This is a genomic window from Micromonospora sp. HK10 (genome assembly GCF_000982955.1).
In the GTDB taxonomy this organism is placed as follows: Bacteria; Actinomycetota; Actinomycetes; order Mycobacteriales; family Micromonosporaceae; genus Micromonospora.
This window is the reverse complement of the sequence record NZ_KQ058845.1, coordinates 1-84275: the sequence shown is the minus strand read 5'-3', so window position 1 is coordinate 84275 and position 84275 is coordinate 1. Positions and strand designations below refer to the sequence as shown.

The following is an 84275-nucleotide window of genomic DNA, read 5'->3' as shown; positions in this document are numbered from 1 at the left end:
CGAGCCGCCCACCGCAAGGTGCTCCCCGCCGCCAAGCGGTCCACCGCAAGGTGCGCGCCGACGCCAAGCGCCCCGCCGAGCGGCCCTCTCGTCCTTGCCTACCACTCCCCGAAGGTGATCGCGCCCGCCACGGCGCCCGCGGCCCACCCGCCGGGGCGCCGCCCCGTTCCACCGACCGGAAGCCGGCGGGCTGACGGGTCGTGGGTGGCCACGGTATGCCCGCAGTCCGGGCTGACGGCTCGGGCGGTGACCACGGGATAGCGCAATCCGCCCCAACCGCTCGCGCGATGACCACGGGATAGCGCAATCCGCGCCGACCGCTCGCGCGCTATGACCGCAGGACGGCGCGATCCGCGCCAACCACTCGGGCGATGACCACAGGACGGCGCAATCTGGGCCGACCGCTCAATCCGCGCCGACCGCTCGGGCAGTGGCCACAGGACGGCGCAATCTGGGCCGACCGCTCGGGCGATGACCACGGGACGCGCAACCCGCCCCAACGGCTCGGACGGTGACCACGGGACGGCGCAATCCGCGCCGACCGCTCGGGCAATGACCACGGGATAGCGCAGTCCGGGCTGACGGCTCGGGCGGTGGCCACGGCATGGCGCAGTCCGGGCTGACGGCTCGGGCGGTGGCCACCGCATGGCGCAGCCCGGGCTGACAGGTCGGGCGGCGGCCACGGTATGCCCGCAGTCTGGGCTGACACATCGGGTGGCGGCCCGGTATGCCGTAAACCGGGCCTATGGGTCGGGCGATGACCACGGGATGGCGCAATCCGGGCCAACCGCTCGGGCACTGACCACGGGATAGCGCAAACCGCCCCAACCGCTCGCGCGCGATGACCACGGGGCGGCGCAATCCGGGCCGACCGCTCGCGCGATGACCACGGGGCGGCGCAATCCGGGCCAACCGCTCGCGCGATGACCACGGGACGGCGCAATCCGGGCCAACCGCTCGGGCGATGACCACGGGACGGCGCAATCCGGGCTCACAGGTCGGGCGATGACCACGGGATGGCGCGATCCGGGCCCGGCGGGTCGGGCGGTGGCAGCGACGGGTCGACTGCATCGAGTTACATCGATTGACACTTTGTGGGCCGGGAGGAACACTATTTGCCATACGTCGCCATCCGGAGCCGGGCAGGGCGAGCCACCCCGAACGCGGGCAGGGCGCGATCACCGCGGGGAACCGGGCGTTCCCGCGACCGCACCGCGCGTGCCCGACCTCCGCCTGTACAGGTGATAGAAGGAGTCGTCCCCGTGACTATCAGAAGAAGACTGCTGCTCGTGCTGGCCGCGTCGTTGGCGGCCGCCGGCCTGGTGCTACCCACCCTGCGTCCGGCGTACGCGGCGTCGCTGGTCGAGGTGACCAGCTTCGGCGACAACCCCGGCGGGATGCGCATGCACGTCTACGTTCCCGACTCCCGCCCGGCCCGACCGGCGACCGTGGTGGCCATGCACGGCTGCGGCGGATCTGGCCCCGGCTTCTACTCCGGCAGCGAGTTCGCCAGCCTCGCCGACCGGTACGGCTTCATCGTGATCTACCCGACCGCGACCCAGCAGGCCGGCTTCGGCAACTGCTTCGACACCTGGTCGGACGCCGCCAAGCGGCGCGGCGGCGGCAGCGACCCGGTGTCGATCATCTCCATGATCCGGTACGTGCAGCAGCGGTACAGCGCCGACCCCGACCGGGTCTACGCCACCGGCAGCTCGTCCGGCGGCATGATGACCAACCACATGCTGGCCCTCTACCCCGACGTGTTCAAGGCCGGGGCCGCCTTCATGGGCGTGCCCTTCAACTGCTTCGCCAACGCGGCGGACTACCCGCCCGGTTCCAGCCAGTGCACCGGCGGCAACATGAACCGGACGCCACAGCAGTGGGGCGACGCGGTCCGCCAGGCCTACCCCGGCTACACCGGCCCCCGCCCGCGGGTGCAGCTGTGGCACGGCACCAGTGACACGCTCGTGCCGTACCAGCTGCTGCAGGAGACCATCGAGCAGTGGACCAACGTGTTCGGGCTCAGCCAGACGCCGACCTCCACCGACACGCCGCAGACCAACTGGAACCGCCGCCGGTACGCCGACGCGGGCGGCACCGTCCAGGTCGAGGCGTACAGCATCCAGGGCGCCGGGCACAGCCTGCCGTCCAGCGGCATGGCCGCCGTCGCGATCGGCTTCTTCGGCCTGACCGCCCCGCCCAGCCCGACCGTCTCGACGAGCCCGACGTTCTCCCCGAGCCCGACGACCTCGCCGAGCCCGACGTTCTCCCCCAGCCCGACGACCTCGCCGAGCCCGACGTTCTCCCCCAGCCCGACGGCGTCGCCGGGCGGGGCCTGCCGGGTGGCCGTGGCCGTCAACGCCTGGAACAACGGCCTGACCGAGAACATCACCGTCACCAACACCGGCACGAGCACCGTCAACGGCTGGTCGCTCGGCTTCACCCTGCCCGGAGGACAGACCATCACCTCGGGCTGGAACGCCACCTACTCCCCGGCCTCCGGCCAGGTGACGGCCCGGAACGTCGCCTACAACCCCACCATCCCGGCCAACGGATCCGTCACCATCGGCTTCCAGGCCACGCACACCGGCAACCCGGCCGCGCCGACCTCGTTCACTCTCAACGGCGCGCCCTGCACGACCGCCTGACACCCGGCCGCGCCGGGGATGCCCAGCCGTGGGCATCCCCGGCGCGCCGGCGGGTACCGGTCAGCGCAGCCCGGCGAACAGGTCGTCCTCGGGCGTCGGCGCACCGGTGGTGTCCCGGACCCGGACGAAGGTCTCCATGCCCATCAGCTCGGTGAACCGCTCCTCGCCCAGTTGCAGGAAGAAGATGTTCTCGGCCTGGCTGGCGTGGGCGGCCAGCGACTCGAACTTCTGCCCGCCGTACGCGCTGGTGTCCACCCAGGTGGTGATCTCGTCGTCCGGCAGGCCCAGCTCCGGCTGCCCGTCCGGCTCGGGGAACTCGACGCCGATCTCCTTCATGACCCGCCCGAACTGCTGGAACGCGCTACGCGGCACGGTGGTCCAGTACACCTTCGCGGGGATGCCCGTCTGCTCGACGGCGGCCATCGTGACCCGGTGGGCCTGGATGTGGTCCGGGTGGCCGTAGAAGCCGTTCTCGTCGTAGGTCACCACCACGTCGGGCCGGTAACGCCGGATCAGCTCGGCCAGCCGGTCGGCCGCCGCCGCCACCGGGGTGGTCCAGAAGGCGCCGGGGGCGTCGTTGGCGGACCACCCCATCATCCCGGAGTCGGCATAGCCGAGCGTCTCCAGGTGGGTGACCTTCAACGCCGCGCAACTGGCGGCCAGCTCGGCCTGGCGCATCGCCACCACCGCGCCCGGGTCGTGTCCGGGCTCACCCGGCTTGGTCCCGCCGGGCCCGTCGCCGCACCGACCGTCCGTGCAGGTCACCAGGACCGTCGTCACGCCCTCCGCCGCGTAACGGGCGAGGATCCCGCCGGTGCTCGTTGCCTCGTCGTCGGGGTGCGCGTGCACCGCCATCAGGGTCAATGGTCGTTCAGCCATCCCACCACCCTAGGCGGACCGCCACACCCCGACGGCCGACCCGGACCGCGACGTACCGGCGGGGACCGTTCAGTTGCCCGCCGGCACCTGGTCCCGGACGTCGGCGTAACCGACCTTCCCCGGCGCCTCGGCCGGCGCGTAGATCACCCGGAGCACGCCGGTCGGGAACACCTCGGTCGCCGTCACCCGCAGGTGGTACGGCGTGTCGCCGTCGTCGAACAGCTTGCGCCCCTTGCGTGCCGCGACCGGGTGCACCAGCAGGCGCAGCTCGTCGACCAGCCCGGCGGCGAGCAGCTGCTGCACCACGGAGATGGACCCGGGGATGAGGATGCCCTTGCTGCCGGCGTCGGCCTTGAGCGCGCGGACGGCCTCGACGAGATCGCCGTCGACCAGCTCCGAGTTGCGCCAGGTGAAGGTCAGCGGCTGCCGCGAGACGACCACCTTGCGCATGTCGCCGAGCTGCTTGGCGAAGCCGGCGTCCTCCCCGCCCGCGGCCTCCCGCTCCGGCCAGGCCCCGGCGAAACTGTCGTACGTCACCCGGCCGATGAGCAGCACGTCGGCGGTGTCGTAGTCCTCGGTGACGGCCCGGCCCATGTTCTCGTCGAAGTACGGGAAGTGCCAGTCCGGGTCGATCTCGGCGACACCGTCGGCGGAGATGAACAGCGTGGAGATGACCTTTGCCATCGGAGGTTCCTTTCCGTTCGCGTTCGGTTGACGGGTAGACCCGCGCAGCCTGCCAAACTCATCGGCCGGCCACCGGCCCGTTTCGACGCGGACCCCCGCCCGGCGGTCACCACCGGCGCAGCGCGGCGGCCAGCTGGGCCAGGGCGAGGTGGGCGGCGTCGAAAAGGGCGAGCTTGCGCGGGAAGTTGTGGATCAGCCCCTGGTAGCGGGTGGCGGTGACCGGCACGCCGGCCGCCAGCAGCGCGGCGGCGTACCGTTCCCCCTCGGCGGCGAGCAGGTCGAGCTCGGCCGTGACGACCACGGCCGGGGGCAGGTCGGTGAGGTCCGCGCGCAGCGGGTCCAGGTCCGGGTGGGTGCGGTCCACCCCGGCGGGCGCGTACGCGTCCCAGAAGAACCGCATCTCCTCCCGGTCCAGGCCGTACTCGTCCAGCGGCGGATAGTCCGCAGCGGGGTCGATGACCGGGCAGCTGAGCAGTTGGCCGGCCAGGCGGATTCCCGCGTCCCGGGCCCGCCGGGCGGTCACCGCCGCCAGGTGCCCGCCCACCGAGTCACCGGCCACCACGATCCGGCCCGGGTCGAGGCCGTACGCCACCGCCCCGGGCCCGCGCAGCCAGCCGAGCGCGCCCGCCATGTCGTTGACCGCGGCCGGGTACGGATGCTCGGGGGCGAGCCGGTAGTCGACGGAGAGCACGGCCCAGCCGGACGCGGCCGCGAGGTGCCGGCACCACCCGTCGTGGGTCTCGACCCCGCCCATCACCCAGCCGCCGCCGTGGGCGTGCAGGACCACCGGCAGCGGGTCGTCGCCGGCGTCGCGGTAGAGGCGGGCGGGCACGCCGCCCGCGTCGACGCTCACCACCGAGCGGATCGCCGGCCCGCTGCCCACCTCGTCGGGCGTGGCCCGGACCATGCTCAGCCGCGCCGCCGGCAGCGTCGCCCGGGTGAGCGGGACCCGCTGCTGGACCCGCATCGCGGTCCGTGCCTGCGGGTGCAGCCGGCTGGGGTCCATCCGCCCAGTATCGCTGCCCGGACGAGGTACGGGTCGGCGACACGGCGGTGCCGGATCGGCGCGCCGGCGGCTACGGTGGGCAGCGTGGAGGAGTTGCTGCCGGCACTGCCGGAGGACTGGGACCGCTGTCTCGCGGTGGCCGCGCACCCCGACGACATCGAGTACGGCACGGCCTCGGCGATCGCCCGCTGGACCGCGCAGGGCAAGCAGGTCAGCTACCTGCTGGCCACGCGGGGCGAGGCGGGCATCGACGCGGTGCACCCCGACGAGGCCGGGCCGTTGCGCGAGCGGGAGCAGCGCGCCGCCGCCCGGGAGGTCGGCGTGGACGTCGTGGAGTTCCTCGAGCACCGCGACGGCGTCGTGGAGTACGGGCCGGCCCTGCGGCGGGACATCGTCCGGGCGATCCGCCGGCACCGGCCGGACGTCATCGTCTCCGGCGCGTTCGACATCCGCATGGCGGGCGGCATGACCAACCAGGCCGACCACCGGGCGGTGGGGCTGGCCGCGTTGGACGCGGCGCGCGACGCCGGCAACCGGTGGATCTTCACCGAGCTGGCGGACGAGGGGCTGTCGCCCTGGGACGGGGTGCGTTACGTCTGCTTCGCCGGCGCCGAGCGCCCCACGCACGGTGTCGACGTCACGGGTGAGCCGTTGCGGCGCGGCATCGCCTCGCTGGCCGCGCACGCCGAGTACACCAAGGGCCTGGGCGTGGCGGGCCCCGACCCGGGGCCGTTCCTCACCTGGGCGGCCCGGCTCGGCGGGCCGGCGCTGGGCGTGACCGAGGCCGTCCTCTTCGACGTGCACGCCCTCCGGTTCGAGGGCCCACCGCCCTGGCAGTGAGCCGGGCTGGCGGGAGCCCTCGACGGCGCCAGATCGGACGTGCGGGACAGGAGAACGCGGTGACGGGGACGACACCCACCGGGGCGGCACCGAGCGGGACGTCGGTGACCGAGGTGCTGGCCGAGCTCGCCGCGCTCGCGGACCCGAAGACCCGCGCGGTGAACGGCAGGCACGGTGACGATCACGGGGTGAACCTCGGCCGCCTGCGCGCGCTCGCCAAGCGGCTGGGTACGCAGCCGGAGCTGGCGCGCCGGCTGTGGGACACCGGGGACAGCGCGGCGCGGCTGCTGGCGATTCTGGTCTGCCGGCCGAAGGCGTTCGAGCCGGACGAGTTGGACGGGATGCTTCGCGAGGCGCGCACCCCCAAGGTGCACGACTGGCTGGTCAACTACGTGGTGAAGAAGAGCCCGCACGCCGAGCGGCTGCGCCTGGCCTGGTCCGCGGACGCGGATCCGGTGGTGGCCAGTGCGGGCTGGGCACTGACCACCGAGCGCGTGGCGCGCAGGCCCGCGGGCCTCGATCTCGCGGGTCTGCTCGACGTCATCGAGGCCGAGCTGAAGCAGGCGCCGGAGCGCCTGCAGTGGGCGATGAACCACTGTCTGGCGCAGATCGGCATCGACCATCCCGAGCACCGGGCGCGGGCGATCGCCATCGGCGAGCGGCTGGCGGTGCTCAAGGACTACCCGACCGCGCCGGGCTGCACCTCCCCGTACGCGCCCGCCTGGATCGCCGAGATGGTACGTCGCCGGCACGGCGGGTAGGTGGCCCCGGCGCTACACCTTGCCCTGCAGGACCTTGCCCAGGCGGAGCGCGGCGTCCTTGCGCTTGTCCGGATCGCTGATGCTCACCTTGATCCCGCAGAAGTCGCCGCTGCGGCACGGGAACCACAGCTCACCGTGGGTGTCGTTGTAGGTGGCATCGTCGGCGGATCCGCTCACCGGGTTGCCGACATCGGCCACCGCCTCGTACTGATCCTTGGGCAACACGGTCGCGGAGACCGCCTCCACGATGCCGTCCTTGGGCCCGGAGGACGCCGTCCAGATGCACCCGCCGAGCGCGTAGTCGTGCTGCCCGCCGTCGTTCGGGCCGATCACGTCGGTAACCTCGTTCGCGGGCAGGCGCCCGCACTCGTCGCCCTTGGCCTCGGCCACGTCGTCGGCGGCCTCGTTCCCGGCGCCCGGCGCGTCCGCCCGGCCGGACGGCGGCGCGCCGCCGTCGCTGCCGCAGGCCACGACGAGGGTGAGCGTGCCGACGACGAGTGTCACGTGGGCCAGCTTCCGGAACATCCCCATGGGTCATCCCTTCCTGATCGGTTCGCCTGCCGGCCCGGTCACGACCGCGCCGGGCCGGCTGGTTCGGTCGCCGTCAGTCCCGGCACAGGGGCACGTCCGGTTCGACGACGGTGCGGTTCACGATGTCCTTCTTGAAGAAGTCGGCTTCCTTCGGCACGGTGACCTTCAGGACGTGCTCGATGGCCTTCGCCAACGGTTCGGACATGCTGATGCCCTCCCCGGCGCGGACGGTGGCGACGAGCGTGGACCCGCGGCACTTCACCGCCGGTCCGGCCAGCGGCAGTCCCACCCGGCCGGCCGCCGAACCGTTGGTCAGGCCCACCGACGCCACGATCGCGACGAACGGCCCGGCCCCCGCCACCGGCAGGCCGATCAGGAACCCGAAGCGGAACTCGACCGCGAGGACGATCGCCTCGACGCCGATGGACACGCCGCGCAGGGACTGCATGATGCTCTCCCGCACGGAGAAGGTGGGCGTCAGCACGGACGAGCCGGCGTAGCCGATCGGCCCGGCGAGTCCCCACTGGCCGGTCGCGGAGATGTTGCCGTTCTTCGCCGTGAACGCCGTCTCGACGAGGAACTTGAAGGTCTGTTTCAAGGTCGCCGGGAAGCCGCCGATGATGATCGGCTGCTTCACCTCGATCGGAAACTCGATCTTCGCCTTCTTGTTGTCGCTGAGCCCACCCTGTGCGCCGGCGGCGATCGTCACGGCGAGTCCCTCGACCCCGTCGATGCGGAACGAGGGGTGCGGGATGACGCCGTTGGTCACCCGCACGTCACCGCGGACGCGCAGGTTGCGGACCAGCAACTGGATGTCGAAGTCGACCCGCAGGCCGGCCGCGGCGGTCGAGTGCTCGGCGCTGAGCCCCAGCTTCGTGTGGTCCTTGTAGGCCGTCACGTCCCAGGCGCCGACCTTCCGTTTGGCGCTACCGGCCGCACCCGCTCCCGGCGCGCGGGCCGGCCCGAGCGCGAGCGGCGGCACGGCGAGCCGCAGACCGCCCACCCCGATGGCGTTCACGCCCAGCCCGGTGGCCTCCTCGGGGTCCGGCAGGACCGGCCTGGCGGGCGCCTCGGCGGCGACCTCCCCCAGCAGGTCGGGCAGCGGACCGAAGGCCTGCGCCTCGAGATCCAGCGCCTGGTCGATGGTGAAGTGGCCGTCACGGACCACGTCGGTCAGCTCGACGGGGGCCAGGGTGACCGCCAGATCGCCGCGGACCCGTTCGACCCGCACCACCCGGCCGAGCGCCTCGCTCGTGGCGAACATGATCTTTCCGGGCGCGAGGTCGCCCGCGCCGGCGGCGTCACCGTCGAGCAGGTACGTGAACCCGTCCGCGCTCACCGAGCGGATCGCGTCGCCACCGCCGGAGACGAGCACCACGTCCGGCTGGTACACCACCGAGCGGTCCGGCCTGGGTGCGTACCCGTACCGCCGGTCGGCCGCGTCGGCGGGACCGGAACGGGCGGGGCCGAGCATCCCGCACCCGGCGGTCAGCGCGACGAGACAGACCAGTGCGGCCGCGCCGGCGAGCCGGTGACGGAGCACGCCGCGGCCGGCGGGGCCGTCGCGCTCGGGTCGGGACGCTGGGGTGCTCATGCCTGCCGACGCTAGGCGCGGGGCCCCGACGCCGAATCGGGTGATTCCCTATGCAGAGCCGGCCCCGGCCGATGGAGAGGGAAACCCCCGATTCCTCCCGGCCCGTCGGGTCCTACCGTTCGACGCACCACCTGGCGCCGCTCGCTGAGCCGGTCGGCGGGTCTGTTCGACGGCCGGTCCGACGATAGGGAGATCCGCAGCGATGAACGACACCCGCCCGTACCGCCGGCTCGCCGTGCTGGCCCTGGCCACGCTCCCGCTGCTCGCCGGGGCCGGCTGCGACGGCTCCGGGAGCGCACCCCGATCCGCGCCCCCCGCCACCGAGCAGCCGGCCGGCGCCGGCACGCCCGCCGCCGCTACCGAGGAGGCCGCCCCCAGCCCGGCCGCCGCCGTCGACGCCTGTGCCCTGGTGTCCAAGGCGGAGGCCGAGCGGCTCGCCGGCACCGCCCTGGAGGACGCGAAGCCGGTCCAGGACAGCTGCACCTACTCCGGGCCGGTCACCGGTCCGACCGCGCAGGTGGAGGTCTACGTCGGCGACGGGGCGAAGAAGTACCTCGACATCGAACGCGACCTCGGGCACGAGCTGCGGCCGCTGTCGGGCGTCGGCGACGAGGCGTACGCCACCGGCGAGGCGGTCTTCGTCAACAAGTCCGGCCGCTGGGTGACCGTCCGGCTGGTACGCCTCAACGACCCGGCCGAGAACCGCAAGCCACTGGAGACGGTCGCCCGTACGGTCGCCGGCCGGCTCTGAGCGCACCGGATTCATCCGGATCGGCAGTCCGGGCCCACCGGAGCGGTCCTGGTTCGGCGTCCGGGCCCGTGCCAGTATTGATCACGTGCTGGGCGAGACCGTCGGCCGCGACGCGGTGATCGACCAGGCGTGGCGCTGTCTCGACGAGACCGGCGTGGTGCTGCTGGACGGGCCCGCCGGCATCGGGAAGACGACCCTGTGGCGGGCGCTGGTGGCCCAGGCGGAGCGGGCGGGGTGGCTGGTCCTCGCCTGCGCGCCGACCGAGTCCGAGCTGGACCTGCCGTTCGCGGCGCTGGCCGACGTGCTCCGGCCCCTCGCCGCCCAGGTGGCCGGGCTGCCCGGCCCGCAGCGCCGTGCCGCCGAGATGGTGCTGCTCTCCGCCGACAGCGACGAGCCGGTCGACGAGCGGGTCATCGGTGCCGCCACCCGCTCGCTGCTGGACGCGGCGGTGGACAGCGGGGTGCCGGTGCTGGTCGCCGTCGACGACGCGCCGTGGCTGGACCGGGCCAGCGAACGGGCCCTGCGGTTCGCGCTGCGCCGGGTGACGCCCCGGCTGGCCACGCTGGTCACCTGCCGCCGGGCCGAGGCGGGGCCGGAGGTCGTACCACTCGGGCTGGGTCAGGGCCCGGCCGGTGGCCGGCTCACCCGGATCGGCGTGGAGCCGCTGGGGGTGGGGGCGCTGCACCACATCCTGCGCAACCGGCTCGGCGCCGCGCTGGGCCGTCCGCTGCTGGCCCGGATAGCCCGGGACGCGGGCGGCAATCCCCTGCTCGCGATCGAGCTGGCCCGGGCCGTGCTGCGGCTGCCCCGGCCGCCGTCGCCGGGCGAGGACCTGCCGGTGGCCACCTCGATGCAGCAACTGCTCGGCGAGGTGCTGGCCGGACTGCCCGCCGAGACCCTGCACGCGGTGCGGTTGGCGGCGCTGCTCGCCGTCCCGACCCTGCGCGACCTCACCGCCGCCGGGGTGCGGCCGGCCGCGTTCGACCCGGCGGAGGAGGCCGGGCTGCTCGTCGTGACGCCGGTCGCGGTCGAGTTCACCCATCCCGTGTACGCGTCGACGGTCCGCTCGGCCAGTTCGCCGGGCATCCGCCGCCGGCTGCACCGGGCACTGGCCGACGTCGTCGCCGACCCGGATGAGCGGGCCCGGCACCTCGCGCTCTGCACGGTGGGCCCGGACCTCGCGGTCGCCGGCGTGATCGCCCGCGCCGCCGAGCGGCAGCAGGCCCGGGGCGCGCCGGAGGTCGCCGCGCAGCTCTTCGAGCGGGCCGCGGCGCTGGTACCGGCCCAGGATCCGGCCGGCCGGGGCCGGCTGCGGCTGTCCGCGGCGCGCTGCCGGTACGACAGCGGCGACTACGCGGCGGCGGGCGCGGCGGCCGAGACGATCGCCGACGAGTTCGCCGGTGAGCTGCGCGCCGAGTCGCTGCTGTTGCGGGCGATCGTGGCGTGGAGCGCCGACGAGCCGGGCGAGGTGGCCGTCGGGGCGGCCGAACGGGCGCTGGCGGCGGTGCCGCCGGAGTCGCCGCTGGCCGGACGGATCCACGCCCACCTGGCCGGGTTCCGCGACGCGCCGGGGCCCGCCCGCCGGCACGCGGAGGCGGCCGTCGCCCTGCTCGGCGATCGGGCGGACGACCGCGGGTTGGCCGCCGCGGCGCTGCTGCAGTTGTTCTTCCAGGAGGTGCGGGCCGGGCGTCCGGCGCGTACCGAGTTGATGGACCGGGCCCTGGCGATGGAGGGCGACGAGCCGTCCTGGCTGGCCGGCACGATACCCGCGGTCTGGTGGAAGTCCATCGACGACGCCGACCGGGCCCGGCGGCGGTTGCACTGGATGCTCGGCCGGGCCACGGCGCGCGGCGATCAGCCGTTGCAGCACGAGCTGCTCAGCCATCTCGGCGAGACCGAACTGCTGGCCGGCTGCTGGCCGGCCGCCGAGCGGCACATCGCCGCGGCCCGGGATCTCGGTGAGCAGCTCGGCACCGGGCTCAACGGTGAGCGGTGGCTGGCGGGGCTGCTCGACGCGCACCGGGGCAGGCTGGCCGAGGCCGGCGCGGCCGCCGAGGCGGGGCAGCGCCGCGCCGAGGACACCGGCGACGGCTGGGTCCGCCGGATCTACCAGCACCTGGCTGCCTTCGTGGCGCTCTGCGCGGGCCGCCCGGACGAGGCCGCCCGGGCGTACGGCAGTCTCGCCGCGGACGTCGACGAGCTGGGCCTGGTCGAGCCGCTCGCGCAGCGTTTCGAGCCGGACTGGATCGAGGCGTGCGTGCGCGCCGGTGACCTGGCGACGGCCCGCGCGGCGCTGGCCCGGCTCGCGGAGCGGCACGAGCGGCTGCCCCGGCCGTGGACGACGCTGGGTCTGGCCCGCAGCCGGGTGTTGCTGGACAGCGCGAGCGGGGTCGACCCGCTGGCCGCACTCGACGCACTCGCCGCGGCGCGGGCGAGTGTGCCGGCCGGGGTGCTGCCGCTGGACCGCGCCCGTTGCCTGCTCGTCGCCGGCGTGGTGCACCGGCGGGCCCGGCGCAAGCGGGCGGCGCAGGACGCGCTGCGGGCCGCCGCGGCGGAGTTCGACGCGCTCGGCGCGCGGGCGTTCGCGGAGCGGGCCCGCGCGGAGCAGGGCCGGATCGGCGGTCGTCCCCCGGCCCCGCTGGAGTTGACCGCGACGGAGGAGCGGGTGGCGCGGCTCGCCGCCCAGGGCCGGACCAACCGGCACATCGCCGACGAGCTGTTCATCAGCCCGAAGACGGTGGAGGCGAACCTGGCCCGCGTCTACCGGAAGCTGGGCATCGCCAGCCGGGCCGAACTGGGCGCCGCGATGGTCGGCCGGTCGGCGGACAATCGCTAGGGAAACGCCGGATTCCTCGGCGGCCGGCGCGCCGTACCGTTCCGGCATGACTCGTCGGCTGTTCGTCCTGGAACGCTACGACCGCTCCGGCGACGCCACGGCGCCCGACGCGGTGCCGATCGCGCCGACGGCGGACACCCGCCTGATCGCGGCGGTCCATCTGCCGGCCGACCAGGTGGTGCTCGCGTTCGTCGAGGGGCCCGACGCGGAGGCGGTGGCGGCCACCGCCGCGGCGGCCGACTGGCGGGTGGACCGGTTGACCCCGGCGACCTGGATCCACCCGCCGCCGGACCGGCGGTGACCGGGGCGGTCGGTCACGGGCCGGCCAGCTGGTCGCGGCGACGGGTGAGGTAGGCCCGCTCGGCGGAGTTGCCGGCCAGGTCGATGGCCCGCCCGTACGCCGCCCGCGACTCCCCGCTGCGGCCCAGCCGGCGCAGCAGCTCGGCCCGGGTCGCGTGGTAGGCGTGGTAGCCGTCCAGCGGCAGCGCGTCCACCTCCGCCAGCCCGAGCTGCGGACCGTCGAGTTCGGCGACCGCGACGGCCCGGTTGAGGCGCACGATCGGCGTGGGGTCGAGCCGCAGCAGCTGGTCGTAGAGCGCGACGATCTGCGACCAGTCGGTGTCCCGGGCGTCGGGGGCGTCGGTGTGGACGGCGTTGATCGCGGCGAGGATCTGGTAGCGGCCGGGTGGCTGACCGGTGGCCAGCCGCGCGCGGACCAGGGCGTGGCCCTCGGCGATCAGCTCGCGGTCCCAGGCGCCGCGGTCCTGGTCCCGCAGCGCGACGAGCTCACCGTCCGGCGACACCCGCGCGGCCCGGCGTGCCTCCGTCAGCAGCATCAGCGCCAGCAGCCCGGCGGCCTCGCCGTCGGCCGGCAGCAGGGCGACCACCAGCCGGGCCAGCCGGATCGCCTCGGCGGTCAGCTCGTGGCGCACCGGCTCCTGGCCCGGGTCGGAGGCCAGGTAGCCCTCGTTGAAGATCAGGTAGAGCACGGCGAGCACCCCGGACACCCGGGCCGGGAGGTCGTCCCGGAACGGCACTCCGTACGGGATCCGGGCGGCCTTGATCTTCGTCTTCGCGCGGGTGATCCGCCGGCCCATGGCGGTCTCGTGGACCAGGAACGCGCGGGCGATCTCGGGCACGGTGAGCCCACCGACCATCCGCAGGGTCAGCGCGATCCGTGCCGGCATGGCGAGTGCCGGGTGGCAGCAGGTGAAGATGAGCCGGAGCCGGTCGTCGTCGATGGCGCCGAGCGGCTCGGGGGTGTCGGCCAGCATGAGCGCCTCCCGGTGCCATTCCTCGCGCCTGACCTCGCGGCGGAGGCGGTCGATGGCCCTGCGGTGGGCGGTGGTGGTCAGCCACGCGCCGAGGTTCGGCGGGACCCCGTCGACCGGCCAGCGTTCGACCGCGGTGGCGAACGCCTCAGCGGCCATCTCCTCGGCGATGTCGAGGTCACCGAGCCGCCGGGCCAGGGTCGCGACCACCCGGGCCCACTCCTCGCGGTGCACCCGGCTGATCGCCTCGCCGATGTCGGTCATCAACCCAGGAACGGCCGCAGCTCGACCCGGCGGTTGCAGTGCCTCGACCCGAGCGCGGCGAGCCGGAGCGCCGCGTCGAGGTGCGGGGCCTCGATGATCCAGAAGCCGGCCACGTGCTCCTTCGACTCCAGGTAGGGCCCGTCGGTGAACACCGGCTCGCCGTCCCGGCCGTCGACGACAGTGGCGGTGCCGGGCGCGGCGAGGCCGCCGGCGAAGACCCAGTGCCCGCCGGACCGCAGCCGGTCGTTGAAGACGTCGATCGCGGCCTGCTCGGCCTCGGTGGCGAGGGCGGTGCTGTCGGCGAGAACGGACATCAGGTACTGCGCCATCGGGATCATCTCCTGTCGTCGGGCGGCCGTTCCCCGGCCGGGCACCCCTGCTACGAACGCCACCGCTCCGATCCGACGCGCCCGGCCCGCATTTCTCCGCCGATTCTCGTACGCCGGGTGACGCGGCCGGGGGTGCCCCGGGGCCGGCGGTCAGACGGTGATGACCACCTTCGCCCGCGCGTGTTCGTGCTCGAGATACCGGAGCGCCGCCGGCACCTCGGCCAGCGGGTAGGAGCGGTCGATGACCGGGGTGAGCCGGCCGGCCTCGGCGTAGCCGCGCAGCGTGTCGAGGTACGACCGCGCGGGTGCCGTCGCCGGCGCCACGATGCGGTGGCGGACGAACGGGGCGAGCAACCTGCCGCGGGTGATGAGGGCGACCGGGCCGAGGAGACTGCCGCCGCGGTACACGCCGCCGCCGCAGAGCACGAGCGTCCCGGCCGGCGTGAGCGCCCGGCGCAGCGCGGTCAGCGAGTGGTTGCCGACCAGGTCGAGAACCAGGTCGTACCGGCGGTCGCGGCGGGTGAAGTCGGCGCGGTGGTAGTCCAGCACGTGGTCGGCGCCGAGCGAGCGGACGAGATCGACGTTGCGGGTGCTGCACACCCCGGTGACCGTGGCACCGAGCGCCTTGGCGAGTTGGACCGCCAGGGTGCCGACACCGCCGGAGGCGCCGTTGATGAGCACCCGCTGGCCGGGGGACAGCCGACCGGCGTCGCGCAGTCCCAGCAGCGCGGTGCTGCCGGCCAGCGGGAGTGCGGCCGCCTGCGGTGAGGTCAGGTTGGCCGGTTTCGGCGCGACCATCGTCTCGGTCACGCAGACGTACTCGGCGAACGCGCCGTTGGCGTCGCCGAGATCGCCGAAGACGGCGTCGCCCGGGCGCAGGTGCCGGACCTGGGCGCCGACGGCGTGGACCCGGCCGGCGAAGTCGCGGCCCCGGATCCGCGCCCGCGGCCTCGACCGGCCCAGGGCCAACCGGGCGAGCAGCGGATCGCCGCGCATCACGTGCCAGTCGTACGCGTTGAGCGCGGCCGCCTCCACCCGCACGAGCACCTCGTCGGCGGCGGGCACGGGCGGGTCGACGTCCGCCAGCGCGAGCGTCTCGGGCGGACCGTACCGGTCCTGAACGATGGCCTTCATCCCTGCCTCCCTCGAGGTATACGGCGTACACCCTCTCCCGTCACGGTAGGTGTACGCCGTACACCTGTCAAGGGCGTTATGGTTCAACGGCCCGCCAGAGAAGACGAGGAACGAGATGGCCGAGCAGACCGGCACGCTGCGCCGCACCCCGCTGAGCAGGGACCGCATCTTCCGCGCCGCCGTCGCGCTGGCCGACGAGGCCGGCATCGAATCGCTCAGCATGCGCAACCTCGCCCAGGCGCTCGGCGTCGTGCCGATGGCCCTCTACAAGCACGTGGCCAACAAGGACGAACTGCTCGCCGGCATGATCGACGAGGTGGTCGGCGAGATCGACCCGCCCGTGCCCGGCCTCGACTGGAAGCCCGCGCTCCGCCAGCGCATCCTCTCCGCGCGGCAGGTGCTGCTCCGCCACCCCTGGGCCGCGCTCGCGGTCGAGTCGCGGACCACGGCGACCCCGGCCATCCTGGCCTACCTCGACTCGGTGATCGGCGCGCTGCGGGCCGGCGGGCTGTCGGTCGACCTCACCCACCACGTCATGCACGCCCTGGGCAGCCGCGCCCTGGGCTTCAGCCAGGAACTCTTCGACGACTCCCGGCGCGCCGGCCGGTCCGGTCCGGTCGAGTCGGAGCCGCCCACCGCCCCGCCGCCGGAGTTCGCGGCCCGGTTCCCGCACGTCGCCGAGATCGCCACGGCGGCCGCGCACGACGAAGCCTCCGTCGTCGGCGCCGGCTGCGACGACCAGTTCGAGTTCGAGTTCGCGCTGGACCTGCTGCTGGACGGGATCGAACGCCGGCACCAGCAGGGCTGGACCTCGCACCACCCACCCCGGTGACCCGCGCCGGGCCCCATGGGGCGCGGCCCGCCGGACCGGGTCGCGGGCTCGGCGCGGGACCGGGTCACGGGCTCGGCGCGCGGGCCCGGGTCGCGCGCTCAAGGCGCGGCGCGCGGAGCCGGTCGCGGGCTCAATGCGCGGCGCGCGGAGCCGGTCGCGGCCTCAGCGTGCCGAAAGCAGGCCGCGACCGGTCATGAAGGCCCGTAACGTCTCGTCGTCCTCGGCGGACATCAGGCGGCGCGGGATCACCGTCGCCGGCATCCGGCCGACGTAGACGATCCAGAAGTCCCCGGTCTCGGTCACCCGCGTGACGCCGTCCCAGGCGATGCCACCGGACTCCGAACCGCTGCGCATCATGATGTTGTCGTCGCTGATGTCGTAGCCGCCCTCGACGGCGTAGCGGTCGGAGCGGCGCCGGGCCCGCCACCGGACCCACGGCGAGTACAGCATCGACAGCAGGCCACCCACGAGCATCGCCAGCCAGAGCGACGAGAACCGGTCGCCGGACGTGGACGCCGACGAGACGGCGAGACCGATCACCCCGACCACCGCCAGCACCGCGCCGATGTAGCCGAACCTGCGCAGCCGGACCCGGCTGAGCGCGGCGGCCACCTGGCCCGGGTAGGCGGGATCTGCCGGAACGTCGAAACGGATGTGCACGCCGAAACGATAGTGCCCCCGGGCTTCGCGCGGCATCAGCCGCGGCGTAGCACCAGCGTCACGAAGCCCAGCACGTCGCGGTACCCGCGCAGCCACTGATCCCGGTGCTCCCGGGCGACCGCGAGCGCCTCGGGCGCATCCGGATGGCCGGGATTGTCCAGCGCCCACTCCGTGACCGACCCGATCCACGACCATTCGTAGTCGTCCCACTCGCCGGCGTCGCTGACGTGGGCGTACACCGGCGTCCAGCCGGCCCGCTCGGCGAGGTCGACCAGGCCGGCCAGGTCGGTGAACTCGTCGGGCTTCGCGTCCAGCGCGGCGAGCGCCTCGCGGGTCGGCGGTACCTGCCAGAATCCCTCCCCGACCAGGAGGATGCCGTCGGCGTTCACGTGCCGGCCGGCCAGCTCCAGCGTCCCGCCGAACCCGCCGAAGGCGTGCGTCGCCCCGACACAGAGCACCAGGTCGTAGTCGCCGTCCGGCACGTACGTCCGGGCGTCGCGCTCGTGCAGGGTGAGCCGATCGGCGAGGCCGCGCTCGGCCGCGGCCCCGGCGGCCCGTTCGAGGGCGTACGGGTTGACGTCCACGCCGTCGGCGTGCCCGTCCGGATAGTGGGCGAGGGCCTGCAGTGCCCACGACCCGGCTCCGCAGCCGAGGTCCAGGATGCGCGCCGCCGGTTGCCGGTCCGCCCGCCGCAGGAGCCGGTTGACGTTGACGCCGAAGATCGGCGCCGCGATCGGGTGCCGGGCGTGCGCGATGCTGCTGAGCCGTTGACGATCCACCGCCGAAGTCAACACCAGTGCCCGCTCCCCCGCACCCGGGTTGCCGCCGCCGGCCCGGCGGCGATCGCCCGCTCGCACGGCGGCCCGGCGGATGGGGAAGACTGGCGGGCATGGCTGACCTGAGCGACGCGAAGACCGCCCTGCACCACTACCTCCAGGGGGTCCGCGAGGACCTGATCTGGAAGCTCGACGGGCTGAGCGAGCGCGAAGCCAGGATGCCCCGCACCGCGACCGGCACCAACCTGCTGGGCATCCTGAAGCACTGCCTCAACGTCGAGGCCGGCTACTTCGGGCCCACCTTCGGGCGCGACTTCCCGTCGCCCGAGGAACTGGTCCCGATGTCGGCGTTCGACGACGACCCGCAGGCCGACTGGTACGCGCGTGCCGACGAGACGAAGGACGGGCTGATCGGCCTGTACCGCCGGGTCGCGACGTTCGCGGATCAGACGATCGAACAGCTACCGCTCGACGCGCCGGGGCAGGTGCCGTGGTGGCGACCGGGTGGCCAGGACGTCTCGCTGCACCGGATCATCATCCACGTGACCTGCGATCTCGCCCGGCACGCCGGTCACGCCGACATCCTGCGCGAGCAGCACGACGCCGCCGTCGGCCTGGCCCGGGGAAACACCAACATCCCGCCGGACTACGACTGGCCGGCGTACGTCAGCAGGCTCACCAAGCTGGCGGAGAGCTTCGGATAGCCGCTCGTCGGGTCGCCGGAACGCCTCCGCCGACCGTGCTACGCCGGGGTGGACAGCGCTTTCGTCGCGGTGTACCGCACCGTCGGATTCGAGTCGTCGGCCAGCCGGACCAGGAGCGGGCGTGCGGGCGGCCATCGCCGCAGCGCGACGGCGAGGACCTCCGCGAGGGTCTGTCGTATCCACCAGTCCGGATCCTCCACTCGGGACGTCAGCGCGTCGAGCGGCCCGCCCAGCAGGCCGAGGCCGCGGATCGCCCCGGCGCGCACCGACGGCGCCTCGTCGGCGAGCAGCTCGCGCAGGGCGGCAGCGGCGGCCGGGATTCGATCGGAGCCCGCGGCGCGGCGGCCGAGCGCCTCGCCCACCGCCGAACGGACGTACGAGACGGGGTCGGCGGCCAGCGGCATCAGGTGATCCACGACCGCCGGCGGGGCGGACCAGGCCAGCAGGAGCACGGCGTGGCGCCGGGCCTCGGCGTCCGGGTCGCGCAGGGCCGCGACGACCAGCTCGTACGCCAGCGGGTCGTGGTCCACCCGCGGCAGCGCGTGCAGGGCCGCCCGCCGCACCGCCGGATCGGGATCGGCCAGCGCCGCACGGAGCGTCTCCAGGTCGGGCGGCTCGAACACGCCGCGCAACGCCCAGAGCGCGGCCGTGCGCAGCGCCGGGTCCTCCCCTGCCAGCAGCGGGAGGATGACCGCCCGGCACCCGGCCCGGTCCACGCTCATCGCGATACCCAACGCGCGGCCCAGCCGCTCCCCGTCGTCGTCGCGATCTCCGCGCAGCGCGTCGGCGTAGGCCCGCAGGAGCAGCGGAAACCCGCCGGCCCCGGCCAGCCCGGCCAGGACGTGCGCCATCAGGTCCCGGCCGTACCAGTTGCGCTCGCGGGCGTAGCGGCGCAGCGCGGCCCGCACGGGCGCCTCCGCCGAGTGGTCACCGCTGCCGGCGACCTGCCGTACGAGCGGCCACGGGTCGTCGTCCAGCGTGCCGTCGGCGTGCCGGAACAGGTCGGCCAGCGCCGCCTGGGTCAGCTCTCCGCCGCCGGGACGGGCCGCGCCCTGGTCGGCGGGGCTCACGCCTCCTCCGGCAGCGGTTCGCCGGTCTCCAGCAGGGTCTTCAGGCTCGCCACCAGGTTCGGCCAGCCGTGCTGGACCATCTCGGCCAGGCTCGATCCGGGCGGGAAGCCGTCGTGCAGCACGGTGAGCTTCACGACCTGGCTGCCGGCCTCCTCGATGGTGAAGGTGACCTTCGAGCGGGCCTCGCCGGAGAGCCGGGCGAGCAGCTCGTCGTCCCAGCCGAAGCGCTTGGCCAGCTCGGGCGTGACGGCGTGCCAGGCGTAGGAGAGCCGACGGTAGGGTTCGGACTCCAGCACGACCTGCTCCGGGTCGCTGATCAGCACGCCGTGGTTGTTCCAGGTCATCGGTGCGCCGACGGACCAGTCGGTGGTGAACTCCGTGGCCCAGTACCGGCGGGTGAAGGCGGGCTCGGTCAGCGCCTGCCAGAGCTTCTGCGGCGTGGTGCGGATGTAGGTGGTGTAGACGAAGGTCGGCGTGTCCATCCGGGGCTCCTCCAGGGCGTGTTTCAGGTCCGCCAGGGCTTGCACCCTGGCCCGGTCGTAGCGGCTGATCCACCGGTGGGCGATCTCCTGCACGGGCGCGGCGTTGAGGTAGTGCAGCTTCTCCCGGCCGCGTCGCACGGTCGCGACGAGCCCCGCCTCCTCCAGCACCGCGAGGTGCTTGCTGACGGACTGCCGGGCCAGGTCGAGCCCGGCGCAGAGGTCGCGCAGCGTCTGCCCGTTGCGGGCGTTGAGCGAGTCGAGCAGCGCACGCCGGGTCGGATCGGCCAGTGCCTTGAACACCTCGTCCATGTCCGTCCTCGGGCCCGGGGTCATCGCCACCGTTCAACATGCAGCCTTCCGGCTGCCTGTTAACTTAGGCAGCCGGAAGGCTGCATGTCAAGGCGCACCCCGCGCCCGGAGCCCGACCGGTGGTAGGAATGCGGGGTCAGGGCGTCCAGCGCACGCCGGGATTCACCCGGCCGAACCAGTCGAAGACGGCCATGTTGTCCCACTGGTTCCCGGTGCCGTTGATATTGGCCGGGTCCCAGCCGTTGCCGCTGACGGCATACCAGGTCGGCTCCCAGTAGAAGACCCCGACGGCTCCCGCGTTGCGGGCGGTGTTCTGCACCCAGTCGAACTCCTGGGCCTGGCCGGACCAGGTCGCGCCGATGCCGTCACAGGTCGCGTCGCCGATGGCGTTCGGCTCACTGTCGGCGTTGTTCCGGGTGAAGGGGTACGCGGTCTCCACGATCACCACCGGCTTGCCGTAGCGACCGCGCAGGTCGACGATGTTGTTGTACAGGTTCGACAGGGTGCCGTGCCACATGCAGTAGTAGGACAGCGCCGTGATGTCCCACTGCACGCCCTGGGCGCGGATGCCGTCGTAGAACCACCGCGCGTTGGCGTTGCTGTCGGCATCGGCAGTGTGGATCATGACGGGGATGCCGCTGCCACACGCCTTGGTCGCGTTGTAGCCCTGCTTCAGCAGGCTGGCCAGCGGGGCGAAGTCGTTGTTGACCACCTTGCCCTCGTTCCACAGCATCCCGACGTTGATCTCGTTGCCGATCTGCACGCTGTCCGGCGGGGTGCCCTGCCCCCGCAGGCTCGCGCAGACGTCGTAGGTGAAGGTGTAGACGTCGGTGCGCAGCTGGCTCAGGCTGTGGCCGGCCCAGGCGGCCGGCTTGTACTGCTTGCCGGGGTCGGCCCAGGTGTCCGAGTAGTGGAAGTCGATGAGCACCTTGAGGCCCTTCGCCCGGGCCGCGCTCGCCTGGACCAGCACCTTGCTCTTGTTGTTGTAGCCGCTGACCGGGTTGTTCCAGACGCGCAGCCGGACGTAGTTGACGCCGACGGATTTCAGGATGTCCAGTGGATCGCGGGCGATGCCGTTGCCGTCGTAGTACCGCGCGCCCAGATCCAGGCTGCGCTGCAACGAGGAGACGTCGGCGCCGCGCATGCTGAGGGTGTTCGCGGCGGCGGCAGGCCCGGGCGTACCGCCGAGCGTGGTGGAGGCGGCGAGGACGACGGCCGTGACCGCCCCGATCAGGGCCCGGGGGCGACGGCAGGTGGCCGAGTGGGTGCTCACGAGATTCCTTCCCGGGCGAGGCTCAGCCCACGGCACAGGGCGCGCCGTTCACCGAGAACGCGGTCGGCGGCGCGTCGCTGGCGCCCCACCGCCCCTGGACGCCGAAGGTCGCCGAGCCGTTCGGCGCGAGGACGCGGTTCCAGTCGACGTTGCGGGCGGTCACGGTGGCGCCGGTCTGACCCACCGTGGCGTTCCACGACGAGGTGACCTGCTGGTCACCCGGATAGCCGAAGGTGACGATCCAGCCGTCGACCGGCGCCGTCCCGGTGTTCCGGACCGTCACCGTTGCCACGAAACCGCCCTGCCACTCGGACTGGTTCCGGTAGGTCACCTGGCAGGTCGAGGGCGGCGGGGGCGACGGAGAGGACGTGGTGGGCAGACTGACCGTGTTGGACGCGATCGACACATTGCCCACCGCGTCCCGGGCCCGTACGTAGTACAGGTTGCGCAGCGGCGTCTCCGCCGGCAGCGAGGTCGTGTACGTCGTACCCGGTACGGTGGCGATCAGCCGCGAGGTGAACCAGCCGTCGAACTGGTAGACGTTGTACCCGAGCACGCCGACGTTGTCCGTCGACGGCGACCAGGACAGCGTGCCGGTCGACGCGGTCACCTCGCCGACGGTCAGGGCCTGCGGGGCGCTCGGCGGCGTGGTGTCCGGGCCGGTGTCCGTCACCGGGGTGACCACGGTCAGCGTGTCCGTGGCGACCGAGCGGTGTCCGAGGCTGTCCCGGGCGCTCACCCGGAACGAGTACTGCCCGCCCGGCCGGAGGTAGGCGGTGATCGTGGTGGTGGTGACGACCCCGACGCTGGCGCTGTAGATGACGTCGTCGAACGCCTGGTAGTACGTGATGTCGTAGCCGGCGATGGCGCAACAGCCGGGCGTGGCGGCCGTCCAGGTCAGGGTGACCGCGGTGGACCGTACCTCGCTGGCGGTCAGGTTCGTGGGCGCGCTCGGCGGGAAGGGCGAGGTGCCCGGCGTGGTCGGCGTGCCCGGCGTGCCCGGCGTCGGCGACGCGGTCCCGCTCGGCTCGGCGACGGAGACCACGGCCGCACCTGGCGCCGGGGCGAGCCCGGGACGGCCGCCGGGCGCCGCCGCACCGGCGTCGGCCGCGGGCACCGCGACCAGCGCGGTGCCGAGCACCGCCGTCGAGAGCACGACGGCGGCCGGCAGACCCGGCCGCAGACGGCGGAACAGCGAGGACGGGGAAACGCCTGTCATACCTCGACGATGCACGCACACATCGATGAACGCCAACGCATCTCACGACTCGGGTCGACGGTCGGCCCGAGGCGTCACCGGCCTGTCACGTCCTTGGAGGGACCATGCCCGCGTACATCCTCACCGGCACGCCCGGATCGGGTAAGACGGCCGTCCTGCGCCAGCTGGAGATCGACGGCTACGCCGTCGTCGAGGAGGCCGCGACGGACGTCATCGCACTCCAGCAGGCGCTCGGCCGGCCGGAGCCATGGCAGGAACCCGGTTTCGTCGACCGGGTGCTGGACCTTCAGCGGAGCAGGCAGCACGCGACCGGGCAGCCCCACGGGGTGGTGTTCTTCGACCGTTCACCGGTCTGCACGTTGGCCCTGTGCCGGTACCTCGACCTGCCCGCACCGCGCCACCTGCTCGACGAGATCGAACGCCTGGTGGCCGAGCGTTGGTACGAGCGGACCGTCTTCTTCGTACGGCACCTGGGCTTCATCCAGACCACCGCCGCCCGCCGGATCAGCTTCGCGGACTCGCTCGCCTTCGAACGGATTCATGAACTGACCTACCGCGACGTCGGCTTCGACCTCCTCGACGTGCCGGCGGCCCCGGTTCCGGTTCGCGCGGCCACGATCCGGAAGCGGGTCGGCTGCGCTGCGAGCCGGAGGACCGGCTGATCACCGCCCACCGGCACCGGACCGTGGTGGCGGCGGTCCCGGGCGGCGCCCCCATGCCGAGATCAGCGGCGCGAGGGTGAGGTCCAGTTCGCCGGCATCGACGGCAGCCAGGTGCGCGTCGATCTCGGCGTCGTCGGCCAGCCCGGCGGCGAGCAACTCGGCGCGGACCATCCGTACCGTCGCCGCCTCCAGCCGGTCGCAGGCGACCCCGCCGACCGGGAAGCAGCCGGCCGCCGCGACGTCGACCAGCCCGGCCGCCCGCAACGCCCGCGGCAGCGTACGGCCGAAGCGCAGGTCGGCGCCGCGGCGGGTCAGCAACTCCCGGACCGCGCCCCGCAGCCGGTTGGCGCGCCGCTGGGCCGGGCCGACCTCGTCGAGGCAGGCCAGCGGCTGCAACTCGGTGTCCGCGTCCTCGACCAGCAGCCAGCCGCCCGGTCGCAGCGCCGCCACCATCGTGGCCAACGCCCGGGCCCGGTCCGGCAGGTGGACGAGCACGAGCCGGGCGTGCACCAGGTCGAACGTGCCCGGCTGCGGCGGCGGGTCCGCGACCACGTCGTGCCGGCGCACCTCGTACCCACCGTGCGGGTCCAACCAGGTCGGATCGATGTCCGTGGCCAGCACGTACCCGGTCGGTCCGACCGCCGCGGCGAGTGCCGCCGGGATGCTGGGGCCGCCGGCGCCCACCTCCCAGCAGCGCCCGCCGGCCCGCACGCCGAGCCGGTCGACGTGCCCCCGGGTGACCCCGTCGAACAGCTCGGCCAGCCAGGTGAACCGCTCACCCGCCTCCACCCGCGCGTTGTCGAGCAGGTAGCGGTGGTCCGGAGCAGACCCGGTGGCGCCCGGCGACGAGGGCTCGGACCGCGCGGGCCCGCCCGCGGCCGTGCCCGGCTCGGACCCGGGGTCGGAGAAGGAACTCATCCCGCCATCCTCCCGACCTACCGGGGCTGTGTCAGTACGACATGGGATGCGGTGACGGTGGAGCAGGTCTGGGACCGGCCACGCCCTGATGCTCACCCGAGGGACAACGCCCGCTGCTCCCGCCGCGGGCTGACCCGTCGGCCGCAGGCCAGCACCAAGGCGATCCCCCCGAGTACCGCCCCCACCAACACCGTGCTCGCCACGCCGAACCCGGTCACCGCCAGACCACCGGCGAAGGCCCCTACCGTGATGCCGACGTTGACCGCGGCCGAGAGGGTCGCGGCCGCCACGTCGGAACGACCGGGGGCCACCTGTAGCACCAGGCCGCCCAGCGCCGCGGTGAACGCGGCGAACGCCATGCCGGACAGGGCGATCATGCCGACGGCCGCCACCGGCTGCCGACCGGACACGTACAGGACGAGCAGCGCCACGGTCTGCAGCGCCACGGTCGTGATGAGGGCCAGCCACGGGTTGCGGTCGACGAACGCCGCTATCGCGAGCATGGCCAGCACGCTCGCCACGCCGCGCGCCAGCAGGACGACGCCGACGGACGCGGTGGCCAAGCCGGTGACCTCGGTGACGAACAGGGCGACATAGGTGTACGCGGCGATGGCGCCGGCCGTCGTCAGGATGGCGATCACCACGAGCAGCCAGAACCGTCGGGCGTCGGGCGTCGCGCCGCGGGTGGCGTGTCCCTCGCCGGGTGGCGTCGACGGCAGCAGGGTGGCCACCACGGCCAGGACCACCGCGCCGAGTCCGGCGACCGCCAGGAACGACGCCCTCCAGCCGGCCTTCTCGCCCAGCCAGGTGCCGACGGGTACGCCGACGAGCAGCGCGACGTTGCCGCCGGCGAACACCACCGCGACCACCCGCCCGCGCAGGCCGGGCCGAAACAGCTCGGCCGCGGCCGGCACCACCACCGCCCAGAACAGGGCGTGGGTCAGCCCGGTGGCCACCCGGGCCGCCACCGCCTGCGCGAACGTGGTGGCGAACACGGTGGCCGCATTGCTGACCACGAAGCCCGCCAGCAGCGCGGACAGGATCTTCCGGCGGGTGATGCGCCGGGCCAGCACGGTCAACGGAACCGAGGCGATCATCACGACCGCGCCGTAGGCGGTGACCAGCATGCCGATCTGGGATGGGGAGACGTCCAGGTCAGCGGCCATCGGGAGGAGCAGGCCAACGGGCAGGCCCTCAGCGGTGCCGTACAGGAACGTCCCACCGGCCAGGCCGAGCAGAGCACCGATTGCGCGTTTCATGCGCCAACCCCGTTTCCATCTAAACGAGCTTTCATGGAAACAGGGCACCGACGATCGCGCAACTGGTAAAGTGAGTTTTGATGGAAACAGTGACCCGGATGCGCCTGGTCGGCGGCAACCTCGCCCTCGACTTCGTCAACACGCGGGTCGGTCCACCCGGCGCCGCCCCGGACGACGACGTGCTCACCGGCTATCCCGAGCTGATCGCCTGGGGCGTGTACGCCTCCGACCTCACCGACGCCGACGCGACCGCCCTGCGCCGACGCGCCCGCGACGACGCAGCGGGCGCGGACGCCACCTTCCTGCGCGCCCTGGGCACCCGCGACTACCTGGACGGGATCTTCCAGTCGTTGGCCGCCCGCCGGAGGCCGGAATCGACCGCCCTGGACCGACTGCGGGACGACGAAGCGGACGCACTCGCCCACGCCCGACTCGACCAGGGCAGCGGATTCGCCTGGACCTGGCGGGACGACCATTCGCTCGCCCGGCCGCTACGGCCAGTGGTGCACGCGGCGGTCGGGCTGCTGACCACGGCCGCAATGGAACGCATCAAGCGCTGCGAGGCGTGCAGTTTCGTCTTCTACGACGAGAGCAAGAACCGGAGCCGCCGCTGGTGCAGCATGGAGGACTGCGGAACCGCCGAGAAGATGCGGCGCTACATCGCCGCCCGGCGCAGCCGGCTCGCCCGGAAGCGGCCCGGCGACCCGACGCCCGGCCCGCCGTCGGACGCACCGCCAGGTTCGAGCGCTGCCCCGGCGGGCGCGACGTAGCGCCACCAGCAGGTCGGGACGCATGTCCCCCACGGTGGCGGCCGGCGGGCCGGAGCGCCGAAGGAACGAGATTCGTCGATTCCTTGACACTCCCAGATGTGGTCGCCAACACTTGTCTGCGACGCGTACGCGGCAACCAGAAACATGTGCCGGCGTCGGCGCGACGCGCCGGAGCCGCTCGGGCGACACGTCAACCACACCAGGACCGCAGAGCCGCGGGCTGCGGTGACCAGTGATGTTAGCGCTAACAACGATGATCGTCTGGCAAGACTGATGGCCGTGGCACCACGGCGGGCGGCAGGCAGCGGCTTCGGCGAACAGTCCGATGTACGCATCCAGAAGGGCTGGATCAGGTGATTGACCACTTCCTGACGCGCAACACGCCGCAGCGGCGCCACCCGGCGGGACCATCGCGGAGCACCCGGCCGTCACGCCGGCTGCTGATCGGGCTGGTGGCCGCGATGACGGCGCTGGTCGGCGGCGTCGTCGTCATGGCGTCGCCGGCCAGTGCCGCCACCAGCCAGTTCCGAGGCATGAACTGGGCCGTGCTGGGCGACAACTTCAGCACCGGTCCCCTCGTCGTGCAGGGCCTGAGCTCCTCCGACAGCAACGCGACGGTGCGGGCCAAGGCCAATGCCCTCTACGACGACATGGCGTCCACCATGGGAGTCAACACCGTCCGGCTGCCCATCAACACCCACACGGTCGGGACGGCCTGGTGGGAGGCCTACCGAGGCGCCATCGACGCGGCCACCGCCCGCGGGTTCAAGGTCATCCTGGCCTACTGGGAGGACGGCGCCGCCTCCGGCGGCAGGATCACGAACCTCGCCGCGTGGAACACGATGTGGTCCACGGTGACCAACACGTACGGCTCGAACCCCAACGTCTACTTCGAGCCGATGAACGAGCCGCACGGCTACAGCTCCACCGAGTGGCGCGACGTCGCGGCCAACTGGCTCAGCTACCACTACTCGGCGGCGCCCAGCCGGGTGCTCATCGGGGGCACCGGGTTCAGCCAGGATCTGCGGGACATCTGCAACGACAGTCGCTTCAACTCGGCGTTGCTCTCGTTCCATTACTACGCCTTCTTCTACAGCGCGATGACCTACGACGCCTTCCGGAGCCACATCCAGGCCCGCCTCGGCACCTGCGCCAGCCGGGCCGTCGCCACCGAGTTCGGCGCGCCCATGAACGACGGCCGCAACTACGCCGACGCGAACAGCACCGACAACTTCGTGCGCTACATCCGCGCCATGGCCCAGGTCATGCGCGACAACCAGATGGGCGGCACCTACTGGCCCGCGCTCGGCGGCAAGCCCGGCACCATCGGCTACGACTGGTACTCGATGTACTCGCTCAGCGGCGGCGGCACCGACCTCAATCTGACCGTCCGCAACACCTCCGGCGCCGACCAGGTCCGCTATGCCTGGGGCGACACCATCGGCGGCGGCCCCACCACCCCGCCGCCGTCGACGGGTACGTTCTACCGGGTCACCGTGCGCCACAGCGGAAAGGCGATGGACGTCCAGGCGCCGAACACCGACAACGGCGCGCGCGTCGGCCAGTACACGTACAACGGCAATCCGTGGCAGCAGTGGCAGTTCCAGGACGCCGGCAGCGGCTACTGGCGCCTCATCAGCCGCAACAGCGGAAAGTGCCTCGACGTGGTGAGCGCGTCCACCGCCGACGGCGCCGAGCTGATCCAGTACACCTGCGGCAGCGGCGCCAATCAGCAGTTCCAGATGGTCGCCAACGGCGGCTACTTCCAGCTCCGGGCACGACACAGCGGGAAGTGCGTGGACGTACCGGCCGCGTCGACCGCGGACGGCGTGGTCCTCAAGCAGTACACGTGCAACACCGGCGCCAACCAGCAGTGGTCGCGTACGGCCGTGTGACCGGCCTCCGGCCGCTGCCGGAACACCTCCGGCCAGTACGGAGACCACCTGTGTCCACCCTCAGCCCGCGTCGGTCGCGGCCCGGACGGTGCTCGCCGCGGCCACGTATCCTCGTTCGGGGCGCGACGACGGCGCGACCGTCGAATCACCGCATTGAAGGTCAGCATGGTTCCACCCGCTCAGGCCCGCATCAACGAAGCGCTGGAAACCCACGCCACCTCACTGGACCTGGCCCTTCTCGGCCTGCGCGACGTGCCGGATTCGTTGGCCGACCTCACGGCACTCACCGAGCTGCGACTGGACGGCAATCTGCTCACCAGACTGCCGGACTGGCTCGGCAACCTCGCCACCCTCACAAAGCTCAGCCTGTCCAGCAACCGCCTCAGCGGGCTTCCGGACTCGTTGCGGAACCTCACCGCCCTCACCGAACTCCGGTTGGGCCACAACCGGCTTATCGATCTGCCGGACTGGCTGGGGGGCCTTCCGGCCCTCGCGGAGCTGCACCTCTCCGGCAACAAACTCACCAACCTGCCGGACTCCCTGGGCAATCTCGGTTCCCTCGCCGACCTGTACCTGCACGACAACGCGTTCACCACACTGCCGGTCACGTTGAGCAGGCTCACCACCCTCGGCTGTCTCTGTCTGTCCAACAATCGCCTCGCGATACTGCCGACCTGGCTGGGGAGCCTGACCTCCCTGACCCGCTTGGCGCTGGATCGCAACAGGCTGACCGCGCTGCCGGATTCGTTGCGCAGCCTCACCAATCTCACCACGCTCTGGCTGGAGGACAACGCCTTCACTGAGGTGCCCGATCCGGTACGGGACCTCACCCGCCTGACCGCCTTGTACCTGGAAGGCAACCCGCTCACCGGTCTGCCCGACTGGCTGGGGAACCTCACCGGCCTCGCTCACCTCGGCTTGTCCGACAGCGGCCTCACGACATTGCCGGACTCACTGGGCAATCTCACCGCGCTCACCACGCTCTGGCTGAGCAACAACCACCTCACCGAGCTGCCGGACTCGCTGCGGAATCTGACCGCGCTCACCGACCTGCACCTCGACGGAAATCCGCTCGCCGAGAGGCCCGACTGGCTGGAGAGCCGCGCACCCGATCCGGACCACTCCGACACAGACGTCAGCGGCGGAGAGCGCCCTGGCACCACCGCTTGATCATCTCAAGCCCACCTTTGCCGGGGGTCCCCGCCGGAGGCGCCGATTCCGCGGTCAAGGAGCGCTAACAGACGGCGCACCTGACCGCAGTGCGGCCCAATGCCACCCTCTATCGAATCTCTTCGTTCAGTAGTGGTTCAAGTTGCCGAAGCAGGGCCGCCCGGTCGACGTTGGGTGGCAGCTCGATCCGCAGGCTGATGTTCGCTCCTTCGACGGTGAGCACCGCCGGCTTCTCCCGGTTGCGGAGGCGCCAGTTGCGTATCGCGGTGACCAGCGCCTCGGCCTGTGGCTGCAGCGTTGCCAGGGTGGCCAGGTTCGCCAGCACGGCGACGCCCTCGACGGCCAGGGTGATCGCGCCGGTATCGCGAACTCCCTCGTAGGGCAGATCGAGTTCCTCGATCACTTCCGCCGGCAGTAGCAGCTTGACGCTGTTCACTTTTTCCCTCTCACGAGTGAGGCGATCCGCTCCTGGATCGCCGGCTCCAGTCCACACAGGGTGGGCGACGCGGTCGCGCCACTGAAGTAGCCCTGCACGTGATGGATGCCCAACCGGAAGATGTCGTAGAGACTGACGGGTGCGTCATCGTCGAAACCCTCGACGATGACCGTCCTGGGTTGGCCGGTCTGCCCCTGATCGCTGGCGTAGCGGGCGATTTGCGTCACGAGCGTCAGTTCCTCCAACGCCATGGGGTGGTGCAGAATCGCCCGGTCGACCTTGATCTGGGTGAGCGGGAGCTCCGCCATCCGCGCCAGCGACGCGTAGCCCACTCCGAAGTCGTCAACCGCGAAGCTGATCCGCAGCTCTCTGGCCAACGCCGTGAGCCGGTTGTGGAAGTAGACCAGCGGCTCCTGCGGCCATAGCTCTCCCGGCTCGGGTGTGATCGGGTCCTGCTCGGATATCTCCAGCGTCAGGGTCCGCGGATGCAGTCCCGCCTCGGCGAGCGCCTTGCTCACCTGCCCGAGGTACGCGTCGCTGAGCAGCGAGCGGACCGCGACGTTGACCGACAGCGGCTTGGTGCCCTGCCATTCGGAGGCAGCGTCTGCCTCGGCGTAGGAATGGATCGCCTTGGTCACCAGGATGGCATCGCGTTCGACGATGAAGCGGTCGCCCCAGTCATGGGCCATCCGCAGCGCCGACCAGGGTGCGCGCGGCTCGCCGTCGTTGCGGCGGGCGAGCGCTTCGAAGCTCTGGACGCTCACCCCGGTCGCGCGTTGGTCCAGCTCGACGACCGGCTGGAACACCATGATCATCGAGTTGATCAGCTGCTGGTAGAGGCTGAACGCGTCTTCGTACAGCTTGAGTGGCAATCGCCCGAAGGACCGGCGCAGGGCGGTCAGGACCGTCATCTCCGATTGCAGGGGATCGGCCGCTGGGTCGGAATCCCAGACGGCTCGAAGCATGACGGCCAGCGGTTCGCCGATGTCCAGCTGGGCAGCTGCCGGGTCGACCACGGCGAGAGTGAGCGTTCGGTCGCCGGCAAACGAAAGTGGCACGCAGAGCATGCGGCGGCTGACGCCGTGCGAGACGACGTATCCCGGTGTCGCAGTCGGATGCTTCGTCCGGTCGGTGGCGGCGGTCTCCAGCATTGGTGACAGCACGTCCTTGTCGAACAGTGCCGTTTGGTTCACCACGGCGAAACTGCGCCCGGTGAACTCCACCACCGCCGCCGATTCCGCGTCCAGCGCGTACCGGATGAGGTCCACGCGCCCGTCGCGTTTGCCCTGGGCGGAGTGGTGTGCCGAGCGCGTGTCGGCGCGGAACAGGCGGTCCAGCAGCTGTCGGATCGAGCTCGTCTGGTCCTCGAGTGGATTGAGGCAGGGGCGCGCGATCCCGGGGTTCGCCGGACTGTTGAGTACCTGCCGGTCGCGCCGGGACATAGGTCGGTGCGTCAGCACGGTGGTGGCCCCGTAGACGTGCGCCGTGTGCACCGGCGGCGGATCCAGTCCCTGCCTGGCCACGTACGTCGCCATCTGCGCGAACGACACCTGTCCCGCCTCGTCGCCGGCCTCACCCCGCAGCGCCCGCAGCACGTGGTACGTCAACGTGCCGTGCCCGTTCTCGACGCTCTCCCGGGTCACCGATCCGCTCGGGCAGGCAAGCAGCGCATTGTGCCTGGGCCGATCCACCGCTTCGGCGTACGACTGCAGGACCTTGGCGTTACGTCGGTCCGCGTCGGCGTAGATGCCCGCGTGGCAACAGTCGAGCACGAGGAACGATGCCCCGGCGAAGGCGTCGAAGATGTCTCGTTTGAGGAAAGACATCCGCAACCCGTTGTCTGGTTCGTGGGCAAGCACCGCCGGATCGAGATCCGCCGTGACCAGGTAGGCATCCAGTTGATCAGTCCATTGCGGGACCAGGGTGTGGCCGGCGAAGTAGACGAACAGGACATCCGACGGCTCAGACTGCAGAGCCAGGCCACGGAGGAAGACCTTTATCTCACGCCAGGTGGCCTCGGCACCGAGGAACATCTGCACCGTGCCGTCGAAGGAGCCGACCTCCTCGTCCAACAACACGTCCCGCAACGCGAGAGCATCGCTCTCGGCGAACCGGAGCGGCGGCAACTGGACGTCTCGGCCGCACTGGTCGACTCCGATCAGGACCGCCCAACGTTTACTCGGTGCCATCTACCCCCCAAAGCGACCCGCGGCGGCTACCGCTTGAGTTCAGACGGATGCCAACAGTCACCCTACCGACCATTTCGGAGGCCTGGCGCACTGAGCGGGAGGTCAGATTTCCGTCACGTCGCCACCACTTACACCGGCACCTGCGGTAGCGGTCGTCGGCCAGCACAGACTGCCTACGAGCGATCTCCCTTGAGTGCGCTGACTGACATCGAGATCGCGGCAGGTTCAGCCGAGCTGGAACCGCTGTAATCCAGGGCGGCCGAGAAGGGTGCCCGTCGCTTCGGCCATCGCCTGAGCGGCCGGACCGATGCGATAGCCAGTCAGCGGTCTGCCATTTTGATCTTTGATGCGAGCCGGCCCAGTAGTGGCTGTCAGCACCGACCGAACCTCCCGCGTCTGCCGCAGGAGGACCTCGTGTGCGCCGGAACCGACGTCGTCCTCGAACCAGCGAACGGCCAACCGGCCGGCATCAAAGTACGGACCGCCTACCGGGTGCTGGTAGCCGGCGTCGTGATCGCAGTACGTACCGTCGGGGTCATGTCGGCGCGTCGAGCGCAGGAGTTGAACAGTGGCTGCGATCGGTGGCCCGTCCGGCAGTGGGACGTCGTCGGCAAGCGTGACGGTTGATGGCAGGCTCGCGCCGATCGGCAGGTGCAGGAACGCCTGAATTCCCCGGCCGCCGCAGGCCATCGCGTTTGCCAGTGAGCCGTGGAGGTGGACTGGGTGAAGTCCCGGCGGCCCCGGTTGCGAGCATTGCCATGCGGCGCCAGGGGACGTGTCGCGCAAGGCCCGGTCGAAGGCGTCTTCGTCCTCGGGCAACAACCAGGTTCCGACATTCATGGTCCGGGAGCCCGCGTACGCCATCACCAGACGGTATGTCAGCCGACCGCCCATAACTTCGGTGCACCCTCAGGCCGTTGGCCGCCCGACGGAGCCGTCCGCAACTGCCGATGCGCGCACGTCACGATGCTGTCGTCCCGGACCGCGATGCGGGGGCTCCGAGCCGTGTGCGACCGCATCCCGGTACATCCTCCCCGATCGAGACCCGGTGGAACCGGTCCGTCCGGGCCGTGTCTCCTGGATCTTGGCGGGTGCGCTCGAAGGTGAGGTTGAGTAGTTCCAGGCCGGTGACGGGCTGGAAGCCGATGTCGGTGTAGAGCGTCAGCGCGGGGGTGTTGTCGGTCTCGGTCTGGAGAGAGACGCGATGCGCGCCAGCGGCACGGGCGTTGTGGATGACGTGCTGGAGCAGGGCGTTCGCGATACCGCTGCGGCGATGGCTCGGGGCCACGTAGAGGTCGCGGATCGACCATGAGGTGCCCAGCATGAGCGATGCCGGCATGATCATGACCGTGATGAAGCCGCAGACGCGATCAGCTCGGGTGGCGGCAGCGGCGGAGATCCGGTGTTGTGCGAGTTGATCATGCAGCCAGGAGCGGGTGGTCTCCGGGGTTGACGGTTGGCCGTAGTGCGCCCGGTAGTCGTCGAACAGAGCAGCTACCTGATCGAACGCCGGATGGGCGGAGGTAATCGGCACGATCGTCGTCGTCATGCCGCAAGTGTGGCCGACGGTCAGGCCAGTGTGCCTGTCCGTGCCCGATCGCATCAGCGGGCACGCGTCGCTACGGTCGATCGTGGCCCTGCACCTTCGAGCAGGCCGCTATTCTCGGCCGACCCAGGTGGCGACGCACGCCTCGTTGCCCTCGGCGTCGGCCAGGACCCACCACTTCGGTGCGTGCGCATCGGATACCAATTGGCCGCCCGCGGCCAGTGCGGCGGCGATGCGAGCCTCGGCCTGATCATGCGGGACGGCGACGTCAAGGTGCATACGGTTGCGGTGTCGAGGATAGTTCGCTGATGGCTCCCGCATTCGTATTTGTGCATAGCTTGCTGTTGGGTCCGCTGAGCTGGGCTCCGGTCGCGACCAGGTTGGCATCCCTCGGCATGGTGACGGCAATCCCGTCGCTGGTCGACGTGACGATTCCGGAGGAACCGCCGTTCTGGCCACGCGTCGTCAGCAAGGTCAAAGACGCCGTCGACCAGTTTCCGCACGGCGAGCCGATCCTGATCGTCGCGCACAGCAACGCCGGCCTGTTCGTTCCGGTCATTGCGCATGCGGTTCGGCCTCCGGTCGCCGGGTGCCTGTTCGTTGATGCGAGCCTGCCCGCCCGTACCGGTGCGTCGCCTGCGACGACGCCCGAGCGGCTGCACAAGCTGCGCACCATGGCGACCGAAGGTCGGTTGCCGCGGTGGACGACATGGTGGCCGGAGGACGAGGTCGCCCGGCTGTTCCCCGATCCACAAACAAGATCCGTCGTCGCGGCCGAGCAGCCCCGGCTTCCACTGAGCTATTACGAGCAGGAGGTTCCGGTGCCTGCCGGCTGGGATGACCGACCGTGCGGTTACCTCCTCTTCGGGCCGCCTTACCACCACATGGCGCAGGAGGCGCGAGAACGCGGCTGGGATGTCGAGCAGGTTCCCGGCGAGCACCTGCATCAACTCGTCGACCCGGATGCAGTGGCCGAACGAATCACCGTCATGGCACGTAGCTGGGCCGACCGAGCGCCTTGAGCCGGACGGCCGCTCAAGCGCCGGCCGCGCCTGCCGCCCGCGCCAAGCAGGCTCACGCGCTGTGACCGCTCATGGCCGGTAAGGGGGTTTCCACGTCGAATCCGTGCCACCCCGCGGGTGGCCGCCCGCCGGGCCGAGGCGGCAGCCCACGTTGTAGCGATGAATAGCGATTGGATCTTGGTTGTACTAGTCTTCGCGCCATGGCCTTGCGTCCGGACCAGTTCTATGACCACGCGACGGCCGTCGCGGACAGCGAGCGGCGGCTTCCGCTGGCGCGGATGACGGGATGGGACATCAGCCCGTTCGAACAGGATGGATTGCGCGTCGCGCCGCTGCGGCCGCCGGTGCTGCCCGAGCCCGCCCGGCACGGCGAGGATCCGGCGCAGTGCCGGAACTGCCGGGAACGCGACGAGGGTATCTGGTTCAACGATCACTGGCGGTTGGCCCGTGTCCCGGGAGTGGGCGTGCCGCTGGTACTGATGCTCTACCCGCGCGATCACCATGACATGGCGGATCTCCCCGACGATCTCGCCGCGGAGCTGGGACTGCTCACCACGCGGATCGTCCGCCACGTGCAGGCTCTGCCGCACATCTCGCGAGCCCACGTCTACCGCGTCGGCGACGGCGCCGCTCACCTGCACGTCTGGTTCTTCGCCCGTCCGGAGGGCCAGGCGCAGCTCTTCGGATCCTGGCTGCCCGTCTGGGATGACCTCCTGCCGGAGTATCCCGCCGACGTCGCCGAGGCGGACGCCGCGATCGTGGCTGATGCCCTGGTCGCCTCGCATGGTGGCCGCCGATCGGCCGCCTCCCCGCCGCGCGACTGACCGGCTGATCGCAGCAGCAACCGTACCGGTCACCGCCGCGCCGCCATCCTCAGCTGCCGCGGACCGCGCGGTCGTGCCGATGAGCGAGCGGAGATCGAATTTCTTCTGACGGCCGTCGGAGTTGAGGCACCGCAACCAGCTTGACCGGTGCGGTCCGCCCGCGATTGGGTGGCGCCGTGAGCAAGTTGTGGACCTCCCCCGAGGACGACCCCAGGACCTTCGGCCAGCCCGTCGGCGAAAAGGCAACCTACCGGGAGTACCTCGACAACTACCGCCTCACCATAGAGATGAAGTGCGAAGGACTGGACGCCGAGCAGCTCGGCCGACGCTCGGTACCGCCCAGCACCCTGAGCTTGCTCGGCCTGGTCCGCCACCTGGCCCAGATGGAGAACCACTGGTTTCAGCGGGTGCTGCAAGGGCGGACCGACGCACCCTGCCTTTACCAACACGAGGACGACCCGGATTGGGACTTCGGGGGCGCGGTCCCCGACCCAGCGGTGGTGGAGGACGCCTTCGCGACCTGGAAGGCCGAGACCGCCAAGGCGGACGAATGGCTCGACGCCCTTGAGGAGGCCGACCTGGGCCGCGAGGTGCTGGTCGACGGTGGCAGCCACGCCGCGCGTGACGTGCTTGTCCACGTGATCGAGGAGTATGCGCGGCACGCCGGCCACGCCGACCTCCTGCGCGAGTGCATCGACGGACGAACCGGCCTGTGAGCCACCGGGCGGTGGGTCAGCAGAAGGACCGCCGCCAGCCAAGGCTGCCGCCGCTGCGACAAGAAGCCAGAGAAGCCTCCTCGTCGCACGGCAGGAGGCGATCTACCTGCGATCAAGGAGCCCTGAATGCCGGTCAGTACCTCACGCCGAGTCGTCACGATTGCACTGACTGGTTTCTCCGGGTTGTCGGCGTTGGCGGCTGTTGGGGTACTGGAACAGTTGACCGACGCGTGGGGACAGTCCCTGCCGTACCCGCTCGACGAACTCATGCTGGCGTGGTTGTTGATTGTCGGTGTGCTAGCCATCTGGGCGACGGTCGCCTATGCGCACGGGCGGCACCTCATAGCCCAGCGGGTCCTTCTGGTCGTCGGCTTCATGGGACTCATTCCGGCCGTTCTGCCTGGAGTTTTCGCTCTCGCGGCGCGCACCCGCGTGCTACGAGAGCGGTGACTGTCGCCACGTTGCGGATCGCCTCGCCGGGCAGTCGTGGGCCGGGTCGCGGTTCGGACAGCGCCCCGAGGTCTTCGTGCCGGGCCTGCCGAAGGCGGTCGAACACCAGGTCCAGGATGTCATGGTGGACCCCGTAGCTGATGCGCCAGCCCGAACCGGGCCCCGACCCGTAATGGCTGGCGGGCAGCAGGTCGACGCGGGCCATCGACAGCAGGCGGGACAGGTGATCCGACTCGTCCTCGATCCATCCGATGAGGCCGGTCACGCCCGGGGCGAGCGCCACCCCGATGCCGAGTTCGGGCAGGAAGGACGCCAGGGCCGCGCGGTTTGCGTCCAGCTCGGCGCGCACCCGCGGCAGCCAACCGGCCCCGTGGTCCAGGAAGGCCAGCGATATGGCGGCACCGAACGTGTCCGGCGACGGGAAGGCCTCGTCGGGTAAACCGCCGATGCGCTCGGCGGCCGCGGCGTTGGCGTAGGCGAATCCGGTTTTCGTGCCGCTGGATCCGATCGACTTGGAGAGCGACGTGCACACGACCACCGGGGCGTCGTGACCGGCCGCCCGGGACATGAACGACGGGCGGCCCGAGAGCGGCAGGTGCACTTCGTCGACGACCACCGCGCACCGTGCACGCGCGGCAAGCTCCAGGAACCGGTCGATGCCGCCGGCCGACCACGCCGTCGCGAGCGGATTGTGCGGGTGGCACAGCAGGGCGCAGTCGGCGGCCTTCAGCGTCGTGGCGATCAGCTCCCAGTCGGCGGGCGCGCCGGGCACGGGCGGGGCCGGCACGGTCAGCAGCCGCCGGCGTGGATAGCGCGCCAGTCGCCGTAGGTCGGGGTAGAGCGGCTCCTCCACGACGACCGTGCCGTCGGTCGCTACGAGCGCGTCCACCACCGTCCGGCACGCCTGCAGGGTGTCCGAGCACGTTCGCGACCAGGCGAAGCCGGTGATCCCGAACACCCGCTCGCCGAACTCCGCGCACCGCTCGCGCAACGCCGCCGGGTCGTAGTAGCCGACGCCGGTTCCGGTCAGCCGGCCCATGACGGCGTCCAGGACGAAGGGCGGTGTGCGCACGTCGAGTTCCGCGATGGTCAGCGGGACCGCGTCCGGGGCGGACCGGCGTTGCCAGCGCAGGGAGCCGCGCTCCCACAGCCGGTCGAGACTGGGCTCGAACGCGCTCACTCGGCTGTCCCGGGCGTCATGAGGTAGACCACATACGCCGGGTCGGCACCGGCTGGACGCAGATCCCAGGTGCGGAACGTGTGCTCCACGACGAGACCCGCGTGCCGGGCGTCCTCTTCGAACTCCGGTCGTCCATAGCCCCGATCGAGGTCGAACCCCGTGACCAGCCGCCCGTCCGGCGTCAGCCGGCGGCGCAGGTGGGTCAGGACCGGCCGGCGGGTCGGCGGGCCCAGGAACACCATGACGTTACCGGCGGCGACGATCACGTCGAACGGCTCGGACGCCTCCGGCACGGTGTCGAGTTCCGCCAGGTCGGCACGGACCCAGGTCGGGCCGGGATGATCCGTTCGGGCGGCGTCGAGCAGTTGTGCGTCGGAGTCGACACCGACGACGGTGTGGCCCAGCCGGTGCAAGCGCGCGCCGACCCGCCCGGTGCCGCAGCCGGCGTCCAGGATCCGGGCGCCGCGCGGTGCCAGGGCGTCCACCAGGCGCGCCTCGCCGCCGAGGTCGACGCGATCATCGCGTTCCCAGGCGCGGAACCGTTCGACGTACGCGGGGGCATGACCCGGATCGCGGGCGGTGAGCTCCTGCCACAGTGACGGCTCAGGCATGCTGGGCCCGCCGGACCGCGATGCGACCGTGATAGGCATCGATGGCCTGGGCCGTGGCGGCCTCCTCGTCCAGGTCGGCGAAGCGAGCCGGCGCGAGCGCCTGGCTCGCCTCGGCCGCGACATCGGCACTCCCGCGGATCAGATCAGCGAGGATCCGTCCGGCGGCGAGCGCATGCGTCACCAGGATCCCGGCGGCGATCCACACGTCGCCCGTGAGGTGACCGACCATCGGCAGCGCGTCCGGCGTGGCGGGGAACACCCCGTCGAGCCTTTGCCGGGGAGCGAAGAGTCGCCAGTCCTTGAACTGCCGGCTGAGCAGCTGCATGGTCTCCTCGAACGTACCGTCCCACGGCAGGTCGGCGCGTTGTCTCCCGGCCATGTCGGCCAGGTGGTCGGGGTGCGCGCGGGTGCCGAAGCCCCACCGGTCACCGTGCCAGCGCCCGTACACGGCCTGCTCCAGGAAACGAACGAACGGCTGGCGCGGGGGCGCGGCGTGACCGGTCGGCCCGTAGACGAACGGGTGCCTGATCGAGACGATGGGCAGGCGCACGCCGAGCGGGCCGGTCAGGGCAGGCGTCCACATGCTGGTGGCGAGCACGACCCGGGCCGCCGTGAACGTCCCCGAGGGCGTGGTCACCTCGACGCGGCCGGTGTGCTGCGCGAGCTTGAGCGCCGGCTCGTGCCAATGGAAACGGGCGCCCGCCGCTTCGGCGTGGCCGCGCAGCAGCGCGGTGAGCCGCGGCGCGTCGACGACGGCGTCGTCCGGGAAGTGCAACGCGCCGAGTGCCGTACCCGCGTCGACGCACTGCGGTGCGAGAGCCTGTGCCTGCGCCGGCCGCAGCCGGCGGACGGTGACGCCGGACTCCGCGGCCAGCGCGCGGCGCGCCTCCTGGGCTTCGGCGCCCCGCGGCGTCGTCGCGACCTCGATGCTGCCGACACGGTCGAACACCCGCGTGTCGCCGCCCGTCAGACGCTCGCAGAGCGCGGTCGTCTCGACGGCCATCGCGGTCAGCACAGGGTGGTAGCCGAGTTGGCTGATGTAGCCCGGCGAGTGACCGGTGGCTCCCGCGAGTTCGGGCCCGGCGGCATCGATGACGCGGAGACCTTCGTGGCCGAGCGATAGCGCGACCGCGGTACCGACGATTCCCGCGCCGATGACGAGGGTTTCACAGGATTGCTGCATGTACGGCACCTTCCGCTGAACGCGAGTGGCTCGAGGCGGGCGCGGCGTCGCGCAGGCGCCGTCCGGCCCACTCGGCGTAGAGCCGCGCGCCGATGGGCAGGACGTCGTCGTCGAACAGGACCGTCGCGCTGTGGTTGGGTATCTGCCGGTCGACATCCGTGCCGCGCGGCCCCGCACCGAGCAGCGCCATTACTCCGGGCACCTGCTCGAGCACGTACGCGAAGTCTTCCGCCGTGGTCAGCGGCGCCGGAAGCTCCGCGTACCGCGCGCCGGGCAGGCCGGCGGCGACGTCGCGGAGCAGGCCGGCCTCGGCCGCGTCGCTGACGGTCGGCGGGTAGAACGGCTCGATCGTCACCTCGGCGGTGACGTCATGTGCCGCCGCGATACCGTGGATGACCTGCGGGAAAAGTTTCCGGACCGACTCCCGCCGGGCGTGACTGAACGTGCGGATCGTGGCCTCGAAGTACGCCGAGTCGGGGATCACGTTGCGTCGCGTTCCCGCCCGCATGATGCCGACCGTGCAGACGACCGGGTCGAGCGCGTCGATCCGGCGGGTCACAGCGGTCTGCAGCCCGAGGACCATCTCCGCGGCCGCGGTGATCGGATCGCGGGCGGTGTGCGGCATCGAGGCGTGTCCGCCCCGACCGCGGACGGTGACCCGCAGGGCATCCGAGGCCGCCATGATCGCGCCGGGCCGGGTCAGCACCGTGCCGAACGGGGCGACGCCGGCGAACACGTGCAGCGCCAGCGCCGCACATACCCGTTCGCCGGCCGCGTCCAGCACGCCCTCCTCGATCATGTGGCGTGCGCCGGCGTCACCCTCCTCGCCCGGCTGGAACATGAACACCACGTCGCCCGGCAGGCTCGCCGCTCGCTCGGCGAGCAGCCCCGCCGCGCCGATCAGCATCGCGGTGTGCAGGTCATGTCCGCAGGCGTGCATGGCGCCGGGTTGTGCCGACGCGTACGGCAGGCCGGTCTTCTCCTCGATCGGCAACGCGTCCATGTCCGCCCGCAGCAGGACCGCGCGCCGATCGCCGACGGCCGGCGCGCCGCCGCGCAGGACTGCCACGACCGACGACAGGCCTTCACCGGTGCGCGTTTCCAGCGGCAGCGGCGCCAGGGCGTCGAGAACCAGCCGTTGCGTCTGCGGCAGGTGCAGCCCGAGTTCGGGCACCTGGTGCAACGCACGCCGGATCGTCCTCAGCCGCTCGAGCGTGCCCACGGGGCGCGGCGTTGCGCTCATCGTGGCCCACCGTTGTCGGGCGGAGGGACCCGGTATGCGGCGCGCCGCGGGTCGCTGACTTCCCAGGGCTGAGCGGGGCGGTACCGGCGCAGCGGTTCGAGCGGCACGCCATTCACTTCCTTTCGACGGTCGGCGCAAAGTGGTTCGCGGGTTTCGGGCAGCCGCCACCGACGGACCGGGGTTCTCCCGGTCCGCGGCAGGTGGAGACGGTGGGCTCAGGCCCGGCGGATCAGCGGAACAGGTGCAGCATCGCGATGTAGACGCCGGTGCCGGCGACGATGCTCAGCAGGGCGTTGCGGCGCCACAGGTGCGCGCTCGCGGTCGCGGCGATGGCGATCAGAGTGGGCAGCCCGTACGGGCGCGTGGTGAACGAGACGGACGAGACGGAGTAGACGACCAGAATGATCATGATGCCGGGCGGCATGGCGACGCCGAGGTACCGCACGATCGGCGCGGCGGCGACCCTACGCAGCGCCAGAAACGGCGCCGCCCGCAGGGCGAAGGTCACTATCGCGATCACCGCCACCGCGGCGAGCAGATACGTCGTCGTCATCGGTCACCTCCTTACGACGGAGCAGGAACCTGGCAATAGTGAGGACGAGGAAGACACCCATCGCCACCGAAAGGAACTGCCCGCGGCCGACCAGCAGGCCCACCGCGCTGGCGGCCACGCCGTTGAGCACCGGGACCAGGTTCGCGGGCCGGGCGCAGTGCCCGAGCGCGAGCACCACGAACAGTGCCGTGAGCGCGAAGTCGATGCCGTCGATGCCGCGCGGCAGCGCCACCGAGGCGATTGCGCCGACCGTGCCACCGGCCACCCAGTATCCCTGGCTGAGCAGCTGGATCAGGTGGATCCGGTCGCCCGGCAACTCCTCCGCGGGCCGCCCGGCCAGCAGCGAGTAGGTCTCGTCGGTCAGGGCGAAGACGCCGTAGGCGCGCCGCCACCGGCTTTCCAGTCGCTGATAGGGAAACGACAACCCGTAGAACACGTGCCGGAAGTTGACCGCGAAGGTCGCGAACGCGATGGCCGGCAGCGGCGTGTGCGCGGCGAGCAGCCCGACCGACAGGAACTGCATCGCCCCGGCGAAGATCACAACACCCGACAGCGGGGCGAGCCACCACGGCAGTCCGGTCTGGACGAGCAACACGCCGTACGCCATGCCGAGCGGGATGTACCCCATCGCGACCGGGAACGTCTCGCGCAGGGCCGTACGCAGGGCGGTCGAAGACGTGGTGATCACGGGGTGGCCAGCTTCTTCACCTGCCGTCCGACCCGGGCCAGCCCCTCCTCGAGGAGCGCCGGTGGCCGTGCAAAGCTGATACGTAGGCCGGCGGTGGCGCCGAAGACCTCGGCGGGCATCACCAGTGTCCGTTCCTCGGCCAGAAGCCGCTCGACGACCTCGTCGGACCGCCCGGCGCGCAGGTGGCACCAGGCGAACGGGGTGCCCTGCGGTTCTACCAGCTCGAGCTGCTCGGCGTGGTCCCGGGCGAAGCTGTCGAGGATTCCCCGGCCGGCGTCGACGAGCCGCTGGTAGCGATCGATGTGCCGCTGCCGATCGGTCAGCACCCGAGTGCCGATTCGCTCGCAGAGCAGCGAGTTCGACACCGTCGTGTACCGCTTGTAGTTCACGATCTGCTCGGCGACCTCCGGCGTGCAGACGACCCAGCCGAAGCGCAGGGAGGGCAGGCCATACACCTTGGACAGACTGGAGACCGAGATGCCCCGCTCGTATTGCTGCGCCACCGAGGCGCCGAAGTCGAGCAGGTACTCCTCGTCGTTGACCAGCCAGATCCCGCGGCTGCGAGCGAAGTCGGTCAGCCGGCGCCACGCCTGCGGATCGATCAGCCTGCCGCCCGGGTTGTTCGGGCTGTTCAGGGTGATCATGGTGGTCGCCGGCGTGGTCGCGGCGATCAGCGCATCGACGTCGAACGGCGTACCGGGGCGCCAGGTGAACTTGCTGACCTGGCAGCCGATCGCGGCCGGCACCTCCCACGCCTGCTGCCAGCCCGGTGTAGTCGTCACGACGTGGTCGCCAGGTCGCAGGAGGGATCGGTAGAGCAGATACAACGCTTCTTGAGCGCCGTGCGAGACGACCACGCCATCGGCCGAGGTGCGGCCGTAGAGCGACGCAATCGCCTCACGGGTGGCCGCCTCACCGCGGTCCGGGCTGTAGTCCAGTTCCCAGCTGGGGTCGATCGTGATGTCGGCCACGCGCTGGAACTGAACCCCGCTCTCGGCGAGGTCGATGTCGTACCGCCCGTGTGCGGTGTCGAACAACCACTGCTGAATGGAGTAGACCTCGATCATCAGGCCGCGTTCTCCCGCGTGTAAGGCTCGCTCACCGCAAAGGTGATCACGATGACGTCGCGGGTCGCGGTGCCGGGCGCCTTCGGCGTGACCGGACTGACGTAGTGGCGCACCAGGCGATCGTCGATGAGCACGGTCTCACCCGGCGGGAGGGCCCGGTCCAGGATGATTTCGTCGTCCTCGGCCGAGTCCGCGACCGAGACGAGCGAGACGCCACCACTCACGTTGTCGTGAGCGATGCTGGTGACCGCCACGTAATCGAAACCGTCGTGGTGGAAGCCCTCGGGCGCCGGATATCCGTTGAACGAGTCGTCCGCGACGATCCGGATCTGGTGGCAGCCGATAAAGAATTCCTCCTGGCGCAGTACGCGGCGTATCCGCGGGTCGCGCACCAACTCCTCGGCGAATTGCTGGGCCGGCTGCGGAAGCGGCGCGAAGCTGCGCGTCATGCCGCCCGCATAGCCGTTGATTTCCGTCTCCTGAAAGAACGAGGTGCTCTCGGCCCAGTTGACCTCGTCGCCCTTGACCTCGGCCTGGCCGAAGGCGCGGAATCGGAATCTGTCCGTGCCCTGCAGGTAGTTGTCCGGAGGCAGGTCGGCGAAGCTCCGGATCAACTCGCGGCTTACCTTGTCCTGGTTCTGGAACAGGCGGTAATACATTGTCCCCCCCATATCACACGCCACCGGAGGGCGTGCCTACTTGAACAAGCTGAACCTCTTCGTCAGCGGGTCCAGAATCGCGCGTTCGCCGATGAAGGCGATTCCGTAATACTCCAGGTCGGCCGCCGCGGTGGCTGCCGTATCGAGCAGCTGCCGGGCCGTGCCGCCGTCGGCCATGGTGTTGACGAAGTCGACGCTGCGGACACCGGCTTCGCTCAGCTCGACACGCAGCCGGGCAATCCGGTTGGAGTTGTCGGCCTTCAGGATGATCACCGGATGGGCGCTGATGTCAGGATGCGTGTCGCCGTCGGCGTCGCGGTATGTCTGCAGGTCGAAGAGCCCATGATCAGGCGCTCCGGCCGCTAGACCGACGGCCAGATGCCCCGCCACGTTGAGGAGGCGTCCGACATCCAATTTGCGATTGAGCACGATAACCGTGCGAATGCCGGCTTCCTGCGAGTCGGCTGTGGGATTGCTGGATTCCGTTGAAGTCACGGGACGTAAATATACGTGGGCACCGGCGAACCGCCAGGCCGTCCCGACGGCGCTTCCCAGAAAGTGGGAGCAGGCGCCAGCTTAACCGGAGGTCAATCCCATCCCGTGTCCCCCCGCCGCGCGAATGCAGTCGGCCAGGAGTCGGCGCCGGCCCCGTTCGCCACGTCAAGACGCCGATACAATGAATGACACGTGATCAATGTGGCTCACTCCCCCCGTAAACCGTGTCGTCGGTCGACGACAGAACGGTCGCACGGGCGGACCTCGTACTCAACCCCCGCCCGCTGGCCTCATCCGGCCATGCCAATAGGAGAAGTCACGTTGAAGCTGATCACGGGGAAAGACGAGGAGTCGGAGCGCCCCGACGACTCCCTGCTCGCTGCGTACCGGTGCTGCCTGGACAGCGGCTCGTTCGAGGCCGCGACCGTGGCTTCTGTGCTTCAGATCACCGAAGCCGAGGCCGGCGACCTCGCCGGCCGAATGGAGTCGCTCGGTCTGCTGACGCGGGGCGAGGACGAGATCCGGGAACCGGTCGATCCCGACGTCGCCGACATGGCGCTCAACGGTCCGCTGGAACGCGAGATCCTCGAACGCCAGATGGTCGTCCAGCGGATCCGTGACGAGTTGAAGGCGCTCCGCCCGATCTACGACCAACTCCGGCGCGACACCACCGCGGCGGGGGCCGGTTTTCGCGAACTCACCAACACGGACGAGACGGTGAACGAGATCGCCGCGTCGTCACGGCGGTGCGTCCGCGAGGTGCTCAGTGCGCAGCCGGGTGGCGGGCGAGGAGCGTCCACCCTCGCCGATGCGCTGCCACGTGACCTGGCGGCGCTGGAGCGTGGCGTCGGGATGCGCGTCATCTATCAGCACACCGCGCGAACCAGCCTCGCGACCCGCGCCTACGTGAGCCGGATCCAGGACGCCGGCGGTGTCGTCCGCACCACCGACGACCCGGTCGAGCGCATGGTGATCTTCGATCGCTCGGTGGCCTTCGTCTCTCGCTACGACGACGAAGGCAATCGCCTGCCGGGAGGTCTCCGCATCTCGGTGCCGGCTTGCGTCTGCTTCCTGGCGGCCCAGTTCGATAAGGCGTGGCTCACCTCGGTCCCGTTCGACAGCGACACCGATGTGACGCCCGAGATGAACGACGTCCGTCTCGACGTCCTGCGGCTGATGGCGCTCGGCCTCAAGGACGAGGTGATCGCCCGTCGGCTCGGCATGGCGACCCGCACCTGCCGCCGGCACATCGCGCTCGTGATGCAGGATCTCGGCGTGGAAAGCCGCTTCCAGGCCGGCGTGAAAGCCGCCCTGCTGGGGTTGCTTCCGGACACCGTTGCGCCATCCGGTGCCACGCCGGAGCCCCGCCGGGCAGCGGACGACCCCAGCCCGGCGTAGCCGGCCGGCGAAAGTCGGTCAGTCTACTGAGTACTGCCGAGTCAGCTTTGCGACTCACGCACGGAAGGAGATGCGCATGCCGCAGCCCGGCACGTTCCCGTTCCCCTCTCCGCCCGAACGCGACGACGAGCCTCTGCACGCCGAGCTGCGCCGCACCTGCCCGGTCGCGCGGATGCCGCTCGCATCCGGCGGCGAGGCGTACGTCGTGAGCCGGTACCGCGACGTGCGCCAGGTGTTCCTGGACAGGGCGTTCAGCCGCGCGGCGGCCACCCGGCCCGGCGTGGCGACCCTGCGGCCGGCGCCGATGAGCCCGCACATCATGCTGAGCATGGATCCCCCCGACCACACCCGGATTCGCGGGCTGGTCAACCGCGCCTTCACGCCGCGGGCGGTGAACCGGCTCCGGCCGCGGCTGCGGGAGATAGCTGAGCAGCTGGTCGACGACATGGTGGCCGCCGGGCCGCCGGTCGATTTCGTGAGTGCGTTCGCCGCACCGCTGCCGGCCCTCTCGGTGTCCGAGATGCTCGGCGTCCCGGCCGAGGACCACCGGCAGCTGCAGGGCTGGATGGACGTCCTGATGTCGATCACCGCGCATAGCCGGGACGAGATGCGGCAGGCCAGCCGCGACATGCTCGACTACCTCGGCGCGGAGATCGAGCGGCGTCGCCGAGAGCCCGGCGACGACCTGCTCAGCGACCTGATCGCGGCCCGGGACGAGGGGGACCGCCTTTCCGAGGCCGAGCTCGCACACAACGTCTACATCATCCTGATCGGCGGCTACGAGACCACGGCGTCGCTGCTGGCCAACTCGCTGTTCACCCTCGACGCCCACCCCGACCAGCGTGAGCTGATGCGGACGCGTCCCGAGCTGATCCCGCAGGCCGTGGAGGAGATCCTGCGCTACGTCCGCATCTCGCAGGCCGGCCTGGAGCGGGTGGCGGTGCGCGACGTGGAGCTGGGCGGCGTGACCGTGCCGGCGGGCTCCACCGTCATCACGCTGAAGTATTCGGCGCATCGCGACGAGGAGCTGCTGCCCGAGCCCGACCGGTTCGACATCACCCGGCCGGAGATCCCGCACCTGGCGTTCGGGCTCGGCCCGCACCACTGCATCGGTGCGGCGCTGGCGCGGGCCGAGCTGACGATCGCCTACGAGACGCTGCTGCGGCGGCTGCCGGGCCTGCGGCCGGCACTGCCGCCCGAGCAGGTGGAGTGGAAGGCCGGCCTGATCACCCGGGGTCCCGAGCGGATGCCCGTGCAGTGGTAGGCCGGCCGCCCTTCACGCCCGGTTGGCCGCGCTCAGCACAGCCTTCAGCGAGGCGGTCGTGATGTTGGAATCCATGCCGACACCCCACCGGCGCCCGCCGCCGACGGCGCAGTGCACGTACGCCGCCGCGCGGGCCGTTTGGCCGCTGCCCATCGCGTGCTCGGCGAAGTCCAGGACGCTGACCTCCAGTACCGAGCCGGTGAGCGCGTTGACGAACGCCTCGATCGGTCCGTGCCCGACGCCGGTCACCGTGCCCGGTACGCCGTCCACCGTGATCTCGGCGGTCAGCTGCAGCTCGCCGGCCGTAGCCTCGACCGGCGCCAGCTGGTAGTCGCCCAGCGCGACCCGACCGGCGCCCAGGTAGGTCTGCGCGAACAGATCCCACAGCTCGGCGGGGCTGACCTCGCCGCCCTCGTCGTCGGTGTGCTGCTGCACCACGCCGGAGAACTCGATCTGCAGCGGGCGCGGCAGGTCCAGCTGGTGCTCGGTCTTCATCAGATAGGCCACGCCGCCCTTGCCGGACTGTGAGTTGACCCGGATGACCGCCTCGTAGCTGCGGCCCACGTCCTTGGGGTCGATCGGCAGGTAGGGCACCGCCCAGGTGAAGGCGTCCACCGGCACCCCGGCTGCGTCCGCGTCGGCGCGCAGCGCGTCGAAGCCCTTGTTGATGGCGTCCTGGTGGGAGCCGGAGAAGGCGGTGTAGACCAGCTCCCCCGCGTACGGGTGGCGCGGGTGCACCGGAAGCTGGTTGCAGTACTCCACAGCGCGCCGGATCGCATCGATGTCGGAGAAGTCGATCATCGGGTCGACGCCTTGGGAGAACAGGTTCATCCCGAGGGTGACGAGGTCCACGTTCCCGGTGCGCTCGCCGTTGCCGAACAGGCAGCCTTCGATCCGGTCAGCGCCGGCCAGCAGCCCGAGCTCGGCCGCGGCGACGGCGCAGCCGCGGTCGTTGTGCGGGTGCAGGCTGAGCACCAGGGAGTCGCGGCGGGGCAGCCGGCCGAGCATCCATTCGATCGTGTCGGCGTACACGTTCGGGGTGGCCGCCTCCACGGTGGCCGGCAGGTTGACGATGAGCGGGCGGGCCGGGGTGGGGTCGATCACGTCGATCACCGCGGAACAGATCTCCAGCGCGTAGTCCAGCTCGGTGCCCGTGTAGGACTCCGGGGAGTACTCGTAGAAGATCTCGGTGTCCGGCGTGATCGCCTCGGCGTACTTCTGGCACATCCGGGCGGCGCTGGTGGCGATGTCGGTGATGCCGTCCCGGTCCAGGCCGAAGACGACGCGCCGCTGCAGTACCGAGGTCGAGTTGTAGAAGTGCACGATGGCGCGCTTGGCGCCGCGCAGCGACTCGAACGTGCGCTCGATCAGGTGCTCCCGGCACTGCACACAGACCTGGATGGTCACGTCGTCCGGAATCAGGTCCTGCTCGATGAGCGTACGGACGAAGTCGAAGTCGGTCTGCGAGGCGGCCGGGAAGGCTACCTCGATCTCCTTGAAGCCCATCTGCACGAGCAGGTTGAACATGCGGCGCTTCCGCTCGACCGACATCGGGTCGACCAGTGCCTGGTTGCCGTCGCGCAGGTCCACGGCGCACCAGCGCGGCGCCTTGGTGAGGGTCTTGGCGGGCCACTGCCGGTCCGGGAGCGAGTAGGGGAACTGCTCGGCGAAGGACGTGTAGCGGTGCGTGGGCATGCCGCTGGGCTGCTGCGTGGTGAACGGATTCATGAGGAAGCTCCAGGTGGGTGTGCGGAAGTCGGATTTCCGGCCGACGCGCACCGCGCCACGACGCGGCCGAACCCCGCAGCGGAGTGTCAGCCGTGATCAGGCTCCGCTGCGGCACCCAAGGAGAAGAAACCGCCATGTCATGACCCGCCGACTGTACCCAATCCGGGAAGTCCCGGACAGACATTCCGGTTACCCGGGCGGGTGCATTGGGGCGCCTTCGGGTAAACGCGCAGCTCATTCCGGCGAGGCGCAGCGCGAATCGGTCATCGCCAAATAGGTGAATGATGATCACAAAGCCACATCGTGAGACCACCGATGACAGCATTGTTGACAGTGGATAGGTTGGCGATCGGGTTCAGGGCTCGTTCCTGACATTCGTGGCCATACATCGGGCGGGCCACGGAACACGATCCAAGACGGGGGAATCGTGGTCCATCACCCTTATACGGGCGCGCGCACATTTTCCGAGGTGCTGGCGGGCCTGGACGCGGACGACCGTGGCCTCACGTTCGTCGGCACGACCGGCGAACAGTACGTGCCGTTCACCCAACTCGCCGCGCGCACGGCCGAGCTGGCCGCTCGCTGCGCCGGTCTCGGGCTGCGGCACGGCGACCGGGTGATCCTGGTGCTCGACGACCCGGCCGAATTCGTGCCGGCCATTCTCGCTCTGTTGAGGGCCGGCATCGTGGCTGTGCCCTACCTGCCGCCGTTCGTGCTGTCCCAGCAGGAGACCTACGGGACCGGCCTGGGACGCGTATGCCGGGCCGCGGGCGCGCGGCTGGCGCTGCTCGGCGCCGCGGCGCGCCGGGTGGTCGGCGAGTCCGACGTGGACTGTCCGGTCATCGACTTCGCCGGCCTGACAGCTGCGCCGGTCGGCGCGGTCGGCGAGGTGGACCCGGCAGACCCGGCGTTGATCCAGTTCACCAGCGGGAGCACCGGCGCGCCCAAGGGCGTCGTGGTCAGCCACCGGGCGCTCGTCGGGCACGGCCGGGCGCTGGCCGCCGGTCTCGGCATCGACGGCACGGTGGACCGCGGCGTGAGCTGGCTGCCGCTCTTCCACGACATGGGCCTGATCGGTAAGGTGTTCGCCGCGGTGCAGACGCAGACCCCGGTCTGGTACGTCACGCCGCAGCGCTTCGTCCGTGACCCGATCGGCTTCCTGCGGCTGATCTCCCGGGTACGCGGCACCATCGTCTTCGCGCCGAACTTCGCGTTCGGGCTGCTCGCCCGGCGGGCCGCGGCCGAGCCACCGGAGGGCCTCGACCTGTCGTCCTGGCGGATCGCGGGCTGCGGCGCCGAGCCGATTCGGGCCCAGACGCTGCGCGCGTTCGCCGAGGCGTACGCCCCGGCCGGCTTTCGCGCCGCCCAGCTGGTGCCGTCGTACGGCCTGGCCGAGTGCACCCTCGCCGTGTGCGCGACCCGGCCGGGCGAGGGCATGCGCACCCTCAGGCTGGACGCCGACCGGTTCGCCACCGAGCACCGGGCGGTCGAGGGATCGACCATGGAGCTCGTCTCCTCCGGCCCCCCGCTGCCCGGCGTACAGGTGCGGATCGTCGGAAAGAACGGCGCCGGACTGCCCGACGGGCACGAGGGCGAGATCGCCGTCCGGTGTCCCTACCTCGCCGACGGCTACTTCGGCGACCGGGCGGCCACCGCCCGAACCTGGCACGACGGCTGGATGCACACCGGCGACACCGGCTTCCTGCACGAGGGCGAGCTCTACGTGACAGGACGGATCAAGGACGTCGTGATCATCAATGGCCGCAACTATCAGCCACACGACATCGAGCTGCTCGCCGAGCGGGTGGACGGCGTGCGGCCGGGCGGGGTGATCGCGTTCGGCACCAGCCGGGACGACACGGAGGCCGTCCACGTCCTCGTCGAGGCGGTGCGCTATCCGCCGGCCGCCGGCCTCACCGAGGCGATCGCGACGGCAGTCCGCAGCGGCCTGCGCATCCCGGTGGACGACGTCACCGTGGTCCGCCGCGGCGCGCTTCCCCGTACCAGCTCCGGCAAAGCCCGCCGGAGGCACGCCGCCCAGCTGCTGCGCGAGGGCCGGTTGGCCGTCGTGGCACCCGCCGCCACCCCACCAGGGAGGGATTCATGACCCGACCGGGTCCCGTCATCGGTCAGCCATACGTGGTTCAGCAGGGCGACACCATCACCGAGATCGCGTTCGTCGCGTACGGCGACGCGCGGCGCTACGTGGAGCTGGTGGCGCACAACCGGGACCTACCGGATTTCAATCCGGCCCGGCTGCGACCCGGGATGGAGTTGGACATCCCGGAACCCGACTACCTCCCGCTGCCGGGTGGGGTCGGCGGCTTCCGGGCCTCGGCCGGACGGTCGTTCCAGCTGCGTCCGTCCGCGGCGCAGCGACCGCCGACGCGTACGTCGCAGCCGGTGCCGCTCCCGCTGACGACGCGCAAGGAGGAGAAGGACCATGACTGACGTCTTCCATCGGGTACGGCGAGTCATCGCCACGGTCGCGAAGATCCCGGAGGCCGACATCAAACCGGAGAATCCGGTGACCGGCCTGGCCAACGTGGACTCCATCGTGCTGCTCGAGGTGGTGGCGCGCACCGAGCTGGAGCTCGGCATCGAGATCGACGAGGAAGCACTGTTCGGCATCGCCACCGTCGGCGAGTTCGTGACCGCCTGTGAACAACAACTGGCCGAGGACGAGAAGGGCGACAACGATGGCACGACGACGCAAGCTGCTCCTGATCGCGCCGCAGGCGACGTTCTTCGGGCGTAACCCCGAGCACCAGCGTTTCAAGCGGGAGTCCCGCGAGTTCCAGTTCTTCGACTACACCTGGACCGGCTTCGCCACCGGCCTCATGATCGTCGGCTCGCTCACCCCGCCCGAGTGGGAGGTGCACTACGTCGACGAGAACATCGAGCCGGTCGACTTCGACGAGGAGGCGGACCTGGTCGCCCTCACCGGGATGACCGCGCAGGCCGACCGGATGTACGCGATCGCCACCGAGTTCCGCGCCCGGGACGTGCCCGTGGTGGCCGGCGGCCTGCACGCCAACCTGCTCCCGCAGGAGGTCGCCCGGTACGTCGACGCGGTCTGCGTGGGCGAGGCGGAGGCGCTGTGGCCGCAGGTCCTGCGCGACTTCGAAGAGGGCGAGCTCCAGCCCATGTACCGGCAGACGGCCCGCGCCGACCTGACCCGCGCACCCCGGCCGCGCTACGAGCTGGCGCAGCAGCGCTACTACCCGAGCATCTGGATCGAGACGTCGCGCGGCTGCCCGCACACCTGCCGGTTCTGTGCGGCCACGATCCGCTACCGCGACAAGCTCGGCTACAAGGACCTCGACCAGGTGGTCCGGGAGATCGAGATGGTGCGGGACCGCTGGGACAGCCCGTACATCCTGTTCTCCGACGACAACTTCGTCGTGGACCGGCAGCGCACCCGGGAACTTCTCAAGCGCCTCATCCCGCTGGGCATCAAGTGGAGCGGCCAGTCCGACGTCTCGTTCTACAAGGACCCCGACATTCTCGATCTGATGCACGAGAGCGGCTGCATGACGATGCTCATCGGCTTCGAGAGCGTCTCCACCGACAGCCTGCACAACATCGACGAACGTAACTGGAAATACCGCGCGCTGAAGACGTACGTCGAGGCGACGAAGACGATCCAGGATCACGGCGTCGGCGTCTACGGCGCGTTCACGCTGGGCCTGGACACCGACACCAAGGATTCCTTCGAGGCGACGTCTCAATTCGTCAAGGACAACTATCTGGCCGGCATCCAATGCTCATGCGTGACGCCGTTCCCCGGCACGCCACTGCGCGACGACATGGAGCGGGAAAACCGAATCGATCTCTCGAAGCCCTGGTCGTACTACACCGTCTTCGACTGCGTCTACGAGCCGAAGAACATGACTCCGGCCGAGCTGGAGACCGGCACGCTCAGCGTCTACCGCGACTTCTACAACCGCGAATTCTCGCTCAAGAAGACCCGGCATTTCAAGGGCATCTACAAGAACCTCGTACGCAAGAAGGTCGAGCGGGAGCAGGCGCTCGCGACGACCGGCCGGAGCATGGTATGAGGGTGGTCGTCGTCGGCCCGGGCGGGATCGGCCGGGCCGTCGTGCGAACCCTGGCCGCCGAGGGCCACGAGGTGGTGGTCGGCTGGCATGGCACCAAGGAGGCGCTCGACGACCTGCCGGCTCGGCCCTTTCAGGTCGACGTGCTCGACCCGGCATCGTGCCGGGACTTCGTGGGCGCGGTGTGGCGTACGGCCGGGCCGTTCCGCGCCCTGGTCACCTGCTTCGGCGAGGTGACCGAAGGCCCCGTGCTGCGCAGCGACGATGCCGCCCTGCGCCGCTCGGTCGAGATCAACCTCGGTGGCGTGGCCAACCTGTGCCGGGCTGCCGCCTTCCGGCTCATGAAGGCCGGCGGCGGCACGATCGTGACGATCGGCTCGGCGGTGTCGCGCATGGGCATGCCCGGCCTGTCGGGCTACTCCGCCGCGAAGGCCGCGCTCTCCGCCTACGGGCGCAGCGTCGCCGCTGAGCTGGCGCCGTACGGCATCACCTGCAACACCATCCTGCCGGGCTTCGTCGACTCGGGGCCGACCGCCACGCGAGACGAGCGGTGGAAGGAGACCGTGGCCCGGCACGTGCCGCTCGGCCGGCTCGCCGATCCCGGCGACGTCGCCGCCATGGCGGCGTTCCTCGTGTCGCCGGGTGCTGCCTACATCACCGGACAGGAGTTCGTGGTCGACGGCGGCCTGTCGCTCGGCGCCGCCGCGCTCGCCCGCGACCTGGTGGAGGTGCACCGTGGTTGAGCAGCACAGCCCACGCCAGACGCTGTGCACGTTCTGCGGGGTGGTCGATCAGGTCACGATCACGCCGAACGACAAGGTCCGCGGCACCGGCTCGATGGGCGTATGCGTCAAAGGCGCGCACTACTTCCAGAAGCACCTCGGCTCCGATCCTCGCGAGGTGGCCCGCTTCACCAGTCCGATGCTGCGTTCACCGTACGGCTGGGAGAGGGTCTCCTGGGATTACGCCATCGACATGGCCGCCGACACCATCCTGGCCGACCGGCAGGAGTTCGGACGGGATTCGCTCGGGTTCTACGGCGTCGGCCAGATGACGCTCGAGTCGCTGTGGGTGGCCAAGAAGTTCTTCCAGGGCCACCTGGGTACCAACAACATCTGCTCGAACGCCGAGCAGTGTCTGGCGAACAACGCCGGCGGTCACGAGCTGGTCTTCGGCAACGAGGGCCCGTTCTCCAGCTACGACGACTACCGGCACGCCGAGGCGATCTTCTTCTACGGCCACAACCCGGCGATCAACCATCCGACCGTGTTCCAGCGTTACGTGCGCCAGAATCGCGCCGCCGTCAAGGTGGTGGTCGACCCGCGCCGCACCGACACCGTCGAGCAGCTGCTACGGGACAATCCAGAGAACATCCACCTGCCGGTACGCAGCGGCGGCGACGTGCTGCTCAACTGCGTCATCGCGCGTTACCTGGTGGACCACCGCGCATGGGATCGCGGGTACGTCGCCCGCCATGCCGACCCCGCCCTGGCGGACGAGTTCCTGAGGTTCATCGGCACCGGCCCGTTCGGGCTGGACGAGGCCGTGCCGCGGTTGACGCCGACCGGCATGCCGGTGGTCGAGATGCGCGAGCGCATCGTGCGTGCCGCCGAGCTTTGGCGCCGTGACCGCGTGGTGACCACCAGTTCGGTGGGCATCAATCAGACCGTGGGCAGCGCGGGCGTAGCGTCCATCCTCAACCTGCACCTGCTCACCGGGCACATCGGCGAGCCCGGCCGCGGCCACGTGCGCATGGCTGGGCAGTCGAACGCCTCCGCCGAGCTGGCCCTGGGCTATTCCGGGCGGTTGCTGCCCTTCCGCATGCGGATCGCCGAGGAGCGCGACCGAACCGAGATGGCGGCCATCTGGGAGCTGCCGCCCTGGAGAATCAACCCGGAGCCGGGGCTGCCGGTGGCGTCCTTCGCCACCTCGGACCGGCTGCGCACGCTCTTCGTCTTCGGCACCAACCCCGCCCGCAACTTTCCCAACCTGCGGCGGTGGCGGGAGAAGATGATGGATCTCTGCATCGTCTACGTCGACTCCTATTACAACCCGGAGATTCTCGAGTACGCGGACATCGTGCTGCCCTGCCGCACGAAGCACGAGACCGCCGGCATTTTCCTCAACGGCGAACGCCGCCTGCAGTTCATGGAGCCGGTCGAAGAGCCTGCGTTCGAGGCCTGGAGCGACGTGCGGATCGTCTGCGAGGTGGCGCGCCGGGTGGCCGCCCGGCTGGAGGAGGACGCGCGGCCCTCCGCCGGCGGTGACGCGCGGCTGACCGTGGCCGAGGTCGACGATCTGGTGGCGGACGGCAACCGCGACATCGATCCGGCGGCACTCGACAAGGCGTTCAGCTATCCCACCGACGACTTCGGTGAACCGCTCAGCGAATACGTCTGGAACGAGGTACAGGCGGCCTCCCGCGGGTTCTACAACGAGTTCGTCGACGGGACCGGCGCCCCGATCACCCTGGATCAGATCCGGGCCGGCGAGGGCGTGCAGTGGGCCGGCGAGCGGCGTTACCAGCCGTCCGGGGAGGGGCCGCTGTCCTCCGCCGTGCGCCGCGCCGAACGCCGCGCGGCCACGTTCTTCGTCCCGCCGCCGGAGCGACTGCTGCCCTTCCAGGAGCGCAACCGCGGCGGCTTCGTGCTGATCACCGGGCGGGGCGTGATGGGCGACAAGGCCAAGCGCCACAACGTGGCCATGTTCAACTCGTCCACCGCGACCGGCGCCGACGACTGGCCCGACGAGAACAGCGTCTACGTCAACGACGCCGACGCCGCCCGGCTCGGCGTGACCAGCGGGGCGCGGGTCGGCCTCCGCAACGAGATCGGGGCGATCGAGTGCCGTGCCGAGGTGAGCCCGGACGTGCCGGCCGGCCACCTCTACCTCACCTTTCACCCGGACAAGGCGGACACCCATCCCAACTTTCTGACCAGCTCCGACAACATCGACCCGCACACCTGGCAGCCGCTGCTCAAGGACACCCGGGTGGACCTGGTCGTAGGCGGAGGGCAGCCCTGACGATGCTCGCGTACCCGGTGCGGCAGTTTCTCCGCTTCGCCCGTCCCGAGCCGCGACCCGACTTCCTTTCGCCGGCCGACTTCGGGCTGGTGGCGTCGCCGTTCGAGATCGTCACGGTGGACCTCGTCCGCATCGCCGGCTGGGCATTCCGGCCGGAAAGCCCACGCGGGGTGGTGATCCTCTGCCATTCCCGCGGCACCGACAAGTCTCGCGTGCTCGGTCAGGCCGAACTGCTCTTCCGGCGGGGCTACCTGGTCGTGGCGTTCGACTTCCGCGGTTGCGGCAAGAGCGGGCCGCCGCCCCGGCGGCTGTGGGGCAGCCTCTGGGATCCACTCCACGATCTGGAGGCGGTGGTACAGCACACCGTCGACCGGCTGCTGGCTGACCTTCCTTCCCTGCGTACGCGGATCGCCCTGCTCGGCTGCTCGTTCGGCGGCAACATGGTGATCGCGCACGCCGGACACGGCCCCCGCCACTACCCCGCGGTGATCTTCGACTCGACGCCGCTGGTGCGCTGGCAGGACATGCTCGACACGCTGCTGCGCCGGGAACGGCGGGGAGCACGATGGCGGCGGGTCCGGGCGGCCGTCGACTGGTGCGTCGTGCGCGCCGTCGTACTGTGGACGCGGGCGACGCCGCTCTACAACCACGCCACCCGGTCGGTCAGCAAGCTGGCCGGCACCGTCGTCCTGCACATCGTCGGCGAGCGGGACAACCTCTTCGACGTGGCGGAAAGCATCCGCTTCCTCGAGGAGAACTGCGGTGGGGAGACCGAGGTGTGGCGGGTCCGCCGCGGGCGGCACCTCACCAACCACCTGGTCGACCCGCAGGGCTACACCGACCGAATCGACGCCGTCCTGACCCGAGCATTCGCCATCCCGACCGTCCGGAGCGAGGAAAATGCCTGAGATCAGCGCCCCCGAGCAGACCGACGAGCTGCGCCACAGCGAGCGGGTGAGCCTCACCATCGCCGACCTCGACCGCGGCTTCCGGCTGAAGTCCCGCACCGCGACCGCGCTCACCTTTCCCTTGTTGTACGGCCAGTTCGGCGCGAACGTGGACGTGACCGCCCTGCGCGCCGCCGGCAACGGTTCGGTGCTGACCTACGCGGAGCACGAGCGCACCGGCGGACCACTCGCGGTCGGCGCGCCGATGGACGTCGACTTGGCGATCCGGCACAGCGAGCTCTCCGGCGCGGGCCTCGGCGACCCGGCGGCCCGGCTCGGCTTCGAGTGCCGCTACGACCTTCGCTCGCCGATCGGGACCGGTGATCCGAAGCGCTATCGCGACATTGCCGACCCAACCCCGTCACCGTGCGGTCACGGCCGGCTCGTGCTCACGCTGATCCGCCCGTTCGGGCCGATCACCCGCCGTCTCGTACGGGAACCACTGCCGGAGACCGCCCACCTGCGGGTACATCCCCTCGACCCGCCGCACCCCACGGTCGAGGAGCTGAGCACGGTGCCCGGCGCCCTGACCGAGGCCACGCCCGCGAACGTCGAGTCCGCGGGCTGGTTCGGCCTCCAGCACACCGACACCAACCAATATGTGTTCTCCGCCGAGCTGCTACGCCTGCTGGAGGACCACGCCACCCTCCTGGTGGGCGACGCCGGCTTGGCGGTGGCCGGGCACACCTTCGAGAAGGTGGCGGCCCTGTTCAAGAAGCCGTTCGAGGCAGGCAGTCGCTACGTCGTACGCGGACGACTCTGGACCGACGAGCAGATCTCCCTGGCCATCGTCGGCATCCACCAGGTATCCGAGGACGGCGTCGCCCCACAGCCCGCCGTCTACGGCCGGCTGCAGGGACGCCTCGACAGCTGACGGGTTCGGCCGACCTCCCATCGCTCCATCGCGAAGTGCGATGACGGCGCAGGGTCCACCGCCCGATGCTGGTCAGTCAGAAGAGGCCAATTTCCATCTGCTCCAGAATCACCGACCAGTAGTTCTCGTCGTCGTCCAAGGCGCGTGGGTCGACCTTGCTGACCGCGGTGTGCAACGCGTCGTAATTGGCGGACACGTCGCCGGCGTGGTCCCGCCGGCCCCGCACCGCCGAACACAGCAACTCCACAAAGGCACTCACCGTGGTGTTGACGAACCGGGTGGGCAACTCGGGGGTGTCAACGCACGACCACAGCGCTTCCGTGGCCAGGTCCAGGCTGAAGTCGCCTCCTTCGTCCCGCCCGATCTGGCACCAGGTCCCTGTCCCGCTAGCCGGGGTGAACAGTCGGGGCGGCACCGGCTCGAAGCCGTAGTGGCCCACGTGAACCGGAAGTCCGACGTCCACGAGCACCCGCACCGCGTCGTCCGGCAGCCCGAGCCCGTCGACCGCCTCCCGGTCCAGCAGCCGCACGTGCGTCTCCGACCAGAGTGCCAAGAGATCCGCGTGTGTGACGGTCATCGGGACGGCCTCTTTCATCGCGGCCCGAACAGGAAGCTGAGCGCTTCTTCCAGTTCCAGGTTGCCGAACTCGCGCGACAGCCTAAGGGACGTCTCGTAACTGGTTGAAGGCGTTACCCGGCGCGGGGCCGCACGGCGGCCGGTAGCCGCCGGATCATGATCGCCGGGACCAGCGCGGCGAGCGCGGCCAGCAACAGCGCCGCCGCGGTCACGGCCAGCGCTAGCGCCGCCAGCCGGCCGTCCACCTGACCGACCAGCAGTGCGACCGAGCCGAGGCCGGCCGTGACCCCGAGGACCTGGTGACTGCGCCAACTCTCGGCCGGTGCCCTCGCCAACCGGGCGGAGCAGGGACGGCTGGTCCCCCGAACCCGACGCCGCTACGAGCAGGTCCAGGCCTTGCTCACCGAGGGGCGGCATCCGGGAGATCACCCGACGACTCGGCCTGGCCCGAGGCACCCGTCCGACGATTCGCCCGCGCCACCGCTCGAGTTGTTGGCCAAACCCCGCGCCGGTCGGCCGAGCATCCTCGACGAGCACCTCGACTACCTGCACCAGCGCCTCACCAACGGCGTCACGAACGCCACCACACTGTTCACCGAGATCCGCGCCCGCGGCTACTCCGGCAGCTTCGACTGGTCGGCGCTGTCCCCGCCACTCCACCACTGCCACTGCTACGAGCTGTCGCCGACCGCGGGCCAACTGCGGCGGCTGCAGCGCGAGGCGAGCCAACGGCTCGCCCGACTCGAAAACGAGGCGACGGCCCCTGATGGTCGGAAGTAGCGGTCGCGGGCTGGGCGCCAGGTGAAGCTGCCCAGCCCGCCAATCCGCCTACTTCTTTACGGACGCATGGACATGCAGAGCGTTCTCGTAGAACACCCAGTCGAAGCCCGCGTCGACGGCGAGCCGGGCGAGTCTTCCCAGCTTGGCTGCGTCGAGATCGCTCACCGTCATATCGACCGCGCGGCCCTCGTAGTGGGTGCTTTCGGCGGTGTGCTCGTTGTTCTCATCCCAGCCCTCCGTCACTCGTAGTTTCTTGCCGGGCCACTCCTTGACCACCAGGGCCGCGAGCTCGTTGACCATGTCGCGGAGCCGCGGGGTCATCATGCGATCGGCGTCCGTCTTCTCCTCATCCTTGAACACGATGTCTGGGTTGTCGTTCTTGACCAGAGCGTTGAACTCGGGTGAGCCACGGACTACCTTGCCCGCGATCGGTCCTACGACCGACGCCTCGCCTACGTTGGGCACTCTCTCCCCAAGGCTCAGGGCTGGCGTCGATCCCCCGTCGGCAGCGGCCGGGGTCGCACCGAGAAGTAGTTGCAGCAATGAGCCGACGATTCCGCTCGAGCCGCCACTGCCCACTGCTGTGGTGTAGCTCTGATCCTCGTAGTCGGCGGTGGACGACGCCGGCACGGTGCTGGTGGTCTGCCCGCCAGTCGCGCCGGTCGTCTGCCCGCCAGTCGTGACCGTCGTCTGCCCACTTTCCGTCCCACCGCCCAAGCCGCCGCCGCTACCGGTGGCGCCAGCGCCCGTGGGTGCGGGCGAGGAACCGGCTGGGCCACCACGTTCGGTGTCCATCTTCCGGCCGTGGTTGATCGCTGCGCCGCTGTTCGAGATGTTCGATTGTGCTGGGGCGTTTGTCGGCTTTCCGGTAATGGCGGAGGCGGCGATCGCGCCAATGGCGGCGATGAAGTCCGCCGCCGTCCTCATGTTCTGGCCGGCCTGTGCGGCCGCCTGCTGGGCCTGCCCACTGGTGGCTTTCAGGCCCTGGCCGGCCAGTCCAATGGTGGCCGCCAGGCCGCTCATGTCACGGAACATGTTTGCGGCCGTCAAGGCCTGGAGAACCGCCGACATCCCCTGGGGATCTGGCAGCGAAGTGGGCGTGACAATGTTGACCAGCGGACTCGCGAACTGGCCCGGCTTCAGATCCGTCTGCTGGTTTCGCGTGTCGGTGTTCACGGGCTGAATTTCGGTGGGCTGCAGAGGGATTGGAGAATCTTGCCAGTTCCAGAAACGGGTGATGTCGAGGTGTTCGGCGGAGTTCGACCGGCCGAGCACCGCTTCGGCGAACACCCCTCCGCTCGGCAGCGGTACTAGGTCCTGCCGGACGACCCCGGTGTTGATGCCATTGCTGCCCATCAGCCCGTGCGCGCGGAGCCACGTGGCCCACGCGATCCGGGCCTGGTCGTTGCTCTGCCCGCTGTCGTCTGGGTCGACCGGCATCCGGAAAACCAGATAATTTCCGACAGTTGTCACCGGCGTTGGGTCGATGATCTGCAGCAGCGGCTTGCCATTGTACGTATAGGGAGAAAGCAGCAGCGCCAAGGTTGCCGAATCCATGGACCGCCACAAGGCCTGGTTGTAATAGAGCCGGTTGCGACGAAGGTGTTCGGCGAGCGCTGCCTCCATTACGCTGCCGCCGCTGTCGGCGGCCGTGGCAATCGTCGTGGTCTGCCCCCCGGCGCTCTGCCGATCCAGAACAACGGAAAGGTTGACGGATTTGATGTCTGACTTCTCGGCGACGGCGGCCGGGGCGACCTCAAGCGAGACAACGGCCTGCGGTGGAATATCGGCTTTGCCGCGTACGGCGATGCTCGCCACGTCTCGCCACTCCATTGGCTGGGAGATGGCTGCGGTGCCGTTCGCGCTGATCGGATATCCTTTGACCGATCCGTCCCGGCGGGTGATCACCACCTCGGCGCCCTCGGCGATACCGACGGTGCCGATCCGCGTAACGGCCGCGCCGGAAGGCAGGACCACGCCACGGTTCGCGACGATCTTTGCGTCGTTGCCGAGCACGTCCGAAATCGACGCCGAGCTGGGCAGAATGATATTGCCGACACCGTTGGGCGCGGGGTCGACGACCCCCGGCGATGACTTCAGGTCCACCGCGACGAGCCCTTGCTCGCTGACCAACGCCCTCGCCGCGTGCCGATCAAGCGCCCACTGACTCAGCGTGCTTCTCTGCAGAGGAGTGAGCTTCTCCGAGGATCGGAAGTCGAGAAGCTTCATCGGTATGAAAAGGCACTTCTCGACCTTCTGCAGTGCCACCTCGACTCGGAACAGTTGCACGACTTCATAGTAGGAAATGGTGAGGGCGTGCATGTGGTTGTAGTTGGCTACGATCCGGGTCGTGGCTTTCGCCGCTTCCGACTCGGCGACCTCTTCCACCACGGTTGCTCGGCGACTGCGGGACGAATGGGCAGCCTGATGAGTCGCGTCGGCGATGTTCTGCGACATAAAGGCGTTCACCTCGCGCCGACCGCTGGAGGTGGAGAAGCTTGTCGCGGTCGAGGTGTTGGTAGCCTCGCCTGTCGACGTCGACTCGAGCTTGATGCCCGGCGTCTTGCTGAAGGGGTTGATCAGGTCGAGAGCGCTGGGCCAGTCCGTCAGGCCGCCGCCTGCCGTTCCGCGCTGGGTCGAGTGAGCGGATGTGTTGGACCGACTGAAACCCTGCTGTGCCTCAGATGCGACGGACTGGACGACTTCGCTGAGAGCACGGGTGTGCGTGGTGGTGTTTTCCAGATTCTCGAACTGGCTCCCCGATTCCGACCGTTGCCCGGTGGTACGCCGCGACCAGTCCACCATCGCGATGCGCGTCGCCTCACCAGGCGCGAGCGCGAGGCTATGCAGTAGTTGACCGAGTGCCAAGCCCTGCCCGTACCAGGACTGTGCGTAGGTGAGCAGCGCACCCTCGGCGGGCTTGTCGAAGCCATACGTGTCGTCGACATCGCCGAGGTCGACGGCACCGGACTTGCGGAGGTCCTTCTGCGGCTCGCCTTCGATCTGATCGATAAGCAGGGTCGAGTAGTAAACTCGTTCGGTTGGGTAATCGCCGTTGCGGGGCAGCAGATCAGGCGGCGATTCGGATTCCCGTTCGAACCCGGATTCCGGGTTGAAGATCGCGTCGAATAGCGATCGCGCCGCGAGGTAGGGCGGCCATATGGCCAAGTCTCGAATGCTGCCCACGCCGAGCGCGGACTGCGCTTTCGCCCCCTGACCGTCGGCCGAGAAGGCGGAGAGAAGTCCCAAGCCGCCATTGGCGAGCTCGTCGATCTCCTTGCCACCGGCGGCGTCGCTGAGGATGCCGCTCGGTGCGCCCCCGAACCGGGCGAGCACACTGAGCGGATCCGCTGCTGCGGCGGCGATGAGCCGGGCTGACTCGAACACCGGGGACACGGCGAGGTCGAAGACTGTCTTGACGCCGATTTCTTCGAGAACCTGCCGCTCCTGCTCGTCAACGCCGACGAGGATCGAAGGCGGGCTCCGAAGCACCTCACCCGCGCTCAGAGCGCTCTGCGACGATTTCACGCTGATCGTTTGGTTTCCCATTTTTGACCATTCTTATTCTGGCCACCGAGGGTGGCTTGACCTTGTCATGGCGTACGGCGCTCAACGCACCGCCTGTCGGCTGGCGTATCAGTTGGAAGCCAGCGGCATAGTCGTCGGCGAACGGCGGAGCTAGGTTCGTGGGTGGCGGCCTCGCTGAAGTCCGGCAAGCGCCTCGCGGCCACGCCAGATGTCCCACTGGCATATCTCGCCAATCCCGCCGAGCTATGGGCGGCCACCTACCAGAGTGCATTGGCGGAACAGGGGCGCGCGAATGATTCATTAGACACCTTGGGTGGAGACCGCCAAATGTGATGGGTCCGATGTTTGGCCGATCACGAGAAGGGCCTCTACCACCACGCTCGTACGTCTATTTGCGACACGAAGTGCGGTCGGAGCTGGCTATCGGGCACCGGAGCGTATTGCCGATAGGGTGCAGTCGGTATTGGCACGTCGTCCCGAATCACCTGCCGAGCGGAGACCACAGGCCGGCGAGCGCTCCGGCGGTCTGGATGCCGAGCGAGACCGCGTCCGTTGATGACCGCTCGGTAGCGGGCATATAGATGGCTCCTTTCTCTGTGAGAGGTGAACGGTTGGCGGTCAGGCGCCGGCCAGCTCGCAGAGCAGCGCGGCGGCGGCGATTCGGGTGATCTCGCCGGAGGAGTCGGCGTCGTGCAGATCGCGCAACAGGCCGTACACCTGGGCGGTGCGGACGCCGGCGCGGCCGGCTGCCTCTACCATTTGCTCGTCCGGGTTGTCGGCGTTCAGAAGCGCGCTGCCGTCCCTGACCCAGCAGGCGGCCCTGACGATGTCCCGGAGGTCATCCGCGGGATACGGGGTGAGCATGCGGTCCAGCTCGGCGGTTACCTCGGCGCGGGTGGCCGCCTCGGCGCCGTCGCTGGTCAGCAGTCGCCCGTCGGGGGTCCAGCCTGCTCGGGAGGCGGTCTCGTCGGCGATCCGCCGCGCGGACGACCCGGCGGCGGCCTCGTGCTCGGCCACGGGGGCGGCCTTGTGTACCGCGGGCGCGACGGCCTTGCCGCAGGCCGGGACGAGAAGCGGTGCGATGACGAGCGGCACGAGCTTCAGGAGCAGGTTTTTGCGTCCGTGGCATCTGATGGGGTTCATGGGGGCAGCGTGTGTCGCCCCGTGTCCCGGTTTACAGGGAGCATGGTCCCGACTTGCGGCCGGGACAGCAGCCCCGAACGACGCTCGAGGGCCTTTCTCGGTGGCGGTGCTGCGCGGCAGAATGAGGGAACCATGAGGCTGCGACGTCCGCTGATGGCTCCCGCCGTCGTCGCGGGAGTTACCGTCCTGCTGTCCGTGGCGACTCTGTCGGGTGTCTGGGCCAGCCGTCGCGGGTTTGCCTCGTTCCTGTCCGGCAACCAGGCCAACACCTGGCTGGCCGGCCTGGCGTTCGGCGTGGTCGGCGCGTTGGTGCTGCGCCGCCAGCCGACCAACCGGCTGGGTCTGGTGCTCGGGATCGCCGGGCTGTGCGCGGCGGCCAGCGCGACGGCGGCGGAGTACGTGGCGTACACGCTGCACACTCGGCCGGGCGCTTTGCGCGGCGCGGGCGTCGCCGCGCTGGCCGTATCGCTGTGGCTGCCCGCGTTCCTGCTGCTGGTGGTCGCGCTTCCGCTGCTGTTCCCGGACGGGCGGCTGCCCTCGCCGCGTTGGCGCGCGCCGGCCGCGGTGGCGCTCACCAGCGGCACGGTGGCCACCGTGGGCATCGCCACCGTCGACCAGGTCGTCGCCGATGAGACGGGCGCGGCTTACCACAATCCGCTCGACCTGCCGCTACCCGACGGACCACAACTAATGGTCACGCTGGTGGCGTTATTCGTGACGATTGCAGTCGGCGCGGTGGCGGTCGTCGCCGTCGTGCTACGCATGCGGCGCGTCGAGCCGGCGCGGCGGCGCCAGCACGCCTGGTTCGTCGCCGCGCTCGCGCTCCTCCTGACCGCAACCGAGGCGTCGCAGTCGGACGCGGTGGCGTTCGCCCTGCACGTCGCGGCAGTGGCGGCGTTGGCGGTGGGCATCGTCCGGCACCAACTCTTCGACATCGAGACGGTGCTGTCCCGCGCCCTGGTCTACGCACTACTGACCGGCGCGGCCCTGGCCGCGTATTTGCTGGCCGCGGCAGCGCTGGGGGCGAGCCTGGATGGCGGCGTCGGGCCGGCCCTGGTGGCGGCGGTTGCCGCGCTGCTGCTGGCCGGGGTGCGGCACCGCGTGCAGCGGGCGGTGGAGCGATTCCTGTACGGGCGCCGGGACGACCCTTTGGCCGCCCTGACGTCGTTCGGGGAGCGGCTGGCCCAGACGATGGACGTCGACGCCGTGCTCCCGGCGGTCGTGGACACCGTGCGGGCGACGCTGCGGCTGCCGTACGCGGCCGTCCGGTTGACGGCCGAGGGGACCTTCGCGTACACGGCCGGCGAGGCGATCACCGGCACCGTCGAGTTCCCGCTAACCTACTCCGGCGAGCCGATCGGCGTGCTCATCGTCGGAGCCCGCAGGGGCGAGCACGACCTGTCGCCGGCGGACCGGCGGCTGCTGGAGGCGTTCGCTCGTCAGGCCGGAGTGGCCGCACACGGGGTCCGCGTGACGCGGGACCTGCGCCGCTCCCGCGAGCGCATGATCATGGCCCGCGAGGAAGAGCGGCTACGCATCCGTCGTGAGCTGCACGACGGCATGGGACCGGCGCTGGCGGGCATCACCCTCGGACTGGAGACCGCGGCGCGGCGCGCGGACCACGACGGGGCCGGGGCGGCAGTCCTGCTCACCGAGTTGCGGGAACAGTGCGCGGCGTGCGTCGAGGAGGTCCGGCGGATCGTCGCCGATCTGCGCCCGCCCGCCCTGGACCAAGGCGGCCTGGTCGACGCGCTGCGCCGGCACGCCGACGTGTTCAACACCGCAGCCAGGACCCCAACGGTGCTAATAGAGGAGGAGCCGACCAGAGAGCCGTACGGGCTTCCCGCCGCCGTGGAGGTGGCGGCCTACCGGATCGCGTTGGAGGCGATGACCAACGCGGTCCGGCACGCCGGTGCCCGCACCTGCCTGGTTTCGGTTAGCCAGCGGGACGCCTTGCGGATCACGGTCCGGGACGACGGCACCGGGGTGGCTCCGGCCGCGTTCGGCGTCGGCCTGGTCTCCATGCGGGAACGCGCGGAGGAGTTGGGCGGCTGGTGCACGGTGACGTTCCGGCAGGGGCAGGGAACCCAAGTGGAGGCAGTCCTTCCGGTGGTAGCACCGTGATCCGCGTCATCGTCGTCGACGACCACCCCGTCTTCCGCGCCGGCTTGACCGGCGTGCTCGACGACGCCCCCGACATCGAGGTGGTCGCCGAAGCCCAGTACGGAGCCGACGCCCTCGACCTCGCCGTACGGCTGCGCCCGGACGTCGTGTTGATGGACCTGCACATGCCGGTCGTCAACGGCGTCGAGGCGACCCGGCGACTGGTCGCCGCGGCACCCGAGGTGGCCGTGCTGGTGCTGACCATGTTCGATGACGACGAATCCGTCATCGCCGCCCTGGGCGCCGGCGCCCGAGGCTATGTGGTCAAGGGCGCGGACGGAGATCGGATCGTGGGCGCCATCCGCGCGGTGGCGGCCGGCGAGGCGGTCTTCGGCTCCGACATCGCGGCCGGTGTCCTGCGCGTGCTCGCAGCCCACCGCCGCGGGGACCGGCCCAGCCGACCGTTCCCGATACTCACGGATCGCGAGCGTGAGGTCCTCGACCTGATCGCGGCAGGGCTCGGGAATCGGGAAATTGCCCGGCGGCTGACCCTGTCCGACAAGACCGTCCGCAACCACGTGACGAACATCTTCGCCAAACTGCGGGTCGCGGACCGGGCCCAGGCAATCATTCGGGCGCGACAGGCCGGCCTCGGCCTGGTGGACGGGGCTGAAAGTCCGTCGAGCTTCGGCCAGAGATGGACGAGCGATCCGTGACGCAAAGGAGACCGGCACCCCGGCGCTGCCGTGGAGGCTGCACGGCTCCAAAACCCGGTCATCATCGTGGCTGACCTGGTCATGCACCGAGGTAGGAGAAGGTTCCCCAGTCGGATCCGTGGCCGAAGGGCTTATCGTCCCGGTCGGCGGCGAGCACGTGCTCACGGAGGCTGTCAGCCAAGGTCCGGGGCAACCACCCTGCGTCGGGGCCGTTGTCGTCGCACAGCCGGCCAAGGTCGTCGTTGCTGGCCTGCGCGAGCCAAAGCTGCGCGGCTCGCAGGGCGGTGGCCGGGTGTGCATGCTGTCGGATCTCGTGGTACAAGCGGGCAACGAGCAGCGCTGCGGGGCTGTCATGCACTTCCCAGGTACTCGTGATAGCTCCGCGTGCGCCTGCGTGGACGAGTCCATAGGCGATCCCGAGTAGTTCATCGGGGGCGTCAGGGGCCGGTGCGCCCGCCTGGCAGGCGGAGGCGATGACGAGTTGGAGGCCGTCCAGTTCGGGCCCGTCGAGCAGCTGGTCTACGGTGACCGTCTCGTCCGTAGAGACCTCGAATCGCGAGCCCGTGGGATCGACCAGGTCGGTTCGGGCGTGACAGGCGAAGTGGGCCAAGTCCGCGTGTGGAAGTCGCCCACGTAGCCATGGGGCGATCGACCAGCCACTGGGCGGGGTGGACACGTTCGAGCAGAAAGAAGAAATTGCCTCGATTTCCGACGCGGTGAGTGGCAAGTCGCCGTTCTGGGATGCGACCGCAATAACTCGCGTGACCTTGGAGGTGTCCGGCTCGGGTGTACGCGCGGCAACGGCTCCCGAAGGCCAGTATCTGACCGGCCACCGTTCTAGCCAAGTTCGTCCGTCGCTGGCAGCGAGAGCGTGCAGCGGCGCTCCGGCCAGTGGTCCGCACGCCACGACACAGAGCTCGTTGGTTTCGTCGGGGATGAGGGCGGTGACTGTGTCGACGAGACCGCGCAGGGATGCCTCGACTTGATCGAAGGCGAGGATGCGCTCGATGCGCGCGCGAGCGTTCAGCAACGGCGTCACTACTGTTCGCACGGCAGTCGAGGACAGCGAACTGTAAGCCGCCACCCGTGGCCGCGCCTGAGGATGGACGATGGCGATCGTGCCGAATGTGCACGACGCCAAGTACACGATCGCTCGCCCGGGGCAGTGCGGCGGCTCGACATGGGATGTGATTTTGAAACGATGCCGAAGCAACGTCGCGCGACTGTCTTCGAGCGCGCGGACTGCGTCGTCGAGCTGTTTCAATCGTACGTATGCCAGGGCCTCGCGAGCGGCGAGGTCTCCAGAAGCGATGACTTCCCCGAGTCGGGTGTGCCGTCCGGCTGTCTGGGCGACCAGTTCGGCTCGAGCGTGTCGTGCCTTCGCGTACGCCTCAGCGGCCTCTACCCATTGGCCCTGCCCGATGGCGAGCGTCCCCAAGTTAGTCATAGCGGTGGCGATGTGGTCGAGAGAGCATCCCTCCGCTTCATGAGCTACCTGGCGGTAAAGATCGGCCGCGATGGCGGCGTCCTTTACCGCCGTGCCCGTCGGAGCCCCGTAGACCGCGGCAAGGTTCAGTAGCGCAGTCAGTCGAGTGCGCTGTCCTGCCGGGAAGAGTCTTCGACATCGGTCCGCCGCCGATGTCAGGAGGGCCTCCGCCTCCTCCAGGAAGCCAGGCCGGTGGTAGCCGGCACGACAGGCTTCGACGTGCAGGTCGACGAGGACACTGCCCGCGTTCAGGAGCGTGGTGATCGCGATCTCGTTGTCATCGTCAAGAATCGCGATCGCATCCACGGCGGCACGGACGGCGCTGAGCAGTCGCTGGGACTGCGCCGGCTCCTGCGTGGCCTGGTACAGCGAGTAGGCCAGGTTCAGCCTGTTGGCCAGCAGCTGCACCTCTTCCGTGGAGCGCAGTACCCCATTCTCCTGGGCAAGCCGCTCTGCCCGGGTGAGCAAATCCCACCCGCGCTCGAGATTGCGCAGGCGGGGACCAACGAGTCGTTGGCGCAGCACGGCAGCCTGGTTGACCAGCGAGAGTATCTGCGTACGCGCATCGGCGGGTTGGACAAGCCGGGTGACGTGCTCCACGGTCTCGAACAGCGCGAGGGTCAGCTCCAGTCGCTCGCCCCGGCTCAGGTCGGTGCGCAGGTCCAGCGCGGCGGCGAGGTTGTTCAACACGTCCACCACGTGGCCAGTGCGCCGGATCGCCTGGGACTGTGCGAGCCCCTCGTAGGAAGCACACACCGCAGCGATCTCTTCGGTTGTCGCGCCGGGCCGCTCCTGGCGCAGAAGCAGCATGTTCAGGGCGTTCGTAACGCTGGCCTCGTGCTCCTCACCGAACACCTGCTGGCACACGTCGATTGCTTCACCGCCCAGCGCCACAAGTTCCCGCCACTGGCCGGATGAGCGCTGCGGCGCCGCCATCTGGGTCGCCAGGAGGGTGGTCAACGCCGCACCCAGTAACCGGCTCGGGCCTGCCGGCCGAAGGGCCTCGACCGCCTCGCGGATGACCACGACGCGCTCGGGATGGTCGACAGGCAGGGCAACGGCCGCGTCGACCGCGCGGCGCGCCGCATCGGTCAGCGCTCCTCCGGTCCCGTCCGGCTCGCCGTTGACTGCCATCTGCCGCAGTCGAGACAGCCGCTGGGCAACCACCTGCCGCTGGTCGTCGCTCTCCTGCACCGTCAGCAGCCGTCGGCCGGCGAGCTCGACAGTCGAGCGCCAGCGGAGGTCGGCGAGCGCCGGCTCGCTGTCAAATACGCTCCGCGCCTGCGCCGGTGCGCCTGCGGACATGAACCGTGTAAGTGCCGCCACGACGTCCGGCAGCTCTAGCGACGCGCGCGTGGCTTCGATCCACGCCTGGCGCTCCTGGTCGGTTTCGGGAAGGTGTGGTACCGGCTCGAGACCGGTTAGTACCGGCCCGAGCGGCACGTCGCATAGCGCACTCCACCAGGTGGCCCGGATGCACACCACGCGTGCCGAACCCACGTACGGCTTCAGCACCGACATGGTCTCGCGGATCCACTCCCGATCCTGGTCGCCGGTGGTGGTCATCGGCAGCCCGATCAGGAGCTCAATGGCGTCAAGATCGCGGTGCTGAATCAGCGGGACCGGCAGGCTGATGCTCGCGCCGCAGTCCGGGCAGGTCAGCCCGGTCGCGTGCTCACGCTGGATCCGAAGGCCTTCCTGATCCCACCAGTCGGCCGACGCCAGCACGTCGAGGTCCTGCGTGGCCTGACACTGGCTGCAGGTGACCGCGGCCCTTGCGACGACCCGCGGCAGGCTCAGCGGCCACGGGCCGCCTTCGAGTCGGACGCGCCGGGTGTCGGACTGTCCGCTCATCTACGACCGATGGCCGGCCGAGTCAATCATCGATCGCACGAGTGCTTCGAAACTCGCGCGCTCCGCGTTCAGATCGTCAACTCCGATCGTCACCCGCTGCAGCAGCGCAGGTCCCTGGTCGGTCGGGATCATGATCGTCACGGTCTGCTCGGCCGTCGTCAACTCGGGTCTCTTTCCCTGGCGCCACCGCACAATGCGGCCTATAGCCACCTGCACCGCGAACCAGATCCCCGACCCGGCCGCACCGACACCCAGTTGCTGGACGACCACCAAGATGTCAGGCAGAACCTCGGCAGCCCCGCGCGACGGGCCAGCGAAACTGGCGCGAAGCTCGATGTTGGACAGGTCTAGTTCCGCAAGGGCCTCTGCAAACAGTTCCTTCGCCTCGGCGGCGTCGTCGATAACCAAGGTCACCGCTGGGCGCCCGGCGGTAGGTGAGATGACTCGGGTGCCAGACTTCCACGCCTCGCTCACTCGAGCACTCTACCGGTAGTACAGAAAGTACAGTGACCCCAGCAAGGACCTGCCGGCAGCCGGCTGTCCGGTCTCGGGAGCTGCGCACACATCGGTAACAGGACCTGCGTGGCACCTGTCCAGGAGCTGACCGCCTCGCCCGATACGTAGACCGTGTTGCTCAGGTCATCCGCCGCTCGGCGACCCGATGCGCCAGGATTCGGTCGGCCCAGTAAAGCCGCTGCCCGACATGGGTGTCGTACCGCGCGCGAGCGCCCATCTGCCGCAGAGCGTCTACACCCTGCGGGTCGTCGCGGAGAGCGAGACCGACAGCAGCCTCAACTCTCGCGTCCTGATACTCGTCGGTCAGGCGAGCGACCATGAGGTCGCGGACTTCCTGGGTGTCGATGCCGGACTCGGCCAGGGTGAGCAAAGCGTTGGCCCGGGTGCGGTCGTCGACGTCCGACGCCAGCTCGATCAGGGTCCCCACTACGTCCGGCGGGGTGGCGAACGGGATCAGAGGCGGGTCGGGACGGGGTGCCGTCTGCGGGAGTTCGCCGATCGCTGCGGAGAGTTCGCCGGCTACCCGGCGGCGGATCTCCGGGTTGGGGTGACGGGCGTGGGGCAGTAGGTCGGTGAGGTCGCCACGGCCGGTGTACGAGGCGAACGCGCCGATCACGTTGTCCAAGGCGATCGGATCCTCCTCGGCGCGCAACCGTGGCCTGAGCACCTCCAGAGCCTGCGTCTTGAAGGGCCGCTCGTCGAAGCTCAACCGGTGCAACACGTCGGTCACGAATCGTCTCGTGTCGACGGAAGGGTGCGCCACGAGATTCGCGGCCCAGCGGAACGTCTCCTCCGGGTCCCGTTGGTTCGCGAGCACGGTCTGAGATTCGGCCCAGTCGCACGAGAGCGGGTCCGCGTAGAACCGGGCACGAGCCAACAGCTCATCAGGGCAGGCAGGTACACCGAGTCGCCCTTCGAGATAGGTGACTATCGCCCGATGCGATGTCTGCACCTCGGCATGCCGCCCGTCGGCGGCCGTGACCCGGATCCGGGTTGTGTGCAGTCCCCAGTCGGTGACCGGAATCCGCTCACACTCCACGACGACGGACTCTTCTTGGACCACACCCAGCCGGCGGCGCAACTCCAGCACCGGGTCGACGTCCAGCCACGGCCGCGCGATCTGCAGAGCCTTGCGTGCCGCGTCCTCCGGCAGCTGCTTCCGCCACGGCACCAAGTTGCTGCTCAGCAGCTCTTGCAAGATCCTGCTCGCGCCGTGATCAGCCGCCCAGGAGACCGGGTCGGCGCCATCCGTCCAAGCCCGGTTCGGGTCCACACCCGCATCAAGCAAGCTTTCGACGACGTCGGTGTAGCCAGCAACCATCGCCGCACGCAGCAATGAGCTGCCTTCGTCACCCGCCAGCACATCCGTCGGCACCGCTCGCAACAGCGCATCGGCGGACTTCACATCACCGGCTTGCACCAACCGCAGTAGCTGAGCATCCACTCGGCCATTTTGCCCGGGCGAAGGTAGCCACCGGCGCCCATCCTTCGCGGCACGAACCAACCTTCACTGGAACAACGCGCACCCCCTAGAGCTGCGAGCCCGGCTGGACGCTCGAAACTTGACCCGCGGTCAAGGAGCACTGCCGGACGACGCACTTGACCGGCGTGGTCCCCAGAAAGCCGAAAAGGCCGGTCCGATGTTTCGGACCAGCCTTCTGACCTGCTGTTTGACCTTGTCGGGACGGCCGGATTCGAACCGACGACCCCTTGACCCCCAGTCAAGTGCGCTACCAAACTGCGCCACGTCCCGATGCCTCCGCGCGGTCTCCCCCGCGGCAGCCGGTACAGCTTAGCGCAGGATCTTCGCACCGCACGCACTGGCCCTCCCGCCTCTCGGGTGCCGCGCCGCACTCCCCCTAAGGCATCCTAGGAAACTGGTGTGGCGGGGTGGGTTGAGGCGGGAAGGTGGGTGGGTGCCGGGTGGGCCGGTAATGGACGGCGGCACCCGGCAGGGCGGAGTGCGGGACGGTCAGCCGTGGGCTTTGCCGCGACCACCCGGGCCGAGCTTCTTGCGAGGGCGTACCGAAATGTCGATCGGGGTGCCCTCGAAGCCGAACTCCTCGCGGAGCTTGCGCTCGACGAAGCGCTGGTAGCCGGCGTCCAGCGGGCCGGTGGTGAAGAGCACGAACCGCGGCGGGGAGACCCCGGCCTGGGTGGCGAAGAGGACCCGGGGGGCGCGGCCGCCGCGCACCGGGTGCGGGGTGGCCTGGACCAGGGCGGTGAGCCACTGGTTGAGCTGCGCGGTGGGGATGCGGGTCTCCCAGCTCGCCAGCGCCTTACGCAGCGCCGGGGCGAGCTTGTCGACGGCCCGGCCGGTCTTCGCGGACAGGTTCAGCCGGATCGCCCAGGGGATGCGGCGCAGCTCCCGGTCGATCTCCTTGTCCAGGTAGTAGCGGCGGTCGCCGTCAACCAGGTCCCACTTGTTGAACGCGATGACCAGCGCTCGGCCGGCCTCCACGACCATGGTGAGGATGCGCTGGTCCTGCTCGCTGATCACCTCGCTGGCGTCGAGCAGCACCACGGCCACCTCGGCCGCCTCGATCGCCGAGGCGGTGCGCAGGCTCGCGTAGTACTCGGTGCCGCTGGCCTTGCCGACCCGCTTGCGCAGGCCGGCCGTGTCGACGAGTTGCCAGGTCTCCCCGCCGATCTCAACCAGGCTGTCCACCGGGTCGACGGTGGTGCCGGCGACCGAGTCGACCACCGCCCGTTCCTCGCCCGAGAAGCGGTTGAGCAGGCTGGACTTCCCGACGTTGGGCCGGCCGACCAGGGCCACCCGGCGCGGCCCGCGCGGGCGGTTCTCCACGATCTTCGGCGCCTCCGGCAGCGCGCTCATGATGGCGTCGAGCAGGTCGCCGGAGCCCCGGCCGTGCAGCGCCGAGATCGGGTACGGCTCGCCGAGCCCGAGCGACCAGAGCGCGGTGGCCTCCATCTCGATGGTGCTGTTGTCGGCCTTGTTCGCCACCAGGATCACCGGCTTGGCGCTGCGCCGCAGCATCTTCACGGCGGCCTCGTCCACATCGGTCGAGCCGACCATGGCGTCGACCACGAAGACCACCACGTCGGCGGTGGCCACCGCCGTCTCGGCCTGAGCGGCGATGGCCGCCGCCCGGTCCTTGGCGTCCGGCTCCCAGCCGCCGGTGTCCACCACGGTGAACGCCCGGCCGTTCCAGTACGCGTCGTACGGCACCCGGTCCCGGGTCACTCCGGGAATGTCCTCGACGACCGCCTGGCGGCGGCCGATGATCCGGTTGACCAGCGTCGACTTGCCCACGTTGGGGCGGCCGACCACGGCCACCACCGGCTGCGGTCCGGTCGGCTCGTCGGGGTCGACCTCCGGCTCGCGCAGCTCGACCCAGCCACCGATCTCCTCGCTCATGCCGTGCCGCCCTTCGTTCGCGACTGCGGGGCTCGCAGAACCGGCTCGCTCCTCGCGCTCACGCCACACCCCGCTCGCTGAGCAGCGCGTGCAACCGGGCCACGACCTCGTCGATGCCCAGCTCGGTGGTGTCCAGCTCGACCGCGTCGGGGGCCTGCTGCAGCGGGTTGACCTTGCGGGTCGAGTCGAGCCGGTCCCGGCGGGCCAGGTCGGCGGCGGTCGCCGCCACGTCGGCCGCGTCCTCGACGCTGCGCCGCTGGGCGCGGGCCGCCTCGGAGGCGGTCAGGTAGACCTTCAGGTCGGCGTCGGGCGCGACCACCGAGCCGATGTCGCGCCCCTCGACCACGATCCGGCCGGCGTGCTCGATCACCTGCCGTTGCCGGGCGACCAGCAGCTCCCGCACCGCGGGCACGGCGGCCACGGCGGAGACCGCGCCGGTCACCTCGGGACCGCGGATCTCCTTGGCCACGTCGACGCCGTCGACGGTCACGCCGTACCCCTGGGGGTCGGTGCCGATGCGCAGGTCGACCTCGCCGGCGACCTTGGCCACCGCGGCGGCGTCGGCCTGGTCGACGCCGGAGCGCAGCACCGCCCAGGTCAACGCCCGGTACATGGCGCCGGTGTCGAGGTAGCGGGCCCCGAGGCCGACGGCAAGCCGCCGCGAGACGGTGGACTTACCGGAACCGGATGGTCCGTCCACCGCGACCACGCACCGCCCGGTCCGTTCGTTCTGCCCCACCGTGTGCCTCCTCAGCCCGTACCTCGCGGGTCGCCGGTTTCTCCGGCACCGTTGAGCGGTTGTGTCTGTCGTCAATCATCCCGCGCCGCGCGGGCCGCCCGCGCGCGATGCCGCCGGCGGCGACCTGCGCCACCGGCCGGCCCGCGGGCCGCGTCGAAGCCTACCGGCAGCCGTACCCCGAACCCGGGGGTCAGTCACCCACGGCCTTGAACAGGGCGGCGACCTCCGCGTTGGTCAGTCGGCGCAGCCGCCCGGTGCGCAGGTCGCCGAGCTTGATCGGACCGATCGAGGTACGGACCAGCCGCGACACCGGGTGTCCCACCTCGGCCATCAGGCGCCGGACGATGTGCTTGCGCCCCTCGTGCAGGGTCAGCTCCACCTGGGCGGTTTTGCCCAGGGTGCCCACCACCTTGAAGGAGTCGACCTGCACCGGCCCGTCCTCCAGCTCGACGCCGGCCGTCAGCCGCTTGCCGAGGCTGCGCGGGATCGGCCCGGCCACCTCGGCGAGGTAGGTCTTGAGCACCTCGTACGACGGGTGCATGAGCTTGTGCGCGAGGGTGCCGTCGTTGGTGAGCAGGAGCAGGCCCTCGCTGTCCGCGTCGAGCCGCCCGACGTGGTAGACCCGCTGCTCCAGCCGCGCGCCGATGAAGTCGGCGAGCTCGGTGCGGCCCTTCTCGTCGGCCATGGTGGTGACCACCCCGCGCGGCTTGTTCATCGCCACGTAGACCAGGCGGACGTCGGCCTGGAGCCGCTCGCCGTCGACGTAGATGACGTCGCGCGCCGGGTCCGCCTTGTCGCCGAGCTGGGCGACCCGGCCGTTGACGGTGACCCGGCGCCGGAAGATCAGGTCCTCGCAGGCGCGCCGCGAACCCACCCCCGCGGCGGCGAGCACCTTCTGCAGGCGCTCGGCGCCCTCGTACACGGGGGCGTCGGGTTTCGGGGCACGGTCATCGCGTCGCATCGGCAAGCTCTTCTACGTCGTCGGGCAGGAAGGGGGCAAGGGGCGGCAGGTCGTCCACCGAGTTGAGCCCCAGCTTCTCCAGGAACATCGTGGTGGTGCGGTAGAGGAAGGCACCGCTGTCCGCTTCGGTGCCGCACTCTTCGACCAACCCCCGGGAGACCAGGGTACGGATCACCCCGTCGCAGTTGACGCCCCGGATCGCGGAGATCCGCGACCGGGTCACCGGCTGCTTGTAGGCGATCACGGCGAGGGTCTCCAGGGCGGCCTGGGTCAACCGGACGGACTGCCCGTCCAACACGAACCGCTCGACGTACCCGGCGTATTCCGGGCGGGTGTAGAGACGCCAGCCACCCGCGGCCCGGCGCAGCTCGAAGCCGTGCCCGGCCGCGGTGTAGCCGGCGGCGATCTCGTCGAGCATCGGGCCGATCCGCTCCGGGGACTGCTCCAGCACCTGGGCCAGGGTCAGCTCGCTGACCGGCTGGTCCACCACCAGCAGGATCGCCTCCAGGGCGCCGCGCAGCTCCGCGTCGTCCAGCTCGGGCGCGACCTCCGGCGCCGGCGCCGCCCGCCGCCTCCCCCGCCGATCGGGTACGCCCGCCGCGTCACCCCGACCCGCCGCCTGATCGAGTTGCCCGTCACCGCCCGGCTCGCCGCTGCCGGCCGGCTGACCGGCGCCGCTCGACTCCCCGCTGCCGGCCGACTGACCGGCGCCGCTCGACTCCCCGCTGCCGGCCGACTGACCGGCGCCGCTCGACTCCCCGCTGCCGGCTGACTGACCGGTGCTGCTCGGTTGCGCCGCGCCGGCCACCACCTCGGCCTCGCTGGACGACTCCCGCGCGTCGCTCGACGCCCTCGCCGACTCATCCGCCGCGCCGCTTCCCGGCGTGTCCGAACGCTCCCCGGAGACCTCGGTATCCCCCGCCCTCACCAGCGGCACACCCGCACCAAAATCCGCCGGAACCTCGTCGTCCGCGGAGATCTTGGAAGATTCCGGCCCCTCCAGGGGCCACTCCTTTCCAAGATCTCCGGAGAACTCGGGTTCCACGCCGACGGCGTGCGGGGGATTCACGTCGGTGGCAGGGTCCGGCGCTGCATCGGTGGCCGGGTCCGGCGCCGCCTTGGGCGCGGGTGCCGGTACCGGGTCGGCGCCAGGGTCAGGCGCTGCCGTTTCGGCAGCGGCAAGGTCCGGCGCGGCCCCGTCAGCAGCGGCAAGGTCGGGCGCTGCCTCGGGGGTGGGTTCGGGGTCGGGGCGGGGCCTGGGCGGGGTCGGGCGCTCCCACGGGGGGATCCACGCCGCCGCCTGGTCGGCCAGCGAGTCGCGGCGCTCCTCGTCGCTCATCGGGGTCACTCCTGCGTCGGTGCGGGCTCATCCGCCGAGGCGGGCACTGCATCATCTGCCGCAGCACGCACGGCATCACCCGCCGGGTCGGGCGGGGCATCACCCGCCGAGGCGGGCGGGAGATCGGGGGGCGCGGCGTCGGCCGGTTCCGGGGCGCCGGCGTACTCGTCGATGGTCAGCTCGGTGCCGGCGTCGGCGTCGCCGGTCCAGCGGACGGTGAGCTCCGCCAACGCCTGCTCCTGGACGAAGGCGACCAGCCCTTGCCGGTAGAGCTCCAGCAGGGCGAGGAACCGGGCCACCACCTCCAGGGTCATCTCGCAGTCGGCGCAGAGCAGCGAGAAGCTGGCCGTGCCGGCCCGGCGCAGGCGCTCGGAGATGATCGCGGCGTGTTCCCGGACGCTGACCCGGACCATGTGCACGTGCGCGATGGAGACCTCGGGCACCGGTTTCGGGGTCATCGCCTTGAGCGCCAGCTTGAGCAGCCGCTGCGGGCCGATGCCGAGCACCAGATCGGGCAGCGCCTCGGCGTACCGGGGCTCCAGGGTGACCGCCCGCGGATAGCGGCGGCCGCCCACCGACTCCAGCTCGGCCAGGTGCGCGGCCGCCTCCTTGTACGCCTTGTACTGCAGCAGCCGCGCGAAGAGCAGGTCCCGCGCCTCCAGCAGAGCCAGGTCCTCCTCGTCCTCGACCTCGGCGGAGGGCAGCAGCCGGGCCGCCTTGAGGTCGAGCAGGGTGGCCGCGATGAGCAGGAACTCGCTGGTCTCGTCCAGGTCCCACTGGTCGCCCATGGCCCGGATGTAGGCGATGAACTCGTCGGTGACCCGGTGCAGCGCCACCTCGGTGACGTCGAGCTTGTGCTTGCTGATGAGCTGGAGCAGCAGGTCGAACGGGCCGGTGAAGTTGTCCAGCCGGACGGTGAAGCCGCTGGCCTCCTCGACGGTGCCGGCGGGCACCACACCGTCGACCTCGGCGGCCAGCTCGGCGGCGGCCACCGGGTCGTCGGCCCCGTGCGGTGCCGGCGGGTCGAGGGGCGGTGCGGTCACCGGAGAACCGTAGTCCACGGCCGGGACACCCGACGTGCGGCCTACCGGTCCGCCTGGGCGGCGATGACCTCGCGGGCCAGCTGGCGGTAGTTGCGGGCGCCCGAGGAGGCCGGGTCGAGGGTGGTGATCGGGGCGCCGGCCACCGTCGACTCGGGGAACTTGACCGTCTTGGTGATCACGGTCTGGTAGACCTTGTCGCCGAACGCCTCCACCACCCGCTGCAGCACCTGGCGGCAGTGCGTGGTGCGACTGTCGTACATGGTGGCGAGGATGCCCTCAAGCTCCAGGTCGAAGTTGAGCCGTTCGCGCACCTTGTCGATGGTGTCCAGCAGCAGCGCGACGCCGCGCAGGCTGAAGAACTCGCACTCCAGCGGGATGAGCACGCCGTGCGCCACAGTCAGCGCGTTGATCGCCAGCAGGCCCAGCGAGGGCTGGCAGTCGATCAGGATGAAGTCGTACTCCTTGCGGATCGTGCGCAGCACCCGGGCCAGGGCCATCTCCCGGGCGACCTCGTTGACCAGCTGGATCTCGGCGGCGGAGAGGTCGATGTTGGCGGGCAGCAGGTGCAGCCCCGCCACGTCGGTCTTGATCAGCACGTCCTCGGCGGTGACGTCGTCCTGCATGAGCAGGTTGTAGACCGACAGGTCGAGGTTGTGCGGGTTGACGCCCAGGCCGACGGAGAGGGCACCCTGCGGGTCGAAGTCGACCAGCAGCACCTTGCGGCCGTACTCGGCGAGCGCCGCGCCCAGGTTGATGGTGGTCGTGGTCTTGCCGACGCCACCCTTCTGGTTGGCCATCGCGATGATCCGGGCCGGCCCGTGCCGGTCGGTCGGCATCGGCTCCGGGATCGGCTTGCGCATGGTGTAGGCGGCCGGATCGGCCGGGCCGAGGTCGGCGCCGAGCGAGGCCTGCTGCTCACGGAGTTCCGACGTCCAGGTTTCGGCACGGTCCGCGTTGCCAGCCATGTCCTCGTTGCCCCCTCCCGACGACCACCTGGCGTCGGAGCCGTCCGACGTCCCTCGCGGCGCCGCTGCGCACCCCCGGGTCCGTCGCCGCTGAGGTTCGCGCCGATGCCGACTGTACGCCACGCGCCAGCAGCGCGTTCGGTACCGGGTCGGCGTGTCGGACCGGCAGGCCGGCGGCAGCGTCCGAAGAGGTCAGCGCGGGCCCTGTTCGCGACTGCGGGGCTCGCAACCCCGCCTCACTCCTCGCGCTCAGCCGGAACACCGATCCGTTCGCGACTGCGGGGCTCGCAACCCCGGCTCACTCCTCGCGCTCACCCGTGGGCGCGGGGGTGGGCGGTGGCGTACACCTCGCGGAGCCGCTCCACGGTGACCAACGTGTAGACCTGGGTGGTGGTGACCGAGGCGTGGCCGAGCAGTTCCTGCACCACGCGCACGTCGGCGCCGCCGTCGAGCAGGTGGGTGGCGTACGAGTGCCGCAGGGTGTGCGGGGAGACCGCGTCCGGTCCGTCGACCGGCAGGCCGGCCCGGGCCGCCGCGGCGCGCAGGATCGCCCAGGCGCCCTGCCGGGTCAGCGGGCCGCCGCGGGCGTTGACGAAGACCGCGGGGGTGCCCCGGCCGGCGGCGAGCAGCGCCGGGCGGCCCCGGACCAGCCAGGCGCGCACCGCCTCGACGGCGTACCCGCCGATCGGCACCAGCCGGGTCCGGCCGCCCTTGCCGTGCAGCACGACGGTGCCCGCGGCCAGGTCGAGGTCGTCGACGGCGGCGCCGACCGCCTCGGAGATGCGCGCCCCGGTGCCGTACAGGAACTCCAGCAGCGCCCGGTCGCGCAGCGCGCGGGGCGCCGCGTCGCCGGTGGCGGTGACCGGCCCGGCGGTTTCCAGCAGCCGGACCACGGCGTCGACCGGTAGCGCCCGGGGCAGCCGGCGGGCCGGCGTGGGCGGGCGGACGTCGCGGCTGGGGTCGGCGCCGGCCATCCCCTCGCGCAGCGCGAACCGGTGCAGGCCGCGGACGGCACTGGCGGCGCGGGCCGCGGACGAGACGGCCAGCGGCGGGTGGTCGGCGTCGCCGGCGCGCAGCCGGGCCAGGTGGCCCTCGACCTCGGCGGCGCCCACGGCGGCCAGGTCGGTCACCCCGGCGGCGGCCAGGGTGGCCAGGTAGCGGTCCAGGTCGCGGCGGTACGAGGCGAGGGTGTTGGCGGACAGTCCCCGTTCGACGGTGAGGTGGTCCAGGTAGCCGCGGACGGCACGACGCAGGGCCGGCGCGGCTTCCGCGCCGGCCCCGTCCGTCCGCGCCGCGGTCGTCGGGCTGCCCCCGCTCAGCCGATCACCTCGGCCAGCGGCAGCAGGTCCAGGCCGTGCGCCTCGGCGACCGGGCCGTAGACCACCCGGCCGGCGTGGGTGTTCAGGCCGAGCGCGAGCGCCGGGTCGTTGCGCAGCGCCTGCCGCCAGCCGTGGTTGGCCAGTTCGAGGGCGTACGGCAGGGTGACGTTGGTCAGCGCGTACGTGCTGGTGTTCGGCACCGCGCCGGGCATGTTCGCCACGCAGTAGAAGATCGAGTCGTGCACCTTGTAGACCGGGTCGGCGTGCGTGGTGGGGCGCGAATCCTCGAAGCAGCCGCCCTGGTCGATGGCGATGTCGACGAGCACGCTGCCCGGCTTCATCCGGGAGACCAGCTCGTTGGAGATGAGCTTCGGGGCCTTCGCGCCGGGCACCAGCACCGCGCCGATGACCAGGTCCGCGTCGAGCACGGCCCGCTCGATCTCGTACGCGTTGGAGGCCACGGTCTGCAGGTGGCCCCGGTAGATGGCGTCGGCCTGGCGCAGCCGGGCCACGTTCTTGTCCAGCAGCAGCACCTCGGACTGCAGGCCGAGCGCGATCGCGGCGGCGTTCAGGCCGGAGACGCCGGCGCCGATGACCACGGTCTTCGCCGCGTACACGCCGGAGACGCCGCCGGGCAGCACGCCGCGGCCGCCGCCGGTGCGCATCATGTAGAAGGCGCCCACCTGCGGGGCGAGCCGGCCGGCGACCTCGGACATCGGGGCGAGCAGCGGCAGCGAGCGGTCGGGCAGCTCGACGGTCTCGTAGGCGATGCCGGTGACCTTGCGGTCGACCAGCGCGTCGGTGCACTCCTTGGAGGCGGCCAGGTGCAGGTAGGTGAAGAGCACCTGCCCCTCGCGCATCCGGTGGTACTCCTCGGCGATCGGCTCCTTGACCTTGAGCACCAGTTCGGCGGCGTCCCAGACCTCGTCCGCGCTGGCCAGGATCTTCGCCCCGGCGGCGGCGAACTCGTCGTCGGTGATGCTGGAGCCGACGCCCGCGCCGGACTCGACGAAGACCTCGTGGCCGTGGCGGGTGAACTCGTTGACGCCCGCGGGGGTGATCGCCACCCGGTACTCGTGGTTCTTGACCTCGCGGGGGATTCCGACCTTCACGATGCCGACACCTTCCTTCGGGGCTGCCCACCCCCGACTGCGCGGCGCCGCGACGGCCCCTTTGCCGACGCGGTCCACCGGTCCCGCCGGCGGCAGTCTAGGCGCGTGTACGCGGTCCGAAGGCCAGCACTGTGACATCCGGTGCCCGGTCGTCCTGACGATGTGTCAGGAGTGAAACCGGGCTGTGCGGTGGAGACCGCCTCAGCCGTCAGGACACTCTTCGGTAAATATCGTCCCACCGATCGAGCGGCGGTGCGGACAGGAGCGCTGTCGATCACTAAGGTGTCCGCTCATGACCACTCCTCCTTACGCGCAGTACCCGCAGGGCGTCTCCGACAAGAGCAAGGTCGTCGCGGGCATCCTGCAGATCCTCCTGGGCGGTTTCGGTGTCGGCCGGTTCTACATGGGCGACACCAAGACCGGCGTGATCCAGCTCGTGGTGACCATCGTGACCTGCGGCCTCGGCGGCATCTGGGGTCTCATCGACGGCATCCTGATCCTGGTCAACGGTGGCGTCGACGGCCAGGGGCGCCCGCTGCGCGACTGAACGGCGACACACGGAAGGGGCCGCGCGGTGTCCGCGCGGCCCCTTCGTCGTCCTCCCCCGGGCTCAGCGGGGCAGCGGCGCCGCCGGGCGGCGCAGCTCGGCGAAGCCGGTCTTCCGGGCCCGGGCGGCGGCCAGCAGCCCGGCCACGCAGGAGGCGTTGGTGATCTCGCCGGCCAGCACCATCCGGACCGCCTCGTCCAGGTCGATCCGGACGACCTGCAGGTCGGCCTCCTCGTCGCGCCGCTCGTGCCGCTGGTCGGCGGGCACCTCGGCCAGCTCGCGGGCCAGGAAGACCCGGACCACCTCGTTGCTGAAGCCCGGCGAGCTGTGCAGGTCGACCAGCACGTCGACCCGGCCGGCGGTGAGGTCGGCCTCCTCGGCCAGCTCCCGTACCGCCGCGGCGGCCAGGTCCTCGCCGCTGACGTCCATCAGCCCGGCGGGCAGCTCCCACAGGTGCCGGCCGACCGGGTGCCGGTACTGCCGGATCAGCACCACCTGACCGGCGTCGTCCAGCGCCACCACGGCCACCGCACCCACGTGGGCGATCCAGTCGCGCGCCGCGGTGCCGCCGCCGGGCATGGTGACGTCGTCGCTGACCACCGAGAAGATCCGCCCGGACCAGATCTCCCGGTGCTCGGTCACCTCGTAGCGGTGCTCGACCGCGCTCACGCCGCCGCCTCGCTGCGCTCCACGGCGGCGCGAGGCGCCGCGCTACTGAGCCCCATGGTTCGCTCGCTCCACTCGCTCACGCCGCCACCTCGCTGCGCTCCACGGCGGCGCGAGGCGCCGCGCTGCTGAGCCCCATGGTTCGCTCGCTCCACTCGCTCACGCCGACGCCGCCTTCGCCGTGGCGGCGGTGCCGTTGCGGCTCGCCCGCTCCGCCGCCGGGTCGGCCGCCGCGGCGGCGTCCAGGTCGACCGGGAGCTGGTCGGCCTGGGAGTACGCGACCGCGGCCTTGACGAACCCGGCGAACAGCGGATGCGGGCGGGTCGGCCGGCTCTTCAGCTCCGGGTGCGCCTGGGTGGCCACGAAGAACGGGTGCAGCTCCCGGTCCAGCTCGACGAACTCGACCAGCCGGCCGTCCGGGGAGGTGCCGGAGATGCGCAGGCCGGCCTTGGTGAGCTGGTCCCGGTAGGCGTTGTTCACCTCGTACCGGTGCCGGTGCCGCTCGCTGACCTCGGTGCTGCCGTACGCCTCGGCGACCAGCGAGCCCTCGGTCAGCGTCGCCGGGTACGCCCCGAGCCGCATGGTTCCGCCCAGGTCGCCCTTGCCGGCGACGATGTCCTCCTGGTCGGCCATGGTGGCGATGACCGGGTGCTTGGCGTCCTCGTCGAACTCCAGCGAGTTCGCCCCGTCCAGCCCGGCCAGGTGGCGGGCCACCTCGATGGTCATGCACTGCAGGCCGAGGCAGAGGCCGAGCAGCGGGATGCCGTTCTCCCGGGCGTACCGGGCGGTGCCGATCTTGCCCTCGATGCCGCGCACGCCGAAGCCGCCCGGGATGACGATGCCGTCCACGCCGGCCAGGGCGGCCGCCGCGCCGGCCGGGGTGACGCAGTCGTCGCTGGGCACCCAGCGCAGCTGCACCCGGGCCCGGTGACCGAAGCCGGCGGCCCGGATCGCCTCGCTGACCGACAGGTACGCGTCGGGCAGGTCGACGTACTTGCCGACCAGCGCCACGGTCACCGTGTGGCGGGGCTGGTGGACCCGGTCCAGCAGGTCGTCCCAGCGGGCCCAGTCCACGTCCCGGAAGGAGACGCCCAGCCGGCGCACCACGTACGCGTCGAGGCCCTCGCGGTGCAGCACCTTCGGGATGTCGTAGATGCTCGGCGCGTCCGGGGCGGCCGTGACGGCCTCCCGGTCCACGTCGCAGTAGAGGGAGAGCTTCTCCTTGACCTTGTCCGGGATCTCCCGGTCGCAGCGCAGCACCAGGGCGTCCGGCTGGATGCCGATGCTGCGCAGTTGGGCCACCGAGTGCTGGGTCGGCTTGGTCTTCAGCTCGCCGGACGGCGCCAGATAGGGCACCAGCGAGACGTGCAGGTAGAAGCAGTTGTCCCGGCCCAGGTCGTGGCGGACCTGGCGGATCGCCTCCAGGAACGGCAGCGACTCGATGTCGCCGACCGTGCCGCCGACCTCGGTGATCACGATGTCGGGCACCTGGCCGTCGGCGTCCGGCTCGCCCATGCCGAGGATCCGCGACTTGATCTCGTTGGTGATGTGCGGGATGACCTGGACGGTGTCGCCCAGGTACTCGCCGCGCCGCTCCTTGGCGATCACCGCCGAGTAGATCTGCCCGGTGGTGACGTTCGCCTTGCCGGAGAGGTCCCGGTCGAGGAAGCGCTCGTAGTGGCCGACGTCGAGGTCGGTCTCGGCGCCGTCCTCGGTCACGAAGACCTCGCCGTGCTGGAACGGGTTCATCGTCCCCGGGTCGACGTTGAGGTACGGGTCGAGCTTCTGCATCACCACGCGCAGCCCGCGGGCGGTGAGCAG

General features: G+C 70.9%; 79 protein-coding genes and 1 tRNA gene. 31 read left to right on the top strand and 49 right to left on the bottom strand.

Going from position 1 to position 84275, the window contains the following annotated elements; all coding sequences use genetic code 11:
* Positions 1–1262 precede the first annotated feature (1262 nt).
* Positions 1263–2648, top strand: a complete 1386-nt coding sequence (locus LQ51_RS20480; protein WP_046568077.1) for an extracellular catalytic domain type 1 short-chain-length polyhydroxyalkanoate depolymerase — start codon at positions 1263–1265, stop codon at positions 2646–2648.
* 60 nt (positions 2649–2708) lie between these two features.
* On the opposite strand, the gene LQ51_RS20475 is transcribed toward LQ51_RS20480, so the two are convergent.
* The 3 genes from LQ51_RS20475 to LQ51_RS20465 all read right to left on the bottom strand — a co-directional run bounded on the left by LQ51_RS20475 (position 2709) and on the right by LQ51_RS20465 (position 5217).
* Positions 2709–3527, bottom strand: coding sequence for a PIG-L family deacetylase (locus LQ51_RS20475; RefSeq protein WP_046568075.1), 819 nt, complete (start codon positions 3525–3527; stop codon positions 2709–2711).
* A gap of 69 nt (positions 3528–3596) precedes the next feature.
* The gene (locus tag LQ51_RS20470; protein ID WP_046568073.1) at positions 3597–4211 is read right to left on the bottom strand and encodes a dihydrofolate reductase family protein; all 615 of its coding nucleotides are present in this window, start codon (positions 4209–4211) and stop codon (positions 3597–3599) included.
* A gap of 106 nt (positions 4212–4317) precedes the next feature.
* Positions 4318–5217, bottom strand: a complete 900-nt coding sequence (locus tag LQ51_RS20465; protein WP_052745000.1) for an alpha/beta hydrolase — start codon at positions 5215–5217, stop codon at positions 4318–4320.
* 84 nt (positions 5218–5301) lie between these two features.
* Between LQ51_RS20465 and LQ51_RS20460 the strand changes: the two genes are divergently transcribed.
* Positions 5302–6057: a PIG-L deacetylase family protein gene (locus LQ51_RS20460; protein ID WP_046568112.1), complete on the top strand. Its 756-nt coding sequence runs from the start codon at positions 5302–5304 to the stop codon at positions 6055–6057.
* Between the two features lie 59 nt (positions 6058–6116).
* Positions 6117–6818, top strand: coding sequence for a DNA alkylation repair protein (locus tag LQ51_RS20455; protein ID WP_046568071.1), 702 nt, complete (start codon positions 6117–6119; stop codon positions 6816–6818).
* A 12-nt stretch (positions 6819–6830) separates the two neighbouring features.
* Here the strand turns inward: LQ51_RS20455 and LQ51_RS20450 are convergent, their stop codons facing one another.
* Together LQ51_RS20450 and LQ51_RS20445 are read right to left on the bottom strand one after the other, a co-directional pair.
* Complete coding sequence (locus LQ51_RS20450) at positions 6831–7349, bottom strand: hypothetical protein (protein WP_156313177.1); 519 nt, start codon at positions 7347–7349, stop codon at positions 6831–6833.
* 73 nt (positions 7350–7422) lie between these two features.
* Positions 7423–8943, bottom strand: coding sequence for a hypothetical protein (locus tag LQ51_RS20445; protein ID WP_231605810.1), 1521 nt, complete (start codon positions 8941–8943; stop codon positions 7423–7425).
* Between the two features lie 202 nt (positions 8944–9145).
* On the opposite strand from LQ51_RS20445, the gene LQ51_RS20440 reads away from it, so the two are divergent.
* From LQ51_RS20440 to LQ51_RS20430, 3 genes are all read left to right on the top strand, one after another.
* Positions 9146–9694, top strand: a complete 549-nt coding sequence (locus LQ51_RS20440; RefSeq protein WP_046568068.1) for a hypothetical protein — start codon at positions 9146–9148, stop codon at positions 9692–9694.
* Positions 9695–9779: 85 nt separating this feature from the next.
* Positions 9780–12530: a helix-turn-helix transcriptional regulator gene (locus tag LQ51_RS20435; RefSeq protein ID WP_046568066.1), complete on the top strand. Its 2751-nt coding sequence runs from the start codon at positions 9780–9782 to the stop codon at positions 12528–12530.
* Positions 12531–12576: 46 nt separating this feature from the next.
* Positions 12577–12831, top strand: coding sequence for a hypothetical protein (locus LQ51_RS20430; RefSeq protein WP_046568065.1), 255 nt, complete (start codon positions 12577–12579; stop codon positions 12829–12831).
* A 13-nt stretch (positions 12832–12844) separates the two neighbouring features.
* On the opposite strand, the gene LQ51_RS20425 is transcribed toward LQ51_RS20430, so the two are convergent.
* The 3 genes from LQ51_RS20425 to LQ51_RS20415 form a co-directional block, all read right to left on the bottom strand.
* The gene (locus LQ51_RS20425; protein WP_046568063.1) at positions 12845–14065 is read right to left on the bottom strand and encodes an RNA polymerase sigma factor; all 1221 of its coding nucleotides are present in this window, start codon (positions 14063–14065) and stop codon (positions 12845–12847) included.
* Complete coding sequence (locus LQ51_RS20420) at positions 14065–14394, bottom strand: YciI family protein (RefSeq protein WP_046568110.1); 330 nt, start codon at positions 14392–14394, stop codon at positions 14065–14067. The genes LQ51_RS20425 and LQ51_RS20420 overlap by 1 nt, the downstream gene beginning before the upstream one ends.
* 150 nt (positions 14395–14544) lie before the next feature.
* Positions 14545–15528 carry an NAD(P)-dependent alcohol dehydrogenase gene (locus LQ51_RS20415; RefSeq protein WP_046568060.1) on the bottom strand — a complete coding sequence of 328 codons (984 nt, stop codon included), beginning with the start codon at positions 15526–15528 and terminating at the stop codon, positions 14545–14547.
* 115 nt (positions 15529–15643) lie between these two features.
* Between LQ51_RS20415 and LQ51_RS20410 the strand changes: the two genes are divergently transcribed.
* A complete protein-coding gene (locus LQ51_RS20410) occupies positions 15644–16360 on the top strand; it encodes a TetR/AcrR family transcriptional regulator (RefSeq protein ID WP_046568058.1) in 717 nt (238 codons plus the stop codon).
* A gap of 162 nt (positions 16361–16522) precedes the next feature.
* On the opposite strand, the gene LQ51_RS20405 is transcribed toward LQ51_RS20410, so the two are convergent.
* On the bottom strand, positions 16523–17020 hold the full coding sequence (locus LQ51_RS20405) for a YcxB family protein (RefSeq protein WP_046568055.1): 498 nt from the start codon (positions 17018–17020) through the stop codon (positions 16523–16525).
* 35 nt (positions 17021–17055) lie between these two features.
* Positions 17056–17799, bottom strand: a complete 744-nt coding sequence (locus tag LQ51_RS20400; RefSeq protein ID WP_046568053.1) for an SAM-dependent methyltransferase — start codon at positions 17797–17799, stop codon at positions 17056–17058.
* A gap of 110 nt (positions 17800–17909) precedes the next feature.
* On the opposite strand from LQ51_RS20400, the gene LQ51_RS20395 reads away from it, so the two are divergent.
* Positions 17910–18500 (top strand): DinB family protein, encoded by a 591-nt coding sequence (locus LQ51_RS20395; RefSeq protein ID WP_046568051.1) that lies wholly within the window; start codon positions 17910–17912, stop codon positions 18498–18500.
* A gap of 38 nt (positions 18501–18538) precedes the next feature.
* On the opposite strand, the gene LQ51_RS20390 is transcribed toward LQ51_RS20395, so the two are convergent.
* The 4 genes from LQ51_RS20390 to LQ51_RS20375 form a co-directional block, all read right to left on the bottom strand.
* Positions 18539–19570 carry a HEAT repeat domain-containing protein gene (locus LQ51_RS20390; RefSeq protein ID WP_046568049.1) on the bottom strand — a complete coding sequence of 344 codons (1032 nt, stop codon included), beginning with the start codon at positions 19568–19570 and terminating at the stop codon, positions 18539–18541.
* Complete coding sequence (locus LQ51_RS20385) at positions 19567–20361, bottom strand: ArsR/SmtB family transcription factor (RefSeq protein ID WP_046568046.1); 795 nt, start codon at positions 20359–20361, stop codon at positions 19567–19569. The genes LQ51_RS20390 and LQ51_RS20385 overlap by 4 nt, the downstream gene beginning before the upstream one ends.
* Positions 20362–20497: 136 nt before the next feature.
* Positions 20498–21634, bottom strand: coding sequence for a glycoside hydrolase family 53 protein (locus LQ51_RS20380; RefSeq protein ID WP_082159550.1), 1137 nt, complete (start codon positions 21632–21634; stop codon positions 20498–20500).
* Between the two features lie 22 nt (positions 21635–21656).
* Positions 21657–22853 (bottom strand): cellulose binding domain-containing protein, encoded by a 1197-nt coding sequence (locus tag LQ51_RS20375; protein WP_046568044.1) that lies wholly within the window; start codon positions 22851–22853, stop codon positions 21657–21659.
* A 104-nt stretch (positions 22854–22957) separates the two neighbouring features.
* On the opposite strand from LQ51_RS20375, the gene LQ51_RS20370 reads away from it, so the two are divergent.
* Positions 22958–23515, top strand: a complete 558-nt coding sequence (locus LQ51_RS20370) for an AAA family ATPase (RefSeq protein ID WP_046568042.1) — start codon at positions 22958–22960, stop codon at positions 23513–23515.
* On the opposite strand, the gene LQ51_RS20365 is transcribed toward LQ51_RS20370, so the two are convergent.
* Together LQ51_RS20365 and LQ51_RS20360 are read right to left on the bottom strand one after the other, a co-directional pair.
* Entirely contained in the window at positions 23516–24433 is a 918-nt protein-coding gene (locus tag LQ51_RS20365; RefSeq protein ID WP_231605809.1) for a methyltransferase domain-containing protein, read from the bottom strand. It abuts the gene before it with no gap.
* Positions 24434–24525: 92 nt separating this feature from the next.
* Positions 24526–25692 carry an MFS transporter gene (locus LQ51_RS20360; protein WP_046568040.1) on the bottom strand — a complete coding sequence of 389 codons (1167 nt, stop codon included), beginning with the start codon at positions 25690–25692 and terminating at the stop codon, positions 24526–24528.
* Positions 25693–25772: 80 nt separating this feature from the next.
* On the opposite strand from LQ51_RS20360, the gene LQ51_RS20355 reads away from it, so the two are divergent.
* The 3 genes from LQ51_RS20355 (at position 25773) to LQ51_RS20345 (ending at position 29527) form a co-directional block, all read left to right on the top strand.
* The gene (locus tag LQ51_RS20355) at positions 25773–26462 is read left to right on the top strand and encodes a CGNR zinc finger domain-containing protein (RefSeq protein ID WP_082159549.1); all 690 of its coding nucleotides are present in this window, start codon (positions 25773–25775) and stop codon (positions 26460–26462) included.
* 353 nt (positions 26463–26815) lie between these two features.
* Positions 26816–28357: an RICIN domain-containing protein gene (locus tag LQ51_RS20350; RefSeq protein ID WP_052744998.1), complete on the top strand. Its 1542-nt coding sequence runs from the start codon at positions 26816–26818 to the stop codon at positions 28355–28357.
* Between the two features lie 153 nt (positions 28358–28510).
* The gene (locus tag LQ51_RS20345; RefSeq protein ID WP_046568038.1) at positions 28511–29527 is read left to right on the top strand and encodes a leucine-rich repeat domain-containing protein; all 1017 of its coding nucleotides are present in this window, start codon (positions 28511–28513) and stop codon (positions 29525–29527) included.
* A gap of 109 nt (positions 29528–29636) precedes the next feature.
* Here LQ51_RS20345 and LQ51_RS20340 read toward each other — a convergent pair whose 3' ends face one another.
* The 5 genes from LQ51_RS20340 to LQ51_RS20320 all read right to left on the bottom strand — a co-directional run bounded on the left by LQ51_RS20340 (position 29637) and on the right by LQ51_RS20320 (position 34019).
* Positions 29637–29963 (bottom strand): hypothetical protein, encoded by a 327-nt coding sequence (locus LQ51_RS20340; protein ID WP_046568037.1) that lies wholly within the window; start codon positions 29961–29963, stop codon positions 29637–29639.
* Positions 29960–32152, bottom strand: a complete 2193-nt coding sequence (locus LQ51_RS20335; RefSeq protein WP_046568035.1) for an EAL domain-containing protein — start codon at positions 32150–32152, stop codon at positions 29960–29962. Before LQ51_RS20335 ends, LQ51_RS20340 begins: the two co-directional genes overlap by 4 nt.
* A gap of 225 nt (positions 32153–32377) precedes the next feature.
* Positions 32378–33016 (bottom strand): hypothetical protein, encoded by a 639-nt coding sequence (locus LQ51_RS20330; protein ID WP_046568102.1) that lies wholly within the window; start codon positions 33014–33016, stop codon positions 32378–32380.
* A gap of 97 nt (positions 33017–33113) precedes the next feature.
* Entirely contained in the window at positions 33114–33701 is a 588-nt protein-coding gene (locus LQ51_RS31420; protein WP_231605808.1) for a GNAT family N-acetyltransferase, read from the bottom strand.
* A gap of 108 nt (positions 33702–33809) precedes the next feature.
* Positions 33810–34019 carry a VOC family protein gene (locus LQ51_RS20320; protein WP_369799876.1) on the bottom strand — a complete coding sequence of 70 codons (210 nt, stop codon included), beginning with the start codon at positions 34017–34019 and terminating at the stop codon, positions 33810–33812.
* Here LQ51_RS20320 and LQ51_RS20315 point away from each other — a divergent pair.
* From LQ51_RS20315 to LQ51_RS32885, 4 genes are all read left to right on the top strand, one after another.
* On the top strand, positions 34007–34720 hold the full coding sequence (locus LQ51_RS20315; RefSeq protein WP_046568034.1) for an alpha/beta hydrolase: 714 nt from the start codon (positions 34007–34009) through the stop codon (positions 34718–34720). The genes LQ51_RS20320 and LQ51_RS20315 overlap by 13 nt on opposite strands.
* Before the next feature lie 200 nt (positions 34721–34920).
* Positions 34921–35544 carry a hypothetical protein gene (locus tag LQ51_RS20310; protein ID WP_046568032.1) on the top strand — a complete coding sequence of 208 codons (624 nt, stop codon included), beginning with the start codon at positions 34921–34923 and terminating at the stop codon, positions 35542–35544.
* A gap of 176 nt (positions 35545–35720) precedes the next feature.
* Positions 35721–36260, top strand: a complete 540-nt coding sequence (locus tag LQ51_RS20305; protein WP_231605807.1) for a DinB family protein — start codon at positions 35721–35723, stop codon at positions 36258–36260.
* 126 nt (positions 36261–36386) lie between these two features.
* Entirely contained in the window at positions 36387–36710 is a 324-nt protein-coding gene (locus LQ51_RS32885; RefSeq protein ID WP_156313176.1) for a hypothetical protein, read from the top strand.
* Here LQ51_RS32885 and LQ51_RS20300 read toward each other — a convergent pair.
* The 9 genes from LQ51_RS20300 to LQ51_RS32155 form a co-directional block, all read right to left on the bottom strand.
* The gene (locus LQ51_RS20300) at positions 36643–37749 is read right to left on the bottom strand and encodes a pyridoxal phosphate-dependent aminotransferase (RefSeq protein WP_156313175.1); all 1107 of its coding nucleotides are present in this window, start codon (positions 37747–37749) and stop codon (positions 36643–36645) included. The genes LQ51_RS32885 and LQ51_RS20300 overlap by 68 nt on opposite strands.
* Before the next feature lie 137 nt (positions 37750–37886).
* A complete protein-coding gene (locus LQ51_RS20295) occupies positions 37887–38501 on the bottom strand; it encodes a class I SAM-dependent methyltransferase (RefSeq protein ID WP_046568027.1) in 615 nt (204 codons plus the stop codon).
* Entirely contained in the window at positions 38494–39684 is a 1191-nt protein-coding gene (locus LQ51_RS20290; RefSeq protein WP_052744995.1) for an NAD(P)/FAD-dependent oxidoreductase, read from the bottom strand. The genes LQ51_RS20295 and LQ51_RS20290 overlap by 8 nt, the downstream gene beginning before the upstream one ends.
* Positions 39668–40927, bottom strand: coding sequence for a M20 metallopeptidase family protein (locus LQ51_RS20285; RefSeq protein WP_046568025.1), 1260 nt, complete (start codon positions 40925–40927; stop codon positions 39668–39670). The genes LQ51_RS20290 and LQ51_RS20285 overlap by 17 nt, the downstream gene beginning before the upstream one ends.
* A gap of 229 nt (positions 40928–41156) precedes the next feature.
* On the bottom strand, positions 41157–41480 hold the full coding sequence (locus LQ51_RS20280) for a branched-chain amino acid transporter permease (protein WP_046568023.1): 324 nt from the start codon (positions 41478–41480) through the stop codon (positions 41157–41159).
* On the bottom strand, positions 41392–42168 hold the full coding sequence (locus LQ51_RS20275; protein ID WP_046568021.1) for an AzlC family ABC transporter permease: 777 nt from the start codon (positions 42166–42168) through the stop codon (positions 41392–41394). The genes LQ51_RS20280 and LQ51_RS20275 overlap by 89 nt, the downstream gene beginning before the upstream one ends.
* Positions 42165–43235 carry a pyridoxal phosphate-dependent aminotransferase gene (locus LQ51_RS20270; RefSeq protein WP_046568020.1) on the bottom strand — a complete coding sequence of 357 codons (1071 nt, stop codon included), beginning with the start codon at positions 43233–43235 and terminating at the stop codon, positions 42165–42167. Before LQ51_RS20270 ends, LQ51_RS20275 begins: the two co-directional genes overlap by 4 nt.
* A complete protein-coding gene (locus LQ51_RS20265; protein WP_046568093.1) occupies positions 43235–43894 on the bottom strand; it encodes a 2OG-Fe dioxygenase family protein in 660 nt (219 codons plus the stop codon). Before LQ51_RS20265 ends, LQ51_RS20270 begins: the two co-directional genes overlap by 1 nt.
* A 36-nt stretch (positions 43895–43930) precedes the next feature.
* Positions 43931–44389 (bottom strand): DUF2000 domain-containing protein, encoded by a 459-nt coding sequence (locus LQ51_RS32155; RefSeq protein ID WP_197087850.1) that lies wholly within the window; start codon positions 44387–44389, stop codon positions 43931–43933.
* A 321-nt stretch (positions 44390–44710) separates the two neighbouring features.
* On the opposite strand from LQ51_RS32155, the gene LQ51_RS20255 reads away from it, so the two are divergent.
* Together LQ51_RS20255 and LQ51_RS20250 are read left to right on the top strand one after the other, a co-directional pair.
* Positions 44711–45787, top strand: a complete 1077-nt coding sequence (locus LQ51_RS20255) for a helix-turn-helix transcriptional regulator (protein WP_052744992.1) — start codon at positions 44711–44713, stop codon at positions 45785–45787.
* 76 nt (positions 45788–45863) lie between these two features.
* The gene (locus LQ51_RS20250) at positions 45864–47051 is read left to right on the top strand and encodes a cytochrome P450 (protein WP_197087849.1); all 1188 of its coding nucleotides are present in this window, start codon (positions 45864–45866) and stop codon (positions 47049–47051) included.
* Between the two features lie 12 nt (positions 47052–47063).
* On the opposite strand, the gene leuA is transcribed toward LQ51_RS20250, so the two are convergent.
* Positions 47064–48779, bottom strand: coding sequence for a 2-isopropylmalate synthase (leuA, locus tag LQ51_RS20245; protein WP_046568015.1), 1716 nt, complete (start codon positions 48777–48779; stop codon positions 47064–47066).
* Positions 48780–49248: 469 nt separating this feature from the next.
* Here leuA and LQ51_RS20240 point away from each other — a divergent pair, with 469 nt between their 5' ends.
* Genes LQ51_RS20240 through LQ51_RS20205 form a run of 8 tightly spaced genes read left to right on the top strand, consistent with a single transcriptional unit; the run spans position 49249 to position 57682 of the window.
* A complete protein-coding gene (locus tag LQ51_RS20240) occupies positions 49249–50886 on the top strand; it encodes an AMP-binding protein (protein ID WP_052744991.1) in 1638 nt (545 codons plus the stop codon).
* A complete protein-coding gene (locus tag LQ51_RS20235) occupies positions 50883–51230 on the top strand; it encodes a LysM peptidoglycan-binding domain-containing protein (RefSeq protein WP_156313174.1) in 348 nt (115 codons plus the stop codon). Before LQ51_RS20240 ends, LQ51_RS20235 begins: the two co-directional genes overlap by 4 nt.
* Positions 51223–51537 (top strand): acyl carrier protein, encoded by a 315-nt coding sequence (locus LQ51_RS20230; protein WP_046568012.1) that lies wholly within the window; start codon positions 51223–51225, stop codon positions 51535–51537. The genes LQ51_RS20235 and LQ51_RS20230 overlap by 8 nt, the downstream gene beginning before the upstream one ends.
* Positions 51479–52840 (top strand): B12-binding domain-containing radical SAM protein, encoded by a 1362-nt coding sequence (locus LQ51_RS20225; RefSeq protein WP_046568010.1) that lies wholly within the window; start codon positions 51479–51481, stop codon positions 52838–52840. The genes LQ51_RS20230 and LQ51_RS20225 overlap by 59 nt, the downstream gene beginning before the upstream one ends.
* The gene (locus LQ51_RS20220; protein ID WP_197087848.1) at positions 52837–53580 is read left to right on the top strand and encodes an SDR family NAD(P)-dependent oxidoreductase; all 744 of its coding nucleotides are present in this window, start codon (positions 52837–52839) and stop codon (positions 53578–53580) included. Before LQ51_RS20225 ends, LQ51_RS20220 begins: the two co-directional genes overlap by 4 nt.
* On the top strand, positions 53573–55861 hold the full coding sequence (locus tag LQ51_RS20215) for a molybdopterin oxidoreductase family protein (protein ID WP_156313173.1): 2289 nt from the start codon (positions 53573–53575) through the stop codon (positions 55859–55861). Before LQ51_RS20220 ends, LQ51_RS20215 begins: the two co-directional genes overlap by 8 nt.
* 17 nt (positions 55862–55878) lie before the next feature.
* Entirely contained in the window at positions 55879–56769 is an 891-nt protein-coding gene (locus tag LQ51_RS20210; protein WP_197087847.1) for an alpha/beta hydrolase family protein, read from the top strand.
* A complete protein-coding gene (locus LQ51_RS20205; RefSeq protein ID WP_046568003.1) occupies positions 56762–57682 on the top strand; it encodes a hypothetical protein in 921 nt (306 codons plus the stop codon). Before LQ51_RS20210 ends, LQ51_RS20205 begins: the two co-directional genes overlap by 8 nt.
* A 76-nt stretch (positions 57683–57758) precedes the next feature.
* On the opposite strand, the gene LQ51_RS20200 is transcribed toward LQ51_RS20205, so the two are convergent.
* Together LQ51_RS20200 and LQ51_RS20195 are read right to left on the bottom strand one after the other, a co-directional pair.
* The gene (locus LQ51_RS20200; protein WP_197087846.1) at positions 57759–58259 is read right to left on the bottom strand and encodes an SUKH-4 family immunity protein; all 501 of its coding nucleotides are present in this window, start codon (positions 58257–58259) and stop codon (positions 57759–57761) included.
* A gap of 112 nt (positions 58260–58371) precedes the next feature.
* Positions 58372–58593 (bottom strand): hypothetical protein, encoded by a 222-nt coding sequence (locus LQ51_RS20195; RefSeq protein WP_046567999.1) that lies wholly within the window; start codon positions 58591–58593, stop codon positions 58372–58374.
* 157 nt (positions 58594–58750) lie between these two features.
* Here LQ51_RS20195 and LQ51_RS20190 point away from each other — a divergent pair, with 157 nt between their 5' ends.
* Positions 58751–59038, top strand: a complete 288-nt coding sequence (locus tag LQ51_RS20190) for a hypothetical protein (RefSeq protein WP_046567997.1) — start codon at positions 58751–58753, stop codon at positions 59036–59038.
* Positions 59039–59086: 48 nt separating this feature from the next.
* Here the strand turns inward: LQ51_RS20190 and LQ51_RS20185 are convergent, their stop codons facing one another.
* Positions 59087–62587, bottom strand: a complete 3501-nt coding sequence (locus tag LQ51_RS20185; RefSeq protein ID WP_082159544.1) for a hypothetical protein — start codon at positions 62585–62587, stop codon at positions 59087–59089.
* A gap of 141 nt (positions 62588–62728) precedes the next feature.
* On the opposite strand from LQ51_RS20185, the gene LQ51_RS32880 reads away from it, so the two are divergent.
* Complete coding sequence (locus tag LQ51_RS32880; protein WP_156313172.1) at positions 62729–62899, top strand: hypothetical protein; 171 nt, start codon at positions 62729–62731, stop codon at positions 62897–62899.
* 285 nt (positions 62900–63184) lie between these two features.
* On the opposite strand, the gene LQ51_RS20180 is transcribed toward LQ51_RS32880, so the two are convergent.
* Positions 63185–63709, bottom strand: a complete 525-nt coding sequence (locus LQ51_RS20180; RefSeq protein WP_046567995.1) for a hypothetical protein — start codon at positions 63707–63709, stop codon at positions 63185–63187.
* A 132-nt stretch (positions 63710–63841) separates the two neighbouring features.
* Here LQ51_RS20180 and LQ51_RS20175 point away from each other — a divergent pair, with 132 nt between their 5' ends.
* Positions 63842–65833: a GAF domain-containing sensor histidine kinase gene (locus LQ51_RS20175; protein ID WP_156313171.1), complete on the top strand. Its 1992-nt coding sequence runs from the start codon at positions 63842–63844 to the stop codon at positions 65831–65833.
* Positions 65830–66528: a response regulator gene (locus LQ51_RS20170; protein WP_197087845.1), complete on the top strand. Its 699-nt coding sequence runs from the start codon at positions 65830–65832 to the stop codon at positions 66526–66528. Before LQ51_RS20175 ends, LQ51_RS20170 begins: the two co-directional genes overlap by 4 nt.
* A gap of 79 nt (positions 66529–66607) precedes the next feature.
* On the opposite strand, the gene LQ51_RS20165 is transcribed toward LQ51_RS20170, so the two are convergent.
* The 12 genes from LQ51_RS20165 to ald form a co-directional block, all read right to left on the bottom strand.
* Entirely contained in the window at positions 66608–69868 is a 3261-nt protein-coding gene (locus tag LQ51_RS20165) for a CHAT domain-containing protein (protein WP_046567992.1), read from the bottom strand.
* Positions 69869–70342 (bottom strand): hypothetical protein, encoded by a 474-nt coding sequence (locus tag LQ51_RS20160; protein WP_156313170.1) that lies wholly within the window; start codon positions 70340–70342, stop codon positions 69869–69871.
* Between the two features lie 160 nt (positions 70343–70502).
* The gene (locus tag LQ51_RS20155) at positions 70503–71828 is read right to left on the bottom strand and encodes a HEAT repeat domain-containing protein (protein ID WP_046567986.1); all 1326 of its coding nucleotides are present in this window, start codon (positions 71826–71828) and stop codon (positions 70503–70505) included.
* 235 nt (positions 71829–72063) lie between these two features.
* A tRNA-Pro gene (locus tag LQ51_RS20150) sits at positions 72064–72137 on the bottom strand.
* Positions 72138–72356: 219 nt separating this feature from the next.
* Positions 72357–73763, bottom strand: a complete 1407-nt coding sequence (der, locus tag LQ51_RS20145) for a ribosome biogenesis GTPase Der (protein WP_046567985.1) — start codon at positions 73761–73763, stop codon at positions 72357–72359.
* Positions 73764–73821: 58 nt separating this feature from the next.
* A complete protein-coding gene (cmk, locus tag LQ51_RS20140) occupies positions 73822–74502 on the bottom strand; it encodes a (d)CMP kinase (protein ID WP_046567983.1) in 681 nt (226 codons plus the stop codon).
* A 190-nt stretch (positions 74503–74692) separates the two neighbouring features.
* On the bottom strand, positions 74693–75463 hold the full coding sequence (locus tag LQ51_RS20135; protein WP_046567978.1) for a pseudouridine synthase: 771 nt from the start codon (positions 75461–75463) through the stop codon (positions 74693–74695).
* A complete protein-coding gene (gene scpB, locus LQ51_RS31410) occupies positions 75450–76391 on the bottom strand; it encodes an SMC-Scp complex subunit ScpB (RefSeq protein ID WP_231605806.1) in 942 nt (313 codons plus the stop codon). Before scpB ends, LQ51_RS20135 begins: the two co-directional genes overlap by 14 nt.
* A 416-nt stretch (positions 76392–76807) precedes the next feature.
* Positions 76808–77779, bottom strand: coding sequence for a segregation and condensation protein A (locus tag LQ51_RS20125; protein WP_369799877.1), 972 nt, complete (start codon positions 77777–77779; stop codon positions 76808–76810).
* 107 nt (positions 77780–77886) lie between these two features.
* On the bottom strand, positions 77887–78810 hold the full coding sequence (locus LQ51_RS20120; protein WP_046567976.1) for a ParA family protein: 924 nt from the start codon (positions 78808–78810) through the stop codon (positions 77887–77889).
* A 311-nt stretch (positions 78811–79121) separates the two neighbouring features.
* Positions 79122–80129, bottom strand: coding sequence for a site-specific tyrosine recombinase XerD (locus tag LQ51_RS20115; protein ID WP_046568081.1), 1008 nt, complete (start codon positions 80127–80129; stop codon positions 79122–79124).
* Entirely contained in the window at positions 80126–81241 is a 1116-nt protein-coding gene (ald, locus tag LQ51_RS20110; protein WP_046567974.1) for an alanine dehydrogenase, read from the bottom strand. The genes LQ51_RS20115 and ald overlap by 4 nt, the downstream gene beginning before the upstream one ends.
* 292 nt (positions 81242–81533) lie before the next feature.
* Here ald and LQ51_RS20105 point away from each other — a divergent pair, with 292 nt between their 5' ends.
* Positions 81534–81788, top strand: a complete 255-nt coding sequence (locus LQ51_RS20105) for a TM2 domain-containing protein (protein ID WP_082159542.1) — start codon at positions 81534–81536, stop codon at positions 81786–81788.
* Between the two features lie 63 nt (positions 81789–81851).
* Here the strand turns inward: LQ51_RS20105 and LQ51_RS20100 are convergent, their stop codons facing one another.
* Positions 81852–82457: an NUDIX domain-containing protein gene (locus LQ51_RS20100; protein WP_046567972.1), complete on the bottom strand. Its 606-nt coding sequence runs from the start codon at positions 82455–82457 to the stop codon at positions 81852–81854.
* 156 nt (positions 82458–82613) lie between these two features.
* On the bottom strand, positions 82614–84275 hold a 1662-nt coding region (locus tag LQ51_RS20095), incomplete at its 5' end, for a CTP synthase (protein ID WP_052744989.1).

Excerpts from the sequence above, each read along its gene's own strand:
- LQ51_RS20475 (WP_046568075.1), bottom strand. The coding sequence starts at position 3,527 with ATGGCTGAACGACCATTGACCCTGATGGCGGTGCACGCGCACCCCGAC.
- LQ51_RS20470 (WP_046568073.1), bottom strand. The coding sequence starts at position 4,211 with ATGGCAAAGGTCATCTCCACGCTGTTCATCTCCGCCGACGGTGTCGCC.
- LQ51_RS20465 (WP_052745000.1), bottom strand. The coding sequence starts at position 5,217 with ATGGACCCCAGCCGGCTGCACCCGCAGGCACGGACCGCGATGCGGGTC.
- LQ51_RS20450 (WP_156313177.1), bottom strand. The coding sequence starts at position 7,349 with ATGGGGATGTTCCGGAAGCTGGCCCACGTGACACTCGTCGTCGGCACG.
- LQ51_RS20445 (WP_231605810.1), bottom strand. The coding sequence starts at position 8,943 with ATGAGCACCCCAGCGTCCCGACCCGAGCGCGACGGCCCCGCCGGCCGC.
- LQ51_RS20440 (WP_046568068.1), top strand. The coding sequence starts at position 9,146 with ATGAACGACACCCGCCCGTACCGCCGGCTCGCCGTGCTGGCCCTGGCC.
- LQ51_RS20430 (WP_046568065.1), top strand. The coding sequence starts at position 12,577 with ATGACTCGTCGGCTGTTCGTCCTGGAACGCTACGACCGCTCCGGCGAC.
- LQ51_RS20425 (WP_046568063.1), bottom strand. The coding sequence starts at position 14,065 with ATGACCGACATCGGCGAGGCGATCAGCCGGGTGCACCGCGAGGAGTGG.
- LQ51_RS20420 (WP_046568110.1), bottom strand. The coding sequence starts at position 14,394 with ATGGCGCAGTACCTGATGTCCGTTCTCGCCGACAGCACCGCCCTCGCC.
- LQ51_RS20415 (WP_046568060.1), bottom strand. The coding sequence starts at position 15,528 with ATGAAGGCCATCGTTCAGGACCGGTACGGTCCGCCCGAGACGCTCGCG.
- LQ51_RS20410 (WP_046568058.1), top strand. The coding sequence starts at position 15,644 with ATGGCCGAGCAGACCGGCACGCTGCGCCGCACCCCGCTGAGCAGGGAC.
- LQ51_RS20395 (WP_046568051.1), top strand. The coding sequence starts at position 17,910 with ATGGCTGACCTGAGCGACGCGAAGACCGCCCTGCACCACTACCTCCAG.
- LQ51_RS20385 (WP_046568046.1), bottom strand. The coding sequence starts at position 20,361 with ATGGACGAGGTGTTCAAGGCACTGGCCGATCCGACCCGGCGTGCGCTG.
- LQ51_RS20375 (WP_046568044.1), bottom strand. The coding sequence starts at position 22,853 with ATGACAGGCGTTTCCCCGTCCTCGCTGTTCCGCCGTCTGCGGCCGGGT.
- LQ51_RS20370 (WP_046568042.1), top strand. The coding sequence starts at position 22,958 with ATGCCCGCGTACATCCTCACCGGCACGCCCGGATCGGGTAAGACGGCC.
- LQ51_RS20365 (WP_231605809.1), bottom strand. The coding sequence starts at position 24,433 with ATGAGTTCCTTCTCCGACCCCGGGTCCGAGCCGGGCACGGCCGCGGGC.
- LQ51_RS20360 (WP_046568040.1), bottom strand. The coding sequence starts at position 25,692 with ATGAAACGCGCAATCGGTGCTCTGCTCGGCCTGGCCGGTGGGACGTTC.
- LQ51_RS20355 (WP_082159549.1), top strand. The coding sequence starts at position 25,773 with ATGGAAACAGTGACCCGGATGCGCCTGGTCGGCGGCAACCTCGCCCTC.
- LQ51_RS20335 (WP_046568035.1), bottom strand. The coding sequence starts at position 32,152 with ATGGCACCGAGTAAACGTTGGGCGGTCCTGATCGGAGTCGACCAGTGC.
- LQ51_RS20330 (WP_046568102.1), bottom strand. The coding sequence starts at position 33,016 with ATGGCGTACGCGGGCTCCCGGACCATGAATGTCGGAACCTGGTTGTTG.
- LQ51_RS31420 (WP_231605808.1), bottom strand. The coding sequence starts at position 33,701 with ATGACGACGACGATCGTGCCGATTACCTCCGCCCATCCGGCGTTCGAT.
- LQ51_RS20315 (WP_046568034.1), top strand. The coding sequence starts at position 34,007 with ATGGCTCCCGCATTCGTATTTGTGCATAGCTTGCTGTTGGGTCCGCTG.
- LQ51_RS20320 (WP_369799876.1), bottom strand. The coding sequence starts at position 34,019 with ATGCGGGAGCCATCAGCGAACTATCCTCGACACCGCAACCGTATGCAC.
- LQ51_RS20310 (WP_046568032.1), top strand. The coding sequence starts at position 34,921 with ATGGCCTTGCGTCCGGACCAGTTCTATGACCACGCGACGGCCGTCGCG.
- LQ51_RS32885 (WP_156313176.1), top strand. The coding sequence starts at position 36,387 with ATGCCGGTCAGTACCTCACGCCGAGTCGTCACGATTGCACTGACTGGT.
- LQ51_RS20300 (WP_156313175.1), bottom strand. The coding sequence starts at position 37,749 with ATGGGCCGGCTGACCGGAACCGGCGTCGGCTACTACGACCCGGCGGCG.
- LQ51_RS20295 (WP_046568027.1), bottom strand. The coding sequence starts at position 38,501 with ATGCCTGAGCCGTCACTGTGGCAGGAGCTCACCGCCCGCGATCCGGGT.
- LQ51_RS20290 (WP_052744995.1), bottom strand. The coding sequence starts at position 39,684 with ATGCAGCAATCCTGTGAAACCCTCGTCATCGGCGCGGGAATCGTCGGT.
- LQ51_RS20285 (WP_046568025.1), bottom strand. The coding sequence starts at position 40,927 with ATGAGCGCAACGCCGCGCCCCGTGGGCACGCTCGAGCGGCTGAGGACG.
- LQ51_RS20280 (WP_046568023.1), bottom strand. The coding sequence starts at position 41,480 with ATGACGACGACGTATCTGCTCGCCGCGGTGGCGGTGATCGCGATAGTG.
- LQ51_RS20270 (WP_046568020.1), bottom strand. The coding sequence starts at position 43,235 with ATGATCGAGGTCTACTCCATTCAGCAGTGGTTGTTCGACACCGCACAC.
- LQ51_RS20265 (WP_046568093.1), bottom strand. The coding sequence starts at position 43,894 with ATGTATTACCGCCTGTTCCAGAACCAGGACAAGGTAAGCCGCGAGTTG.
- LQ51_RS20250 (WP_197087849.1), top strand. The coding sequence starts at position 45,864 with ATGCCGCAGCCCGGCACGTTCCCGTTCCCCTCTCCGCCCGAACGCGAC.
- leuA (WP_046568015.1), bottom strand. The coding sequence starts at position 48,779 with ATGAATCCGTTCACCACGCAGCAGCCCAGCGGCATGCCCACGCACCGC.
- LQ51_RS20235 (WP_156313174.1), top strand. The coding sequence starts at position 50,883 with ATGACCCGACCGGGTCCCGTCATCGGTCAGCCATACGTGGTTCAGCAG.
- LQ51_RS20230 (WP_046568012.1), top strand. The coding sequence starts at position 51,223 with ATGACTGACGTCTTCCATCGGGTACGGCGAGTCATCGCCACGGTCGCG.
- LQ51_RS20225 (WP_046568010.1), top strand. The coding sequence starts at position 51,479 with ATGGCACGACGACGCAAGCTGCTCCTGATCGCGCCGCAGGCGACGTTC.
- LQ51_RS20220 (WP_197087848.1), top strand. The coding sequence starts at position 52,837 with ATGAGGGTGGTCGTCGTCGGCCCGGGCGGGATCGGCCGGGCCGTCGTG.
- LQ51_RS20205 (WP_046568003.1), top strand. The coding sequence starts at position 56,762 with ATGCCTGAGATCAGCGCCCCCGAGCAGACCGACGAGCTGCGCCACAGC.
- LQ51_RS20200 (WP_197087846.1), bottom strand. The coding sequence starts at position 58,259 with ATGACCGTCACACACGCGGATCTCTTGGCACTCTGGTCGGAGACGCAC.
- LQ51_RS20185 (WP_082159544.1), bottom strand. The coding sequence starts at position 62,587 with ATGGGAAACCAAACGATCAGCGTGAAATCGTCGCAGAGCGCTCTGAGC.
- LQ51_RS20180 (WP_046567995.1), bottom strand. The coding sequence starts at position 63,709 with ATGAACCCCATCAGATGCCACGGACGCAAAAACCTGCTCCTGAAGCTC.
- LQ51_RS20175 (WP_156313171.1), top strand. The coding sequence starts at position 63,842 with ATGAGGCTGCGACGTCCGCTGATGGCTCCCGCCGTCGTCGCGGGAGTT.
- LQ51_RS20165 (WP_046567992.1), bottom strand. The coding sequence starts at position 69,868 with ATGAGCGGACAGTCCGACACCCGGCGCGTCCGACTCGAAGGCGGCCCG.
- der (WP_046567985.1), bottom strand. The coding sequence starts at position 73,763 with ATGAGCGAGGAGATCGGTGGCTGGGTCGAGCTGCGCGAGCCGGAGGTC.
- LQ51_RS20135 (WP_046567978.1), bottom strand. The coding sequence starts at position 75,463 with ATGCGACGCGATGACCGTGCCCCGAAACCCGACGCCCCCGTGTACGAG.
- LQ51_RS20120 (WP_046567976.1), bottom strand. The coding sequence starts at position 78,810 with ATGGCTGGCAACGCGGACCGTGCCGAAACCTGGACGTCGGAACTCCGT.
- LQ51_RS20105 (WP_082159542.1), top strand. The coding sequence starts at position 81,534 with ATGACCACTCCTCCTTACGCGCAGTACCCGCAGGGCGTCTCCGACAAG.